Genomic DNA, 113,019 nt, shown 5'->3' on the forward strand with positions numbered 1-113,019 from the left:
CGAAGTACACCGCGACCAAGGTCGGCGTCATCGGCGCCGGCATGATGGGTGCGGCGATCGCGTACGTGTCCGCCAAGGCCGGCATCGATGTCGTGCTCAAGGACGTCACGATCGAGGCCGCCCGCCGCGGCAAGGGGTACGCCGAGCGACTCGAGGCGAAGGCCCTGCAGCGCGGCAGGACCACCCCGGAGAAGTCCGCGGCGCTGCTCGCCCGCATCACCCCCTCGGCGGACCCGGCCGACTTCGCCGGCGTCGACTTCGTCATCGAGGCCGTGTTCGAGAGCGTCGACGTCAAGCAGGCGGTCTTCCAGGAGATCGAGGACGTCGTGGAGCCCGACGCGGTGCTCGGCTCGAACACGTCGACGCTCCCGATCACCGAGCTGTCGACCGGCGTCAAGCGGCCCGACGACTTCATCGGCATCCACTTCTTCTCCCCCGTCGACAAGATGCCGCTCGTCGAGATCGTGCGCGGCCGCAACACCGGGGACGAGGTGCTCGCGAAGACGTTCGACTACGTGCTGCAGATCCGCAAGACCCCGATCGTCGTGAACGACAACCGAGGGTTCTTCACCTCGCGGGTCATCGGCCGGTACATCGACGAGGCCGTCGCCGCGGTCGGCGAGGGCGTCTCCCCCGCGACCGTGGAGCAGGCGTCGCTGCAGGCCGGCTACCCGGCCGGCGCGCTGCAGCTGCTCGACGAGCTCACGATCACCCTCACCCAGAAGATCCGCGAGGAGACGAAGAAGGCGGCCATCGCCGAGGGCAGGGGCTGGACCGAGCACGGCGCCGAGGCCGTAGTCGACCGCATGGTGGACGAGCTCGGCCGCAAGGGCCGCTCGACCGGCGGCGGGTTCTACGACTACGACGCCGACGGCAAGCGGATCGGCCTCTGGCCGGGCCTCGCCGACGCGTTCGGCTCGGGCACCGACATCCCGTTCGAGGACCTCAAGGAGCGGATGCTGTTCGCCGAGGCGATCGACACCGTGCGCTGCTTCGACGAGGGCGTGCTCACGAGCGTCGCCGACGCGAACATCGGCTCGATCTACGGCATCGGGTTCCCGGCCTGGACGGGAGGCGTCATCCAGTACATCAACCAGTACGAGGGCGGCCTGCCGGGCTTCGTCGCTCGCGCCCGCGAGCTGGCCGAGGCCTACGGACCGCACTTCGAGCCCCCGGCCTCGCTCGTCGCGAAGGCCGAGTCCGGCGAGACGTACGCCTGAGGCACCACGGGAACACGGAAGGAGCACCGCGATGGTACGCACGCGATTCACCGACCTGCTCGGCATCGAGCACCCGGTCGTCCAGGGCGGCATGATGTGGGTCGGCCGCGCCGAACTCGCGGCCGCCGTCTCCGAGGCGGGCGGGCTCGGCATCATCACCGCGCTCACCCAGCCGACCCCGGCCGATCTCGTGAAGGAGGTCGAGCGCGCCCGCACCATGACCGACAAGCCGATCGGGGTGAACCTGACGATCCTGCCGTCGATCAACCCGCCGCCCTACGACGAGTACCGGCGCGCGATCGTCGACGCGGGCATCACGATCGTCGAGACCGCCGGCTCGAACCCCGAGCCGCACATGGAGATGTTCAAGGCCCACGGCATCCGCGTCGTGCACAAGTGCACCAGCGTGCGGCACGCGGTGAAGGCGGAGGCGGTGGGCGTCGACGCCGTGAGCATCGACGGGTTCGAGTGCGCCGGCCACCCGGGCGAGGACGACATCCCCGGGCTCGTGCTCATCCCCGCCGCCGCGGACGCGCTGTCGATCCCGTTCATCGCGTCCGGCGGGTTCGCCGACGGGCGCGGGCTCGCGGCCGCCCTGGCGCTCGGCGCCGACGGGGTGAACATGGGCACGCGGTTCATGTGCTCGGTCGAGTCGCCGATCTCCCAGCAGGTCAAGGAGCGGATCGTCGAGGCGACCGAGCACGACACCGAGCTCATCTTCCGCACGCTGTCGAACACGGCGCGCGTGGCGAGCAACTCGGTCAGTCGCGAGGTGGTCGAGATCCTGAACGCGGGCGGCGACTTCCCGGCGGTCCGCGAGCTCGTCGCGGGCGCCCGCGGACGGCACGTGTTCGAGCACGGCGACATCGAGGCGGGAATCTGGACGGTCGGCCTGGTGCAGGGCCTCATCCACGACATCCCGACGGCGGGCGACATCGTGCGACGGACCGTCGACCAGGCCGAGGCGGTGCTGCGCGAGCGGCTCGCCCTCTTCGAGCCCGTCGCGGTCTGAGCCTCAGCGGCCGGCGCGCTCGCCCAGGCCCGGCGCCCCCATGCCGTGCAGCACGAGCGAGCGCGCCGCCGCGACGAGGTCGGTCAGCGAGCGCATCCGCGGGTTCCACCACTCCGCCGCCCAGTTCATCGAGCCGAGCAGCAGCAGCCGCGAGACGTTGATGTCGAGCCCGTCGCGGAGCTGGCCCGCACGCGCGGCCTCGTCGAACAGGTCGCGCCAGATGCGGCTGTACGCCGCCTCCTCCTCGGCCGGGCGCGTACGCAGCTGCTCGGGAACCTGGCCGGCGTTGCGCACCGACGCCGTCGTGTAGTCGGAGATGCTGAGCTCGTACCGCAGGTGCTCCTCCACCGCGGCCAGGATGCGGTCGATCGGCTCGGTCCCCTCGGGAAGGGCATCGAGCACGGCCTGCACGTGCAGCCGCACGCGGTGCGCGCCGACCCACATGACCTCCTCGATGAGGTCGTCGCGCGAGGCGAAGTAGTAGTAGATGGCCGGAGCCTGCACCTCGGCCACCTCCGCGACGTCGCTGAGGCGCGTGCCGGCGTAGCCCTTGCGGCTCAGCACGTGCGCGGCGGCGTCGAGGATGCGCTCGCGGGTGCGCTCCGACTTCGTCGGAGCCGCGACCTGCTGCTGCGCGGCGGCACGCTGGGCCATCTGCGCCCCCTTCACCGTCACACCATCGGACGGAATCGAATCGTCGTTCGATTCTCTCACGTCATCCCCAGCCACCGCGAGACATCTTGTGCCGAGTCGGAGAGTCGGGGATACTGTGAATGATCATTCACTTGTGATCGACGACTCCCCGAGGATGCGGAGAATCCCATGACACTGACCGACAGCCCGAAGCTGCAGCAGCAGCCCGAGCAGCCCCTGCCCGACGTCACCGCGACGGTCGCCGCCGCGCGCGAGGCGTCGGCGTGGTGGGCGGGCCTCGGCTACGCGGAGCGCCGCCGGCGCACGCTCGCCTGGAAGAACGCCATCGCCAACGGCGCCGAGGAGCTCGCCGAGATCATCTCGCGCGAGACCGGCAAGCCGGTCGGCGATGCCACGCTCGAGATCATGCTCACCCTGGGGCACCTCGACTGGGCCGCGAAGCACGCCCGGAAGGTACTGAAGCGCCGCGGCGTTCCCGCGGGCGCGGTCGCGTTCAACCAGAAGGCCACGCTCGGGTACGAGCCGTACGGCGTCGTCGCCGTCATCGGCCCGTGGAACTACCCGCTCTACACGCCGATGGGGTCGGTCGGCTACGCGATCGCCGCGGGCAACGCCGTCGTGTTCAAGCCCAGCGAGCTGACCCCCGACACCGCGGTCTGGCTGGCCGAGGCATGGACGCGCGCGAACCCCGAGCAGCCCGTGCTGCAGGTCGTGACCGGTGGCGGCGAGGTCGGCGGCGCGCTGATCCGCGCGGGGGTCGACAAGGTCGGCTTCACCGGGTCCACCGCGACCGCGAAGAAGGTCATGGCGGCCTGCGCCGAGCAGCTCACGCCGCTGGTCGCCGAGTGCGGCGGCAAGGACGCGATGATCGTCGCGGCCGACGCGAACCTCGACCTCGCCACGGACTTCGCGGTGTTCGGCGGCTTCGGCAACAGCGGCCAGACCTGCGTCGGCGTCGAGCGCGTCTACGTGGTCGAGTCGGTGCGCCGGCAGTTCCTCGACCTCCTGGTCGAGAAGGCCCGTACGCTCGCGCCCGGCACGGACGAGTCCGCGTCGTACGGCCGCATGACGCACCCGGCCGGCGGCGACGTCGTGCGCGAGCACGTGCAGGACGCCCTCACCCGCGGCGGCACCGCGGTGCTCGGCGGGGTCGACTCGGTCAAGGCGCCGTTCGTCGAGCCGATCGTGCTGACCGACGTGCCCGAGGACGCCGACGCCGTGTGCGTGGAGACGTTCGGACCCACCCTCGTGGTCAACGGCGTCGCCGACCTCGACGAGGCCGTCGAGAAGGCCAACGCGACCGACTACGGCCTGGGCGCCTCGATCTTCACGCGCAACCACAAGCTGGGCGAGCGCCTCGCCGCCCGGCTCAAGGCCGGCGCGGTCACGATCGACTCGGTGCTCGGCTTCGCCGGGGTCGCCGCACTGCCGTTCGGCGGCGTCGGCGGCTCGGGCTTCGGCCGCGTGCACGGGCCCGACGGCCTGCGCGAGTTCAGCCGCGCGAAGTCGATGACCGTGCAGCGCTTCAAGGCGCCGCTCGACCTGCTGCGCATCGACCGCTCCGAGCGCGACATGAAGATCGCGAAGTCGATGCTGCACTCGCTGCACGGCAGCAGGAAGTAGGCGCCGCGACTCAGCGGCCGAGGTCGGTGTCCGGCGGGTCGAGCACGGCGTCGACCATGGCCGCGACGCAGCGCACGACCGCGGGGTCGTCGCTCCAGTGGGAGCGGCGGCCCCCGTCCACGACCACGCCGAGCGCGGCGTGCACCAGGATGCGCGCGGAGGGCTGGTCGAGCGACGGATGCACCGCGCGCAGCCGGTTCACCCACTCGGCCACGTGCTCGCGCTGCAGCGCCAGCAGGCGCGACAGGTCATGCTCGGGCAGGCTCGTCGCGTCGGCGGAGTAGACCGACAGCAGCTCGTGCTGCTCGAACGCGAAGCGGATGTAGGCGCGCCCCATCGACTGCAGCGCCCCGGCGGGATCGGACCCGGCCCTCGACGTGGCCTCCGCCGTGACCTGGGTCAGCCGCTCGGCGGCACGCACGCATGCCGCGAAGAGGATGTCGGACTTCCCCGCGAAGTGGCGATAGACGCCGGACGGGGTGAGGCCGGCGGCCGCGGCGATCTCGTCGATGCCGACGTCGTGGTAGCCACGACGGTTGAAGAGCGTGATCGCCTTCGAGAGCAGCAGCTCGCGACGGCCCCCGATCGGTTCGGAGTCGCTCCGCTCGATGGGCGGCGCCTCGGCGCCGTCGGGCGAGACCCGCAGCACGCGGTGCGCGGCACCGCCGATCACGCGGTCCATGCGGCGCACGCCCAGCGACGTGCGGTGTGCGGTGATCGAGGCGATCACCGCGAGCGCCCCCGAGGCGATGCGATCGGCCTCCACCGGCCCGAGGTCGTCGCGCACCGCGAGCAGCGCGTCGGCGATCGTCGCGGTGAGCCGGTCGAACTGCTCGCCGATCTCGGCCCGGTGCTCGGGCGCGAGGTAGCGACCCTCCCAGCGGTAGAGCCCGCCGGTGCTGCGGTTGGCCACGGTCACCTTCAGCACCGCGGCCAGGAGCGCGTCGAGGCGCTCGTCGGGGTCGTCGGATGCGGGGACCTCGTCGATCCCGTCGAGGAGCCCGCCCGCCAGTCCCCTCGCGCACGCGACGAAGAGCGCGTACTTGCTCGGGTAGTGCCGGTAGAGCGCCGGAGCGGAGACCCCGACCGCCGCGGCGATGTCCTCCATGCCGACCGCGTGGAATCCGTGCGCGCTGAAGGCCTCGGCCGCGGCCGCCTCGATGCGCTGCTTGCGATCCTTCGGCCGGCGCCGAACCGTCTCCGTCACGACTTCGGACACGCCGCACCTCCCCACCAGCACCCTACGGCACCCGGCCCCGGTGCGCAGGACGAATCGCACACTGAGAACCGCGATTAACAAAAGTGATGACGCGGGCCGACTTCTGGGGCATACTGGGGGCAGTTCTGCACGAGGAAGTGGGAAAGGGATTCGATGACGAATACAGCAGTCGCGGAGACGCCCGTCGCCCAGGCGATGCCGACCTGGTCGTTCCGCAGCCATTGGATGGCCCAGACGGCGGGCCACGCCGTGTCACGGCCCGATGCGGTCGCGCTGCGCTACCTGGGCCAGGACACGACCTGGCGCCAGCTGCACGAGCGCTCGCTCGCCCTCGCCGGCGCGCTGCGCGAGCGCGGCGTGCAGTCCGGCGACCGGGTGATGCTGCTCACGCTGAACCGGCCCGAGTTCGTCGAGGCGGTCTTCGCGATCAACAGCCTCGGCGCGATCGCCGTGCCGGTGAACTTCCGCCTCACCCCGCCCGAGATCCTCTACCTCATCGAGGACAGCGGGTCGCGCGTCCTGATCGTCGACGGCCCGCTCGCGCCGCTCGGCGCCGCCGTCGCCGGCATGACCTCGCAGCTCGAGTCGAAGATCGTGCTGGGCGAGGCCGACGGCTTCGAGTCGTACGAGCAGGTGCTCGCCGACGCCGACCCGATCGAGCTCGAGGACGTGCCGGAGGACTCGACGGCGCTGCTCATGTACACCTCGGGCACCACCGGCGCCCCCAAGGGCGCGATGCTCTCGCACCGCAACATGTACCTCCAGGCGGTCACCTGCATCCGCTGCAACGAGGTCTGGGACGAGTCGGACGTCGGCTTCCTGACCGCGCCGTTCTTCCACATCGCGGGCCTCGGCTCGATCGCCGCGAACTTCATCATCGGCACGCCGACCGTGATCCACCCGCTCGGCGCCTTCGACCCCGAGGCCGTCGTCGACGCGTGGGAGCGCGAGGGTGCGACCATCGTCTTCAACGTCCCGCAGCAGTGGCAGGCGATCTGCGCACTGCCGGGCATCACGGACCGCGATCTCAAGCTGCGCATCATCAGCTGGGGCGCCGCACCGGCGTCGGACACCGTGCTGCGGGCGATGGAGGAGACCTTCCCCGAGGCGACGAACGTCGCGGTGTTCGGCCAGACGGAGATGTCGCCGATCACGTGCGTGCTGAGCGGGGACGACTCGCGCCGCAAGCTCGGCTCGGTGGGCAAGCCGATCCCGACCATCCAGTACCGCGTGGTCGACGACGAGATGAACGACGTGCCCGTCGGGGAGATCGGCGAGATCGTCTACCGGGGCCCGACCATGATGTCGGCCTACTGGAACAAGCCCGAGGAGACCGCCAAGGCGTTCGAGGGCGGCTGGTTCCACTCGGGCGACCTGGTCCGGCAGGACGACGAGGGCTTCGTCTGGGTCGTCGACCGCAAGAAGGACATGATCATCTCGGGCGGCGAGAACATCTACTGCGCCGAGGTCGAGAACGCCATGTTCGCCCACCCGAAGGTGCTCGAGGCAGCGATCGTCGGCCGGGAGGACGACCGCTGGGGCGAGGTGCCCGTGGCGTTCGTCGCGCTGAAGCCGGAGCAGGAGCTCACGCTCGAGGAGTTCACCGACTTCCTCGGCGCGACGCTCGCCCGGTACAAGCTGCCGAAGGACCTCGTGATCGTCGACGCGCTCCCCCGCAACGCCGGCGGCAAGGTCCTCAAGACCGTGCTCCGCGACCGCCTGGCCGAGTTGGCGAACGGGTGATCGACGCCGCCACGGCCGACGCGCGCCTCGAGGTCTCCCCCGGCCTCGAGGCGCGCGTGCGCGGGCTCCTCGCGCGCGACGCGGTGGACCCCGACGAGCTCGACGAGGTGTGGGCGGCGCTGCCCACCGCATCCATCGACGACCTCCTCGGCCGCTGGCGCGGCACGCCCGTGCCCACGGGTCACGGGCTGGGCCGGGTGCTCGACGGCGTGCGCTGGCACGGCAAGCACATGCGCTCGGCGAACGACGTGAGCCCGATCGTCTGCGAGGCGCCCGACGGCTCGCTCGTCGACAACGTCGAGCTCGCGCGCGGCGGCGCGTCGCTCTGGATGGTCGCGTTCCGCGACGAGGTCACCGCGACCATGGTGTACGACGGCATGGCGACGTTCGATCACTTCAAGCGCGCCGGCGACGGCCTCCTGCTCGGCGTGATGAACGGGAAGGACGTGCTGCACCGCGGTCGCCACTTCTGGTTCGTGCTCGATTCCGAGGGCCCGGCCTGACCCGTCCGACGGCCGGTTCCGGCCAGAATGGGCCCATGAGCGCTCCCGCCGACCCCACCCGCTTCCCGGTGCCGACGCCGCAGTCGGCCCGCCGCACGAGCCGCCAGGACGACCTCTACCGCCGACTCGGCGAGCTGTACCTGCGACGCGGCTTCGTCGCCCTCACGGTCGACGAGACCGCCGCGGAGCTGCACTGCTCGAAGTCCACGATCTACGCCCTCGCCCCCACGCGCGAGGAACTGCTCCGCCAGGTCGTGCTCGACTACTTCCGGCGCGCGGCGGACATGATCGAGGCGCGCGTCGCCGAGCAGGTCGACCCGGTGCGCCGCCTCGAGGCGTACCTCACCGGCGTCTCCGACGCGGTGCGCGACGCGTCGGAGACGTTCATGGACGACGTGGTGGAGTTCGGCCCGACCCGCGAGGTGTACGAGGTGAACGCGGCCGGGGCCGCCCGTCGCATCCGCGAGCTCATCGAGGCCGGCGTCGACGCCGGCGCGATCCGCCCGGTCCGGGCCGCGTTCGCCGCCGACCTCGCCACCTCGGCGATCGTGCGCATCCAGCAGCGCGAGGTGCGCCGCAACACGGGCATGGCCGAGCCGGAGTCGTTCACCGCGCTCGCGGACCTCCTGCTCGAGGGCCTCCGCTCGCGCGACTGAACGATACGGAGAACTGTACTTGCGTGCTGCTAGCAGTACGGTATGATCGATCCATCCGATGCCGACGACGGTGCGAGGAGGATCGATGAGGATCGCCGTATTGCGCAAGCAGGTGCCCGACACGTGGGGCGAACGACGCATGGACCCGACGACGGGGCGCGCCGATCGCGACGCCTCCGACGCCGTGGCCGACGAGATCGACGACCGGGCGCTCGAACTGGCGCTCCACCTGCGAGAGGAGCTCGGCGGGGCCGAGATAGTGCTCCTGACGATGGGGCCGGATGCCGCCGAGCAGGCGCTGCGCGCCGGCCTCGCGCTCGGCGCCGACCGCGCCGTGCACGTCATCGACGAGCGACTGGTCGGGGCCGACCTGCTGCAGACCGGTCGCGCACTCGCCGCCGCGCTCGCCCGCGAGGCGTTCGACCTCGTGCTCACGGGCCTGGAGTCCACCGACGGCCGGGGCGGCGTGCTCCCGGCGATGCTCGCCGAGCGCCTCGGCCTGCCGCTCGTCTCCGCCGCGACCTCGCTCGAGGTCGCGGGCGGCGCGCTCCGCGCCGCCCGCGCGACCGAGTTCCAGGCGATGGACGTCGAGGTGCCGCTGCCGGCGATCGTCACGGTCACCGAGCGGTTCCCCGAGGCGAGGATCGGCTCCTTCCGCGGCATCCGCCAGGCCAAGAAGAAGCCGGTCGACCGGCTGAGCCTGTCCGACCTGGCGCTCGCTCCCGCCCCCGCGGCATCCGTCGTCGTCGACGTCGACCGTGCCCCGGAACGCACCGCCGGCGCGCGGATCGTGGACGACGGCACGGCCGCCGAGGCGGTCGCCGACTTCCTCGCCGAGCGCAACCTGATCTGAGGAGCAGAACCATGACGAGCGTGCTCGTACTGGCCGAGGTCGCCGCGAACGGCTCCGTGCGCAACACCATCGATCCCCTGGTCGGCGCGGCCGCCGCCGTGGGCGACCCCGTCGCCGTCGCCGTCGTGCCGCCCGGGCACCGCGACGCGGTCGCCGGGCGACTGCATGCGGCCGGCGCGTCCCGCGCGATCGTCGCCGAGTCCCCCGACGCGGGCGTGCTCGTGTCGGCACCGCAGGTCGACCTGCTGCAGGCCGCGGTCGCCCTGGTCGGCCCGGTCGCCGTCGTCGTGGGCCACACGGTCGAGGGCCGCGAGGTCGCCGGCAGGTACGCCGCGCGCACCGAGTCCCCGGTCGCGACCGACGCGATCGACGTCGGCCTCGACGGCGGCGCCGTGCGCATCACGCACTCGGTGTTCGGGGGCTCGTGGATCGTCCGCTCGGGCGTCGAGGGCGGCGTCCCCGTGGTGACGGTGCGCGTGGGCGCGACCACGCCGACCGGTCCGGCTGCCGCGATCGACGTCGAGGAGGTCGCGCTCGACTCCCCGACCGGAGTGAGGGCCGCGGATGCCCGTGAGCTCGGCGGCTCCACCAGCCGGCCCGACCTCCGGGGCGCCGCCAAGGTCGTGTCCGGTGGCCGCGCCCTCGGCTCGAAGGAGCAGTTCGTGCTCGTCGAGCAGCTCGCCGACACGCTCGGCGCGGCGGTCGGCGCCTCGCGCGCGGCCGTCGACTCCGGGTACGCCCCGCAGGCGCTCCAGGTCGGCCAGACCGGCACAACCGTGGCACCCGACCTGTACCTCGCGCTCGGCATCTCGGGCGCGATCCAGCACCTCGCCGGCATGCGCACGTCGAAGACGATCGTCGCGATCGACCGCGACCCCGACGCGCCGATCTTCGAGATCGCCGACCTCGCCGTCGTGGGCGACCTGTTCCAGGTGGTGCCGAAGCTCATCGACGCGGTCGAGGCACGGCGATGACGACGTCGACGCGCCAGGGTGCGCCCAGTCGCTGGAAGGTGCTCGGCTGGGCGATCCCGGCCGCACTCGTGGCGGTGGTCGCGCTCGTGCTGCTCGCGCGCTGGCTGCGCACCCTCGCGGGCGTCGAGGCGTTCGTCGACGCGTACCCGGGCACGGTGCCCCCGCCGCCGGGCACGCCCGAGGGCTTCCCCGCGTGGCTCAGCTGGCAGCACTTCCTGAACGCGTTCTTCCTGCTGCTGATCGTGCGCACCGGCTGGCGCGTGCGCACCGTGCAGCGACCCGAGGCGCACTGGACCCGCACCAACACCGGGCGCTTCCGCACGAAGCGGGCGCCGAAGCGCATCAGCTTCGACCTCTGGCTGCACCTCTCGCTCGACGCCCTGTGGGTGCTGAACGGCATCGTGTTCATCGTGCTGCTGTTCGCCACGGGACACTGGGCGCGCATCGTGCCCACGTCGTGGGACGTCGTGCCGAACGCGCTCTCGGTGGCACTGCAGTACGTGTCGCTCGACTGGCCCGCCGAGGACGGCTGGGTGGTCTACAACAGCCTGCAGCTGCTGGCCTACTTCGGCATCGTGTTCATCGCGGCGCCGCTGGCGATCCTCACGGGGCTGCGGATGTCGCCGGCGTGGCCCGTCGACACCCCGCGCCTGAACCGCGCCTACCCGATCGGCCTGGCGCGCGCGGTGCACCTGCCCGTGATGCTCGCCTTCGTGGCGTTCGTGATCGCCCACGTCGGCCTCGTGCTCGCGACCGGCGCGCTGCGCAACCTCAACCACATGTACGCCGGCACCGACGAGGTGAACTGGATCGGCGCGGCGGTGTTCGCCGGCACGGTGGTCGTGATGGTCGCCGCGTGGATCCTCGCCCGGCCGGTCTACCTGCGCGGCCTCGCGCAGCTCACGGGCAAGGTCACGCGGTAGGGCCCGGTTCAGCCGCGGCATCCGGTGCGAATAGGCTCGGATGCCGTGACCAGCGTGCTCCTCACCGGCTTCGAGCCGTTCGGCGGCGACGCCGTCAACCCCTCCGGCGACGCCGTGCGCGCGGTCGGCGCGAGCTGGTCGTGGCCGGAACGGCTGGTCACGGCCGTGCTGCCGGTGTCGTTCGCCGCCGCGGCCGACGAGCTCGAGCGGCTCGTCGAGGCGCACTCCCCCGACGTGCTCATCGCGACGGGGCTCGCGGGCGGACGCGCGGGCATCACGCCCGAGCGCGTCGCGGTGAACCTCGCCGACGCGCGCATCCCCGACAACGACGGCGACCAGCCGCTCGACGCGGCCGTCGTGGCGGGCGGGCCCGATGCGCGCTTCACGGGCCTGCCGGTGAAGGCCATCGACGCGGAGTTGGCCGCCCGGGGCATCCGCTCGTCGCTCTCGACCACCGCGGGCACCTACGTGTGCAACGCGGTCTTCTACCGGGCCACGCACCTCGCGGTTGCACGGCCCGGACTGCGTGCCGGGTTCATCCACGTGCCGTACGCGGCCGAGAGCGCACCCGAGGGGGCGCCGTCGCTGCCCGCGGCGACCATCGCCGAGGCGCTCGCCATCGCGTGCCGCGTGAGCCTCGACACCGCGGCCGATGTCGCGATCGCGGGAGGCTCGCTGCACTGACCGGCGACGCGCCGGCGGGTCAGCCCGCTCAGCCCGCCATCGTGCCGAGCAGCAGCGAGGCCAGCGCGGCCGCGTCCTCGGCGTCGGAGGCGAAGGTCGTGACGAGGTTCGCGCCGTCGGTCGCGCGCACCTCGACGCGGCCGCCGTCGGGCATCGCGAGTGCGCTCGCCGCGCCGGCGACGTCGATCGGCTCCGCGCTCTCGATTCCCGCAGCATCCGTGGCCGCCCAGCCGGCGCCGCGGAGCATCACGGACTCGACGAACACGGTGTCGCCGTTCCAGTGGCAGCCACGCCAGCCGGAGGCGAAGATCGCGGTGTAGAGGCCGGGGTCCGCCTCGCCGGCGAGGTTCCCGGGGGTCGCCGCGAGATCCACGCCGAACGCTGCCGCCGCGTCGACCGATGACGCGAGCGACGCGCACTCCGGCACGAGGCCCCACGTGCCGTCGGGCGGCACCGGGACCTCGGCGGGCGTCGACCCGGCACGGACGCCGAACGCGGAGGTCAGCGACATCACGGCGATCGACGGATCGGTGGCAGACGACGCCGGAAGCTCGACGCTGCCCGTGAACCACCACTCGCCCACCGCTGACGCGAAGCGGCAGGTCGTCAGGGTCTGCGTGCCGTCGGAGGACTCGTAGCAGGACTCCCCCGGCGCCTCGTCGATGGCGGCCTGCACCGGCAGCAACGTGAGCGAGACACGGCCGGCGGCGTCGGGCCAGCGCCAGGTGCAGGCGATGCCGCCCAGCGTCCGAACGGCGACCGCGGCCATCGCGGTCGTCGGCGCGTCGAGCGCGGGCAGGTCGGCGGCGCCCACCGAGGTCGCGAGCTCGTCGAGGGTCACGACCGCGCCGCAGTCGTCGCCGAACGCGCCGGGCGCGGTGAGCGGCGGTGCCTCGTTCTCCGGCTCCGCCACGGCCGGCTCGGTGGACGGGGCCGCCTCGGTCGGGGCGATGTCCGCCGCATCCGCCGCCGCGCACCCGCTGAGCGTGAGCGCGAGCAGGGTGACGGGCGCGAGCAGGCGGAGACGCATGGAGACAACCCTAGGAACGGGCCGCGGCGGACTCACGGCGTCCCCAGCGACAGCCGGGACCCGTTACCGGATCGGGATATCCGAGGTCAGCTCGTGACGACCTGCGGGCTGCCGACCGGGGCATCCGCCCCCATCTCGTCGGCGATGCGGTTGGCCTCGGCGATGAGGGTCTCGACGATCTCGGCCTCGGGCACCGTCTTGATGACCTCGCCCTTGACGAAGATCTGGCCCTTGCCGTTGCCGGATGCCACGCCGAGGTCAGCCTCGCGCGCCTCGCCGGGTCCGTTCACGACGCAGCCCATGACAGCCACGCGGAGCGGCACGCTCATGCCCTCGAGGCCCGACGTGACGTCGTCGGCGAGCTTGTAGACGTCGACCTGGGCGCGGCCGCACGACGGGCACGAGACGATCTCGAGCTTGCGCTCGCGGAGGTTCAGCGACTGCAGGATCTGCAGGCCGACCTTGACCTCCTCGGCCGGCGGGGCCGACAGGGAGACGCGGATGGTGTCGCCGATGCCCTCGGCGAGCAGGATGCCGAACGCCGTCGCCGACTTGATCGTGCCCTGGAAGGCGGGGCCGGCCTCGGTGACGCCGAGGTGCAGCGGCCAGTCGCCGCGCTCGGCGAGCATGCGGTACGCCTTCACCATCACGATGGGGTCGTTGTGCTTGACCGAGATCTTGAAGTCGTGGAAGTCGTGCTCCTCGAAGAGGCTCGCCTCCCACACGGCCGACTCGACGAGCGCCTCGGGGGTCGCCTTGCCGTACTTCTGCAGCAGGCGCGGGTCGAGCGAGCCGGCGTTCACGCCGATGCGCAGCGAGACGCCGGCCTCCTTGGCGCGCTTGGCGATCTCGCCGACGCGGTCGTCGAACTTGCGGATGTTGCCGGGGTTCACGCGCACCGCGGCGCAGCCCGCGTCGATCGCAGCGAACACGTAGTTCGGCTGGAAGTGGATGTCGGCGATGACCGGGATCTGGCTCTTCTTCGCGATGATCGGGAGCGCCTCGGCGTCGTCGCGGCTCGGCACGGCGACGCGCACGATCTCGCAGCCCGACGCCGTGAGCTCGGCGATCTGCTGCAGCGTGGCGTTGATGTTCGGCGTCGGCGTGGTCGTCATCGACTGCACGCTCACCGGCGCGTCTCCCCCGACCAGCACCTTGCCGACCTTGATCTGGCGGGACTTCCTCCGCGGGGCGAGGGTTTCGGGGACCTTCGGCATTCCGAGATTCACTGCAGGCACGTCTGCCAGTCTACGTGCGGGTCGGATGCCCGGGGCGACGCCGCGCTAGCCGCAGGTGCCCGCGAGCACAGGTGCCACGAGCGCCGTCACGATGTGGTCGTGGTCGGTCTCGGCACGCAGCTCCCACTCCTCGACCACGGAGCCCGTGTCGATCAGCGCCTGGCCGTCGCAGTCGTAGGCGTCGGGGTGGCGCTGCGTGTCGACGACCTCGCCGACCGCGAGCCGCTCGGGCGCGAGCAGTCGCACGTCGCCGATCGCGTCGGCTTCGAAGCGCACCGTGACGAGGGGCGCGCCCGCGGCGCCACCCGCTGCCGCCAGGGTCATACCGCCCCAGGAATACGACGAGTCCGACGACTCCTCGATCGCCTCCCAGTCGACGCCGTGCGCCTCGAGGAACCCGCGGATGCCCGGCGCCGCGTCGTCCACCGGCTGATCGAACCGCACTTCCGACACCCCGGCGACCTCGGCGGGCCGAAGCTCGAGCCGGTCCGCCCGCAGCACGATCGACGCGGTCGCCACGACCTCGGGGCGCTCGCTCTGCTGCACGGCGGCAGGCTCCGCCGACGCTGCGGCGCCGTCATCCGCCGTGCACCCCGTCCCGAGGAGCATGGTCGACGCGATCAATACGAGAGCGGCAATGCCGCGCGGGGAATGTCGAAGCACCCTTGATCCTCTCGCGGCGACGGACCCGAAGCGCGCTGTCCACACGTCTCTGCGCGAGATTCCGCGAATCGACCCGCTCCAGCATCGCGACTCGTGCGCCGTGGCCGGTCGCCGCAGCGACCACGTCGGATCAGTGCCGCGCGACGCCGACGTTCACCGGCGCGCCGATGGCCGTGCCATCCGGGAAGGAGGTCATCACCACGGAGTACGCGTTCGGCACATCGGCCAACTCGCGCTCACCGAGTTCGGGGCCCGTCTCGACGACGATCTCGTCGTATCCGTTGCCCCAGAACGGTACCGACAGGGATGCCGCGATCGCCTCCAGGTCGTGATCGACGGTGTACCCCTGCACGGTCTGGATCGCGACCCCGCCGACCGATGCGGCGCGAACGCCCACGTACACGTTCATGCCCCACGTGTCCGGCCTGTCGTCCGGGTACCAGGTCCACGTCTCCGGGGTGTTGCCGCCCTCGACATTACCCATGAGGTCGTCGGCGATCCAGAGTCCATCCCACTCGTAGATATCGGTCTGTGCCCCTCGACCTGAGCGGGCTGCAGGCGATACTCGGGCGCGACATCGAACACGGTCGAGAGGGTCTCGACCAGCTCGCCGGTCGGGAGGTCGTACGACAACTCGGCCACCGTCGCGCCGGTCTCGTCGTGCAGGTCGAGCTGCTCGGGTCGGAGCACGATCTCGACGACCGTCTCGAGCGGGTCGGGCTCCGCGGTGGGTGTCGGCGTCGGCGTCGCGATCGGAGTCGGATCCGGTTCCGGGTCGGCGACGGCTTCCGGCTGCGCACACCCAGCCAGCGCGAGCCCGGTGGCCAGCGCCACGACGATTCCGATCCGCACCCTCCGGTGACGCCGAGGAACGATTCGACCGCGCATCAGGCCCCGCCTTCGCCGAGGTTCATCGGGGCGGTGATCCTGCTGCCGCCCGCCACGGCGGCGCCCCCGCCCGCCTCGGGCCAGTCGCTCAGGAGCACTGAGTTCGCGTTCGGCGCGCCGGTCTGGCTCTCGCCGAGTTCAGGCCCGGACTCGACGATGATCCGGTCATTGCCGTTGCCGCGATAGTCCTCGCCGAGTTCGGCGGAGAGCGCGGCGACATCGTCGCCAGCCCGGTAGCCGGGCTCGGTGGTGAGCACGACCGCGCCGACCACGGTGGCATCCGCGGTGACGAACACGTTCATGCCGATCACATCGGGACCATCGGTCTCGACCCACACCGAATTGCCCGAGCCGTCGTCGTCCCACTTCCCGACGAGGTCGTCCGTCACGGTGAACCCGTCCCAGTGATAGGCGTGCATCTCGGAGAAGTGCGTGCGCGCCTCGAGCACCTCGAGCTCGGGCTCCGCGCCGAACACCGTCGTCAGCGCCGCCACGAGTTCATCGGTATCCAGGTCGTACGACAGTTCGGCGACCTTGGCCCCGGCGTCATCGCGCAGGTCAAGTCGCTCGGGCCGGATCACGATCTCGACGACGGTCTCGAGTGGGTCCTGCTCCGGGGTCTGCGTCGGCGACTCGGTGACGACGGGAGCGGGCGACTCGGTCTCGGCGACCGGTGCCGCCGCGGGAGCGCAGGCCGCGAGCAACGTACCGGCAGCCAATGCGGCGAGCACCGATGCAGAACGTCGGACGGGCTTCTGCGCGAGCTTCATGTCTCAACCCTCACATTCAGGTGGACGGTGGGGTCAGCATCCACACCGACGCGCGACAACGATTCGGCAACGCGCAGTCAGACGCTCGGCACGCCGATGTTCCGCGGGGCCAGGATCTGTGTCGGCTCCCACGGCGACCCGTCGAACAGTGTCGTTTCCAAGTAGGAGACGAACACCACCGAATTGGCGTTCGGAACCTCGTCGTACCACCGCTCGCCGAGCTCCGGCCCGGTCTCGACCGCCACCACGAGCCAGGGCACCTCCGGCAGACGCGTCGACGCACTGCCCTCGATCGAGTCGACCCACTCGAGATCGTCTCCCGGCCGATAGCCCTCGACCGTACGGATCCCGACGTCACCGACGGCGGGCCTGCCCGCGACGACATGCACGTTCATGTCGCTGAGGTCGGGCTCGTCGGTGGTGACCCACTCGTTCCCGTCCCGATACCCGACGAGGTCGTCGTAGACCTCGAAGCCGTCCCAGAGGAAGGCGTCGATCTGGGGAGACCGGTGCGTCGCGACCAGCACCTCGTGGTCCGGCGCGGACCCGAACACGGTCGTCAGCGCCCCGACGAACTCGTCGGTGGGCAGGTCGTAGGAGAGCTCGGCGACGATCGCGCCGCTCGCGTCCAGCACGTCGAGCTGCTCGGGTCGCACGACGAGCTCGGTCGCCGACTCGAGCGGGTCGGCCGGTTCGGTCGGCGTCGGTGTCGGAGACGGCTCGACTGCGGGCTGCGCCGCCGGCGTCTCCGCCGCGACCGGCTCGACCGCCGACGCGCAGCCCGACAGCGTGAGCGCCGCGACCACGGCGAGCACCGGGAAGAGGCTCCCCCTGGCCCGTCTCGGATTCGGCATGGTCCGATCCTCACCCGAACCCGCCTGCGGAACCGCGCCGTCCACAGGCACGGCGGTCACGATCGGACAACGACGTACGCGGATGCGGAGATCCGGCGCGACACGCCGGACGGAGGCCGCTGCGGGCGGCGTGTCGGGCCGGATCTCCGCATCGGCGAGCGCGGGTGGGTTGTCGCCGCGGCGGGTCAGCCGCCGAGCTGGTCGAGCAGCGCGCCGAGGAACACGTCGGGGTGCTCGAGGTGCGGCGAGTGGCCGCAGTCGGGCACCTCGACCTCGCGGGCGACGCCGCCGTTGTCGACGTAGCGGCCGAGCACGGTGCGCGTCTGCGTCACCATGGGCTGCACCGGCGCGGCATCCGCCCCCGGCCAACCCGGGATCACGCCGAGCGCACCGAGGTTGTTGAGGTCGAAGAGCGACGCGTCGGAGACGATCACGTCGTCGGCGCCGTGGATCCAGAGGATCGGCGGCTTGGTCGCCAGGTCGGCGATGCCCGAGACGTCGAACACGGTCGGCGCCATGGTGTTGAGCACGCCGGAGGTGCCGGGCGCGAAGCCGGGCCAGTTCTCCGAGGTCGTGGCGTCGCCCGGGTAGTTGCCGACGCCGGTCTTCGTGGTGAGCATCGACTCGATCCAGATCGCGTCGTACTCGCTCGTGAAACCGGGCTTCACGTAGGTGCCGAGGTAGACCGAGAGCGGCGAGGTGGCCGCGTCCGACGAGCGGTCGCCGTCGGCGAGGCGCTGCACGAAGTCGGGGTTGGCGCCGCCACCGCCGGCACCGGCCGCATCCGGGGTCACGAGCGCGCCGGAGGCATCCGTCGCCCCGAACCCGTAGGGCGACACGGGGTCGACGAGGGTGACGGATGCCACGGAGACGTCCTGGTGCTCGAGCAGGAACTGCATGACGACGCCGCCGCCCATGCTCCACCCGACGAGGTGCACGTCCGTCAGCTCCAGCGCAGCGATGACGGATGCCACGTCGTCGGCGAAGTCCCCGAGCCCGCGCGTCGCGTCGACCGGCAGGGTCTCCGACTCGCCGAAACCGCGGAGGTCGACGGCCAGCGCCCGCACGTCGTCGGGCAGGCCGAGCATCGTCGGCTGCCAGAACAGCGACGACGACACGTTGCCGTGCACGAAGAGCACGGTGCGCGCGGCGGTCGCCGACGGGCGCTCGAGCACGCGCGCGGTCAGGCGCGGCGTGGTGACGTCGTGGGCGGTGATGCCGTGCAGCAGGGTGTCGGTCACGGTGACTCCTCGTCGAGTGGTGCGGTGGAACGGACGGTACTGGTGGATCGGTGGTTCGTCGACGGGTGTCGTCGTGCGGGGCTCGCCTCGCGGCGGATCAGGCGGGGACGGCGACCTTGAGCGGCGGCTCGGTCGCGGCGACGACCTCCTCGACGGTGACGCCGGGCGCCACCTCGACGAGCACGAGCCCGTCGGGCGTGACGTCGATCACGGCGAGGTCGGTGATGATGCGGTCGACCACGCCGATGCCGGTCAGCGGCAGCGAGCACTCGTCGACGATCTTCGCCGAGCCGTCCTTCGCGACGTGCTCCATCAGCACGATGACCTGCTTCGCACCGTGCACGAGGTCCATCGCACCACCGGGGCCCTTGACCATCTTGCCGGGGATCATCCAGTTCGCCAGGTCACCGGTCGCGGACACCTGCATCGCGCCGAGGATCGCCGCGTCGATCTTGCCGCCGCGGATCATGCCGAAGCTCATCGCCGAGTCGAAGTACGCCGAACCGGGCAGCACCGTCACGGTCTCCTTGCCGGCGTTGATGAGGTCGGGGTCGACCTGGTCCTCGGTGGGGTACGGGCCGACGCCGAGGATGCCGTTCTCGGACTGCAGCACGACCGTGACGCCCTCGGGCACGTAGTTCGGCACGAGCGTCGGCAGGCCGATGCCGAGGTTCACGTAGGCGCCGTCGGGCAGCTCCTTCGCCGCGCGGGCGGCCATCTCCAGGCGGGTGAGCGCCATCTCAGTTCCCCTCTGCTGTCTCGGTCTGGCGCACGGTGCGCTTCTCGATGCGCTTCTCGACGTCGGTGCCGACCACCACGAGGCGGTCGACGTAGATGCCGGGCAGGTGCACGGCATCGGGGTCCAGCTCACCGGGCTCGACGAGCTCCTCGACCTCGGCGACGCACACCGCACCGGCCATCGCCGCGAGCGGCGAGAAGTTCCGCGCCGACTTGTCGAACACCAGGTTGCCGTGGCGGTCGCCGCGCAGCGCGTGCACGAGCGCGAAGTCGGTCGTGATCGCCGTCTCGAGCACGAACTCCCGGTCCGCACCGCGGTACTCGAACACCTGCTTCGGCTTCGCCTCGCTCGCGAGGGCGATCGAGCCGTCCGCGGCGTACCGCTGCGGCAGGCCGCCCTCGGAGACCTGCGTGCCGACCCCGGTCTGGGTGTAGAACGCGGCGATGCCGCTGCCACCGGCGCGCAGCTTCTCGGCGAGCGTGCCCTGCGGGGTGAGCTCCAGCTCGAGCTCGCCCGACAGGTACTGGCGGGCGAACTCCTTGTTCTCCCCCACGTACGACGACGTCATCTTGCGGATCAGCCCCTGGGCGAGCAGCACGCCCAGGCCCCAGTCGTCGACGCCGCAGTTGTTCGACACCACCGACAGGTCGCCGACGCGGCGCTCCAGCAGCGCGTCGATCAGCACCATCGGGATGCCGCAGAGCCCGAACCCGCCCACGGCGAGACTGGCCCCCGAGGGGATGTCGGCCACGGCCTCCGCCGCGGAACCGACCACCTTGTCCAGTGTCATGCGATCTCCTTCGTTCGCGCCTCGTCGAGCCGGTCGGCGATGACCGGCGCGACCTGCCGGGCGCCGGATGCGCCCATGATGATCGTGTAGTGGTTGACGTCGTCCGCCTCGAGGAAGCGGGCGTCGTGCAGCTGGTCGCGCCAGGCGTCGACCGTCTCGGGCGAGTACAGCGCCTCGGGCTGGTCGAACAGCCCGCGCGGTGCGCGCACGAACGTGATCGGGGTGGCGAGCGCCATGAGCGCCGTCGCGTACTCGTCCGCACCGTCGAGCTGCAGGGCGTTCTCGGCGATCGCCTCCGGGTTCGCCGATGCGCGCAGCTCGGGCGCCTCGCCGACCAGGTCGTAGTCGACGTAGGTCTCGATCTCGTCGCACCAGTAGGGCCCGATGCCCGGGTGCTTCAGCCAGAAGTCGCGGTACGCCTGCACGGACTCGAACGTCATCGACAGTCGCTCGAGCGCGGGGCCCAGCGTGGCCGCGGCGGCCTCCTCGGGCGTCATGCCCGCGGGCGGCGGGATCGGCAGGCCGCCGTCGACCAGCACGAGCGACTCGACCCGCTCGGGGTACAGCTCGGCGAAGCGCACGGCGACGAACGCGCCCATCGAGTGGCCCACGACCACCGCGCGCTCGATGCCGGCCGCGTCGAGCACGGCGGCCATGTCGTCGGCGTGCACGCGCAGGCCGAACGGCCCGGGCAGCGCGTTGCTGCCCGCGCGGCCGCGCAGGTCGGGCGCGACCACGCGCACGCCGTCGAGCAGGTCGACCACGAACGGCCAGGCGAGGTGGCTCGAGGTGATGCCGTGGATCGCGAGCACCGGCGTGCCCGTGGCATCCGCCCGCCACTCCCCGTAGGTCAGCTCACCCCCGGCGACGGGTGCGGTGCGGAGTTCGGGGGCGCTCATCGCGCGCTCCATCCGCCGTCCATGGTGTAGCTCGCGCCCGTGACCATGCCGGCGTCGGGGCCGGCCAGCCAGCACACCAGCGAGGCGACCTCCTCGGGCTCGACGAGGCGCTTCACGGCCGACTCGGTGAGCATGATCTTCGGCACGACCTCCTCCTCGGGGATGCCGTGCACGCGCGCCTGGTCGGCGATCTGCTTCTCGACGAGCGGCGTGCGCACGTAGGCCGGGTCGACGCAGTTGCTCGTCACGCCGTGCGGGCCGCCCTCGAGGGCGGTGACCTTCGAGAAGCCCTCGAGCCCGTGCTTGGCCGAGACGTAGGCCGACTTGAAGGCGGATGCCCGGATGCCGTGCACGCTCGAGAGGTTGATGATGCGACCGAAGCCGCGCTCGTACATGCCCGGCAGGGCGGCGCGAACGAGCAGGTACGGCGCCTCGAGCATGAGGCGGAGGATGAGCGAGAACTTCTCCGGCGGGAACTCCTGGATCGGGCTCACATGCTGGATGCCCGCGTTGTTCACGAGGATGTCGATGTCGAGCACCGTCTCGGCGAGCGCCGCCGTGTCGGACAGGTCGACCTGCCAGGCGGTGCCTCCGATCTCGTCGGCGAGGGCGGTGGCGGCATCGCCGTTCAGGTCGGCCACGGTCACGGAGGCCCCGCGGTCGGCGAATGCACGGGCGCACGCGGCGCCGATGCCGCTCGCGCCGCCGGTGACGAGCGCGCGTCGTCCGGTCAGGTCGGTCACGATTCCTCCTCCTTCGTCGGTTCGGCCGCCGGGCGGCCGAGTGCGCCCCCGATGAAGCGCATCATCTCGTCGAGCACGTGCTCGGGCACCGCCGAGGTGCCCGACGCGGTGGGGTCGGCGTCGCCGCCGCCCTCGCCCGTGCCGTTGCTGCCCCAGAGCACCCAGCGCATGCCGATCATCTCGCCGATGCCCATGAGCGCCCACGCGGCCACGGTCGTGTCGATGTCGCCGATCTCCCCGGCGCCGTGCGCCTGGTCGAGGCCTTCGATGTACCCCTCGACGATGCGCGTGTAGTGCAGGCGCAGCGCCTCGGGCGAGACCAGCTCGGCCTCGCGCACCACGCGGTAGAGCGCGGGGTGCTCGGCCGTGAAGCGGAAGAACGCGGCGAAGCCCTCGCGCTCGGCCGAGATGCGGTCGGGGGCGCTCGCGGCGCCCTCCGCCATCGCGTGCCGCACGCGTCGGTTCAGGTCCTCCACGAGCTCGTTGAACAGGTCGAGCTTCGAGTCGAAGTACAGGTAGAACGTGCCCTGGCCGACGCCCGCGCGGTCGGTGATGCGCGAGACGGATGCCTCGGTGTAGCCGAGCTCGGCGAACACGTCCTCCGCGGCCCGCAGGATGCGGCTGCGCGTCTCGACGCCGCGCGCGGTCCGCGGCTGGGCGCTCATCGCGCCGTCTCGCGTTCCGCGCGTGCGCGCTCGGCCAGCACGTGCCGCAGCACCTTGCCGCTCATCGAGCGCGGGATCTCGTCGATGAAGCGGATGTCGCGGGGCACCTTGTACCCCGCGAGCACGCCGCGCGCGTGGGCGACGAGCTCAGTGGCATCCGTCACCGCACCCCGGCGCATGACCACCCAGGCCTGGCCGGTCTCGCCCCAGCGCGAGTCGGGCACGCCGACCACGGCGACGTCCTCGACGGCCGGGTGCGCGCGGAGCGCCTCCTCGACCTCGGCGGGCGCGACCTGCTCGCCGCCGGAGATGTAGACGTCCTTGATGCGATCGACGATGGTGAAGTAGCCCTCGTCGTCGCGGTGCACGAGGTCGCCCGTGTGCAGCCAGCCGCCGCGCAGGGCGAACGCCGTCTCCTCGGGCGCGCGGAAGTAGCCGGGGAACACCGCGGGCCCGCGCACGAGCAGTTCGCCCGACGCGTCCCCCTCGAGCAGCTCCCCCGTGACCGGGTCGGCGATCGCGACCTCGACGTGCGGGTAGGGCTTGCCGGCGGAGCCGAGGTGCGTGCGCGCGTCCTCGTCGGGCAGGCAGAGCACGTTCGGCGCGGCCTCGGTGAGGCCGTAGCCCTGCGAGAGGGCGACGCCGCGGGCGTGCCAGGTGCGCAGCAGCGCGGGCGGCATGGGCGCCCCGCCGACGATCGCGTGCGAGAGGCTCGACAGGTCGGCCTCGTCGAAGCCGGGGTGCTGTGCGAGGAAGAGGTAGTTGGCGGGCACGCCCATCATGGTCGTGATGCGGCGCTCGGCGATGAGGCGCAGCACGCGGCCCGGGTCGAAGGTGCGCTCGAGCACGACGGTCGCGCCGACCCACCAGGCGAGCAGCGGCTGGATGTTCCAGCCGCCCACGTGGAACTGCGGCATGACCGCGAGCACCGTGTCGTGCGTCGTGATCTCGGCGATGCGCGAGAAGGCGAGGTTCGTCCAGAAGCAGTTCGCGTGGGTGAGCACGGCGCCCTTGGCGCTGCCGGTCGTGCCCGAGGTGAAGATGATCAGCAGCGCGTCATCGTCGGCGACGGGGCGGCGTTCGGGCGCCTCGCGCCGCTCGCCGCTCGGGGCGGGCACGTCGGCCTCGATGCCGTGCGCGCCCGGGGCCGCGTCGGACAGCCGGCCGGGCAGCCGGTCGCGGGCCGCTCGCGCGAGGGTCGCGAACTCCTCCTCGACGACGAGGAGCGCGGGGTCGGAGGCCTCGAGCTGCTCGGCGAGCTCGCGCGGCGTGAGCCGCCAGGACAGGGGCACGAGCACGAGGCCCGCCTTCGCGCAAGCGAAGAACAGCACGACCTGGTCGGCGCTGTTGCCCGTGACCGTCGCGATGCGGTCGCCCACGCCGTACCCGGCGTCGAGCAGCCGCTCGGCGAGCCCGGCCGCGCGCTCGTCGAGCTGCCGGTACGTGATGGCCACGCCCCGGTCGTCGACGGCCACGCGGTCCGGGGTCGCGATCGCACGGTCGCGTGTCCAGCGCCCCAGCGTGTGCAGCCCTGCGTCAGGCATCCACGGTCTCCTTCGACTCGAGCGCCGTCGAGCGTCGGTGCGTGCGGAGTCGCTTCGGGATGCCCGCGATGCCGCCCGGCAGGAACATGACGACGAGTATGAAGAGCGTACCGAGGATGAACAGCGGCTCCGACAGCGGGATCCGGAGCACGTCGGGCAGCGCGTCGACCGCCTCGGAGCCCGCGAGGACCGTGAGGCGCTGGTCGAGCAGGGTGTAGATCAGGCCGCCGATGATCGCGCCCCACCGGTAGCCCACGCCGCCCAGCACCACGATGACCAGCAGCGTCAGCGTGAAGTCGGCGGTCGCGACGCGCGGCGCGGCACCCGACTGGAGCAGCAGGTAGCCCATGCCGGCCACGGCGGCGAGCGCACCCGCGACCGTGAAGACGAGCAGCTTCACCGGGTAGGGGCGCACGCCCAGCACGCGCACGCGCATCTCGTTCTCGCGGCCCGCGGCGGCGACGTGGCCGGCGCGCGAGCGCTCGACCCACAGCACGACGAGGTAGACGAAGACGAGCACGCCGAGGGCGAACCAGTAGAGGTTGCGGGTGTTCATCACGCCGATGAAGCCCTCGGGCACGTGCGTGATGTCGAGCGCGAGGCCCTCCTCGCCGCCGGTCGCGCTGCCCGGGTTGCGGCGGATCAGCACCGACCCGGCCTGGGCGAACGCGAGCGTCACCATGGCGAAGGAGATGCCGCCCACGCGCAGGGCGAGCGAGCCGACCGTGAGCGAGAGGACGATGCCGAACACCAGCGTGATGAGGATGGCGCCGACGAAGACCAGCTCGCTCGGCAGCTCCGACGGGGCGAACCACTCGAGCACGACGCCGAGCCCGTAGGCGCCCGCCGCGAAGAACAGCGCGTGGCCGAACGAGAGCATGCCCGCCAGGCCGAACAGCAGCCGGTAGCTGAGCGCGAGCGCCGCGATGAGCATCGCGTAGGCGAGCAGCTGCAGGGTGCCCGGGGTGTAGGTCGGACCGGGGAAGACGCCGGGGATGGTGATGGCCAGCAGCGGCAGGATCGCCGCGAAGACGACGAGTGCGACGGAGCCCGCGATCCAGGCGATGCGACGGCGGTTGGTGGTGGTCATGCTGCTGCCTTCCCCATGATTCCGCTCGGGCGGATGAGCAGTACCGCTGCGAGCGCGAGCACGACCGCGAGGTCGCCCGTGCCGCCGAGGTAGAAGTTGGCGAACTGCTGCAGTACCGCCACGAGCACCGACGCGATGGCCGCTCCCGCGAGGGAGCCGAGCCCGCCGATGACGGTCACGATGAAGGCGAAGATGAGCAGCGAGCTGCCGAGGTGCGCCGACACGTAGCCGTAGTAGACCGACGCGAGCACGCCGCCGAGGCCGGCCGCGGCGCCGCCGATCGCGAACACCAGGGTGAAGGAGCGCCGCACGTCGATGCCGAGCGCGGTCACCATGTGCCGGTTCTCGACACCGGCGCGGATGATGAGCCCGTACCGGGTGCCGCGCAGGAAGAGCACGATGGCCAGCAGCACGAGCACCGCGCAGCCGATCAGCAGGAAGCGGTCGTTCGGGATGCGCGCGCCGAGGATCTCGGTGGTCTCGGTGAGCCACGCCGGCTTCGCCGTGTAGATCGGGTCGGTGCCCCAGATGCCCTCCATGAGGGCGACGCCGGCGAGCGCGAGACCCACCGTGACGAGCACCTGCTCGATGTGCCGCTCGTAGAGCCTGCGGATGAGGAGGTACTCGGTGAGCGCCGCGACGATCGCGCCGACGACCGCGCCGACGAGCATCGAGAGCAGCAGGCCGCCCCAGGAGCCGTCGGAGACGCGCCGACCGATCTCCCAGCCGAGGAAGGCGCCGATGGTGAGGAACACGCCGTGCGCGAAGTTCAGCACGTGCATGAGGCCGTAGATCAGCGAGAGGCCGGATGCGACCAGGAAGTAGAGCGCCCCGAGGCCGAGCCCCGTGACGAGCAGCAGGATGACGGTGCTCATGCGCGACCCTCCTCGGTGGTGGTGTTGGTGGTGTCATCGGATGCGGCGTGGTCGCCGTGCACGCCCAGCAGGCGGTGCACGAGGTCGTCGTCGTCGAGGAACTCGGCGGCGGGCCCCGTGTGCACGACCTTGCCGCCGCTCAGCACGACGACGTCGGAGGCGAGCTGGCGCACGACGTGCAGGTTCTGCTCGACGAGCAGGATCGGCACGGTGTCGGCCACGGCCTCGAGCGCCTCGGCGACCTCGCCCACGATCTTGGGCGCGAGGCCCTTGGTGGGCTCGTCGACCAGCAGCACGCGGTTGTCGTTCAGCAGTGCCCGCGCGAGCGAGACCATCTGCTGCTGGCCGCCCGAGAGCGTGCCGGCGCGCTGCGCCTTGCGCTGCACGAGGTCGGGGAACAGCCGCTCGACGAGCTCGCGCCGGGGCTCGGCGTCGCGCTCGGCGAGGCGGAGGTTCTCCGCGACGGTGAGGCCCGCGAAGACCTCGCGGTCCTCGGGCACGTAGCCGACGCCGCGCTGCACGATGCGGTGCGTGGGCATGCGGTCGACGCGGTCGCCCGCGAGACGCACGTCGCCCGTGCGGTCGATCAGGCCGAGGATGGCCTTGATGGTGCTCGTCTTGCCGACGCCGTTGCGCCCGAGGAGGGCGGTGACGCCGGTGGACGGCACGGTGAAGCTGACGTCCTCGACCACCTGCTGGCCCGCGATGCGGGCGTTGAGGCCCGAGACAGCCAGGATCGGCTCGCTCATACGGTCTCTCCCAGGTAGGCGGACTGGACGGTGGGGTCGGCCATGACGGCCTCGGGGGTGTCGCAGGCGAGCAGCTCGCCGTGGTGCATGACCGCGACCCGGTCGACGAGGCCGAGCACGACCTCCATGTGGTGCTCGACCATGAGCACCGTGCGCCCGCCCTTGTGGAGCCGGCGGATGACCTCGGACAGCGCGGGCACGTCGCCCGAGCCGACGCCGGCCATGGGTTCGTCGAGGAGGATCAGCTTCGGCTCGGTCGCGATGAGCATCGCGATCTCGAGCTTGCGCTTCTCGCCGTGCGCGAGGCCGGAGGCCTCGGCGTCGGCGCGGTGGCCCAGGTCGACCTCCTCGAGGGCCTCGCGGGCCCGGCGGGTGGCCGCGTCGGAGTCCCGCGGTACGCGGAACACCGACGCGGCCCGGCCCTCGCGGGCCTGCGCCGCCAGGCGCACGTTCTCGAGCACGCTGAGTGCTCCGAACACGCTGGACGTCTGGAACGTCCGGCCGAGCCCGAGTGCTGCGCGGCGGTGGATGGGTTCCTTCGTGACGTCCTGTCCGTCGAGCTCGACCGTTCCGGCGGTCGGCGCGAGCAGGCCGGAGACCACGTTGAAGAGCGTGGTCTTGCCGGCACCGTTCGGGCCGATGACGCCGAGCATCTCGCCGTGGGTGACGTCGAGCGTCACCTCGTGCAGGATGCGGGCACCGCCGATGGTCAGGCCGACCCCGTTGAGGGACAGCATCGCGTGTTCGCTCATGTTGCGTGACTAGCCGGCGACCGGAGGCGCGACGGTCTCTGCGTCGACGGACTCGATCAGCTCGGGGACCCACGACCCGCCGTCGTCGACCAGGCGCACCTGGTACATCGGCTGGATGACCGCGTGGTCCTCGGCGCGCACGGTGACCTCGCCCTTGACGGAGTCGAAGCTCGCGCCCTCGAGGGCGGCGATCATGTCGTCGACGTCGTCACCGGCGCGGACCGCCTCGACGATCATCTGCGCGGCGAGGAAGCCGTCGGGCGAGAACAGGTCGCCGACGAGCCCCTCGGCCTCGAGGTACTCGAGCATCGCGGCCTCGGCGTCGGTGCCGCCCGCGCCCGCGAAGTAGTGGTTCAGGAAGCTGATGTCGCCCGACGCGTCGCCGTAGGCGCCGTAGGTCGCGACATCGCCGAGGCCGGTGACGACCGGGGCCACGTCGAAGACGCCCTGCTGCTGCAGCGCGGTCCACATGGCGCCCGAGCTCGCGCCCGCCCATGCGACGAAGATCAGGTCGGGGTCGGCGTCGACGAGCTGCTGCGCGAACGGGGTGAACTCGGTCGCGTCCTCGGCGACGAGCACGCCCTCGACGTCGGCGCCCTGGCCGCCCAGCACCGCCTGCACGCCGGCGAGGTTGCCCTGGCCGAACGCGGTGTCCTGCGCGAACACGACGACGCTCTTGCCCGCCGCGTCGCCGATGAAGGTACCGGCGGTCGCGACGTCCTGGTAGGTCTGGCGACCCGAGCGGAACGTGTACTCGTTGATGCCGGTGATGGCGTCGGCCGCGGCCGGGCCCGAGATGTAGAGGATCTTGTTCTGCGACGCCTGCTCGGCGAGCGCGCCCGCGATGCCCGACGAGACCGTGCCGGCGAGGATCTGCGTGCCCTGGCCGATCAGGTCCTTGGCCTGGGAGACGGCCGTGTCGGGGTTGCCCTGGTCGTCCGACCAGGTGATGTCGAGCTCGCGGCCGTCGACGGTTCCGGTGCCGTCGGTCGCGTAGTCGAGGCCGGCCTCGAAGCCGGCGACGTAGGACTCGCCGTAGGCGGCGAGCGGTCCCGTCTGGGACGTGATCATGCCGATGCTGACCGGGGCGAGCTCTTCGCCGGTCGTGTCGTCTCCGCCGTCGGCGGCGGTCGGCGCACAGCCGACCAGGGCGAACGCCGACGCGGCGAGAACGCCGGCGGCAAGGTACTTCTTCGTAACCCGCATTGGTATGCCTCTCAAGGAAGGTGTGACTGCAGTGTCGGTAAAACCTGACAGGTGGTTCAGGTTTCAGAAATGTACACTAGGCGGCAGTGGGCGAGTCCGCAACTCGCTCTCCACAACCCGGACGAAGGAGTCACGACCGCGATGAGCAGCACCCCCAACGACGTCGTCATCATCGGCGGCGCACGCACCCCCCAGGGCCGCGTCAACGGCGCGTTCGCACGCCTGACCGCCGTCGAGCTCGGCACCGCGGCGATCCGCGGCGCCCTCGAGCGCACGGGGGTCTCCCCCGACGACGTCGACGTCGTGCTCATGGGCCAGGTGCTGCAGGCCGGCGCGGGCCAGAACCCCGCGAAGCAGAGCGCGAACGCCGCCGGCATCCCCTCGCGCGTGCCCGCGATGACGCTCAACAAGGTGTGCCTGTCGGGCCTCGCCGCGGTCGTCGACGCCGCGCGCATGATCCGCCTCGGCGAGGCATCCGTCGTCGTCGCCGGCGGCCAGGAGTCGATGACGAACGCTCCCCACCTGCTGCCCGGCTCGCGCCGCGGCTGGGCCTACGGCAGCGTCACCATGCTCGACCACGCGGCCTACGACGGCCTCACCGACGTCACCGACGGCATCTCCATGGGCGAGTCGACCGAGCGCGTGAACACGCGCCTCGGCCTCGAGCGGGCCGAGCAGGACGAGATCGCCGCCGCGTCGCACCAGCGTGCGGCGGCGGCGCGCGACGCGGGCGCCTTCGACGACGAGATCGTGCCGGTCGACGTGCCGCAGCGGAAGGGCGACCCCGTGACGGTCACCGCCGACGAGGGCGTGCGCGGCGACTCGACCGTCGAGGTGCTCGGCCGGCTGCGTCCCGCGTTCACCGCCGACGGCACCATCACCGCCGGCAACTCGTCGCCGCTGAGCGACGGCGCCTCCGCGCTCGTCGTCGCCTCGCGCGCCTGGGCCGAGGAGCGCGGGCTGACCTGGCTCGCGGTCGTCGAGTCCTCCGGCCACGTCGCCGGCCCCGACAACTCGCTGCACTCGCAGCCGGCCAACGCCATCGCGGCCGCCCTCGCCCGCCGCGGCTGGGAGGCCTCCGACCTCGACCACATCGAGATCAACGAGGCGTTCGCGGCCGTGTCGCTGCAGTCGACGCGCGACCTCGGCGTCGACGCCGAGATCGTCAACCCCGACGGCGGGGCGATCTCGCTCGGGCATCCGATCGGGGCATCCGGCGCCCGCCTCGCGCTGCACGCGGCGCTCGCGCTCTCGCGACGCGGTTCGGGCCGCGCGGCGGTCGCGCTCTGCGGCGGCGGCGGCCAGGGCGACGCGCTGCTCCTCTCCCGCTGACGCGGTGGGTCGCTTTTCAGGAGCCCCGGCCGGCTCGGCGGCGGACTTCGCCGGAGTAGGCAGGATGACGCACGCATCCGGCTGATGCCAGTCGGATGCCGCAAGAATCGACCGACCGATCCCGAGCCGTTCCTGAAAAGCGACGCCTAGGACGCGGGGTCAGGCGCTCCGGGGCAGGCGGGCGCGCACGCGTGCGCCGCCGAACGGCGACACCTCGAAGTCGATCGTGCCGCCGAGGGCGGCCGTGCGCTCGCGCATGCCGAGCATGCCGGCGCCGGGCTCGGCATCGCCGAAGCCGGGCCCGTCGTCGTCGATCACGAGCACGAGCGTCTCCCCCGCGGGCGCCAGCGACACGAACGCCGACGACGCCGCGTGCCGCACGGCGTTGGTCAGGGCCTCCTGCACGATGCCGTACGCGGCGCGCTGCACCGCCGCCGACGGCAGCGACGCGAGCCGGTCGTGGAGTTCGACGTCGAGCCCGGTGCCCGCGAAGCCGTCGATCAGCGCGGGCAGCGCGGCGAGGTCGGCCTCGGGGTCGAGCCGCACGAGCGGGCTGTCGCCGCCGAGTGCGCCGAGCACCTCGCGGACCTCCTCGAGGGCCGCGCGGCTGGTCGCGGAGATGCTCGCGAGCGCGTCGCGTGCCTCGTCGGGATCGTCGGCGAACCGCTGCAGCCCGGCGGCCGACTCCACATCGATCCGCGCGAGGGAGCCCGCGAGCACGCCGTGGAGCTGCCGGGCGATGCGCACCCGCTCGGCCTGCTCGGCGGCGAGGCGGTCGCGCTCGGCCTCCTCTCGCAGGCGCGCGAGCCGCGAGCGCCGGTGCCCGAGCACGGTGCCGAGCACGACGCAGAGCGCGAGGCCCGCGGTGACGGCCGCGATGCGCAGCGGATGCCAGTCGAGGCCCAGTTCCGCGCCGAGCGCCAGGCTCGCCACCCAGCCCGCCGCGACCGAACCGAGGGCCCACGCGGTGGCTCCGCGCGCGACCCCGAGCACGATGGCGACGCCGAGGGCGACGGCGGTCACGCCCGGCCCGGGAACGAGCAGGAGGTCGGCCATCGCGAGCACGGCGGTCGCGGCGACCGTCGGCCCCGGCCAGCGCCGGGCCGCGAGCAGCGCGGCCGGCCCGGCGAACGCGAGGAGCACCGCGAGCGCGCCGACCGCAGGGGTCTCCGCGACGCGCACGGCGACCCAGATCGCGGCGGGCACCTGCACGAGCGCGCTCAGCACGACCGGCGCGAGCAGGCGCACCAGGTCGCCCCGGGCTGCGCGGGCAGGTACGGCCCGGTCGGACCGCAGCGACCGGGCGGCGCCGGCTCGCGGCATCCGCCCGTGGGATGGGGCGGGTCGGCTGGGCGGGGAGACGACGTTCACGTCGGTGGTTCGGTACGGCACGTCAGAGGATGGAGATCGGCTTCACGATGTCGGCGTAGATGAGCAGGGCGCTCATGGCGCCGAGCACGATCACGACCGCGAAGGTCACGGGCATGAACTTGGCCATGTCGACGGGGCCGGGATCGGGCCTGCGGAAGAGCTTCGCGAACCCGCGCCGCACGGCCTCCCAGAGGGCGCCGGCGACGTGACCGCCGTCGAGCGGCAGCAGCGGGATGAGGTTGAAGACGAACAGCGCGACGTTCAGCGACGCGAGGATGCCGACGAGCCCGGCGGCCTTGTTCGCGATCGGGATCTCGTCGATGCTCGCGATCTCGCCCGCGACGCGGCCGACGCCGACGACGCTGATCGGGCCGTTCGGGTCGCGCTCCTCAGCGCCGAACGCCGCCTGCGCCACGTCGACCATGCGCTGCGGGAGGTTGAGGATGATGCCGCCGACGGCCTGCACGTTCTCGCCGACGGCCGGGAGCACCGCGGTGATCGGCTGCTGCACGGTCTCCGACGCCGGGCCGACCCCGACGAACCCGACCTGCTCGGTGACGGCCTGGCCGTCCTCCTCCAGGACCGACCCGTCGTCGGCGTAGACGTAGCGCTCGGTGAGCCGCGGGGTGACGGTGAGCGCGACCTCGGCGCCGTCGCGCTCGACCACGAGTGCGAGCGGCTGGCCGGCGTGCGTGCGCACCACCTCGGTGAAGCCCGCCCAGCTCTCGACCGGCTCGCCCGCGATCGACACCATCCGGTCGCCCGGCTCGATGCCCGCCTCGGCGCCCGGGGCCGCCTGGTCGTCGGCGTCGCAGGACTGGCGTTCGCTCGTCGCGGGCAGCACGCACTCCGAGACCGAGCCGATCGTGGTGCTCGGCTGCGCGATGCCGAAGCCCATCAGGAGCACGCCGTACAGCAGCACGGCGAGCAGCAGGTTCATGAACGGCCCGCCGAGCATGATCACGATGCGCTTCCAGACCGCGAGCCGGTAGAACGCCCGACGCTCCTCGCCCGGGCCGATCGTGTCGGCGCTGGCGCTGCGGGCGTCCTCGGCGAGCGACTGGAAGAACCCCGTGCTGCCGTTGCGGGCGGCGGATGCCCCGACGGGCATGCGCCTCGTCGCGGCGGGATCGGTCGCCCCCTGCGCCGGTGCCTCGGCGCCGCGATCGGCGAGGGGCCCGACGTCGGTCGCCGCGCCCGCCGGGCGGTGCTGCTCGGGCGGGAACATGCCGATCATCGAGATGTAGCCGCCGAGCGGAATGGCCTTCACGCCGTACTCGGTCTCGCCCGCCCGCGTCGACCACACGGTCGGGCCGAACCCGATCATGTACTGCGTGACCTTGACCTTGAAGAGCTTCGCGGGCAGCAGGTGACCGATCTCGTGCAGGCCGATCGACACGGCGAGGCCGAGCGCGATGATCACGACGCCCAGGATGAAGGCCAGCACGGTGTCCACCGACACAGCGTAGCCCCGGCGCGCTGGGAACGGGCTGGTCGTCGGCCGCTCGCCGGTCGGGTGTCGCGGAACGTCCCGGGGGGACGCCTCAGGCGGCGGCGATGCGCGCGTCGGCCGCGCGCCGCGCCTCCGACTCCGCGGCGGCGAGCGAGTCGATCGTGAGCTCGCCCGAGCCGGCGTCGAACGCGTCGACCACCGCGGACACGGTGTCGACGATGCCGGTGAAGCCGATGCGCCCGGCGTGGAACGCGGCGACCGCCTGCTCGTTGGCCGCGTTGAACACGGCCGGGTACGCCCCGCCCGCGCGACCCACGGCCTTCGCGAGCGCCACGGCGGGGAACGCCGTCTCGTCGAGCGGCTCGAACTCCCACGACTGCGCCGAGGTCCAGTCGAGCGGCCGGCCGACGCCCGCGACGCGGTGCGGCCAGTCGAGCCCGAGCGAGATCGGGAGGCGCATGTCCGGCGGCGACGCCTGCGCGATGGTCGAGCCGTCGATGAACTCGACCATCGAGTGCACGATCGACTGCGGGTGCACGACGACGTCGATGCGGTCGTAGCCGATGTCGAAGAGCAGGTGCGCCTCGATGACCTCAAGGCCCTTGTTGACCAGCGTCGCCGAGTTCGTGGTGACGACGAGACCCATGTCCCAGGTCGGGTGCGCGAGCGCGTCGGCGGGCGTCACCCCCGCCAGCTCGTCGCGCGAGCGCCCGCGGAACGGGCCGCCCGAGGCGGTGAGCACGAGCCGGCGCACCTCGTCGTGCGTTCCCGAGTGCAGCGCCTGCGCGATGGCGCTGTGCTCCGAGTCGACCGGCACGATCTGCCCGGGTGCCGCGACGCGGGTCACGAGGTCGCCGCCGACGATGAGCGACTCCTTGTTCGCGAGGGCGAGCGTGCGCCCCTCCTCGAGCGCGGCGAGCGTGGGCCCGAGCCCGACCGAGCCCGTGATGCCGTTCAGCACGACGTCGGCGTCGACCTCGCGCACGAGCCGCACCGCCTCATCGACGCCGAGCGCCGTGTGCTCGACCCCGAACCGCGCGGCCTGGGCGGCCATCCCGTCGACGTCGCTGCCGACGGCCAGGCCTGCCACGCGGAACCGGTCCGGGGCGCCCGCGATGACGTCGAGGGCCTGCGTGCCGATGGATCCCGTCGAGCCGAGGATGATGACGCTGCGCACGCCCCCACCCTACGGGCCGTCGAGGTGGCCGGCGCGGTCGATCGCCCGGGTCAGCCCAGCACGGCGACCGCGGCGACCCATCCGCCGGGCACCGGGATCCCGTGGAACTCCGGCACCGCGCCGAGCGCGTCGAACTCGGGCACGGAGCGCTCGATCCTCCCCGGTCCGTCATCAGGCATCGTCAGCGCGATCCGCGCCGGCTCGAGGAACCGGCTGTGCCCGACCGCGCGCAGCAGCGCCGCCTTGCGCGCCCACAGCCCGGCGCGCGCGACCCGGCGTTCGTCGTCGCCCAGCGCGTCGAGCCCGGCGCGCTCCGTCGGGTGGAACGCGGCGACGTCGATGGCCGCGTGGTCCACCAGGTCGACCGGCTCGATCGCGATGCCCACGGGGCGACGCCGGTCGACGACCGCCACGCCGAGGCCGGGCACGGCGGCCGCATCGGCGTGCCAGCGCCCGCCCGACGCGGTCGTCGGGTAGCCCACGACCGGCGCCACGTGGCGGGCGCCGCAGTCGGGGCACGACCAGTCGAGCTCGATGTCGTCGGACGGCACCTCCGCGCGGTCGGCGAGCAGCGCGCGCAGCACGGCCGTCGCCGAGGGCGCACGGCGGGCCGTGCGGTAGGCGAAGACGCTCGGCCCGCGCTCGCCGAGCTCCAGCCGCTCGCCGTCCTGCGAGGCATCCATCGCTCCATCTTGCCGTGTCGGCGACGTGGCGCACGTACGCGGGCGCATCCATCCACCGCATCACCCGACCCGCATGCGCCCGCGAGTAGGGTCGTCGCGTGACCGCACCGAGCGCACGCCGCGCGACCCGCCCCGGATTCGTCTACTTCCTCGTGCGCGGGATCCTGCGGCCGCTGGCGCTGCTGGTGTACCGGCCGACGATCACCGGGCGCGAGCACGTGCCGCGCACCGGCCCGGTCGTCATCGCGAGCAACCACCTCTCGCTGATCGACAGCATCGTCATCCCCATCGTCGCGCCGCGCCCCGTGCAGTTCCTCACCAAGTCGGACTACTTCACGGGAACCGGCGTCTCGGGGTGGATCTCCCGTGCGTTCTTCGAGGCCATCGGCGCGGTCGCCGTCGAGCGGGGCGCCGGCTCGCAGGCGCAGGCCGCCCTGGACCGCGGCCGCGACGTGCTCGAGTCGGGCAGCGCGTTCGCGATCTACCCGGAGGGCAGCCGCTCGACCGACGGCCTGCTCTACCGCGGCCGCACGGGCGTCGCCTGGCTCTCGCTCGCCACCGGCGCGCCGGTCGTGCCGGTCGGCCTCATCGGCACCGAGGCCATCCAGCCCGTGGGCACGAGGTGGCCCCGGGTGCGGCCGGTCGAGGTGCACTTCGGCCCGCCGATCGTGCCCGACGCGGAGGCGTCCGAGACCTCCGGGCGTGCGCGCCGTGAACTCACCGAGCAGGTCATGGCGGGCATCCACGCGCTCTCGGGGCAGGAGCTCGCGGGCCGGTACAACGACCGGCCGATGGCCGCCTGAGCGCGTCCCGACCGATTCACGGGTCGCGCGGGTAGGGTTCGCTCGATGCCGATGAGATCGCTCGTCGTGGCCTGCATCGCCGTCGCGGTGCTGGTGACGACCGCAGGATGCACGGCGGAGGCGCCGGAGCCACCGCCGGTGCCCCGCTACGCGAGCCTGCTCCCCGACCCCGACCCCGACGACTTCGACCCGGGCCTCATCGTCAGCGACGACAGCTTCTACAACGCCGACGCGATGACCGCGACGCAGGTGCAGGACTTCCTCGAGTCCCACCGCTGCCTGCCGCGCGACGGCGTGCCCTGCCTCGCCGAGTACCGCGAGGACACCCCCGACAAGGCCGCGGTCGAGGCCGGCCACTGCACCGCGTACGACGGCACCCGGCGCGAGCTCGCGTCGACGATCATCGCCAAGGTCGCGCGGGCCTGCGGGGTCAGCCCGCGCGCGCTGCTCGTGCTGCTGCAGAAGGAGCAGTCGCTCGTCACCCATCCGTCGGCCTACGGCTACGAGCGGGCGACCGGCTACGCCTGCCCCGACGGCGCCGACTGCGACACCCGGTACTTCGGGTTCTTCAACCAGGTCTACGCGGCGGCCTGGCAGTTCCGGCAGTACACCCAGTACACCTCGCGCACCTACGAGGTCGGCGGCAACCGGGTGCGCTACAACCCCGACCCCGACTGCGGCGCGTCCTTCATCGTGATCCGGAACCAGGCGACCGCGGGCCTGTACAACTACACGCCGTACCAGCCGAACGAGGCGACCCTCGACGACCCGGGCTCCGGCGACGGATGCTCCGCCTGGGGCAACTTCAACTTCTGGCGCATCTGGCACCGGTGGTTCGGCGACCCGCTCCTCGAGCGGTTCGACGCGTTCTTCCCGCCCTGCGCCAACCTCGCCGACGGCCAGCCCTGCCCGTTCGAGCCGGCGTGGCCGCTCGGCACGCTCGGGCGCGGCTGAGCCGGCGTGGCGAGCGGTCAGTCGGCGACGACGACCTCGGGCTCGTGGTGCACCGGGAAGGCGACGGATGCCGCGATGAAGCACTTCTCCGAGGCCTCTGCGTGCAGCGTGGCCGCGAGCTCGGCCATCCCGGCGTCGCGCACGACGACCCGCGGGTGCAGCGTGACCTCGGTGAACGCGCCGCCGCCGCGTGCGTCGGTGCGCATCGTGCCGGTGGCGCGGTCGGTGTAGCCGACGACCACGACGCCGTGGTTCGTCGCGACGTGCAGGTACGAGAGCATGTGGCACTCGCTGAGCGCGCCGACGAGCAGCTCCTCGGGGTTCCAGCGCTCGCGGTCGCCGTGGAACGTGCGGTCCGACGACCCCTCGATCGGATGCAGCTTGCCGGCCGCCTCGAGCCGGTTCGCGCGCCCGTAGGCGCGGTAGTGCGACGTGCCCTCGCCGCGGTCCCCCAGCCACTCGAGGCCGACCTCGTATCGGTGCAGGTCCTTCATCGGGCCATCCTCGCACGCGACGACCGCCGCCGTCCCGTGGGCGGCACCCGGCCCGCCCGGCGGTAGGCTGGGGCCACCATGACTGACACCATCGACGCGCCCGCATCCGGGGCCGCGGCACCCGTCTTCACCATCCCGCAGGAGCGACGGATCGTCACCGCGATCCCCGGCCCCAGGTCGCAGGAGCTGCACGCCCGACGCCTCGAGGTCGTCTCCGCCGGCGTCTCGTCGGTGCTGCCGGTGTACATCGCGCGCGCCAACGGCGCCGTGCTCGAGGACGTCGACGGCAACCGCTTCCTCGACTTCGGCGCGGGCATCGGCGTGACGACGGTCGGCCACACCGAGGCGTCCGTCGTGGCCGCCGCGGCCGGCCAGCTGCAGGACGTCATCCACACCCTCTTCACCATCACGCCCTACGAGGAGTACGTACGGGTGGCCGAGTGGCTCGCGAAGCTCACCCCCGGCGACTTCGCCAAGCGCTCGGTGCTCGTGAACTCGGGCGCCGAGGCAGTCGAGAACGGCGTGAAGATCGCCCGCCGGTTCACCCGGCGTCGCGCGGTGGCGGTGCTCGACCACGCGTACCACGGCCGCACCAACCTCACGATGGCCATGAACTACAAGGCGCACCCGTACGCGACCGGGTACGGCCCGCTCGCCGGCGACGTGTACCACGCACCGGGCTCCTACCCGTACCGCGACGGGCTGAGCGGGGCGGATGCCGCGAAGCGCACGATCTCCTACCTCGAGAAGGCCGTCGGGGCGACCGACCTCGCGTGCCTCGTGGTCGAGCCCATCCAGGGCGAGGGCGGGTTCATGGTGCCCGCCGACGGCTACCTGCCCGCGCTGCAGGAGTGGTGCACGGCCAACGACGTCGTCATGATCGCCGACGAGATCCAGAGCGGCATGGCCCGCACCGGCCGGGTGTTCGCGAGCGAGCACTTCGACTGGGTGCCCGACCTCGTGCTCTCGGCCAAGGGCATCGCGGGCGGGCTGCCGCTCGCCGCGGTCACGGGTCGCGCCGAGATCATGGACGCGTCGCAGCCCGGCGGGCTCGGCGGCACCTTCGGCGGCAACCCGGTCGCCTGCGCGGCGGCGATCGCCGTGTTCGAGGCGATCGACCGGGGCGAGCTGCTCGCGGCCGGCGCGCGCATCGAGGCGGCGCTCACGGCCGGTCTCGAGGGCCTGCGCGAACGCTACGACATCATCGGCGACGTGCGCGGCCGGGGCGCGATGCAGGCGATCGAGCTGGTTCAGCCGGGTACCGCGGAGACCACGAAGGAGCCGAACCCCGAGGCCGTGCAGGAGCTGATCGCCTTCGCCGCCGAGCGGGGCGTGCTCTTCCTCTCGGCGGGCACGTTCGGCAACGTGCTGCGCTTCCTGCCGAGCCTGGCGGTGACCGACGAGCTCGTCGCCGACGCGCTCTCGGTGCTGGACGACGCCTTCGCCGCGCTGGGCTGAGCCGTGGCGGGCACCTTCAGCGTCGCCGACGCGGTCGAGCTGGCCGTCGTCGAGCGCAGCGGCTTCGTCGAGTCCCGCCACGCGGGCTCGGCCATCGTGCTCTCCCCCGAGGGCGAGGTCGTGCGCACGCTGGGCGACGTCACCACGCCGATCTTCCCGCGCTCGAGCCTGAAGCCGTTCCAGGCCGTCGCCGTCATGTCGGCGGGCGTGAACCTGCGCGGCGAGGACGCGGCGATCGCGACCGCGAGCCACAGCGGCACGGCCGCGCACGTGGCGCTCGTGCGCGGGCTGCTCGGCCGCGCGGGCATCGCCGCGTCGATGCTCGCCTGCCCGCCGCAGAAGCCGTCCGACCCCGACGCGCGCGACCGGCTCGCCCGCGCGGGCGGCGGCGCCGAGCGCATCACCATGAACTGCTCGGGCAAGCACGCCGCGATGCTGCTCGCGTGCGCCGCCAACGACTGGCCGCTCGAGGGCTACCTCGACCCGGAGCACCCGGTGCAGCGGCGGATCCTCGACGTCGTCGAGCGGCTCACGGGCGAGCGCCCGGCCGCGACCGGCGTCGACGGCTGCGGCGCGCCCGTGCACGCCCTCTCGCTCGAGGCGCTCGGCCGGGGCATCCAGCGCATCACGACGTCGTCCGCGTCGTCGCCGTTCGCGCTCTACCGCGAGGCGAGCGCGCTGACCGAGGCCGTGCGCGCGAACGGGTGGGTGGTGGCCGGCCCCGGTCAGCCCGACTCGATCGTGATCGACCGGCTGGGCGTGTTCGCCAAGCACGGTGCGGAGGGCGTGATGGTGATGACCGCGCCCGACGGCACGACGACCGCGTTGAAGGTGCTCGACGGCAGCCGTCGCGCGTCGACCGCGGTCGCGCTGCGCCTGCTGGCCGCCGCGGGCGCGCTCCAGGCCGACGCCGTCGAGGACGCGACGGCCGAGCTCGACCTCTCGGTGCTCGGCGGCACCGCCCGGGTCGGCAGCATCCGCGCCACCGTCTGACGCCGGGCGCCCCGAGGCGGGCTCAGCGTTCCGGCCACGCGCGGCGATGCACCGCGCGGCCCGGCTCCCGGCACCAGATGGTGCCCGTGCCCGGGTCGAGCAGGGGCGGAAGCGTGCGATCGCCGGTCAGCGCCCGCAGGTTGGACGGCATGCCGTCCGCGAGCAGGACGACCTCCTCGCGATGCGCGGCGACGAGGCTCCAGCTCGACGCCCAGGCGGCCGCGTCGCCGACGAGGAGCCGCGCCTCCGCGCCGCCCGAGGCGAGCAGGTCGGCCGTCGCGCCGCGCGAGAGCGGGTCGCCCGGATCGAGCTGCACGACGCGCCCGCCCGTCGCCGCCCGCCAGCGATCGGCGAACGCGCGCGGCGCGTCGGTGCACGCGAACGCGACGCCCTGCCCCGGCGGTTCCGGCGGCGCCTCGGGACGATCGCCGCGACCGGGGCGTTCGCGCGCGTGTCGACCGCGGGCGGGCTGCGCGCGATGCCGCGCGCGGAAGCGCAGGCCGCGCCACTGCCCCGAGCCGGGCGGCTCGTCGGGCGCCCACAGCGCGGGGTCGCCGCCGGCCGCCCGGACATCGGCCGCGCTCGGCAGGCGAAGCAGCAGGGTCTCTCGGAACAGCCCGGCGATCCGCGGCGACAGCGCCGCGCCCGGCAGCTGACGCACCGCCGCGGCGACGGGGATCGTGCGCGTGCGGAGGAGCCGTTCGAGCGCGCGCACGCCCTCGAGCCGGTACTCGTCGCCCCAGCCGTCGAACAGGTCGTCGAGGTCGTCGATGACGACCGCGAGCGGCGTCGGGCCCTGCGTCCGCTGCAGCACGTCCCAGACGAGGCTGCGCGGGGATCGCGGCGAGAGCTCCGCGACGGCGTGCTCCGCCCGGAGGCCTGCGGTGACCACGGCCAGCACGTCGCTCCGGCCGCTCGCGACGGCGCCGGCGACGAGCAGCGCGCCGGAGCGGGCGTCCCACTCCGCGACGACGTGCCGCTGGCGATCCACGTCGTCGCCCAGGCCGAGGGAGATCCGACCGGGCCCGGACGCGCCCCGGTCCGCGGACTCGAGGTGCTCGGGCAGCACGACCGGCGGCAGCTCCGGCGCCCAGGGCGGCGCGGGAACCCGGGCACCCGCGAATCGCCGCGCGAGCGCCTCGATGTCGGCCCGGGTGACGAGCGCCGACCGGAACGGCCGCGCGGTGCCGTCGCCGAGGTCGAGCAGGCCGGTGCCGGGCGAGCCGGCGGCGATGCGCGACGCGTCGGGGACGCCGACGACGCTCACGCTCTCCGAGGGCTGGAGCACGCGCAGGCACGCGCGCACGCCGCTGTTGGCGCGGATCGACTCGGCGACGGCCGCGCTGGGACGCTGGGTGCCGACCACGAGGTGGATGCCGAGTGAGCGGCCGCGCGCCGCGAGGTCGTCGAACACCGCGGCGACCTCCGGCACGCGCCGCGCGAACTCCTGGTACTCGTCCACCATGACGACCAGGCGCGGCTCGGCGCCGGGTGGCAGCGCCTCGAGCATCGCCGCCCCGGCCCCGCGGAGCACGGTCTCGCGGCGGCGGACCTCCGCCCCGAGGCTGCGCACCATCCGGCGCGCGGCCGGCTCGTCGAGGTCCGTGAAGACGCCGGCCACGTGCGGCAGCCGCTCGAGCGGCCCGAACGCCGCCGCCCCCTTGAAGTCCACGAGCACGAGCACCAGCTCCGCCGGGGGCCGGGAGGCGGCCATCGCGCAGGCCCAGGCCACGAGGAAGGCGCTCTTCCCGCTGCCGGTCGTGCCGGCGACCACCGCGTGCGGCCCCGCGGCCAGGTCGAGCACGGCCGGGTCGTCGCCGGAGCGCCCCACCGCGGCCGTCAGCCCGGGCCCGCCCGCCTGCGCGAGGTCGCAGCGCACGGGCGCGGCCGGCTCGTCCCGCGCCCGCGGGATCCGCGCCGCGACCGCGTGCGCCCACGCACGCGCCTCCGGCTCGCCGACGAGCACCGGCGCGCAGACGCCCACGGCGCCGTCGGCGCTCGTCGCCCGCGCGGAGCATGGGCCCTCCAGCTCCACGACCGCGCCCACGCGGGTCACGACCTCGTCGCGCCGCCCGGCGAGCGCGACCACGGTCTCGCCGGACGAGCGCGGCGACGCCGCATCCGCCGCCCCCTCGACGACGCGCAGCACCCGCCCGCCCGCGCCCGCCCGGTGCGGCAGGTGCTCCGTCCACGCCCAGTCCGCGCCGGGCGGCACGACGACCGCCAGCTCCCACGGCGGGGCGGCGAAGCACGCCTGCACCACGAGGCTCCGGGCGAGGGACCGCCCGAGCGCGGGCGGTCCGACGATGCCGACGCCCCGCGAGACGTCCGCCACGAGCGGGGCCCCGGCCAGCGTCGCCGCGGCGCGGACGACCTCGACCGCGTGCGCGTCCTCCGCGTCCCCCTCCAGCCGGACGGTGCTCGGCACCTCCCCCACCCCGACGACGATCCGCATCGGGTCGCCGCCCGACCACGGCAGCCGCGCCGCCGTGCCGTCGAGGACCGCCCGCGCGCCCGGGTCGGCGCGCCACCCGGCCCGTCGCTCGAGGTCGTGCGCGACGACGACCTCCCCGCGGACCCGGTCGAGCGCCTCCCGCCGATCCGCCTGCGCGCGCCGCGCCGTGCGGCGGGCGCCGCGCCCCCGGTCCAGCACCCCGGCGATCGCGACGAGCGGACCGAGCAGCGCGAACACCAGCGCGAACGGCGACCCCGTCAGGAGCCAGAGCACGACCGAGCCCACGACCGGCGCGGCGGTCGCGAGCACCGGGAACGGCGGTCGCCCCGCAGGGCGGTCGAGTGGTGGCAGGCGCAGGCCGGGAGCGGTCACCCGACCAGTGGATCGCGTGCCGCCCGGTGCGCCTCCGCCTCGGCAGGCGGCGCCGCCTCCGTCGCATCCGCAGCCCCATGTGGAGGAGCGTGCCGGCTCACCGCTCGCGCCGGCCGCGGGCCTCCCGGGTGAAGCTCGACAGCGAGACGGCCGCGCGCAACCGCCGCCACCTGCCCCGTCGCGCGGCGATCCGGGTCCGCGCCTCGTCGACCACGCCCCAGACGGCGTCGGCCTGCGCGTCGTCGGGCCCGCCGGGTGCGAACAGCGACCGTTCGACGGCCGAGGCGAGCACGAGCGCCTGCATGCCACCCACGGCCGCGGCCTGCTCGGAGCGCGTGCCGGAGGCCGGCACGGCGTACCCGTGGTCGGTCGCGGCGTCGGCGAACTCGTTCCACCCGCCCGCGACCCGGTCCTCGGGCGCCGCCGCCGAGCGCCGGAGCCTCCGCCGCCGCAGCTTCGCCGCGATCACCGCCAGGAACGGGCTCGCGAGCAGCGCGAGCCCGAGCAGCGCCCAGCCCCCGACGCGCAGGATCGCGAGCAGCGCCTCGACCAGCGGCCCGACGCCGTCGTCGGAGGTGTCGTCGGCCGCCTCGGGCTCGGGCACCGTGCGCTCCACCGGGGTGCGCTCGGCCGGCGGCGGCAGCACCGACTGGGGTCTGGAGACCACGGTCGGCTCGTCGGGCTCGGCCTCCGGTACCGGGCGCGGCTCGGGGTTCGGGTCGATCGCGAGCCAGGTGCCGTCCGCGTCCTGCACCTCGATCCAGGCCGACATGTCGCTGCCGGTGACGAGCACCGCACCGTCCGCGGCGCCGGCGTCGTCACCCGGGTCGAAGCCCATCACCACGCGTGCGGGGAAGCCGATCTCGCGGGCGAGCAACGCGGCCGCGGCCGCGTACTGCTCCGCGTCGCCGAGCATCGGGCGGTCGGTCGCGAGCTGGGTGAGCCGGTCGGCCGAGTGGCCCGACCGGCTCGCGGGCTCGTCGTCGCCCACGCCGTGGCTCACGTAGCCGTCGGCGCGCAGTCCCGCGATCACGCCCGCGAGCCGGGCGCCCGGCGGCTCCGAGGCGGGCGCGTAGCGGTCGAGGAGGCGATCGAGGCCGTCGGGCAGGGGCGCGCTCGCGGGTTGCACCGCGCGCCCGGGCCGGAGGGCCTCGAGGTCGTCGGCTTCGGCGACGGCGACCGCGGAGACCACGTACTCGTCGCCCTCGCGCAACCCCTCGGTGACCGCGGCCGTGCCGGTGGCGTCGTTGTAGAAGAACGTCGCGCCGAGCGGCTCCGCCCGCTCGCCGGAGAATGCGATGGACTCGATGCGGCCGACGCCGGGCAGCCAGACGCCCTCGTACCCGAGGATGCGCACGTCGACCTCGCGCATGCCGCCGGCGGGCGCGTCCTGGTCGAGCCGGTACGGCAGGCGGGTGAACGAACCGGACGCCTCGGCACCGTCGGGTCCCCCGACCGAGAAGACGATGCCGTCCCAGGTGTCGAGCACGGCGAGCCGCAGCCGCTCCCCCGGCGGCAGGCCGCGCACCACGAGCATGGGGTCCCCCGCCCGATCGGTCCGGTGCCAGGCACGGAACCCGGCGAGCGGGCTGTCGGTCTCGCGCGGATCGAACGGCTGCTGCACGTAGGCGCGCACGACCTCGCGCTCGGTGCCGGGCGCGAGCACGACCGCCGCGCCCGTGCCCGCGAGCACCGCGACGATGCCGACCGCGAGGCCGCCCAGCACGCGGCGCACGGAGACCGCGCGCCGCGGCGAGCCCGCGGACTCGGGCAGGCGCCGCACGGCGACCAGCCAGGCGAGGCAGGCGGCGACCATCCCGGCGCCGCCCACGATCCCCCACGCGGACTCGCGAGGACCGAGCAGGATGCCGGCGAGGAACATCGCCACCGGCGGGAGCACCGCGAGGGCCGGGCGGCGCGAGCGCAGCGCGATGCTGACCGAGGCGGCCGACGCGGCCAGCGTGCTCACGAACACCGGCACCAGGAGCGCCTGGTAGGTGCCCACCGGGAGCACGATCGTCAGCAGCCGCGGCCAGGACACTGCGGTTCCCGCCAGCAGCTCCACGATCCCCGCGGGCGTCGGCAGCAGGCCGGCGGCCGCGCCGGGCACCGCGAGCGGCACGCCCAGGAGCAGGTAGGCCGCGAAGCAGCCCAGCAGCACCGCCCACGCGGGCCACGAGCGGACCGCGCCGATGCCCGCGACCGCGAAGCCCGCGAGGGCCGCGGCCGCGACGACGACGAGCAGGTGCCGCGTCTCGTGGATCGGCCACCAGGGCACGGCCGCGGCCGCGACCGCGAGCCCGAGCAGGGGGAACACCCACCACCGCACGGGTCGCCGCATCGTGCCCGCCTCGCTCATGCCGCCGCCGACCGGGCCAGGATCGCGCGCAGGTCGTCGAGCTGCCCGATCGTGAGCACCTGCATCCCGCCGACGCGACGCGACGCCGGCGCGGCGCCCGCGGCGCAGACGACGCCGACCACCTCGACGCCCGGTCGCGCCTGCGCCGCGGCGGCCCGCAGCCGCGCCACGCCCGTGAGCGAGCCGGTCACGACGAACGCCAGCGAGATGCCGAGCACGGACTCGGCGGTCATCCGCATCGCATCCACCAGCTGGGGTGCGCGCGGATCCTGCTCGACCCCGCAGAGCGCGTCGAGCAGGCGGTCGCGCGAGATCGTCGCGAGGTCGAGCAGGCCGCGCATCCCGGCGCGCGCGGTCGTCGGCACAGAGCTCGGCACGATCACCGACGCGCCGCGGGCGTCGCGGATCGCGCGCACGCCGAGCGAGCCCACGGCGCCCACCGCGAGCTCGAACTCGTCGGGGTCGGCGTAGTGCGCCGGCTCGGCGTCGAGCAGGATCATCATGTGGCTGCGACGGGTCTCCTCGAACTGGCGCACCATGAAGGTGCCCGTCTTCGCCGAGCTGCGCCAGTGGATGTGCCGCCGGTCGTCACCGGGGACGTACTCGCGAAGGGCGTGGAACGCGACGTCGCTCGCGGTGAGGTCGCGCGTCGGCGAGCCCTCCAGGTCGCGCACGAAGCCCGTGCTCACCGCGGGGATCGGGATCGTCCTCGGGTGCACGTAGAGCCGCGACTGCTCGGCCCAGACGACCTCGCGCCGCACCAGGCCGACGGGGTCGGCCCGCACCGTGCGCACGGGCCCGATATCCACGATGCCGCGCCGTCCGGTCGGGATCTCGATCGGCCGCCGCTCGGCGACGCCCGCGCTGAGGTTCGCGACCGCGAGGGCCGTCGTGCCGCCGCCCACCCGGACCTCGACCCCCACGCCGACCGCGCGCCGGCGGCCGATGTTCGTCACGACCACCGCCGCCTCGGCGGGGTCGCCCACGACGACCCGCGGTTCGGGGAGCTCGAGCCCGACGACGAACGCGCTGCGCCCGACCAGGTAGAGGCAGGCGGCGGCCAGCGCGACCGCGAGCGCCCAGCCGATGACGACCGCCTCCAGCCAGCCGAACAGGTACCCGGCGACGAGGCCCGCGGCCGCGATGCCGGCGACCCACCAGCCGGTCGGCGTCACGACCTGGCGCACGGCGGCGGCCGCGCGCGCGAGGCCCGACCCGGCGGCCTGGCCGGCGCCGACGACCGCGCCGACGGCCTCGGCGAGCGCGCCGTCGCGACCGCGGGCCTCGTCCGCCTGGGCCCGGTCGATCGTCACACCGCCTGCCTCGCGTTCGGCGGCGCCGTCTCGAGCAGCACCTGCGCCACGACGCTCGACGCGTTCACGCCGTCGAACTCGGCCTCGGCCTCGAGGATGAGGCGGTGCGCGAGCACGGGTTCGGCGAGCGCCTTGACGTCGTCGGGCACGACGAAGTGCCGGCCGCGGCTCGCCGCGTGCGTCTTCGCGGCGCGGATCAGCCCGAGGGCCCCGCGCACGCTCGCGCCGAGCCGCACCTCGACCGCGGAGCGCGTGGCGTCGACCAGGCGGGACACGTAGTCGTGGATCGTGGAGTCGACGTAGACCTGCCGCGCCTGCGCGGCGAGCTCCACGACCTCGTCGGCCCGCACGATGCCGTGCACGGCCTGCTCGTGCGCGCGGTGGTCGGCGCCCTCGAGGATCCGGATCGTCGACGCGTGGTCGGGGTACCCGATCGAGGTGCGCAGCAGGAACCGGTCGAGCTGCGCCTCGGGCAGCCGGTAGGTGCCGGCCTGCTCGATCGGGTTCTGGGTCGCGATCACCATGAACGGCGCGGAGACCGGATGGGTGACGCCGTCGACGGTGACCTGACGCTCCTCCATGACCTCCAGCAGCGCCGACTGGGTCTTCGGGCTGGCGCGGTTGATCTCGTCGGCGAGCACGATGTTCGCGAAGACGGGCCCCCCGTGGAACTCGAACGCGCCGGAGCGCTGGTCGTAGACGCTCATGCCGGTGATGTCGCCGGGCAGCAGGTCGGGCGTGAACTGCACCCGGTTGCTGGTGCCGGCGACCGACTGCGCCATGGCGCGCGCGAGAGAGGTCTTGCCGGTGCCCGGCACGTCCTCCAGCAGCAGGTGCCCCTCCGTGAGCAGCGCCGTGAAGGCCAGCCGGATCACGTGGCTCTTGCCGAGGAGCACCTGCTCCACGCCGCCGACCAGCCGGTCGAAGGTGTCGGCGAACTCCGTCGCCTGCTCGGGTGTCATCGTCATCCGCGTGCTCCTCGCATCGTCAGTCGCTCTCGTATCGTTTCGTGATCCCGCCCACCGTGACGTCGAGCCACGCGGTGCCGCCGGGCCCGCCGCCGCCGACGACGCAGCTGGTCTCGGCCCCGGCGGGGGACCCCGGCCCGGGCCCCGTCCCGCAGCGGAAGGTCGCCTCGAGCGCACCGTTGTCCGGCGGGTTCGTCCAGGTCCAGCGCGACGCCGGGGCGTCCCACCGCAGGCTGGGCAGCGCGAAGTCGAGGGAGGGCTCCGGGTCCGCCGGCTGCACGGGGCTCCACGGCCCGCAGCTGCCCCACGGCGCACACGCCCGCAGCTGGAACCGCACGGCCTCGCCGAACGGCCGCCCGAGGATCTCCCGCGGCCAGCCGGTTCCGCCGAACGACTGGACCGTGCCGGCCAGCTGCACCCCCGCGGCGTCGACCGCGACGATCTCGTACCGGCTCGCACGCGGGGTGACCGACGTGACCCGGTAGTCCCAGGCGAGTCCGTCGCCGGTCCAGCGCATCTCGCCGCGCACCTCGTCGATGACCCGGTCGAAGGGTCGCGGCGTGACGACGAGCACGGCGCTCGACGCGCAGCCCGCACGGTTGTAGCCCCAGACGACGAACGCGTACTCGGTGTTCTCGGCCGAGAGCCCCTCGAATCGCGCCGACCGCGCGTCGGGCCCCAGCGTCCGCGTCTCCTCGACGCCCGCACCGTTCGTGGGCGGGGAGACCGTGCCGGGCGCCGGAGTGCTCACCGAGCAGGCCTGGGGCCCGGTCGGGAGGGTGCGGCTGCCGACCGCGAGGCGCTGCACGAAGTAGCCGCGGATCGCATCGCCGTTCGGGTCGAACGCGCTCCACGTGACCGTGACCGCACCCGCCGACGCATCGCCGATCGCGTCCGCCGTGCCCGCCCGGGGCGCCCCGAACGGCGTGCCGGTGACGGATGCCTCGCGCCAGGTCGACAGCGCCGGGTAGGCGTCGTTGCGCGGGCTGATCGCGACCGGCACGGAGCTGCCGTTGACGAGTCCGGTCCGGTCGAGCACGCACGCGGTGGCCGAGCAGATCGAGGCGGCCGACACCTCGCCGATCTGGCCGGCGACGATGACCACGTAGCGGGTCACCGGGGTGCCGCCGCCCGCGGGCACGACCGGGGTCCAGGTGACGCGCAGCCCGCCGTCGAGCGGTGCCGCGCGGAGGTCGGCGGGCGCGCCCGGCACGACGTCGGACCAGATCGTCTCCGGCGGCCGGGCGGCGTCGGAGAGCCCGATGCCGTTGCGTGCGCGCACCTCGACCGCGACCTGGTTGGCCCGTCCGTTGCCGAGCGTGGGCACGGTGCAGTCGGTCGCCGGGCACGAGTGCACCGCGAGCACCTCGCCGCTGCCCGGGGCGCGCAGGGTGACCTCGTACGCCGTGATCGGCGAGTTGTTGGCCGGCCCGGGCGAGAAGTCGATGCTGATCGACCGGTCGCCGAACCCGGTCGCTCGGACCTCGGCGACGGGCTCGGGACGGTCCTGCACGGAGATCGTCACGACGCCCCAGGCGTAGCGACCGGCATCGCCCGTGGCATCCGCCACCTGGTACTGGATCGTGCTGTTCACCGGCTCGGCGCCCTCGTCGACCGTGACCCGAAGCGAGGTGCGGTCCGCGCTCGGCACCACGTGCACGCCGCTCGGCAGGCTCGCGTCGTCGGCGCCGCGCACGCGGACCACCCGCAGCGGGACGTCGGGGAACGGGTTGGTCGCCGCGTCGTTGGCGAGCACGTCGACCGTGGTCGTCGAGCCGCGTCGCGCGACCGCGCTGTCGGGCGCCGGCACCGCGAGCGGCCGGGTCGACGGCACGACCCGCAGCTCGATGCGGCCGGCCCGCCCGTCGCCGGAGTCGTCCTGCACCGCGACGGTCACCGCCGCGCGGGTGCCCGCGAGCGTGCCGGCGGCCGTCGTGACCCGGAGCACGGTGCCGTCGAGCGACAGGTCGAACCCGTCGGGCAGCGGTTGCACGAGCCGGAACGCGAGCTCGTCGAGGTCGGCCGGGTAGGGGTAGCTGGTGAGCTTCAGCAGGTCGATCTCGCGCTGCTGGCCGGGCTCGAACTCGATGAGCCCGCCCGTGAACGAGGGCGGCTGGTTCTCGCGCGGCAGCACCGTGATCGGCAGCACGATGGTCGCGGTGCGGGCGTCCGGGTCGTCGGCGGATGCGCCGTCGGTGACGACGAACGACACCGAGGCCGGCCCGAAGTACTCGTCGGCGCTCCGGAAGCGCAGGGTGTCGGCGTCGACCACGAGCTCGCCGCCGTCGCCGTTCGAGGCCCGCACCGTCGCCTCGTCGGTGATCCGCACTGGGCGGCCACCGACCGCGACGACGTGCTCGTTGATCTCGATCAGCACCTCCTGCTCGCTCTGCACGATGATCGGCGGGGCGTCGAGCCGCAGCTGGGGCAGGGCGTCCTCGTAGCCGGGGACCCGGACGAACGCGTAGGCGTCGAGCTCGGGATCGTCGGGGTGCACCACCCGGAACGGGATCACCTGCCGCTCGTCGGCGAGCGTCACGCGGATCGTGCCGTCGCCGCGCACGACCGCGCCCGACTCCCAGCCGGGCACGAGCTCCACGCCGAGGCGCTCGGCGGGGCCGTCGGCGAAGAACACGTTCTCACGCACGTCGACGTCGACCCAGGACCGGTCGAGGATGTCCGACAGCGAGAGCACGGTGTCCCCCGCCTCGGGTCTCGCGAGCGGCGCCTCGGCGCTCACGTCGACCACGAGGAACGCCGACGCCGTCGCCTGGCCCTCGTTGCGGATCGTGTAGATGAAGCTGCTGCGCCCCTCGACGCGCGGCACGGCGATCCGCACCAGGTCGCCGTCGACGGATGCCTCGGCGGATCCCTCCACCGGTTCGACCGCGACGATCGTGAGCGGCCCCCCGTCGGGGTCGGAGTCGTTGTCGAGCACGCGCACGGCGACCTCGCCGCCCGGGCGCGCGTGCACCTCGTCCTCGACCGCGACCGGCGCGCGCACGCCGTCGAGCCGCGGCGCGATGCCGACGCGCACGGTCCCAGTCGCCCGTGCGCCGAGCGCGTCGACGACCGCGTACCGGAAGACGTCGGTGCCCGCGGAGTACTCGCCGGCCTCGTACTCGATCCAGTCGACGCCCGTGCGCACGACGATGCCGCGCTCGGGCGGCGTCTCCTGGCCGATCAGCTGCACGGAGTCGCCGTCGGGGTCGATCCCGAGCAGGGGGATGCGGATGCGGACGGTCTCGCCGGCGAGCACGCGCGACGTGACCACCCGCGGCACCGGCGCGGAGTTGTCGTCGGCGTCGACGTCGTTCACCGAGATCCGCACGGTCGCCGTGGCGAACTGGCCGTCCGGCCCCTCGACCCGGTAGACCGCGCTCACGATGCCCGGGCGGGACGGCGCGAGGAATCGCAGCACGTCCCCGGAGGCGAACAGCAGCCCGTCCGCCTCCGCGGGGGGCTCGACGAGGTCGGGCGCGAGCGAGATCGGCTCGTCGTCCGGGTGCCGGTCGTTCGCGAGCACCGGGATGTCGATGACGTCGCCCACGCGCACGGAGGCCGTGTCGTCGGCCGCGACCGGCGCCTGGACGCGCTCGAGCGCCGGGATCTCGACGACCCGGACGGTGCCGGTGGCCTCGGCCCGGCCGTTGCTCACGGTGTACTCGAACTCCGCGGCGCCGTCGACGAGCGGATCGTTGAGCGTGACCCGCAGCACGCGATGCTCGATCACCTCGACGCGCATGCCCCGTTCGTCCGCGGTGTCGTCGGCGCCCGTGATCACCAGCACGCCGCCGGTCGGGTCGATGTCGGTCGCGAGGACGTCGACGTCCACGGTCTGCCGCACCCGCAGGAACGCGGTGTGCGGCACGGTCACCGGCGTGGTGTCGGCGTCCGGCGGCGCGGCCACGTCGACCCGCACCACGCCGACCGCGGTCTGGTCGCCGTCGGTCACGGTGTACTCGAGGTAGTGGGTGCCCACCGCGTCGCTGGTGAATCGGAAGGTGCCCTGGTCGAAGTCCGGCACGAGCACGACGTCGGGCTTCGCCGGCACGGCGGTGAGGCGCGGCGTGCCGCTGCCGCCGCTCACGTGCTGCAGCGGCGAGATCGTGCGCTCCTCGCCCGCCGAGGCGAGCACCGCGAACGGCTCGGCGACGAGCGGCACCGACCCCGCCGCCCGCACGGCGACCTGGAGCGTGCCCGCGCCGATCGCCCGTCCGTCGGAGACCGAGAGCGCGACGGTGCGCAGCGGGCCGCGGCCGCCCCGCTCGGTGAAGACGACCTCGCCGCCGGCCGTGTACGTCGCGGTGTCTGGCGGCCCGGCGGCGGCGTCGGCGAGGTAGAACGGGTCGCCGTCGGGGTCGTACCAGTCCGCCAGCACGTCGGTGGAGACCCGGCCGCCGGCCTCGACCACCGCCGACGCGCCGCGCGCCTGCACCGGGGGCCCGTTCTCGTCGTCGGCGCGCGCGACGATGCGCACGACCGCGGAGGCGCTGCCCCCGCGTCCGTCGTCGATGGTGTAGTCGAGCGCGACCGTGCCCGTCGCCCCCGCCGGCAGCGTGACCTGCAGCTGCTGGTCGTTGCTCACCAGGTCGACCTCGACGCCCTCCGGCGCCGTGCCGACGGACGAGATCGCGAGCACGTCGCCGTTCGCGTCGTAGTCGTTGAGCAGCACGGGCAGGATCGTCGTGCGCTGCGGCCGGGCGCCGAACTCGTCGTCCACGGCCACGGGCGGGACCTGCACGCGCTCGAGGGTCGGCGGGCTCGACGGGTCGTTCTGCTCGACGACGCGCTCGTCGGTCTCCACCCGCAGCAGCGCGTCCCAGTCGTCGACCAGGGCCCAGCCGTCGCGCACCGACCAGGAGCGGCCGGACGCCGCGTCGTTCAGCACGAGGGCGGACCCGTTGCTGCGGAAGGCGAGCTCGCCCGTCGCGCCGCCCTCGAGGATCGCGTCGGCGGTGTCGCACGAGCTCCATCCCGAGGCATCCGCCCATGCCGCATAGGCGCAGTCGTCGGCGACCACCGGCGCGGCGGGCACCCCGAACCGATCGCCCGCGAGCACCTCGGGCGTCCCGGCGTCGAACGGCACCGCGAGCAGGCCGCTCCGGTGCGCGACGAGCACCGCGTCGCCGTCCGTCGCGGGCTCCTGCAGCACGACGCCGCCGCCGGGCCCCACCAGGTCGCCCAGCTCGACGCTGCCGCCCTCGAGGTGCAGCACCTCGGCGGTGGCGTCGAGCAGCGCCCAGCGGCCGCCGACCGTGGTGATCGACCACTCGGCGTCGGCCGCGATCTCGCCGCCGACCTGCCAGGTGCGCTCGACGGCGGTGCCGTCCGCGGCGTCGAACCGGGAGACCCGCGCGGTGGAGGGCGTGAACGCGACCATGGTCCCGTCCTCGTCGGCCGCGGTGACGGTGCCCGCCCCGAAGGTCAGGTCCGGGTCGCGCTGGCTGTCGAACTCCGCGAAGTCGTCGATGGGGGTCGACCACACGTCGCCGTCGGAGGCGATCACGACGCGATCGCCCGCGAGCGCGACCGCGGGCCGCACGGGCGGGATCGCGACGGACTCCGAGATCGTGGCGGTCGCGGGGTCGAGGACATCGAGGTTCGCGCGCTCGGGGTCGACCACGAGCACGGTCGCGCCGCGCTGCACCAGCACGGGCGCGGCCACTCCGGTCTCGACCGCGGTGTCGAGCTCGCGCACGGCGGTGTTCAGGCGCCCGACCGACTCGATGCCGCCGTTCGCGACCCACACGGACGCGTCGCCGAGGTCGACGCGCTGCGAGGTGTAGCCGCCGCTGGCGATCGCGACGCCGGCGATGAGGGCGGCCGTCATCGTCGTGGCCGCGGCGGTGAGCACGCCGGACCGGTGCGCGCGCAGCCACTCGACGATCACGGATTCGGCTCCGGGGGGACCTCCACGCACCGCTCGGCGCTGGGATCGCCCACGCGGCCCGCGCGCGTGACCGTGACCGTGGCGCACACCACCGACTGCTCGCCCGCGTCGAGCCGGTACTCGGTGTCGACCTGCATGCTCGACGGGCGGCCGTCGACGGTGACGACGTAGGCGTCGTCGTCGGTCACGCCCGGGTCGTCCCACGAGAAGAGGACGGTGGTCCCCTCGACGGACGCCGAGACGTCGCTCACCCGCGGGATCTCGGTCTCCGCCGGTCGGGGGGCCAGCTGCACCGCCGTGACCGCGACCACGGCGCCGGCGGCGACGAGCGCACCGGCCGTCCACCACGTCGCGGGCCTGCGGAGCAGCGCACCGGCCCGGCGTCCCGCCGTGGGCGGCGTCGCGACCTGCTCGCCGGGCGACTTGAGCACGGTGCGGTCGTCCGGGTCGATCGCGGTGGCCTGCGCCCAGTCGTCCATGCGCGCCTCGATCGGGGTCTGCGGCAGGTCGAGCTCGGCCTCGACGTCCTGCAGGTCGCGCAGCAGCTCCTCGACGCCGCCCTGGCGATCGGCCGGCTTGCGCGACATCGACCGTCGCAGCACCGCCTCCAGGGAGGCGGGCACGTCGGGGCGATCCACGGCGGGCGGCGCGGCGGCGGAGATCCGCTGGATGAGCTCGTAGGCCGAGTTGTCGCCGCCCGGCACCTCGAACGGCGAGCGACCGGCCAGCAGGGAGTAGACGGTCGCGCCGAGCGACCAGACCTCGGATGCCACGCTGCCGACGTCCTCGTCGGCGAGCACCTCGGGCGCGGACCACGGCACCGACAGCCCGATCGACTCGTCGTCGTCGACGTGGCCCCGCGACGCGGCGATGCCGAAGTCGCTCAGCACGGGATGGCCGAAGGCCGTCATGAGGATGTTCGACGGCTTGATGTCGCGGTGCAGCACGCCCTCGCGGTGCGCGCTCTCGATGGCCGAGCCGATGCGGATGCCGACCTCGAGCGCCTCGGCGACCGGCAGCGGCTCGGCGCGGTAGCGCTGCGCCATCGCCGACGAGCAGTACTCCATGACCAGGTAGGGCCGACCGTCGGCCGCGACGCTCGCCGCGTAGACGGTGAGCACGGCCGGGTGGGAGCTCAGCCGGGCCATCAGGTTCGCCTCGGCGCGGAACCGGCGCCGCAGCTGCTCGTCCACCACCTCGGCCAGGAGCACCTTCACCGCCACCGGGCGCCGCGGCATCTGCTGCTCGTAGAGGAACACGTCGGCGAAGCCGCCCGTGCCGAGCACGCGGACGAAGGCGAAACCGGGGATGGTCGGCGGCGTCGAGGGCAGGCGCCTGGTCACGCGACCTCCCTCGGACCCCGCCACCGCCGGCCTCGCCGGCGTGCCTCTGACGGGTACCGCTCCCATTCTAGGGTTCCGGGGGCGGGCGGGCCGGACGTGCGGAGCGGTCGGTGGATGCGGCGGATCACTCCCCGTCCGCGCCGCCCGCTGCGCCGTCCCCGGGCCGCACCCGGACCACGTCGAGGACCACGACGGTGATGTTGTCGCGCCCGCCGTTGCCGAGCGCCGCGTCCATGAGCTGGCGGGCCGCCGCCTCCGGCTTGGGCGAGCCGAGCAGGAAGTGGCGGATGCCGTACGGCGTCAGCTCCTTGGTCAGCCCGTCGGAGCAGGCGAGGAGCCGCATGCCCTCCACCACCGGGACCGAGCGGTAGTCGGGGACGGGCGTCTCGTGGAAGCCCACCGCACGCGTGATCACGTTGCTGTGCGGGTGGGTCTCGGCCTCCTCCTGGGTGATGTGGCCCGCGTCGACCAGCTCCTGCACGATCGAGTGGTCGACGGTGAGCTGCTCGAGCTCGCCGTCGAGCAGGAGGTAGACCCGGGAGTCGCCGATGTTGAAGACCGTCCATGCGGGAGCACCGTCGACCGTCGTCAGCCCCACGCCGGTGACCGTGGTCCCGCTGCCCTCGTCGGTCACGCCGATGCTGCGCTCCATGTCGCTCACCGCCGCGGCGAGCGAGCGCCCGATCTCTGCCGGGAGGACCGTCGTGCGCCCGCCGTGCTCGGCGAGGCGGGTGACGACCGCCGCGCTGGCGAAGTCGCCCGCGGCGTGCCCGCCCATGCCGTCGGCGACCGCGAAGACCGGCGGGCGGGCGACGAACGAGTCCTCGTTCACCTCGCGGCGGAGCCCCGTGTCGGTGAGCGCGGCCCAGGCGAGCGTGACCTCGGTGCCGTCCGGCAGCGTCACGGCGGTGCCGGGATTGCCGTGTCCGATCTGCGTCACGTGCCTTGTCCTTCGTCGGTGAGCGGCTCGCGGACTCGGTCCTCCGCGACTGCGAGGATCTCGACGAGTGTACCGCCGATGTCGAGCCGCGACCCGGGCGCCACGACGACGGACTCGCCTCCGCGGAGCCGCCGGCGGGTGCCCGACGGGCCGATCACGGTGGTGCCGTTGCGCGAGTGCAGGTCGGTGACGACGACCGTCCGCCCGACCGGGCGCAGCTCGACGTGGGTCGAGGAGACCGCCGGCAGGGCCGACGGCACGGCGTGGAGCGTGGGCGCGACGCCCCCCGGGATGCGCGGCGGGCTGGGCCGGCGTCCGACGTAGACCGGACCCTCGAGCGGCTGCGACGGCGCGTCGCCGATGCGGAAGGCCGACGCCGCGGGCCGGTCCGCCCCCACGGCCGGCACGCCGCCGACCGGCGTCGCGGGTGCGGGCGGCACGGGCACCGGCAGCACCAGCTGGGTGTCGGTCGTGGGCGCCCGGCGCGCCCGCGTCTCCTCGTCGACGTCGGTCGCCGCGTGCGCCGCGTCGCAGGACCAGCCGACCACCGGGCCGCGCGCCGTCGCCCCGGGTCCGCCCACGTGCTCGCCGTCGTGGGGCCCGTCGAGGCCCGCCGCAGCGGAGCGGATGAGCAGGCTCGTGACGTCGCCGAACTCGGCGAGGTGGAACGGCCGGATGCCGCGGTCGTCGAACCGTCGGCTCCCGCCCGGGGAGCGGAGGTCGAGCGCCGCATCGCCGCGGACCACCGCGGTGACCCGCCGCGCCCCCGGCCCGTCGTCGTCGAAGCGCACGAGGGCGAACCCCGCCGCATCCGCCGCGGCCGTCGGCAGCACGCCGACCAGTTCCTCGACCAACGCCCCCGGGTCGTCGGCGAGCCGTCCGAGTCCCGCGAGCGTGCGCGCGTCGGCCGGCGCCGCGACGGCGGCGAGGAAGGCGCGGCCGACGACGACGTCCCAGTCGGGAAGCCCGTCGCCCGCGCCGATGAAGACCCGCCCCTCGTCCATCACCCCAGTCTGTCACCGACCGGGGCGAACCGGGTTCAGGCGCCGATGTAGCTCATCACGTGCTTGACGCGCGTGTAGTCCTCGAATCCGTACTGCGAGAGGTCCTTGCCGTAGCCCGAGTGCTTGAACCCGCCGTGCGGCATCTCGGCGACGATCGGGATGTGGGTGTTGATCCACACGCAGCCGAAGTCGAGGTGCTTGGCGAACCGCATCGCACGGCCGTGGTCCTTCGTCCAGACGCTCGACGCGAGCCCGTACTGCACGCCGTTGGCCCACTCGAGGGCCTGTGCCTCATCGGTGAACTTCTGCACCGTGATGACCGGGCCGAAGATCTCGCGCTGGATCACCTCGTCGTCCTGGTGCAGGCCGGAGACGACCGTGGCCTCCCAGAAGTAGCCGCGGTCGCCCTGGCGCCGCCCGCCGAGCGCGATGTCGGCGTGGTCGGGCAGGCGCTCGATGAAGCCCGAGACCTGTGCGAGCTGGTTCGCGTTGTTGACCGGGCCGTAGTACACGCCGTCCTCGCGGGGCGCGCCGGTGCGCGCGTTCACCCGCGCGTGCTCGGCCAGCGCGGCGACGAACTCGTCGTGGATGCCCGCCTGCACGAGCACGCGGGTGGCGGCGGTGCAGTCCTGGCCGGCGTTGAAGTAGCCGGCGGCGGCGATGCCCTCGACGGCGGCGGGGATGTCGGCGTCGTCGAACACCACCACGGGCGCCTTGCCGCCGAGTTCGAGGTGCACGCGCTTGAGGTCGGATGCGGCCTCGCGCGCCACCTCCATGCCGGCGCGCACCGAACCCGTGATGGCGACCATCTGGGGCGTCGGATGCTGCAGGAGCGCCGCGCCCGTGCCCCGGTCGCCGGTGACGACGTTCAGCACGCCGGCCGGGAGGAACTCGGCCGCGACCTCCGCGAGCAGGAGCGTCGCGAGCGGCGTGGTGTCGGACGGCTTCAGCACGAGCACGTTGCCCGCGGCGATCGCGGGGGCGACCTTCCAGACCGCCATGTTGAGCGGGTAGTTCCAGGGCGTGACCTGCCCGATGACGCCGATCGGCTCGCGGCGGATGAACGAGGTGTGGTCGGGCATGTACTCGCCCGCGGCGCGGCCCTCGAGGTTGCGCGCCGCGCCGGCGAAGAAGCGGAGCTGGTCGACCGAGAGGAGGATCTCGTCCTCGACGAGGCTGCCGCGGGGCTTGCCGGTGTCCTGCGACTCGAGGTCGGCGAACTCCTCGGCGCGCGCCTCCATGGCGTCGGCGATGCGGAACAGCGCGAGCTGCCGCTCGGCGGGGGTGGTCTGGCCCCACGTCGCGAACGCGGTCGAGGCGGCGTCGTACGCGGCGTCGATGTCGGCGGCGCCCGAGACGGGGCTCGTCGCGTAGACGTCCTCGGTGGCCGGGTCGATGAGGTCGAGTGCTCCGTCGGTGCGGGCGTCGACGTACTCGCCGCCGATGAAGTTGCGCAGTTCACGCACGGACATGGAAGGGCCTCCTCGGGATCGCGTGCGGCCCATCGTAACGGCCGAACGCGGCATCCGAAAGCCGAATTCGCCATTGATTCCGTTGCGAATTCGTGAAATCACGACGGATTCGCTTGCTGGAGGCATCCGTCACTGACAGAATCGACGCATGACGAACGCGGGGCGCAACCACGGCGGCCGGCCGGTGCAGCTCGACGAGGTCTCGAAGAAGATCATCGAGCAGCTGCAGGCCGACGGCCGGCGGTCCTACGCCGACATCGGCAAGGCCGTCGGGCTGTCCGAGGCCGCCGTGCGGCAGCGCGTGCAGAAGCTGACCGACGCCGGCGTCATGCAGATCGTCGCGGTGACCGACCCGATGCAGCTCGGGTTCACCCGCCAGGCGATGATCGGCATCCGCGCCTCGGGCGACACCCGCGACCTCGCCGACCGGCTCGCCGAGATCCCGGAGATCGACTACGTCGTGCTGACCGCCGGCAGCTTCGACCTGCTGGCCGAGGTCGTCTGCGAGGACGACGACGAGCTGATCGAACTGCTGAACACCAGCATCCGCAACCTCGACGGGGTCCTCACCACCGAGACCTTCGTCTACCTGAAGCTCCGCAAGCAGTTCTACAACTGGGGAACACGATAGGAAATGAGCACCATGACCCGAACCGTCGCCGATGTCGATGTCGCCGCGCTGCAGCAGAAGGCGAAGGACCACCTCTGGATGCACTTCTCGCGCCAGTCGACCATGGAATCCGGCGTGCCCATCATCACCCGCGGTGAGGGCCACCACATCTGGGACGCGCAGGGCAAGCAGTACATCGACGGCCTGTCCGGGCTGTTCGTGGTGAACGCCGGGCACGGGCGCGCCCGCCTCGCCGAGGTCGCGCGCAAGCAGGCCGAGGAGCTCGCCTTCTTCCCGATCTGGTCGTACGCCCACCCGTCCGCGATCGAGCTCGCGGACCGGCTGGCCGACTACGCGCCGGGCGAGCTGAACCGCGTGTTCTTCTCCACCGGCGGCGGCGAGGCGGTCGAGACCGCGTTCAAGCTCGCCAAGTACTACTGGAAGCTCAAGGGCCGCCCCACGAAGCACAAGGTGATCTCGCGCGCCGTCGCCTACCACGGCACGCCGCAGGGCGCGCTCGCGATCACGGGCATCCCCGGCATGAAGGAGATGTTCGAGCCGGTCACGCCCGGCGGGTTCCGCGTGCCGAACACGAACTTCTACCGCGCCGAGGAGATGGGCGGTCCGAGCGACGACCTCGAGGCGTTCGGCCTCTGGGCGGCGAACCGCATCGAGGAGATGATCGAGTTCGAGGGACCCGAGACGGTCGCCGCGGTCTTCCTGGAGCCGGTGCAGAACTCGGGCGGATGCTTCCCGCCCCCGCCCGGCTACTTCAAGCGCGTTCGCGAGATCTGCGACAAGCACGACGTGCTGCTGGTCTCCGACGAGGTCATCTGCGCGTTCGGCCGCCTGGGCTCGATGTTCGCGTGCGAGCAGTACGGCTACGAGCCCGACATGATCACCTGCGCGAAGGCGATGACCAGCGGCTACTCCCCCATCGGCGCCACGATCGTCAGCGAGGAGATCTACGAGCCGTTCAAGCACGGCGACACGTCGTTCTACCACGGCTACACCTTCGCCGGTCACCCGGTCTCGGCGGCGGTCGCCCTCGAGAACCTCGACATCTTCGAGGAGGAGGGCCTGAACGAGCGCGTACGCGAGAACTCCCCGCTCTTCCGCGCCGAGCTCGAGCAGCTGCTCGACCTGCCGATCGTCGGCGACGTGCGCGGCGACGGCTACTTCTTCGGCATCGAGCTGGTCAAGGACAAGGCCACCAAGGAGACCTTCAACGAGGAGGAGTCGGAGCGCCTGCTCCGCGGCTTCCTCTCGAAGGCGCTGTTCGACGCGGGCCTGTACTGCCGCGCCGACGACCGCGGCGACCCCGTCATCCAGCTGGCTCCGCCGCTGACGATCGGGCCGAGCGAGTTCGCGGAGATCGGGCAGATCCTGCGCGGCGTGCTCTCCGAGGCCGGCAACCGCCTCTGATGGCGGACGCGCACGAGGCGACGGGCGTGCCCGGGTCGCCGTATCGCGGCGTGAGCTTCTGGCTGGACGCGCTGGCCGAGTCGGGCGCCGACGACCTCGCGCCGCGGCCGAGCCTCGATCGCGACCTCGACGCCGATGTCTGCGTGATCGGCGGCGGGCTCACCGGGCTCTGGTCGGCCTACTACCTCCAGGCCCTGCGGCCGGAGCTGTCGATCGTCGTCGTCGAACGCGAGATCGCCGGCTTCGGCGCGTCCGGCCGCAACGGCGGCTGGTGCTCGGCGCTGTTCCCGCAGTCGGGCGCGGCGCTCGAGCGGCGGCACGGTCTCGACGCGGCGGTCGCGATGCGCCGGGCGATGATCGACACGGTCGACGAGGTCGGGCGCGTGGCCGACGCCGAGGGCATCGACTGCGACTACGTCCGCGGCGGCACGGTGGTCTTCGCCCGGGGCGGGGCGCAGGCGCAGAGTGCCCGGGCCGACGTCGCGGAGGCCGCACGGCTCGGCACCGACCCGGTCGAGCTCTGGGAGGGCGAGCGGCTCGAGCGATTCGGCGTCACCGGCCTGACCGGCGGCAGCGCCGAAGCGGCGACGTTCGACCCGTCGTGCGCGCGGGTCCAGCCTGCGAAGCTCGTGCGGGGCCTCGCCCGCGTCGTCGAGGACCGCGGCGCCCGCATCGCCGAGCGCACCGAGGTCGTCGACTGGTCGCCCGGCCAGGTGCGCTTCCGCGCCGCCGACGGCGCCTCGGGCACCGTGCGTGCGAAGCACGTGCTCGTGGCGACCGAGGGCTACGGCGCCGGCCTGCCGCACGTCGGCCGCCGCATCCTGCCGCTGTACTCGCTCATGATCGCGACCGAGCCCCTTTCGGCAGCGGTCTGGGACGAGATCGGCATCGCGCACGGCGAGACCTTCAGCGACTACCGGCACCTGCTGGTCTACGGGCAGCGCACGGCCGACGACCGGATCGCCTTCGGCGGGCGCGGCGCCCGCTACCACTGGGGCAGCGCCGTGCGCCCGGAGTTCGACCGGGACGCCCGCGTGTTCGCGCACCTCGCCGAGACGCTCGCCGACCTCATCCCCGCCGCCGCCGATGCGCGCATCACGCATCGCTGGGGCGGGCCGCTCGGAGTGCCTCGCGACTGGCACGCGAGCGTCTCGTACAACCCGGCCAACGGCGTCGGGTTCGCGGGCGGGTACGTCGGCGACGGCCTCAGCACCACGAACCTGGCGGGCCGCACGCTCGCCGACCTGGTGCTCGGCCGCGAGACCGACCTGACGCGGCTGCCCTGGGTGGGCCACCGGTCGCCCCGCTGGGAGCCGGAGCCGTTGCGCTTCGTCGGCGCGAACCTCGGGCTCACCGGCATCGGGCTCGGCGACGTCGAGGAGCGGCTCACGGGGCGCCCCTCGGTCGCCGCGAAGCTGCTCGGCCCGCTGATCGGCGCCTGACCCGCGGGTCACGTCGCGGGCACGGGCTCGTCGTCCGGCTCGAGGTACGACCACTCGGGCACGCGCCCCGCGCCGATGATCGCGCGCAGCACGTCGGCCATGCCGTGGCCCGGGTCGATCTCGCCCGCCCGGTCGAGGTAGGCCGCCGCGATCGACCCGCGACCGCGCGCCCACGACAGCCACGCGAGGATGCAGAGCGGATCGACGCGGTCCTCGGGCTCGGCGCACGCCACGAGCAGCCGCAGCACCTCGATCGCGGCATCGATGCGCCGGACATCCGGCGTGCGGCCGCCGCACCCCATGAGGAGGTCCTGGAGGACCACGTCGTCGGCGTGCGGGCCCCGCGCCAGGTCCTCGGCGACGAGGTCGTCCATCGCGCGGCCGGTCACGAGCCGCCGGAGAGCGTAGACCTCCTCGCGCTCGGCGGCGACGAGTCCGACGTCGCGCCCGAACGCGACCTGCAGCAGCACCACGTCACGATGGCTCGGCACCTGGAGCACCGCGAGGAGGCGACCCAGCCTCGCCGCGTCGGCGCGACCGGGCTCCCACCCGACGAGCTCTTCGACGAGCTCGACGGGATCCGGGACCTCCCGGGCGTCGCCGGACGTTCCGGCGGGACCGAACGCCGCACCTCGCGGGTGCCGGAGCCGGTCGAACACTGCGTCGCAGGCGTCCCGCACGGCGCGGGCGAAGCCGGCGTCGACGCGCGGCAGCGCCGCGAGGGAGTCCGGCGTCGCCGCGGACCGCACGGTCTGGCGGGCGGCGAGGGGCGACGCCTCGACCTCCTCGAGCGGGCGCCCCTCCCGGGGGCATCCGTCGTCGAGGTAGGAGCCCCAGCCGTCACCCGCGACGCACAGCACGTCGACGACCGGATGCCCGGCTCGCGCGAGCGCCGAGTGCACGGATCGCCCGAGCGTGGGGCGGGGGATGCCGCGTTCGGCGGCGAAGGTCTCGGGCGGGTAGACGATCACGACCACGGCCTCGACCGCGCCGACGCGCTGCAGCATCGCGTCCAGTGCACGAGTGACCGCGAGCTCGCCGTCGCGGCGCCTCGGGTCGGGCGGGAGGTCGCAGCGGATCGCGGCGGAGCGGCGGTCGTGCCGCACGGCGACGCAGACGACGCTGCGCTCCGGGCGGAAGCCGACGAGCTCGGCGGCGACGGCGATGAGGTCCTGGGGCTGGCGGATCCGGAAGTCGGGAGCGGTCATGCCGTCACTCTCGCGACGACGGAGCGCCCGCGGGAGTCGGGGGTCGCCGGCCGTCGGTCGCCGGCCCGTTCCGAGCATGTGGAGGAGGCGCCGCGATCGCACCGGGTCCCTCCTCCACAGGCCCTCGTCCGGGGACGGCCACGGCATGTCCGAATCCCGCCGGTCGGCGTCACCCGCCGCGACTAGCCTCGGAGCATGACCACCACCCACGTCATCCGGGTCGACTCCCCCATCGGCCGCATCGAGGTCGTCGGCACGGCCGACGCCGTCACCGGGCTCGCCATCGAGCGCGATGGCGCGCTTCCCCACGACGGGCTCCCCGAGTCCGACCTGCCCCTGCTCATCGAAGCGAGTCGCCAGCTCGAGGAGTACTTCGCCGGCGAGCGCACCGGCTTCTACCTCCCGCTCGAACTGCACGGCACGCCGTTCCAGCGCGCCGTGTGGAGCGAGCTGCGACGTCTCGACTGGGGCCAGGCGGTCTCCTACGGCGCACTGGCGGAGGCGGTCGGACGCCCGGGCTCGGCCCGCGCCATCGGGGGCGCCGTCGGCGCGAATCCTGTGCCGATCATCGTCGGGTGCCACCGCGTGCTCGCCTCCGACGGCCGCATCACCGGGTACAGCGGCGGCGAGGGCGTGCCGACCAAGGTGTGGCTGCTCGGCCACGAGCGCATCGGCTTCGCCGCGTGAGCCAGGCGGATGCCGCTGCGGCGCCCCGGGACGGTGTGCTCGTCGATGCGCACGGCGTGGCACGGTGCGCCTGGTCGGGCACCGATCCCGAGTACCGTCGCTACCACGACGAGGAGTGGGGCGTGCCGCAGCGCGACCCGCGGGCGCTCTACGAGAAGCTCTGCCTCGAGGGGTTCCAGGCGGGCCTGTCGTGGCTCACCATCCTCCGGCGGCGGGACCGGTTCCGCGAGGCGTTCCACGGGTTCGCTCCGGATCGCGTCGCCGCGATGGGCGCCGACGACGTCGAGCGGCTCATGCAGGACGCCGGCATCATCCGCAACCGCGCGAAGATCGAGGCGACCATCGGGAACGCCCTCGCGATGCTCGATCTCGATGAACCGCTCGACGAGTTGATGTGGGGCTTCGCCCCTGCTCCGGGACCGCGCCCGGCGCGCATGGATGCGCTCCCGGCGACGACGCCGGAGTCCGCCGGGCTGAGCCGCGAGCTCCGACGGCGGGGGTTCCGGTTCGTGGGGCCGACGACCGTCTACGCCCTCATGCAGTCGACCGGCATGGTGGACGACCACATGGTCGGCTGCCACCGCGCCGGCGGATCAGACGACCAGTTCGATCTCCGCGACCCCGCCGGGCCCGATGCGCTGCGTGCGCGAGAAGCGATGGCCGTGCGCGTCGCCCCAATCGACGAGCGCTGACGGGTCGTCCAGCCGGGCGCGCGAGGCGACCAGCGCGGCGACGAGCCTGCCCTTCGCCTGCTTGTTGAAGTGGGCGAGCGCGCGCCGGGTGCCGTCGCCGTCCTCGGTCACGACCCGCACGTAGACGGCGTTCGCGTCCGCACCGAGGGGGCCGAGCGCCGCGTAGCCCTCCGAGCGCAGGTCCACGAGCAGCCCGCTCGGGCGCGAGAGCGCGGCACCCGACTCCGCGGCCCAGTGCGCCCTCAGCCGGAGCCCGGGAAGCCGCGAGTCGTGCGAGAGCCGGTACGCCGGAATCTCGTCCAGCGCGGCGATCGGGCCGAACAGCGCGGACTGGATCACCACGTTCTCGTGCGCGAAGGCGCGATCCGCCGCCGACCACGACTCCGCCGCGAGCCCGTCGAAGAGCACGCCCGTGTAGCGATCGATGGCGGGCATCGTGGCAGCACTGCGCAGCTGGCGGTTGCGGTCGATCTCACCCAGCTGCGTGCGCCCGAGCTTCAGCGCCCGCACGCTCGCCTCCTCGTCGGCCGCCAGCTCGATGAGCGCATCGAGCACCGCCGACCGGCGATCGCGGAGCTCGGGGAACGCGAGCCCGTCCAGGTCGAGCGCGGCGCCGTCCCCTCCGTCGCGCTTGGTCTCGGAGGGCGGGAGGATGACGCGCATCAGTCGTCGAGGAACGCGAACGCCTCGTCGACGTTCACGCCCAGCGCGTCGACGGTATCGAGGGTCACGCGCGGCAGGGCCGCTGCAGGTCCGGCCCACGGCTGGTACCCCTCGACGCTCTGCTCGACGGCGCGCCACGTCACCTCGTCGAGGTGCGGCAGGTTCCTCGTGCGGCTCACGAGCCGATCACGGTGCAGCTCCTCGTCGGAGCAGACGACCTCGATCACGCGCAGCTGCACCCCGCACCGGACCGCGAGGTCGCGCCACTGCAGGCGTGCCGACTCGACGGCGTTGACGGCGTCGACGATCACGGTGCGGCCCGAGGCGAGCACGCCCTCCGCGATGGTCTCCGCGACCAGGTACGCGGCGAGCCCCGTGGGCTGCTCGGCGGCGATGCCGGCGCGAAGGATCGCGGACTCGATCGGATCGACCGAGACCACGGGCGCACCGAGACGTCCGCCGAGCACCTCCGCGATGGTCGACTTCCCGGCGCCCGGGAGACCGGCCATCGCGATGAGCCGGGGCACGCGCAGTTCGTCGAACTCGCGCGCCTCCGGCACCTCGACGGCGTCGGTCATCGCGTCAGGCGAGCTCGACCCGCGACGCGACGACGCGGACCGTGTTCTCCTCGACGGAGAGGAAGCCCTCGTCGGCGTGCGCGGTGATGCGCTCGCCGTCGGCGACCGTCACGCGCACCTCGCCCTTGGCGAGGATCGCGAGCATCGGCTCGTGACCGGGCAGGATGCCGATCTCGCCCTCGACGGTCTTCGCGACCACCATCGTCGCGTCGTCGCTCGCCCAGACCTCGCGGTCCGCCGAGACGACGCGTACTCGGAACGGTTCGGCCATGACTAGCCGTTCTCCTTCTGGATGCGCGCCCAGTTCTCCTCGACGTCCGAGATCGGGCCGACGTTGAAGAACGCCTGCTCGGCCACGTGGTCGAAGTCGCCGCGGACGATCGCGTCGAACGACTCGATGGTGTCCTTCAGCGGGACGGTCGAACCCTCGACGCCCGTGAACTTCTTCGCCATGTAGGTGTTCTGCGAGAGGAACTGCTGGATGCGGCGGGCACGGGCGACCGTGACCTTGTCCTCCTCCGAGAGCTCGTCGACACCGAGGATCGCGATGATCTCCTGGAGCTCCTTGTTCTTCTGCAGGATCGCCTTGACGCTCGTGGCCACGCGGTAGTGGTCCTCGCCCAGGTAGCGGGGGTCGAGGATGCGGCTGGTCGAGGTCAGCGGGTCGACCGCAGGGTACAGACCCTTCGAGGCGATCTCACGGGAGAGCTCCGTGGTCGCGTCGAGGTGCGCGAACGTGGTCGCGGGCGCCGGGTCGGTGTAGTCGTCGGCCGGCACGTAGATCGCCTGCAGCGACGTGATCGAGTGACCGCGCGTCGAGGTGATGCGCTCCTGCAGGATGCCCATCTCGTCGGCCAGGTTCGGCTGGTAGCCCACCGCGGAGGGCATGCGGCCGAGCAGGGTCGACACCTCGGAACCCGCCTGCGTGAAGCGGAAGATGTTGTCGATGAACAGCAGCACGTCCTGCTTCTGCACGTCGCGGAAGTACTCCGCCATCGTCAGGGCCGACAGCGCGACGCGGAGACGGGTCCCCGGCGGCTCGTCCATCTGGCCGAACACGAGCGCGGTCTTGTCGAAGACGCCCGCCTCGTCCATCTCGTGGATGAGGTCGTTGCCCTCACGGGTGCGCTCGCCGACGCCGGCGAACACCGACACACCACCGTGGTCCTGCGCGACGCGCTGGATCATCTCCTGGATGAGGACCGTCTTGCCGACGCCCGCACCACCGAAGAGGCCGATCTTGCCACCCTGCACGTACGGGGTCAGCAGGTCGATGACCTTGATGCCCGTCTCGAACAGCTGGGTCTTCGACTCGAGCTGGTCGAAGGCCGGGGGCTTGCGGTGGATCGGCCAGCGCTCGGTGACCTCGATGGTCTCGCCGGGCTCGGCATTGAGCACGTCGCCGGTGACGTTGAAGACCTTGCCCTTGGTGACGTCGCCGACGGGGACCGAGATCGGCGCGCCGGTGTCGGTGACCTCCTGGCCGCGGACGAGGCCGTCGGTCGGCTTCAGCGCGATGGCGCGCACGAGGTCGTCGCCCAGGTGCTGGGCGACCTCGAGCGTGAGCACGAGGGTCTCGTCGCCGAGGACGATCTCGGTCTTCAGCGCGTTGTAGATGTCGGGGATCGAGTCGTGCGGGAACTCGATGTCGACGACCGGGCCCGTGACCCGGGCGATGCGGCCGACGGCGCCGGCCACAGGCGCGGCCGCGGCCGGTGCGGTAGCGGTGTCAGTCATGGGATTCTCTTCCTTCTGGTGGCTTGTTACTTGGACGACGACAGCGCGTCTGCGCCGCCCACGATCTCGGCGATCTGCTGGGTGATCTCGGACTGGCGCGCGTTGTTCGCCAGTCGCTGGTAGTCGAGGATGAGCTTGTCCGCGTTGTCGCTCGCCGACTTCATCGCCTTCTGCGTTGCGGCGTGCTTGGCCGCTGCCGACTCGAGCAGGGTCGCGAAGATGCGGCTCTCGAGGTAGACGGGCAGCAGCGCGTCGAGCACCGTCTCGGCGTCGGGCTCGAACTCGTAGAGCGGGTACACCGTGGACGGACCCGCGTGGGGCTCCTCGTCGACCAGGCGGATCGGCAGGAGGCGTCGCACCTCGGGCGTCTGCGTGATCATGCTGACGAAGCGGTTGAAGACGAGGTGGATCTCGTCGACGCCGCCGTCCTCGGCGTCACGCAGGAACGCCTCGAGCACCGCGTCGGAGATCTCCTTCGCGAGCTCGTACTCGGGGTTGTCGGTGCTGCCGGTCCACGACCGCTCCGACGCGCGGCGGCGGAACGTGAAGTAGCCGGCCGCCTTGCGGCCCACGAGGAAGTACGCGACCTCCTTGCCCTCGCTGCGCAGCAGCTCGGAGAGGCGGTCGGCCTCGCGCAGCACCTGCGAGTTGAAGGCGCCGGCGAGGCCGCGGTCGGACGCGAAGATCACGACCGCTGCGCGCTTGACCGTCTCGGGCTCGGTCGTGAGCACGTGGTCCACCTTCGAGTGCGTGGCGACCGCCGCCACCGCGCGCCCGATGGCGTGCGCGTACGGCGTCGACGCCTTCACGCGGCCGAGTGCCTTCTGGATGCGCGAGGCGGAGATCAGCTCCATGGCACGGGTGATCTTCTTCGTCGTCTGCGCCGTCTTGATCTTCTGACGGTAGACCCGGAGTTGCGCTCCCATGTGTCTCCTGTGTGTCCTGTCCTGTGGTGCGGATCGTCGGGCAGCGCGTCAGCGCTTGCCGCGGACGATCTCCTCCTGGTTGACCTCGGACTTGTCGGCGGCCTCGTGCGACTCGCTGCCCGGCTCGACCAGCGAGTGGCCCTCGTCGGCGCGGAACTCGCGCTTGAACTTGTCGACCTCGGAGTCGAGGGTCGCCAGGGTGTCGTCGTCGAGGACGTTCGTCTCGCGCAGCGTCGAGAGCACCTCGGTGTTGCGACCGAGGTGGTCGAGCAGCTCGCGCTCGAAGCGCAGCACGTCCTCGACGGGCACGTCGTCGAGCTTGCCGTTGGTGCCGGCCCAGATCGAGACGACCTGCTCCTCCACCGGGTACGGCGAGTACTGCGGCTGCTTGAGCAGCTCGGTCAGGCGCGCGCCGCGGGCGAGCTGACGACGGCTGGCCGCGTCGAGGTCGGACGCGAACATCGCGAACGCCTCGAGCGAGCGGTACTGGGCCAGCTCGAGCTTCAGCGTTCCCGAGACCTTCTTGATCGACTTGACCTGGGCGTCGCCGCCGACTCGCGAGACCGAGATGCCGACGTCGACCGCGGGACGCTGGTTGGCGTTGAACAGGTCGGACTGGAGGAAGATCTGGCCGTCGGTGATCGAGATCACGTTGGTCGGGATGTACGCCGAGACGTCGTTCGCCTTGGTCTCGATGATCGGCAGGCCGGTCATCGAGCCCGCACCGAGCTCGTCGGAGAGCTTCGCGCAACGCTCGAGGAGGCGCGAGTGCAGGTAGAAGACGTCACCGGGGTACGCCTCGCGGCCCGGCGGGCGGCGCAGCAGCAGCGACACGGCGCGGTAGGCCTCGGCCTGCTTCGACAGGTCGTCGAAGATGATGAGCACGTGCTTGCCGCCGTACATCCAGTGCTGGCCGATGGCCGAGCCGGTGTAGGGGGCGAGGTACTTGAAGCCGGCGGGGTCGGAGGCCGGGGCGGCGACGATGGTGGTGTACTCCATCGCGCCCGCGTCCTCCAGGGCGCCCTTCACCGAGGCGATGGTCGAGCCCTTCTGGCCGATCGCGACGTAGATGCAGCGGACCTGCTTGGTCGGGTCGCCCGACTCCCAGTTCGCCTTCTGGTTGATGATCGTGTCGATCGCGATCGCGGTCTTGCCGGTCTGGCGGTCGCCGATGATCAGCTGGCGCTGGCCGCGGCCGATCGGGATCATGGCGTCGATGGCCTTGATGCCGGTCTGCATGGGCTCGTGCACGCTCTTGCGCTGCATGACGCCGGGCGCCTGGAGCTCGAGTGCGCGGCGGCCCTCGGTGGCGATGTCGCCGAGGCCGTCGATGGGCGCGCCGAGCGGGTCGACCACGCGGCCGAGGTAGCCGTCGCCGACCGGCACCGAGAGGACCTCGCCGGTGCGGGTCACCTCCATGCCCTCCTCGATGCCGCCGAACTCGCCGAGCACGACGACGCCGATCTCGTCCTCGTCGAGGTTCAGCGCGAGGCCGAGCGTGCCGTCGGCGAAGCGCAGGAGCTCGTTCGCCATGGCCGAGGGCAGGCCCTCGACGTGGGCGATGCCGTCCGCGGCATCCGTGACGTAGCCGACCTCGGTCTTCTCGCCCGAGCTCGGCTCGTACGACGAGACGAACTCGGTGAGAGCCGAACGGATCTCATCTGGGCTGATGGTGAGTTCTGCCATTTGTCTGTTCCTTCTTCTGCACCGGGTCGGTGCCGGTGGGACGCTGTCGGGCCTGTGGTCGGCCGGGGTGGGGCCGGCCTCAGCCGGCGAGCTTCTGCCTCAGGTCGGTGAGGCGGGCGGACACGCTGCCGTCGATGACGTCGTCACCGATCTGGATGCGGAGTCCGCCGACGAGGGACGGGTCGATCACGAGGTTGAACCGCACGTCGCGACCGTACTGGCCGGCGAGCTGGCGCTCGAGCCGCTGCAACTGTGCTGCGGTGAGCGGACCGGCCGAGGTGACGGTCGCAACGGCGTAGCCGCACTCGTCGGCCACGATCGCGGCGGCGCCGCGCAGCAGCTCGCCGATGCGACGACCGCGCGGCTGCTCGACCAGGTGGCGCACGATCGCCGCGGCCTGCGGCGACGCGTTGCCGGTGAGCAGCCGGTCGGCGAGGGCGACCTTCGCGGGGGTCGGGCTGAGCTTGCTGCCGAGCGCGAGCTCGAGGTCCGCGTTCGAGGTGACGATGCGCCCGAACTCGAAGAGCTCCGACTCGACCGCCTTCGTGCCGGCCGAGCGTGCCGCGGCGCGCAGGCCGAGCTCCTCGATGCCCTGCAGCAGGTCATCCCCGCTCGACCAGCGGCTCACGGCGATGCCGCCGAGCAGCTCGAGCGCAGTCGCGCCGATCCTGCCGCCGAACACGCCCTGCACGAGCGCGCGGGTGCGGGTCGCGTCGGCGTCGGGGTCGTTCAGCGCCGACCGCAGCTGCGCGGAGCGCCCCACGACGCGGCCGGCCGCGAACAGGTCCTCCGCGACCTGGAGGTCGACGGAGCGCTGCGCGGCGAGCGCCGCCTTGGCGGCGGCGGTCGCTTCCCTCGTGGCACTGCCCATGGGCTACTTCTTCTCCCCTGCGGCTTCCGACGCCTCGAGGTCCGCGAGGAAGCGGTCCACGAGCGCGCTGGCCTTCGCGTCGTCGGAGAGGCTCTCGCCGATCACGCCCGAGGCGAGATCGATGGCGAGGGTGCCGACGTCGCTGCGGAGCGAGACGAGTGCCGCCTGGCGCTCGGCCTCGATCTGCGCCTGCGCGGACGCGGTCACGCGCGCGGCCTCGGTGTTCGCCTGCTCCTTCGCCTCCGCGACGATCTTCTTGCCGTCCTCACGGGCGGTCTCGCGGATGCTGCCCGCCTCGGCGCGCGCCTCGGCGAGCTGGGCGGTGTACTGCTCGAGCGCGGCCTCGGCCTTGCGCTGCGCCTCGTCGGCCTTGGCGATGTTGCCCTCGATGGCCTCCGCGCGCTCGTCGAGCATCTTCTGCATGCGCGGGAGCACGTTGAACCAGAAGAAGACGAGGATGACGACGAAGCAGACGGCCGACCAGACGATGTCGTACGTCGCCGGGAGCAGCGGGTTCTGCGTCTCGGCAGACTCCTCCGCAGCCCTGACTAGTGCGTGAAGCACAGTGGCCTCCTAATTGCCGGCGGGACGGATCAGACGAAGATGAAGTACGTCGCGATGCCGATGAAGGCGAGCGCCTCGGTGAAGGCGATACCGATCCACATCAGCACCTGGAGGCGACCGGCCAGCTCGGGCTGGCGGGCGACGCCCTCGATCGTCTTGCCGACGACGATGCCGACGCCGATCGCCGGGCCGATGGCGGCCAGGCCGTAGCCGACGGTCGCGATGTTTCCGTTGATCTCGGCGAGAACGGTGGTTGCGTCCACGTTGGGGTTTCCTTTCCTAGGGTTCCGTACGGGCGGGGGCGCCCGGGGTCAGTGCTCTTCGGCGACGGCCAGCTGGATGTAGACGGCCGTCAGAAGGGCGAAGACGTAGGCCTGCAGCACGGCGACGAGGATCTCGAACAGCGTGAAGACGAAGCCGAATGCGAGCGTGCCGACACCGAACAGGGTGTACCAGCCGCCGGCGGTGAAGAAGAAGAACTGCGTCGCCGCGAAGAAGAGCACCAGCAGCAGGTGGCCGACGATCATGTTCATCATGAGTCGCAGTGTGAGCGTCACCGGGCGGATGATGAAGGTCGAGATGAGCTCGATCGGCGTGACGATGAAGTACACCGGCCACGGCACGCCCGCCGGGAAGAGCGAGTTCTTGAAGAAGTTCTTCGGGCTCTTCTTGATGCCGGCGTAGATGAACGTCACGTACGCGACGAGGGCGAGCACGAGCGGCACGCCGATGACCGAGGTTCCGGCGATGTTCAGGAACGGGATGATTCCCGTGATGTTCATGAACAGCACCATGAAGAAGATGGTGGTGAGCAGCGGCAGGAACCGGCGCCCGTCGACCTTGCCGAGCAGGTCCTCCGCGATGTTCACGCGGACGAAGTCGAGGCCCATCTCGACGACCGACTGGAAGCGGCCGGGAACCACGCGCATGCGGCGCGTGCCGAGCCAGAAGACCAGGATCAGCGCCGCGACCGCGATGAAGCGGACGAGCATGATCCGGTTGATCTCGAACGGGGTGTCCTCGAAGAGGAACCCGGGCGGGAAGAACTCTGCGATCGACGGACCGTGGAACTCGCCATCTTCGGCAGCGGTCGGAACCAGCAGGTTCACAGCGTGTACTAGCAGCGCTATCTCCTGTTTCGGGGCGTCGAGCAGGTGCTCTCGCGTCGACGAACATTCAGCGGAAACTCGACACACCTGTGGCGCATCCAGAACCGGGGGGATCGGTCAAGATCCTAGCAAGAGAACCGCGATCCGGGCGAATCCGAGACGGGCCGTTCCGAACGGATGCCTCGAACGGCACGTATCGGCGTCGCCGCCGCGCGTCAGTCGTCGGTGGGCGCCTTCGGCAGTTCGACGTCGCTCGCGTAGGGCACGCGCGAGCGCAGCACCACGATGACGTCGACCACGAGCGAGGCGATGACCCCCGCGACGATCGAGAGGAACAGCACCGTGGAGTCGAGCCACGGCTGGCCCCGCAGCAGCACGACGAGCACGATGAAGAGCACGAACTTCAGCAGCCAGCCGCCGAGCACGATGCCGAAGAAGGCGCCGACGAAGAGGTCGCTGGCGGAGAACCGGTTGGCGAGCAGGATGCTCGCGGCCGTGATGGCCATGAAGCCGATCGCGATGGCCGTGCCGAGGAGCGCGCTGGTGAGGCCGACCGCGCCCGCGAACAGCCAGCCGAGCAGGCCGCCGACGACGGCGATGGCCAGCGCGCTGACACCGCCCCACTTCAGCGCCTCCCGGAGCACCGGCCCCGAGGTCGGCTGCCTGCGGTCGGCGGGGTGCTCGGCGGGCGGTCGTGCGTCGTTCATCGGTCTCCAGTCGGATGCGTCGAAATCATACCGCCGCGCCTCCGGCGTTGTCGGTGGCCGGCTCGCCGTCGCCGGCGAGGTCGGCGCGCAGCGCCCTCCGCCGCCGGCGCGTGAGCGGCGCGAGCGTCAGCGCCGCGCAGGCGACGAAGCCGACGCCGAGGAACACGAATGCCCAGGCGCGGTCGAGGTCGGTGTAGGCCGGCAGCACGAAGCTCAGCAGGAAGCCGACCGACGCGACGCCCGTCCAGGCGTAGAGGATGAGCACGGCGTGTAGGTGCGTGTGCCCCATGTCGAGCAGCCGGTGGTGCAGGTGGCCGCGATCGGCCGAGAACGGCGACTTCCCGGCGCGCAGGCGCCGGATCACGGCCAGCGTGAAGTCGAGCAGCGGTATCACGAGCACCGCGAACGGCAGGATCACCGGGATGAACGCGGGGAACAGGTCGCCCGCGCCGATCGAGCCGGGGTTGATCTGTCCGGTCACGGCGATCGCCGAGGTGGCCATGAGCAGGCCGATCAACAGCGCGCCCGCATCGCCCATGAACAGCTTCGCGGGGTGCCAGTTGAGCGGCAGGAAGCCGGCGCAGGCGCCCACCACCAGCACGGCGAGGAGCGACGCGAGGTTGAAGTAGTTCGTCGGCGAGGTCTGCTGCACGAGCAGGTACGTGTAGACGAAGAACACGCCGTTCGCGATGAGCGCGACGCCGGCGACGAGCCCGTCGAGCCCGTCGATGAAGTTGACGGCGTTCATCACGAGCACGATCGCGAACACCGTGACCGTGGCCGACAGCCAGGACGAGCCGACGACCACTCCCCCGACCGGCAGCGAGAGGATCGAGACGCCCTGCCACGCGACGAGCCCCGCGGCGAGGAACTGCCCGGCGAGCTTGGTCAGCCAGTCGAGGTCCCAGATGTCGTCGGCGACGCCGAGCAGCACGATGAGCAGCGCTGCGCCGAGGATGGCGAGGATCTGGCTGCGGTCGGCGAAGACGATCGCGAGCGGGGCGATGGACGACGAGACCAGGGATGCCACGCCGAACGCGGCGACGATCCCGATGAACATGGCGATGCCGCCGAGCCGCGGCGTCGGACGCGTGTGCACGTCGCGCTCGCGGATCTTCGGGTAGAGCCGGTAGCGCAGGCTGAGCTTCCAGATGACGATCGACAGCAGGAGCGTCACCACGGCGGTGACGAGCGCGAGCGCGAGGAACGCCCTCATGCGGTGTCGGTCTCCGGCGCGGCATCCGTCTCCACCGTCACGGGGGCGTCGGCCTCCTCCGGCTGCGACGCCGGGGCGGCCCCGGCGACGGGCTCGAGCAGGTCCTCGCTGACGACCCCGGCGAGCGCCTCGCGCGTGATGACGCCGGCGCGCACGATGCGGAGCCTCCCGCCGGGCTGCGACAGCCCGGTCGCGTCGACGATGGTCGACGACAGGTCTCCGGGGCGCTCGCCGACGGCCTCGTACCCGGAGCCCGCGGGACCGCCGTCGAGGTAGACCTCCACCGACTCGCCCAGCATCGCCTCCGCCTCCTGGGCGGTGGCGGCCGCGGGCCGGCCGGAGAGGTTCGCCGACGACACCGCGAGCGGGCCGGTCTCGGCCAGCAGCTCGAGCGCGATCGGGTGGTCGGGCATGCGCAGCGCGACCGTGCCGCGGGTCTCGCCGAGGTCCCAGCGCAGCGACGGCTGCGCCGAGAGGATCACGGTGAGGCCGCCGGGCCAGAACGCCTCGACGAGCGCACGCACGGGGTCGGGCACCTCGGCGGCGAGCGCATCGAGCGTGGGGATGCCGGGGATCAGCACGGGAGGCGGCGCCGTGCGATCGCGTCCCTTCGCGTCGAGCAGCCGCTGCACCGCCGTCGCGTCGAACGCGTCGGCCGCCAGGCCGTACACGGTGTCGGTCGGCAGCACGACGAGCTGTCCGCGGCCGAGGGCCTGTCGGGCCAGTCGCATGCCGGTCATCAGGCCGGTGCCGACCGAGGTGTCGTGGATGCGTGTCATGACCGCACGAGTCTAGTGGAGCCCGCGGCAGGACCCCGCAGTCCGCCACGGGGCTGGGATACTGGGGCCGTGGCGACGGTGCTGTACCTGTTCGACTTCGACAAGACGCTCTACGCGTACGACTTCCGCGAGCGCCTGCCCGCCCTCGCGCGGCTGACCGGCACGAGCGAGTACCACCTCGCGAAGACCTGGTGGTCGGAGGGGCACGAGGCTGCCGCGGAGGCCGGCGAGTACGCGACGGCCGACGAGTACCTCGAGGCGTTCGCCCAGGTCACGGGCGCCCGCCTCACGATGGACCAGTGGCTCGAGGCGAGGACGGCGGCGATGACGCCGATCCCCGCGTCGATCGCCGTGCTACGGCGCGCGGCCGAGCTCGGCACCGTCTCGCTGCTGTCGAACAACCCGATCATCTTCCGCGACGCACTGCCGGTGCTCGCGCCCGAGGTGCACGAGATCCTGGCCGGCAACGACCTCGTGTCGGCCGCGCTCGGGGCGCGCAAGCCCGAGCGGCGCATCTACACACGGGCGTGCGACCGCTTCGGCGTGCCCCCGGAGCGCACGTTCCTCGTCGACGACTCGGGCGCGAACGTGCGCGGCGCCGCCGACGCGGGGCTCGAGGCGTTCGAGTTCCTCGAGGTCGGCCACGGCTACAACACCGCGCACCTGCTGGAGGCCGTCGAGGCGTTCGCGGCGGGTTGAGCGGGCGGATGCCGCGGGTCAGCGCAGCGCGGTCGTCGCGCGGTCGCGCCCGGTGAGGTCGCGGTGGTGGGCGATCGCGCGCCAGCCGTCGGCGGCCAGCAGCGCGCCGATCGGCGCGGACTGCTGCTCGCCGTGCTCGATCACGAGCAGGCCGCCGGGGCGCAGCAGCCGCAGGCCGGTGCGCGAGACGTCGCGCACGACGTCGAGGCCGTCGGCGCCGCCGTACAGGGCGGCCTCCGGGTCGTGCAGGCGCACCTCGGGGTCACGCGGGAGCGCGTCGTCGGGGATGTACGGCGGATTCGAGATCACCACCGAGAGCGTGCCGTCGAGCTGCGTGAGCGCGTCGGCGAGGTCGCCGAAGACGAGCTCGAGGTTCGGCGCGCCGATGCGGCGGGCGTTCGCGCGCGCCCAGCGGAACGCCGCCGGGGACTTCTCCACGGCCCAGACCCGGGCGTGCGGCACCTCGGTGGCCAACGCGAGCGCGATCGCACCGGTGCCCGTGCCGAGGTCGACCGCGCGCGGCTCCGGGTCGGCGACGGCGCGCAGCGCGTCGATCGCGTGCTGGGCCACCTGCTCGGTCTCCGGGCGCGGCACGAAGACGCCGGGCCCCACCTCGAGCTCGAGCGAGCGGAACCCGGCGCGCCCGGTGAGGTGCTGCAGCGGCTCGCGCGCGGCCCGCCGGGCGACGAGGGACTCGAGCGCGGCGGCATCCGCCTCGCCCAGCTCGTGGCCGAGCACCATGCGGGCCTGCACCTCGCCGCGGCCGAGGCCGAGCACGTGGCCGATCAGCAGGTCCGCGTCGACCTCCGCGTCGGCGATGCCGGCGAGCGCGAGGCGGTCGGCGACGCCGGCGCGCACGGCGCGCAGGTCGCGGGCGTTGTACGGCAGCGGCTCATCCACGAGGGTCGAATGTAACGCACTCGCCGGTGAACCGGGCGGGTGCGTATGCTCGGATGCGGCGCGCGACGACGCGCACGAGGGAGAGGACGCGCACATGGGACAGGTCTACGGCAGCATCACCGAGGCGTTCGGGAAGACCCCGCTCGTGCGCCTGAACCGGGTCACCGACGGCGCGCCGGCCGAGGTGCTCGGCAAGCTCGAGTTCTACAACCCCTCGGCGAGCGTCAAGGACCGGCTCGGCATCGCCATCGTCGACGCCGCCGAGGCGTCGGGCGAGCTGCAGCCCGGCGGCACCATCGTCGAGGCGACGAGCGGCAACACCGGCATCGCGCTCGCCATGGTGGGCGCCGCGCGCGGGTACCGCGTGATCCTCACCATGCCCGAGACCATGAGCATCGAGCGCCGCCAGCTGCTGAAGGCGTACGGTGCCGAGCTCGTGCTCACCCCCGGCCCGGTCGGCGTGAAGGGCGCGGTGGCGAAGTCGGAGGAGATCGCCGCCGACATCGAGGGCGCGGTGCTCGCCCGCCAGTTCGAGAACGAGGCGAACCCGGCCATCCACCGCCGCACGACCGCCGAGGAGATCTGGGACGACACCGACGGCGGCGTCGACATCTTCGTCTCCGGCATCGGCACGGGCGGCACCATCACCGGCGTCGGCCAGGTGCTCAAGGAGCGCAAGCCGGGCGTGCAGGTCATCGGCGTCGAGCCGGCCGAGTCGCCGATCCTGAACGGCGGCGACCCCGCCCCGCAGAAGATCCAGGGCATCGGCCCGAACTTCATCCCGCCGATCCTCGACCGCGAGGTCTACGACGAGATCTTCGACGTGAACATCGACCAGGCCGTCGCGATGGCGCGACGCCTCGGCATGGAGGAGGGCATCCTCGGCGGGCTCAGCTCGGGTGCGACCGTGCACGCGGCCGTCGAGGTCGCGAAGCGCCCCGAGAACGCCGGGAAGACCATCGTCGTGATCCTCGCGAGCTACGGCGAGCGCTACCTCTCCACCGTGCTCTACGAGGGCATGCTGGACGAGGACTGAGCGTTCCCTCAGGAGGCGTCTGATTGGATGGGCCGGTGAAGCTCGTCTCCCGTGTCCGCGAGGACATCGCCACCGCCCGCGCCCACGACCCCGCGTCGCGGAGCGCGCTGGAGATCTTCGTGGCGTACTCGGGGGTGCACGCGGTGTGGGGCCACCGGGTCGCCCATGCGCTGTGGCGCCGGGGCTTCCGCCTCGTGGCGCGGGTGCTCTCGCAGCTCAACCGCTTCCTGACGGGCATCGAGATCCACCCCGGCGCGACCATCGGCCGCAGGTTCTTCATCGACCACGGCATGGGCGTGGTGATCGGCGAGACCGCGGTGCTCGGCGACGACGTCATGCTCTACCACGGCGTCACCCTCGGCGGGAAGGCCAGGCGCGGCGCGGGACGCGGCACCAAGCGGCACCCGACGCTCGAGGACGGCGTGACCGTCGGCGCGGGCGCCAAGATCCTCGGCGACATCACGATCGGCACGGGTTCGACGGTCGGCGCGAACGCGGTCGTGACGCACGACGCTCCCCCGCACTCGCTCGTCGTGGGGGTGCCGGCGCAGTTCCGGCCGCTGGCGGATGCCACGGCCGACGCGGCGCGCGGCGTGCACGACTGACGACCGGTCGCCCGACGCGTCCGCGGGAGGCATCCGCCCGCCCGCCCTCGACGGGCGCTGCTAGGACTCGTCGCCGATCTGCGCGAGCCTGGCCTCCTCGTCGGCCTGCACGGCCGACTCGATGACGGGGTCCAGCGCGCCGTTCATCACATGGTCGAGGTTGTAGGCCTTGTACCCGGTGCGGTGGTCGGCGATGCGGTTCTCGGGGAAGTTGTAGGTGCGGATGCGCTCGGAGCGGTCCATCGACCGGATCTGCGACTTGCGGGCGTCGGACGCCGCCGCCGCGAGCTCCTCCTGCTGGCGCGCGAGCAGGCGCGCGCGGAGCACGCGCATCGCCGCCTCGCGGTTCTGCAGCTGCGACTTCTCGTTCTGCATGGCCACGACGATGCCCGTCGGCAGGTGCGTGATGCGCACGGCCGAGTCGGTCGTGTTCACCGACTGGCCGCCGGGGCCCGACGACCGGTAGACGTCGATCTTGAGGTCGTTCTGGTTGAGGTCGACCTCCTCCGGCTCGTCCACCTCGGGGAACACGAGCACGCCCGTGGTCGAGGTGTGGATGCGCCCCTGCGCCTCGGTCACCGGCACGCGCTGCACGCGGTGCACGCCGCCCTCGTACTTCAGGTGCGCCCAGACGCCCTCGGACGGGTCGGTGGCGTTCGACTTGATCGCGACCTGCACGTTCTTGTAGCCGCCGAGGTCGGACTCGTCGGACTCGAGCAGCTCGGTCTTCCAGCCCTTCGACGCGGCGTACTGCAGGTACATGCGCAGCAGGTCGGCGGCGAACAGCGCGCTCTCGGCGCCGCCCTCGCCGCCCTTGATCTCCATGATCACGTCGCGGCCGTCGTCGGGGTCGCGCGGGATGAGCAGGCGCCGCAGGTGCTCCTGCGACTCGGCGAGCTGCGCCTCGAGGCCGGGCACCTCCTCGGCGAACGCGGCGTCCTCGGCGGCCAGCTCGCGGGCGGCCTCGAGGTCGTCGTTCGCCTGGTTCCACGCGTCGTGCGCGGCGACGATGCGGCTGAGCTCGGCGTAGCGCCGGTTCACCTTGCGCGAGCGCGCGGGGTCGGCGTGCAGCGCCGGGTCGGCCAGCTCCTCCTGGAGCTGGCCGTGCTCGGCGCGCAGCGCCTCGACGGACTCGAACACGTGCGTCAGCGGTGGTCGTTCTCGTGGCCGTGGCGGTGGGCCTCGCCGTGCCCGTTGCCCGCGACCGGAGCCGACTTCTGCATGAGCAGGAGGAACTCGGTGTTCGACTGGGTCTCCTTGAGCCGGCCGAGCACCGCCTCGAGCGCCTGCTGGGGCTCGAGCCCGGCGAGCGCGCGACGCAGCTTCCAGGTGATCTTGACCTCGTCGTTCGACAGCAGCATCTCCTCGCGGCGGGTGGACGACGCGTTGACGTCGACCGCCGGGAAGATGCGCTTGTCGGCGAGCTGGCGCGACAGGCGCAGCTCCGAGTTGCCGGTGCCCTTGAACTCCTCGAAGATCACCTCGTCCATCTTCGACCCGGTCTCGACGAGCGCCGTGGCGAGGATGGTGAGCGAACCGCCGTTCTCGATGTTGCGGGCCGCGCCGAAGAAGCGCTTCGGCGGGTACAGCGCGCTCGCGTCGACGCCGCCGGAGAGGATGCGGCCGGAGGCCGGCGCCGCGAGGTTGTACGCGCGGCCGAGGCGCGTGATCGAGTCGAGCAGCACGACGACGTCGTGGCCCAGCTCGACGAGGCGCTTGGCGCGCTCGATCGCGAGCTCGGCGACCGTCGTGTGGTCCTCCGCGGGACGGTCGAAGGTCGAGGCGATGACCTCGCCCTTCACCGTGCGCTGCATGTCGGTGACCTCCTCGGGGCGCTCGTCGACGAGCACGACCATGAGGTGGACCTCGGGGTTGTTCTGCGAGATCGCGTTGGCGATCTGCTGCAGCACGATGGTCTTGCCGGCCTTCGGCGGCGCGACGATCAGGCCGCGCTGGCCCTTGCCGATCGGCGCGACGAGGTCGATGATGCGCTGGGTGAGCTTGGTGGGCTCGGTCTCAAGGCGCAGGCGGTCCTGCGGGTAGAGCGGGGTCAGCTTCTGGAAGTCGACGCGCTCGCCCGAGGCATCCGGTGCCTGGCCGTTGATCGAGTCGACCTTCACCAGGGCGTTGTACTTCTGGCGGCTGTTGCCCTCGCCCTCGCGCGGCTGCTTGATCGCGCCGACGACCGCGTCGCCCTTGCGCAGGTGGTACTTCTTCACCTGGCCGAGCGAGACGTAGACGTCGCTCGGGCCGGGGAGGTAGCCCGTGGTGCGCACGAAGGCGTAGTTGTCGAGCACGTCGAGGATGCCGGCGACGGGGATCAGCACGTCGTCGTCGAGGATCTCGGGCTCGGCCTCGTCGCCGCCGCCACCGCCGCGGCGCTTGCGGTCGCGGTACCGGCTGCGGCGGCCGCCGCCCTCGCCGTCGGCCTGGTCGGCGTTGCCGCCGCGGCCGCCCTGGCCCTGCTGGCCCTTCTGCCGGCCGCCGTCGTCCTGCGCGTCGTCCTGCTTCTGCTGGCGCTGGCCGTTGCCGCCCTTGTTCTTGCCGCCCTGGCGGCCGTCGTTCTTGTTCTGGCCCTGGCCGCCCGAGTCGCCGCCGTCGGCGTCGCGGGACTCGCCCTGCTGGCCCTGCTGGCCCTGCTGGTCGCCGCCGCCGCGGTTGCGGTTGCGGTTGCGGCTCCGGCTGCGGCCGGAGCGCTGCTGGCCCTCGCCCGAGTCCTGCCCGGCGTCCTGGCCGGACTTCGCGTCGTCGGACTTCTCGGCGCCGGACTTCTCGGCGTCGGACTCGGCACCGCCGGCCTGCTCGCCGCGCTGCTCGGGCGCGTCCGCCGCGGGGGCGGCGGCGTCCGTGGGGATGAGGTTCTCGAGGCCGGTCTCGCCCGCGTTGACGTGGGCGCCGGCGGCGGTGCCGGCGCTCGTCGCGCGGCGGGGCGCGCGGCGCGGCGCGTCACCGGAGTCGCGGCGGTCGGAGATCGCCTCGACGAGCTCGCCCTTGCGGAGCTTGTTCGCGCCCGAGATGCCGAGGTCGGTGGCGAGCTGCTGGAGCTCGGCGACCTTGAGACCGGACAGGGGGGCGCCGTTCGACACGCCCGAGGCGTGGTCGGTTGCGTTGGTCACTGGGTATGTTTCCTTTCCCCCGGCGTTCGGGAATGAGCCGGGAGAGCCGATGCGCTCGCACGCGTCGAGGTCTGCACGGAAGCGCAGATGCACGCGTGGGCGTGAGCAATGAGTTGCTGAGAATCGCACGATGCGGCCGGTTCGCGGTGCCCGCGTGCCTGCCGGGTGCTGGTAGCGAGTTTACCACCGTGGGCGGGGTGCCCCGGTACCTGTGGACTGCGTGTCAGTCCGCGGCGGCCGCGGTCGCCCCCCGGAAGTCGACCGCCGGCATCAGGGCCTGCCACGGTGAATCGGCCTCGCGCTCGACCAGCGCGGCGGCGTCGAGCCGCTCCGCGGGGTTGCTCGCGAGCACCAGGATCGAGGGTCCCGCACCCGAGACGACGGCCGCGTGGCCGGCGGCGCGGAGCACCCGGATGAGGCGCTCCGTCTCGGGCATCGCCGAGGCGCGATAGCTCTGGTGGAGCTTGTCCTCGGTGGCCGCGAGCAGCAGCTCGGGGCTCTGGGTGAGCGCCGCGACGAGCAGCGCCGAGCGCGACAGGTTGAACACCGCGTCCTCGTGGGGCACGTGCTTGGGCTGCAGCGAGCGCGCGAGCGCCGTCGACATGACGTGCTCGGGCACCAGCACGAGCGGCGAGACACCGCGGTGCACGATGAGCTTCTTGTGCTGCGGACCCTGCTCGGTGGTCCACGCGATCGTCAGGCCGCCGAAGAGCGCCGGCGCGACGTTGTCGGGGTGCCCCTCGAGGTCGGTGGCGAGTGCCAGCAGGGTCGCCGAGTCCAGGTCGACGATGCCCTCGAGCAGCCCCTTGGCGGCCATCACGCCCGCGACGACCGCGGCGCCCGAGGAGCCGAGGCCCCGGCTGTGCGGGATCGTGTTGTGCGCGTGCAGCCGGATCGGCGGCAGCGCGTAGCCCTGCGTGGCGAGGCTGTGCGCGAGCGAGCGCACCACCAGGTGCGACTCGTCGAGCGGCACCTCGCCCGCCCCGACGCCCTCGACGACGATCTCGAGACCCGGGTGGTCGAGCACGGTGATGTCGAGGTCGTCGTACAGCGCGAGCCCGAGCCCGAGCGTGTCGAACCCGGGGCCGAGGTTCGCGGTGGTGGCCGGCACCTTGACGTGCACGGTCGTGCCCGGCTCGAGTTCGAGCGCGCGCAGGCCTCCCACGACCGCCTCGGTCATGACGCCAGTCCGAGCACGTCGGCGATCGCGGCGGTGTCGACCGGGACCACGGTGGGGCTCACGTCGGAGCCGTCGGCCGCGCGCAGCGCCCACTGCGGGTCCTTCAGGCCGTGGCCGGTCACGGTGAGCACGACGTTCGCCCCCGCCGGGATGGCACCCGACTCGGCGCGCTCGAGCAGGCCCGCGACGCTGATCGCCGACGCGGGCTCGACGAACACGCCGACCTCGGCCGAGAGGATGCGGTGCGCCTCGAGGATCTTCTCGTCGGTGATCGCGCCGAAGTAGCCGTCGCTGTCGTCGCGGGCCGCGAGGGCGAGCTCCCACGAGGCCGGGTTGCCGATGCGGATGGCGCTCGCGATCGTGTCGGGGTCGCGCACCGGCTCGCCGCGCACGATCGGCGCGGAGCCCGCGGCCTGGAAGCCGAACATGCGCGGCAGCCTCGTCGACTCGCCGCGGTCGACCTCCTCGCGGTAGCCGCGGTGGTACGCGGTGTAGTTGCCCGCGTTGCCGACCGGGACGATGTGGATGTCGGGCGCGTCGCCGAGCGCCTCGACGACCTCGAACGCGGCCGTCTTCTGCCCCTCGATGCGGTCGTTGTTCACCGAGTTGACCAGGTGCACCGGGTAGTTCGCCGAGAGGTCGCGCGCGATGTCGAGGCAGTCGTCGAAGTTGCCCTGCACCTGCAGCAGCTCCGCGCCGTGCGCGATCGCCTGCGCGAGCTTGCCCATGGCGATCTTGCCCTCGGGCACGAGCACCGCCGACTGGATGCCCGCGTGCGTGGCGTAGGCGGCCGCGCTGGCCGAGGTGTTGCCGGTCGACGCGCAGATGACGACCTTCGCGCCGTGCTCGACCGCCTTGGAGACGGCCATGGTCATGCCGCGGTCCTTGAACGAGCCGGTCGGGTTCATGCCCTCGAACTTGACGAAGACGTTGGCACCGGTGCGGTCCGAGAGCGCCCGCGCGGGGATGAGCGGGGTCCCGCCCTCGCCGAGGGTGACGATGGGGGTGGCATCCGAGACGTCGAGCCGGTCCGCGTACTCGCGGATGACCCCGCGCCACTGGCGGGAGTACGGCTTCGGAGTGGGCTGTTCCACTATGCTCCTTCGACTCGGAGGACGGACGTGACCTGATCGACCACGGGATCTGCGGCGAGCGCCGCGACGGTGTCGGCCAGGGAGGACTCGCGTGCCTCGTGGGTGCCGATCACAAGGGTAGCCCGCCCGGCATCGTCGCTCAGCGTCTGCTCGAGCTGCTCGACGGAGACGCCGTGCGCGGCGAAGATCTGCGCGATCGCGGCGAGCACGCCCGGCTGGTCGAGCACCTCGATGGTGACCGCGTAGCGGGTCGTGACCTGGCCGATGTCGAGCACCGGCAACTCGGCGTGGGTCGACTCGGCGATGCCGGGGCCGCCCGCGACGTGCCGTCGCACCACCGCGACCAGGTCGCCGAGCACGGCCGACGCGGTCTCGGCGCCACCGGCGCCCGCGCCGTAGAACATGAGGTCGCCGGCGGCGGATGCCTCGACGAAGACCGCGTTGTTCGCCCCGTGCACGGCGGCGAGCGGGTGCGCGCGGTCGACCATCGCGGGGTACACGCGGGCCGAGACGGCCTCGTCGCCCGTGTCGGGGTCGCGCAGGCGCTCGCAGATCGCGAGCAGCTTGACGACGTAGCCGGCCTTCCTCGCCGACTCGACCTGCGCGGCGGTCACGCCCGTGATGCCCTCGCGGTGCACCTGCTCGACGGGCACCAGCGTGTGGAACGCCAGGCTCGCGAGGATCGCGGCCTTCTGCGCGGCGTCATAGCCCTCGATGTCGGCGGTCGGGTCGGCCTCGGCGTAGCCGAGCGCGGTCGCCGCGGCGAGCGCCGACTCCAGGCTGTCGCCCGTGGTGTCCATGCGGTCGAGGATGTAGTTCGTCGTGCCGTTGACGATGCCGAGGATGCGGTCGACCGTGTCGCCGGCCATGCTGTCGCGGAGCGGCCGGATGATCGGGATCGCCCCGCCCACGGCGGCCTCGTAGGCGAGCTGCGCGCCCACCTGCTCGGCCGCCTCGAACAGCTCCGGCCCGTGGGTGGCGAGCAGCGCCTTGTTGGCGGTGACCACGTCGGCGCCCGAGTTGATCGCCTGCAGCACGAGCGTTCGCGCCGGCTCGAGCCCGCCGATGAGCTCGACCACGATGTCGGCCCCGAGGATCAGCGACTCGGCATCGGTCGTGAACAGCTCGTGCGGCAGGTCGACGTCGCGCTTCGCGTCGACGTCGCGCACCGCGATGCCGGTCAGCTCGATGCGTGCTCCCGCGCGCGCGGCGAGCTCGTCGGCGTGTTCGAGCAGCAGCCTCGCGACCTGCGAGCCCACCGTGCCGCCGCCCAGCAGGGCGACGCGCAGGGAACGGTATTCGATCATGCGATCCTCATCCGTGTCAGCGGCCTTCCATGATTCCGGCATCGCGCGCGAGGAGGTCCGCCTCGGTCTCGCCGCGCACGATGACCCGTGCCTCGCCATCGGTCACGGCCACGACGGCCGGGCGGGCGAGCAGGTTGTAGTTGCTGGAGAGCGCCCAGCAGTAGGCCCCGGTCGCGGCGACCGCGACCAGGTCGCCGGGGCGCACGTCCCCGGGCAGGTAGTCGGCGTCGACGAGGATGTCGCCCGACTCGCAGTGCTTGCCCGCGAGGCGCACGAGCACCGGCGCGGCGTCGGATGCCCGCGATGCCAGTCGCACGGTGTAGTCGGCGCCGTAGAGCGCCGGACGGGCGTTGTCGCTCATGCCGCCGTCGACCGCGACGTAGCGGCGGATGCCCCCGGAGACCGGGACGTCCTTGATGGTGCCGACCTCGTACAGGGAGATGCCGGGCGGCCCGACGATCGAGCGGCCGGGCTCGAACGCGAGCACCGGCACCGGGATGCCGAGGGCGGCGCACCGCTCGGCGACCGCGGCGACGATGCCGCGCGCGAGCTCGTCGACGGGCGTCGGGTCGTCGGCGCTGGTGTAGGCGATGCCGAAGCCGCCGCCGAGGTTCAGCTCGGGCACGTCGCCGCCCGCGAGCAGCTCCGCGTGCACCGCGAGGAGGCGCTCGGCCGACTCGGCGAACCCGCCGGCATCGAAGATCTGCGAGCCGATGTGGCAGTGCAGGCCGAGCAGTCGGAGCGAGTCGCGGCCGCGGATGGCGGCCACCACCCCGGGTGCGTCGGCGAGCGGCACGCCGAACTTCTGGTCGTCGTGCGCGGTCGCGAGGAACTCGTGGGTGTGCGCGTGCACGCCGCTGTTCACGCGCAGGCGCACCGCCTGCACCACGCCGGCTCGCTCGGCGGCGTCGGCGACGCGGTCGACCTCCGCGCGCCCGTCGAGCACGATCGAGCCGACACCCGCCGAGACCGCTCGCGCGATCTCGGCGTCGGACTTGTTGTTGCCGTGGAAGCCGATGGCGGCGGCGGGCACGCCCGCGGCGAGCGCCACGGCGAGCTCTCCCCCGCTGGCCACGTCGATGCGCAGGCCCGCCTCGACGACCCAGCGCGCGACCTCGGCCGAGAGGAAGGCCTTGCCGGCGTAGTAGACGTGCGCGTCGGACCCGGCGGCGCGTGCCTCGGAGCCGAACGCCTCGAGGGCGGCCGCGGCGCGGGCGCGCACGTCGGCCTCGTCGAGCACGTAGAGCGGGGTGCCGTAGCGGGCCGCGAGGTCGGTCGCGGCGACGCCGCCCACCACGAGCTCGCCCGCATCGTCGCGGTGCGCGGAGGCGGGCCACACGCGCGCGTCGAGCGCGTTCGCGTCGTTCGGGACGCGCAACCACGCCGGGGCGATGACGTCGGTGGCCACGATGGGAACCTCACGGGGTGCGGAACGGTGGATCGCTGCGCGGCGAGCGAACCCGGATTGGTTCCTGAAGCCGGCCTGCAAGGGGATGCGCCGGCGGAGCCGGGCAGGCGACCCCATGTTATCGGGGTGCCTCTGCGGCGGCCAATCGCGTGACATCCGCCGTCACTCCCGCGCCGGCGGGGTCAGCCGCAGGAGCCGGTGCGCTCCAGCAGTGCCTCGTCGAGCACGATGTCCTCGGCCTCGAGCACGAGCGTGACGACCCCGCCCTCCCAGGTGAGTTCGTCGACCTCGGCCCCGTCGGGGAGGAACTGCGCGACGCAGACCGGGATCGGGTCGATCCGCAGCAGTTCCTCGGTGATCCCGCCGAGGAGGAACTCGGCCGCGCCGCCGACGATGCGCACCGATTCGGGGCTGATCAGCACCGTGTCGCCGTCCGCCTCGATCGTCGCGTCGGCCCGGTACTCGATCGGGAAGCCGAGGATCTCGATCGTGCCCGTGTACGCCACCAGGCCGTCCTCGAAGCGGAGACCGTCGCCCACGCCCGGGATCGGGATGAGCTCCGAGACCGCCTCCTCGCTCAGGGCGACGGTCGCCGTGGCGCGGTCGGTGGTACGCGTCCGGTCGCGCGGCGTGCCCTCGAGCACGACCTCGACGTCGAGCACCGCGCCGTTCACGTCGAGCTCCGGCGCGCTCACCTGCACGCGGTCGAACCGGCCGACGAAGAGCTGCCAGAGCATGCTCGCCCCGCCGATCGTCACGTCGACGTCGCCCGTCACGCCCTCGGGCAGCTCCTGCTCGACCTGGGCGGCGACCTGCCGCTCGCTCGCGCCGCGCAGCCAGACGTCGGTCACGACCGTCGCGATCGCGAGCACCAGCAGCGACGCGGCCACGATGGCGCCGATGAGCAGTCCGCGACGCGGTCGGCGCTCGGGCGCGGCATCCGCCTGCTGCAGCGGCGGGATCGGCAGGGTGTCCGAGGCATCCGCCCGCCCCTGCAGCTCGTCGTCGCCGTAGGGACGCGTGTCGCCGGGGCCGTGCGCCCCCTGCCCGTCGTCGCTCATGTCACATCCGTTCGGGAGCCGAGACGCCGAGCAGGCCGAGGCCGTTGCGGAGCACCACGCCCGTGGCGTCGTTCAGCCAGAGTCGGGTGCGCTGCAGGTCGCCGACCGGCTCATCGCCCAGGGGCAGCACGCGGCAGTTGTCGTACCAGCGGTGGAACAGGCCCGCGAGCTCCTCGATGTAGCGCGCGATGCGGTGCGGCTCCCGCAGCTCCGCGGCCTGGGCCACGATGCGCGGGAACTCCTGCAGCGCACCGAGCAGCGCCGACTCCGACTCGTGCTCGAGCAGCTCGGGCACGAACGTCGAGCGGTCGACGCCGACGGATGCCGCGTTGCGGGCCACGGCCGCGGTGCGCGCGTGCGCGTACTGCACGTAGAAGACGGGGTTGTCGTTCGTGCGGCGCTGCAGCTGCTCGGGGTCGATGGCCAGCGGCGAGTCGGCGGGCGACCGGGCGAGCGTGTACCGCAGCGCGTCCGTGCCGAGCCAGGCCTGCAGGTCGTCGAGCTCGATGATGTTGCCGGCGCGCTTGGACAGCCGGGCGCCGTTGACGCTCACGAGCTGGCCGATGAGCACCTCGATGTCGCGCTCGGGGTCGTCGCCCGCCGCGCCCGCGAGCGCCTTCAGCCGGTGCACGTAGCCGTGGTGGTCGGCGCCGAGCAGGTAGATCTTGTGCTCGAAGCCGCGGTCGCCCTTGTCGAGGTAGTACGCGGCGTCGGCGGCGAAGTAGGTGTACACGCCGTTCGCGCGGCGGATGACGCGGTCCTTGTCGTCGCCGAAGTCGGTCGTGCGCACCCAGACGGCGCCGTCCTCATCGAAGACGTGGCCCTGCTCGCGCAGCCGGTCGACGGCGAGGTCGATGGCGCTGCGGCCGCCCTCCCCCGGCGCATGGAGCGCGCGCTCGGAGAACCACACGTCGAAGTGCACGTTGAAGCGCTCGAGCGACGCACGGATCTCGTCGAGCTGGATGCGGTACGCGGTCTCGCGCGCGGTGACGAGCTGCTCGTCCGCGGGCAGGCCCTCGAGCCCGGGGTGCTCCTCGAGCACCTGCCGGGCGAGGTCGTCGATGTAGGGGCCCGAGTAGCCGCCCTCGGGAGCCGGCGCGCCGGTGGCGGCGGCGAGCACGGATGCCGCGAACCGGTCCATCTGGTTGCCCGCGTCGTTGATGTAGAACTCGGTCGCCACCCGGGCCCCCGCGGCGCGCAGCACGCGGCCGAGCGAGTCGCCGAGGGCCGCCCAGCGGGTGTGGCCCATGTGCAGCGGTCCGGTCGGGTTCGCCGAGACGAACTCGAGGTTCACGACTCGGCCGGCGAGCGAGTCGCCGCTGCCGTAGGCGCCGCCCGCCTCGACGATCGTGCGCGCGAGCGCACCCGCCGCGCCCGCCTCGAGGCGCACGTTGATGAAGCCGGGGCCGGCGACCTCGACGCTCGCGACGCCGGGCACCTCGCCGAGGCCCGCGGCGAGCTCGTCGGCGATCTTCCGCGGCGGCGTGCCGAGCGGCTTCGCGAGACGAAGGGCGATGCTCGAGGCCCAGTCGCCGTGCTCGCGCAGCTTCGGGCGCTCGATGACGACGTCGGCCGGTGACAGCTCGATCGAGACCTCGTCGCCCTGCTCGCGTCGGCGCTCGACGAGGGCCGTCGCGAGGGCGTGCAGGGAGGTCTGGAGATCTGCGGGAGTCACCCGCAAATCCTACCCTCGCCGTTGATACAGTCGCTCCATGCCCGCGCGCCCGACCCCGCTCGCCCGACCCCTCCGCCTGCTCGCCGTGACGGTCGCCACGGCGGCGATCGTCGTGGGGCTGGCCGCGTGCGCGCCCGAGGAGCCGGCCGCCTCGCCGACCCCGACCGCGGCGGAGACGACCGCGCCCACCGAGACCCCGGCGGAGACGGATGCGGCGACGCCGACCCCCACCCCCACGCCGACGGGCGAGCCGGTCGACGTCGCCTGCGACGAGCTGCTCACGCTCGACCAGATGTACGCGTTCAACCCGAACTACGGCACCGACCCCGGCTACGCGCCCACGGGTGAGCCCGCGGTCTTCGCCGCATCGATCGGCGGGGTCGCGTGCGGCTGGCTCAACCAGTCCAGCGGCGAGACCATCGAGGTCTCGGTCGCCCGGCCGGTGGACGACACGATGGAGGAGCGCCTCAACGACGCCGTGCTCGCCGGCCAGGCCGTGCCGACCTACGGCACGCCGCCCGAGGTGGAGGGCTACTACGGGCTCGTCGCGGGCACCGGGACCGCCCAGGCGTTCGCCGACGGGTACTGGATCACCGCGTCCTCGCAGGCCTTCTTCGAGCCCGGTGACGCGCAGCCGCTGATGGAGTCGATGCTCGCCAATCTCGGCGCCGGCTGAGCGGTCGGACCGCCCATCCGGGGGTGGTAGTCTCTTCCGGTGCGCCTCCGTAGCTCAGGGGATAGAGCGCCGGTTTCCGGTACCGTAGGTCGGGGGTTCGAATCCCTCCGGGGGCACCAGTGGCGTGAGAGATCGCAGCGCGGATCGCGAGGACATGATCGCGTGGCACCTCGAGCCGCGCGGCATCCGTGATCCTGCGGTCCTCGCCGCCATGCGCGCCGTGCCGCGCGAGGCCTTCCTGCCCGCCCGGCTCCGCGACGAGGCCTATGCCGACCACCCGCTGCCGATCGGCGACGGGCAGACCATCTCGCAGCCCTACGTCGTCGCGCTGACCGCGCAGGCGGCGCGCATCCGACCCGGCGATCGCGTGCTCGACGTCGGCACCGGCTCGGGGTACGCGGCCGCGGTGCTCGGCCGGCTCGCCGGGGAGGTGTGGAGCATCGAACGGGTGCCCGGTCTCGCCGCCGGCGCCGCCGACGCGCTCGCCGCGACGGGCGCGTCGAACGTGCACGTCGTCACGGGCGACGGCACGCTCGGCTCACCCGAGCACGCCCCGTACGACGCGATCGTCGCCGCCGCGGCCGGACCCGACGTGCCGCTCCCCTGGCTCGAGCAGCTCGCCGACGGCGGACGCATCGTGATGCCGCTCGAGCACGGCACCGGGGGCCAGCACCTCGTGCGGATCACGCGCTCCCCCGACGGCGAGCCGGAGATCGAACGGCTCGAGTCGGTGCGGTTCGTCCCGCTGGTGGGCGAGCACGGGTGGCACCGCGGCCGCGAGTGAGTGCACCGGGCACAACGTTCCGGCGCCGACGTTCGTCTCGTACAGTGACGGGCAGCGTGCCCGTGACCGGGCGGACGCGGCGGAGGTGACGATGGCGGGCGGATGGCAGGAGGCCGTCGAGGACCTCGTCGCGCGACGCGGGGCGGCGCTCACGCGCTTCGCGGTGCTGGTCTGCGGGGACGAGGAGGACGCGGCCGACATCGTGCAGGAGTCGCTCGCCCGCGCCTGGGCCAGGCCCGGCCGCGGCGTCGACCCGCAGCGCGTCGAGGCGTACGTGCGCCGCACCATCGCGAACGCGGTGATCGACGGGCAGCGGCGGGGCGGACGCTGGCGCCGCATCCGCCACCTCGTCGCCGAGCCGGTGGTGCACGAGTCCGACACGGATGCCTCGGACGAGCGCCTCGACCTGCTGCGACGCCTCGGCGACCTGGCGCCGCGGCAGCGCGCGTGCCTCGTGCTGCGGTACTACGAGGACCGCACGGTCGACGACATCGCCCGGGTGCTCGGCCTGCGACCGGGATCGGTGAAGCGCTACCTCTCCGACGGGCTGGATGCGCTGTTCGCCGCGCTGGACCCCGCCGCCGCGGCGGCGGGCGTGCGCCGCGCCGACCTGCGCACCGCGGCGCCGCTCGCGGGAGCCGGCGACGCGCACGGACGACGGGGGGCGGGTGCATGAGCCGGACGACGGGCGGCGGAGGCCGCGAGGACCAGCTGCGCGAGGCGCTGCGGCGGGGTGCCGCGGATGCCGGTGCGCCCGCCATCGATGCCGACGCGGTCGCGGCGCGGGGCGAGGGCATCCGCCGGGCCCGGCGGCGCGGCTGGGCCGCCGGGGCGGCGGGCGTGCTCGCCGTCTCGGCGCTCGGGGGCGTCGTGTGGGCGACCCTGCCGGGTTCCGGCGACGGCACGATCGCCGCGAGCGCGCCCGACGAGCGCGCCGAGGAGGAGTCGGCGGGCGGCGAGGACCTGCTCGCCGCGGACGAGTCCGGTGCGAGCGAGGCGGCGGTCGACGCGTGCGGCGCGGACGCCGTCGGACCTGCGCCGGACCTCGTCGTGTCCGGTGCGCTCTCGGACGCGCTCGACTCCGACGCGCCCGTCGTGGTGGGCGAGGTCGAGCTGCGCAACGACGCCGACGCCCTGCTCGCGGGCGAGGCGGAGCTGCGCGTGGAACTGCTCGGCGCCGACGGCGAGCTGATCGCGGCGGGCGTCGCGGACGCCGCACCGCTCGACCTCGACGCCGGCGGGACCGCCTCGTTCGACATCGAGACCGTGCCGGTGCGCTGCGGAGCCGAGGCGATCGCGGCCGCAACCGAGGTGCGCGTGCGCGTGCTCGTGCACCTCGCCGACGGGACCGCGGTGCTCGCCGCGACCGGCCCGGCCGAGCCGGTGCGCGTCGACTGACGCGCTCGCTCGATATGCTCCACTGAGCATGCGCCGCGCGGAGGCGCGGGGATTCGGGGGGAGGCGCGCATGACCGACGCGACTGCCAAGGGCACGCCGGCCTGGCTCGGCGCGGTCAACGACCGGGCCGGCCTGTCGGTGCTCCTCGAGCACGGCCCGCTCACCCGGCAGCGCATCTGCGAGCTGGTGGGCGTCTCGAAGCCCACGGCGTCGCTGATCATGCAGCGCCTCATCGCAGGCGGGTTCATCGAGGAGCGCGGCCGCGTCTCTCGCTCCGCAGGGCCGAGCGCCGTCGTGTACGCGGCGAGGCTCGATCGCAGCCTCGGCGTCGCCGTCGACCTCGACGCCCGCGAGCTGCGAGCGCGAGTGGTCGACGCCGCGGGCACCGAGCACCCGCTGGTTCGCCACGACCTCCCGGCCGACCCGGGGGCCCGGGATGCGGTCGGCGAGTTGCGGCACGCCATCGCGGCCGCGTGCGCGGCGGCGAGCGCCGACGCGGCGGCCGTGCGGACGGTGTGCATCGGCATCCCCGGGTACGTCGACCCGGGGCGCGATGGCGCACTGTTCAGCGAGACGCTGCCCGGCTGGCCGACGACCGGGCTCCACGCCGCGCTCGAGCGAGCGCTCGACCGCGAGGTGCTGATCGAGAACGACGTCGACCTCGCCGCGCTCGCGGAGCGCGCGCTGGGCGAGCGCTCGGACGCGTTCGCGCTCCTCTGGCTCGGCAACGGAGTCGGCGCCGCCTTCGACGCCGCCGGCGAGCTGCACCGCGGGAGCTTCGGCGGCGCGGGCGAGATCGGCTTCCTGCCCGCGCCCGCGACGGCAGTGGGGATCGACCCGGACGCGCGGACCGTGCAGGACCTCGTGGGCGCCGGTGCGGTGGCGCGCCTCGCGCGCGCACACGGCCTCGAACCGGACGGCGACGCCCTCGCGGGCCTGGCGGACTCCCCCGCCCGGGACGCCGTCCTCCGCGAACTCGCGGAGCGCGTCGCGCTGGCGGCGCTGCCGGTCCTCGCGGTGCTCGACCCGGCTGCGCTCGTGCTGGGCGGGCCCACGGCGGCGGCCGGCGGCGCAGACCTGGCGGCGGCCGTGCAGGAGCGCATCCGCGCAACGAGCCGCTGGTACCCGGAGGTCGTCGCGAGCGCGGTCGTCGAGGCGCCCGTGCTCGCCGGCGCATCGGTGCTCGCCGGACGTCGCGTGCGCCGCGCGCTGCTCGACGAGGTCGCCGAGGTCGGCGAGGGCTGAGCGCGGTGGACGGCCGTGATCGGCCGTGCCTAGACTCGCCTCAGACGAATCCGGGAAGGTGGCGACGATGTCGCGAGTACGAGCGCGTGCGGTGTCCGCACCGGTGCGGACGCGGTAGGCGCGCGTGCCGGCGACCTTCCTGGTGGTGCCCCTCTGGCAGGGCTCCGTGAGCGCGCGTGCCCTGCAACTGGTCGACGGTGCGGAGGCGATCCGCGGCGACCTCCCCGCATCGGCGACGCACTGGGTCGACGTGCCGACCGGCGCGGGCGATGCGCTCGGCAGCGGGGTGAAGCGACTCACGTCGCTCGTGCACGTGCGAGAGCGGGTCGAGGAGGCCCTCCGCGAGGCCACCGGGCCCGCGATCGTCGTGGGCGGCGACTGCGGCAGCAGCATCGGGGCGATCGGGCACGCGGCGGCGACGCACGGCGACCGACTCGGGGTGCTCTGGCTCGACGCGCACGCCGACCTGCACACGCCCGAGACCTCGCCGTCCGGGGCGTTCGGCGGGATGACGCTGCGCGCCGTGCTCGGTGAGGGCGCCGACGGCCTCGCGCTCGCACCCGACGTCGCCGTGGCGGCCGAGCGCGTCGTGCTCGGCGGCGCACGCGACCTGGACGACGCGGAGGTCGTCGCACTCGAGGAGTCCGGCATCACGGCGGTCGGGGTCGCGGGCCTCTCACGCCCCGACGACGTGATCGACGCGTTCGCCAGGGCGGACGTCGAGCGCCTCTACGTGCATGTCGACCTCGACGTGCTCGACCCGGCGTCGTTCGGAGGCGTCGCCGATGCGGTGCCGTTCGGCGCGTCGCCCGCCGAGGTGGCGGCCCTGCTCCGGGCGGTCCTGGCCCGCTTCCCGCTCGCCGGCGCGACGGTGGCGGGGTTCGCCCCGGCGGATCCCGTCTCGGCCGGCGACGACCTGCCGACGATCCTGCGACTCATCGGGGCACTGGCCGCCTGAGGCGTGTCGCGCGCAGCCCTGTCGACGACCCGCCAACCCGGGAGGAGCCGCATGGAGACCACGATCACCGACGTCATCGTGATCGGCGCGGGCGCCGTCGGCGAGAACGTGGTCGACCGTGCGATCGCGGGCGGGCTCGAGGCGATCGTGGTCGAGCACGAGCTGGTGGGCGGCGAGTGCTCGTACTGGGCCTGCGAGCCGTCGAAGACGCTGCTCCGCTCGGGCGCCGCGCTCCGGGCGGCGCAGCGCGTGCCGGGCGCTGCCGAGGCGGTCACCGGCGGGCTCGATGCCGACGCGGTGCTCGCCCGCCGCGATGCGCGGGTGGGCGACTGGGACGACACCGGCCAGATCCGCTGGCTCGACGGGATCGGCGCGACGCTCGTGCGCGGGCACGGAGTGCTCGCCGGCGAACGACGGGTACGGGTCACGGCCCCCGGGGGCGACGAGGCCCTGCTCGAGGCGCGTCACGCCGTGGTCGTCGCGACCGGCTCGACGCCGAGGCTGCCCGACATCGACGGCCTCGCGCTCGCGCGGCCGTGGACGAGCCGCGAGGCGACGAGTGCGGAGCGGGTGCCGGAGCGCCTCGCGATCATCGGCGGCGGCGTCGTCGGGTGCGAGCTCGCCGCCGCCTGGGCCTCGCTCGGGTCCGAGGTCACGCTGCTGACACGGAGCGGGATCCTGTCGAAGTTCGAGCCGTTCGCGGGCGAGCTGGTGACCGCGGGGCTCCGCTCACTGGGCGTCGACGTCCGCACCGACTGCTCGCCCGACGCCGTCCGTCGCGACGCGGTCGACGCCGTCGTGCTCGCGCTGCCCGGGGGTGCCGAGGTCGTCGCCGACGAGGTGCTCGTCGCGACCGGCCGCCGTGCGGGCTCCGAGGACGTCGGGCTCGAGACGGTCGGGCTGGCCCCCGGGGACTGGATCGACGTGGACGACACCATGCGGGTGCGCGCCGACGGGCTCGGCTGGCTCTACGCCGCCGGCGACGTGACCGGCCGCGCGCTGTTCACCCACCAGGGCAAGTACCAGGCGCGCGCCGCGGGCGACGCGATCGCGGCACGCGCCGCGGGTGCACCGGTCGACGACGCGCCCTGGGGGGCGCACGTCGCGACGGCCGACCACGCCGCCGTGCCCCGCGTCGCGTTCACCGAGCCCGAGGCCGCCATGGTCGGCCTCACCGCGGCGGAGGCGGCGCGCCGGGGCATCCGCACCCGTGTCGTCGACTACGACCTCGGCTGGGTCGCCGGCGCCACCGATCGCGCCGACGGGTACGAGGGCCGCGCGAACCTGGTCGTCGACGAGGACCGCCGGGTCGTCGTCGGCGCCACCTTCGTCGGGCAGGACGTCGCCGAGCTCCTGCACGCCGCGACGATCGCGGTGGTCGGCGAGGTGCCGATCGAGCGGCTCTGGCACGCGGTGCCGGCGTTCCCGACGATCAGCGAGGTGTGGCTGCGCCTGCTCGAGGGCTACGGCCGCCCCGGCCACGAGGGCGCGGCATGATCCGCCGCGTGCTGCTCGACTCCCCGGTCAGCCGAGCGGGTTTCTGGTACGCGCACCTCGTCGGGCTCGCCTGGGGCTTCCTCTGGAGCACCGGGCGGGTCGAGAAGGAGGGCGGCCTCATCGTCTTCCGCGGCATGCCCAAGTGGACCTTCGGTCGCGGCGGCTCGTGCGTGGGCGCCTGCTACCTCACGAACGAGAACGTCTCCGAGCCCGTGCTGCGGCACGAGCGCGTGCACGTGGCGCAGTGGCGGCGCTACGGGATGCTCTTCCCGTTCCTGTACCTGCTGTCGGGGCGCGACCCGCTCAGGAACCGGTTCGAGATCGAGGCGGGCCTGGAGGACGGCGGCTACGTGAAGCGCCGGTGGCGGCCGGCCTCCGGCCGCACGGCGAGCTGACGGCGCCGCCGGATACGGCGACGGCCGGGCGGCGCCTGCGGGAGGCATCCGCCCGGCCGTGGACCGGGACGCGTCGGCGTCAGTCGAGCGCCGCCTGCAGCGACTCGACCAGCTCGGGCATGCCGCCCGACCAGGTCACGCTGAGCGCGGTGGGGGGCGAGACGGCCGAGACCTTCACCGGGTCGAAGACCTGCGCCACGCGGCCGGCGGCGACCGCCGGGATCGCCTGCAGCTCGGACTTCTCGAGGAAGGCGGCGGCCTCGTCCTCGGTGCTGTGGTAGCTGACGATCACGTCGGCGTCGAGCTTGTCGAGCTCCTCGTAGCTCAGCTCGTAGTAGAAGCCGCCGTCGGAGGTGTCGAGCTCGGTCACGCTCGGGGCGATCTCGAAGCCGATGTCGGTGAGCACGTCGACGCGCGCGTCGGCGGCCGTGTAGACGTAGACGAAGCCGTCGCCGTCCCAGACGTTCGCGACCGTGGTGCCGGCGAAGTCGGGGTGCTCCTCGGCCGTGGTGGCGAAGTACTCGTCGATGCCCGCGAGCACCGCGTCGCCGTCGGCCGGGCGGCCGAGCGCCTCGGCGACGATGCGGATCTCCTCGTCCCACGGGGTGGTCCACGGCGCGTCGGGGTAGGCGACGACCGGGGCGATCTCGTTGAGCAGGTCGTACTGCTCCTGGGTCAGGCCCGAGTACGGGGCGAGGATCAGGTCGGGCGCCGCGTCGACGAACTCCTCGTAGGGCACGGTCGCGCCGCCCTCGGCGTCGTCGAGGATCGCCGGGTGCTCGACGCCGGCCTCGTCGTAGGCCTCCTCGACCCACGGCAGGAGCGCGTCCTCGCCGACGGTCCACGGCTGCTCGGCGACGGCGACGGGGTACACGCCGAGCGCGATGGCCGCCTCGGTCGAGCCCCAGCCCCAGGTCGCGACCCGCTCGGGAGCCTCGGCGATCTCGGTCTCGCCGAGCGCGTGGGTGAGGGTGACGGGGAACTCGCCGGTGCCGGCGGCGTCGTCCGCGGCATCCGTGTCGTCGCCCGAGCCGGAGGCGCAGGCGGTGAGGGCGAGGGCGGTGGCGGCGATGGCCGCGACAGCGAGGGAACGTCGAAGACGCACTGGTGCTCCTTGCAGGATCGAAGAGATGTAAGGGAAGGCTAACCTAACTATCCGAGGGATGCCACCCGCTCGCCGCCCGCGCGCTCAGCCCGCGTCGCCGGCGAGGGTGCCGTGGTAGCGCCCGACCGGCACGACCATGGGGCTGCCTGCCACGGGGTCGGCGATCACCCGGGACTCGAGCCCGAACGCGTCGCGCACGGTCGCGGCCGTCAGCACGCCCGCGGGCGCGCCCTCCGCGATCACGCGCCCGGCGCCCATCACGACCAGGTGGTCGGCGTACCGCGCGGCCAGGTTGAGGTCGTGCAGCACCATCACGACGGTCGTGCCGCGCTCGCGGTTCAGCTGGGTGAGCAGGTCGAGCAGCTCGAGCTGGTGGGCGACGTCGAGGAACGTCGTGGGCTCGTCGAGCAGCACCACGCCGGTCTCCTGGGCGAGCACCATCGCGATCCAGGCCCGCTGGCGCTGCCCGCCCGAGAGCTCCTCGAGCGGGCGATCGGCGAGGTCGGCGATGCCGGTGGCGTCCAGCGCACGCGACACCGCCGCCGCATCGTCGCTCGTGTGCCGGCCGAACCAGCCCTGGTGGGGGTGGCGCCCGCGGCCGACGAGGTCGGCCACGCGCACGCCCTCGGGCGCGATCGAGGTCTGCGGGAGCACGCCCACGAGCCGGGCGACGTCGCGACGCGACATCCGGCGGAGGTCGCGGTCGCCGAGGCGGACGCTGCCCTCCTCGAGCGGATGCAGCCGGGCGAGGCCGCGCAGCAGCGTGGACTTGCCGCACGCGTTCGGGCCCACGATCGCCGTGATCACGCCCGCGGGCAGGGCGAGGTCGAGCGCGTCGATCACGCGTCGGCCGTCGTAGCCGAGGCTGACGCCCTCGGCGACGAGCGCGTCGCCGGTCGCCGAGGCGGGCTCCGATGCGAGTGGCGCGGTCATGCGCGGCTCCTCCTTCCGGTGGCGAGCAGCCACAACAGGTACGGCGCGCCGACGATGCCGGTGACGATGCCGACGGGGGCGCTCCCGCCGGGCAGCGCGTGCTGGCCGATGACGTCGGCAGCGAGGGTCAGCGCCGCACCGCAGGCGGCCGAGGCGACGAGCGCCGCCGAGCCGTCGCGCAGGAGGCTCCGCGCGATCGCCGGCGCGACCAGCGCGACGAACGCGATCGGGCCCGCGACCGAGGTCGCCACGGCGACGAGCCCGACCGCGAGCAGCAGCAGCACCACGCGCGCGCGGTCGGCGGCGACGCCGAGGGCGCGCGCGTGGTCGTCGCCCAGGGCGAGCACCCCGACCGAGCGACCGGCGAGCACGACGAGCGCGGTGAGCGCGCCGACGCCGATCGCGAGCGTCGCGAGCGACTCGCCGCGCACGTCGGCAAGGCTCCCGACGGTCCACACGAGCGCCGACTGCGCGTCGCGCACGTCGGCGCGCGCGAGCAGCCAGGCGAGCATCGATCCGCAGAGGTACGCCATGCCGACGCCGACCAGCACGAAGCGGATGCCGTGCAGGCCCTGTCGCCAGGCCAGCAGCCAGATCGCGACGGCCACGGCGAGCGCGCCGGTGAACGCGAACGGCGCGACCGCCGCGCCGGTGATGCCGAGCCCGAGGATCGCCCAGACCGCGCCGAGGCTCGCCCCGCTCGCGATGCCCAGGATGTCGGGGCTCGCCAGCGGATTGCGCAGCACCGACTGGAAGATCGCCCCGGCCAGCGCGAACGCGACGCCCGCGACGACGGCGGCGAGGATGCGCGGCAGGCGGAGGCGGTGCACGACGAAGACGTCACCAGGCTCCCCCGCGCCGAAGAGGGCGAGCAGCACCGTGGCGGGGTCGAGGTCGGCCGCGCCGAGCAGGAGGCCGAGGACGGCGGTGACGACGATCACGAGGACCGCGCCGGCGAGCACCCAGGCGCGGCGACGGGCACGGCGCGCACGCTCGGCGCGCAGGAGGGCGCCGGTGCCGGAGCCGGTCGGGGCGGGCGCGGTGAGTCGATCGGATGCCACGGGCCTCACACCCCCGCCACGCGACGGCCGCGCGCGACCGCGATGAGCACGGGCGCCCCGATGAAGGCGGCGACCACCCCGGCCTCGAGCTCGCCGGGGCTGACCACGAGCCGGCCGATCACGTCGGCGGCGAGCAGCAGCGCGGGGCCGAGCGCGAGCGAGATCCCGATGATCCAGCGGTAGTCGCTGCCGACCAGGCGCCGCGCGGCGTGCGGTACGACGAGGCCCACCAGCGCGATCGGGCCGACGAGCGCGGTGGCCGTGCCGCAGAGCAGCACGATCGCCGCGCCCGAGAGCGCGCGCGTCGTGCCGACGCGCTGCCCGAGCCCCCGCGCGACGTCGTCGCCGAGCGCGAGCAGGTTCATGCGGTGCGCGAGCAGCACCGCGAGCACGCCGCCGACCAGCAGGAACGGCCAGAGCACCTGCACGGTCTCGAGCCCGCGGCCCGTGAGCGAGCCGACCGCCCAGAACCGGTACTGGTTGAAGGTCTCGGCATCGCGCAGGAGCACGACCGTGATGAGCGGCGTGAGCAGGGAGGTGAGGGCCGCGCCGACGAGTGCGAGGCGCACCGGCTGCCCGTGCCCGATCGCGAAGACGATCGTGGCGGCCGCGGCGGCGCCGGCGAACGCGAACCAGATGTACCCCAGCGGATCGACCACCCCGAACGCGGCGATCGCGATCACGACCGCCAGCGATGCGCCGGAGTTCACGCCGAGCAGGCCGGGGTCGGCGATCGGGTTGCGCGTCACGCCCTGGATCAGCGTGCCCGCGAGGCCGAGCGCGGCGCCCGCGAGCAGGCCGACGAGGGTGCGCGGCACGCGCAGCTCGAGCACCACGCGGTGGTCGGCGTCGCCGTCCACGGGGGCGACGAGCGACTGCCAGACCACTCCGAGGTCGATCTGGCGCACCCCGAACGCGAGGCTCGCGCCCACGACGAGCAGGAGCAGGGCGACGGATGCGGCCACGGCGAGCGTGCGGCGGCCGCGGCCGGGCGCCCGACCTCGGGCATCCGCTCCGCTCGTGCCGGCGCCCGACGCAGCCGCGACCGCGGACGTCGGCCCCACCTCAGCCCAGTTCGGCGCGGCCGAGGCGCCAGTAGCCCATGAACGCGACGCGGCGCCGGTCGAGGCCGGCCTCGCCCACGAGGTAGCGGCGCAGCGACTTGATCGCGGAGGCCTCGCCCGCGAGCCAGGCGTAGATGCCGCCGTCGAGGCTGCGCCCCTCCGGCACGTCCCAGAGCAGCTCGCGGTCCACGTCGACGTCGGCGACCTCGGCGTGCCCGGCGCGGGAGATCATGATGCGGGCGGCGGCGTCGCGCACCGACGGCACGAGGCGCGAGCCGTGCACGGCGCCCGCGGCGCGCGGGAGCCAGCGCAGGTCGACGCCCGCCGGGGCGTCCACGGCGAGCACGTCGTCGGGGCTCGGGACCTCGATCAGCGCGTGACCGCGCGCGTCGCGCGGCAGGGCCTCGAGGATCGCGCAGATCGCCGGCGCGGCCGTCTCGTCGCCCGCGAGCAGCACGGTGTCGACATCGCCGGGTCGCCAGTCGATGCCCAGCGCGCGGCCGGTGCTCAGGTCGTCGGGGCCGACGAGCACCATCGGGTCGCCCACTCGCGCGTGCCGCGCCCAGCGCGAGGCCGGGCCGCCGTCGCCGTGCAGCGCGAAGTCGATGTCGACCTCGCCGAGCTCCTGCCGCACCGCGCGGATCGTGTACGTGCGGATCGGGTTGCGCAGCCGCTCGGGCAACGCGCGCCAGGCGACGTACCAGTCCTCGCCCCCGGGGAACGCGTCGTAGCCCGTGTCGGGAAGCGGGAGGATGACCTTCACCCGCTGGTCGAGGCCCGCGGTGCCGAACCCGTCGAGGTCGTCACCGGTGAACGTGATCCGCAGGAACGCGGGCGAGAGCTGCTGCACCGCGGCGACGCTCGCGCGGAACGCGCGGAAGGCGGGACGGTCGTCGAGGACTCGGCTGGCCACCGCGGGTGAGGTAAGCATTACCTAAGTCTGCCACGACGGGGCCGCTCGTCAAATCCCCTGTGGGCGCGAACCCGTGCCGGTGCCCGCGTCCGGCGATCAGGCCGGAGGCGCGGGCGGCGCCACCCGCAGCCGGCGCTGCAGCATGGTCGCGAGCGAGAGGATCGCCGCCTCGCCACCCGGCCGGCCGATGAGCTGCACGCCCATCGGCAGCCCGGCCCCGGTGCGGGACGTCGGCACGGTCACCGCGGGCAGCCCCGCGACGTTCACGAAGCTCGTGAACGGCGTGTACCGCACCTGCTGGGCGAAGTTCTCCTCGCCGTCGTCGGCGTCGTACCAGCCGATCGGGCGCGGCGTCAGCGCGACCGCGGGCGAGAGCACCGCGTCGAACGGCGCGAACCGCGCGATCGTGCGCCGCTCGAACGCGGTGAGCTCGAACAGCGCCGCCGCGAGCTCCGGGCCCGTGCGCGTGCGGCCGACGCCCCGCAGCCACCGGGTCAGCGGCTCGAGCGCGCCCTCCTGCGCAGGCTCCAGGGGCACCGACGCGGCGCCGACCTGCCAGAGCGTGCGGAACGCGTCGGGATACCCGGGCTCGGGCGCCGGCGCGAGCTCCTCGATCCCCTGCCCCATCGCGTCGAGCGCGTCGATGGCCGCGGCGAGCGCCGCCTCGGCCTCCGGCGACACCCGCACGTCGAACCCCTCGTCCCACGGGGTGTCGCGCAGCACGCCGACCTGGAACCGGCCCGACGCGCGCATCGCCGCCGCGAGGAACGGCCCGTCGTCGCCCGGGGCACGCAGGGCGAGCGGATGCCGCGCGGGAAGCCCGCGCGGCGCGATCATGCCGTCGAGGAGCAGCGCCGCGTCCGCGACGTCGCGCCCGATCGCGCCCGCGACCGGCAGCCCGCCGAGCATCGCGAGACCCGACCCCTCGGGCACGCGCCCGCGCGAGGGCTTGATGCCGACCAGGCCGCACGCGGCGGCGGGGATGCGGATCGACCCGCCGCCGTCGGACCCGGGCGCGAACGGCAGCAGGCCGGCGGCGACCGCCACCGCCGCTCCCCCACTGGAGCCGCCGGGGTCGAGCGACGGGTCGAGCGGGTGCCGCACCGGCGGCGACGCGAGCGACTGCGCCGACGAGGTGAGGCCGAACTCCGGCGTCGCGGTCTTGCCGACGCTCACCGCGCCGGCGGCGTCCAGGTCGTCGGCCAGGGGGTCGGATTCGTCGGGCACGAATCCCGCGAACGCGCGCGAGCCGAATCCCGTCGGCACGCCGGCGCGGCGCACGAGGTCCTTGTCGGCCAGCGGCATGCCCCAGAGCGGCGCGGCGGGGTTCGCCGACGCCTCGACGAGGGCGGCCCGCGCCAGCGCGGCATCCGCCTGCACCGTCGTGAACGCCCCGTACCGGTCGGCGGGCCGGTCGATGCGCTCGAGGTAGTGCGCGACCAGCTCGGTGGGCGACACGTCGCCCCGTTGCAGCAGGTCGCGCTGGGCGACGGCGGAGAGCTCATGCAGCGCGGTCACGGGTTCGAGCGTACGCGGGGTTGACACGAGGTTCATCACATGGTTGGTTAGTTACATGACTAATGAACCGATGGGGTCGACGTGATCGAGGACGGCAAGCCGATCTTCGTGCAGATCGCCGAGCGCATCGAGGACGACATCGTCGACGGCGCCCTCCCCGACGGGGGCCAGGCACCGTCGACGAACGAGATCGCCGCGTTCTACCGCATCAACCCCGCCACCGCCGGCAAGGGCGTCAATCGCCTGGTCGACGACGGCATCCTCGTCAAGCGACGCGGCATCGGCATGTTCGTCGCCGACGGCGCACGCGAGCGGCTGCTCGCACGCCGCCGGTCGTCGTTCGTCGACGACTTCGTCACCCCCCTGCTCACGGAGGCCGAGGCGCTGGGCATCGGCCCGGACGAGGTCGCCGCACTCATCCGCAACACCCGAGAGGACCACACCCCATGACCGCGACCATCGCCACCGAACGGCTCAGCCGCAGGTTCGGCGACGTGCGTGCCGTCGACGACGTGAGCATCACCGTCGCCGAGCACGGCATCGTCGGACTGCTGGGCCGCAACGGCGCCGGCAAGACCACCCTCATGCAGCTGCTCACCGGCCAGGACTTCCCGACCGGCGGCGCAGCGAGCGTGTTCGGCGAGCGCCCGCTCGAGAACGCGCGCGTGCTGAGCCGCGTCTGCTTCGTGAAGGAGAGCCAGCGCTACCCCGACGAGTTCAAGGGCCGCCACGTGCTGAAGGCGGCCCGGCTCTGCTTCCCCGACTGGGACGCGGCCTTCGCCGACGAGCTCGTCGAGGAGTTCCGCGTGCCCCTCGACCGGCCGATCAAGAAGATGTCGCGCGGCCAGCAGTCCGCGGTCGGCGTGATCGTCGGGCTCGCCTCGCGCGCGCCGCTGACCTTCTTCGACGAGCCCTACCTCGGGCTCGACGCGGTCGCGCGCCAGCTGTTCTACGACCGGCTGCTCGCCGACTACGCCGAGCACCCGCGCACCATCGTGCTCTCGACGCACCTGATCGACGAGGTCGCCAACCTGCTCGAGCACGTCATCGTGATCGACGACGGCCGCATCGTCATCGACGAGCCCGCCGAGACGCTGCGCGAGCGCGGCGCGACCGTGGTCGGCCCGGCCGCCAGGGTCGAGGAGTTCGTCGCCGGCCACGAGGTGCTGCACCGCGAGCACCTGGGCGGCACGCTCGGGGCGACCATCGCCGGCACGGTCTCCCCCGAGGAGCGCGCCGCCGCGCACGCCGCGGGCCTCGAGCTCGCACCCGTCTCGCTGCAGCAACTGGTCGTGCGCACCACCGGCGGCACCGACCGCGGAACGGAGACGGACGCATGACCACCGCAGCCACGACGACACCGACGACGGCACCGACCGTCGCACGAACCGAAGGGACCCCCAGCGTGGACCGCATCAGCAAGGTCGTGCGCCTGCACCTCACGAGCACGTGGGCCTACCTGGCGCTGCCGTGGATCATCCTCGGCTCGGCGTTCGCGATCACCCTCGCGATCTGGCTCATCCTCGCGGCGAGCCTGCCGGCCGAGGGCGGCCTCGCCGCCAGCGACGGCACCCAGTACAACGGCGCCATGCTCTCGATCCTCATCTCACTGCTCGTCGCGGGCGTGGGCGCGATCAACTTCTCGTTCCCGTTCCAGCTCGGGTTCGGCGTCACCCGCCGCGACTTCTGGATCGGCACGTCCGTGCTGTTCGTCGGCCTCGCGGCGTGCAACGCCGTGCTGCTGGCGCTGCTCGCCGCGATCGAGACGTGGACGAACGGCTGGGGCCTCGGCGGGCACCTGTTCACGGCCGTCTGGTTCGACGCCGGCACCTGGCTCGGCACGTGGTTCGTCTTCTTCGCCGCCCAGGCGTACTTCATGTTCACGGGCGCGCTCTTCGGCACGTTCTACATGCGCTGGCGCATGAACGGACTGGTCGCGCTGTGGGTCGCCATCGGCGTGCTCACGGTCGGCGCCGTGGGCGTGCTCACCTGGACGCAGACCTGGCCGGATCTCGGCAGGTGGTTCGTCGACCTCGGACCGGTGGGCGTGGCCGCGTGGTCGCTCGTGCCGACGGCGGCCTTCGCCGGCGTCTCCTGGCTGGCGCTGCGGCGCGCGACGCCGAAGGGCTGACGAGGCGGGCGGATGCCCCGGGGCGCGCGCCGCCCCGGGGCATCCGTCACTTCAGCGACAGCTGCAGCAGCACCGTGCCGAGCCAGCGGTCGAACTTGAACCCGACCCGGCCCATGCGGCCGATCTCGCGGAAGCCGAACTGCTTGTGCAGCTTGATCGATGCCTGGGCGCCCTGGTCGGCGATGACCGCGAGCATCTCCTTCAGCCCGGCCGCCTTCGATCGGTCGATCAGCTCCCCGAGCAGCACCTTCCCGAGGCCCTTGCCGGTCGCGGCCGGACCGAGGTAGATCGAGTTCTCGACCGTGTACCGGTACGCGCGCTTCTGCTTCCACGGCGACACCAGCGCGTAGCCGAGCAGCTGGCCCGACGGGGACTCGGCCACGATGAACGGCATGCCGAGCTTCTCGAGGTAGGCGAACTTCTGCTTCCACTCGCGCATCGTCATGCGGTCCTCGTCGAACGTGACGGTCGAGTTCGTGACGTAGTAGTTGTAGATCTCGCGCACGGCGGGCAGGTCCTCCGCGCGCGCGTCGCGGATCGCGTACTCGAACGGCGCCTCCTGCGGGGGTGCCTTGCGGAGGTGCCGCGGCAGCTGGCGGCGTTGCTGGTATTCCTCCTCGAGCATGACGACAGACTAGTCGGCGAGCGGCTCGGACGAGCCACGCGAGCCGGCGGTCACGCCAGCGCCCAGTCGACGCCGGTGCCGCCCTGCTCCACGAGCAGCGCGTTCGCCCGGCTGAACGGGCGCGATCCGAAGAACCCCCGCGATGCGGAGAGCGGGCTGGGGTGCGCCGACTCGATCGAGGGCACGTCGCCGAGCATCGGCTTCAGGCTCGCCGCGTCGCGCCCCCAGAGGACGGCCACGAGCGGCGTGCCGCGCGCCGCCAGCGTGCGGATGGCGTGCTCGGTGACCTCCTCCCAGCCCTTGCCGCGGTGCGACGCGGGCGTGCCGGGCCGCACGGTGAGCACGCGGTTCAGCAGCATGACGCCCGCGTCGGCCCAGGCCGTCAGGTCGCCGTGCTCGGGGGTCGCGACGCCGAGGTCGTCGCGCAGCTCGCGGTAGATGTTCTGCAGGCTGCGCGGCACGGGTCGCACGTGCTCCTCGACCGCGAAGGACAGGCCGATCGGATGCCCCGGGGTGGGGTACGGGTCCTGGCCGACGATGAGCACGCGCACGTCGTCGAGCGGCCGCTGGAAGGCGCGCAGCACCCGGTCGCCCGCGGGCAGGTAGCCGCGGCCGTCGGCGACCTCGGCCCGCAGGAAGTCGCCCATCGCGGCGATCCGCCCCGCGACCGGCTGCAGCGCCGCCGCCCAGCCCGCATCGATCAGCCCGTCGGCCGCGAGCTCGTCGAGCGTGCGCGCCACCTCAGGCGCCCAGCGTCGTGACCAGCACGCCGCGGTCAGTCGCCTCGACGCGCCAGACGCTGCCGCCGCCGGCGACGCGCACGGTGTCGCCGACGATGAGCGCCGTGTCCTCGTCGATCGCGACGCCGCCGGGCACGAGTCCCGCCTCGGTCGCGGCGATCAGCCGCGCGAGCGTGCCGTACTGGGCCGCGTGCACCTCGACGGTGAGGTCGACCAGGCCGATGCCGGGCTCGACGGCGACCTCGTCGAGGCCCTCTCCCGCGTCCTCCTGGCACACCGGCACGCCGCCGATGCTCCAGCCGCCGAGCAGTGCGGTGTCGGCCGCGATGGCGGCGCCCGCGGAGAACCCGAGGTACGGCGAGCCGGATGCCACGAGCCGGCGCAGCTCCCCGGCGATCGGCTCGACCGCGCGACGGTAGGCGGGGGTCGGGCCGCCGCCGACGAACACGCCGTGCGCGCCCGCGAGCGCGGTCGTGGCGAACTCCCCGTCGACCTCGGCGACGCCCGTCACGCGCACGTCGGCGCCGCCGCCCGCCGCGATGGCCCCGCGGTAGTAGTCCAGGTACGGGTTCTCCGCGCGTCCGCGCGGGTCCAGCAGCAGGAGCGCCACGACCGGCTCGGCCGCGCCCTCGGCCGCGGCCCGCTCGGCCGCCTCGGCGATGAAGCCGCGGAAGACGTCGGGCTGGTGCGCGGGCGTCCAGCCGCCGCCGACGAGGTGGACGCTCACGACGCCGTCCCCTCGGACTCGAGGGCCGCGTCGACCGGCGGCAGCGCCGACCACGGGAAGACGATCCAGTCGTCGGTCGAGCGGTAGGCGTAGTCGGGCACGAGCACCGTCTGCGACTTGACGTACAGGGTCGCCGTGCGCACGTCGGCACCGGCATCCGTGATCATGCCGACCACCTTCTTGAGCGTGCGGCCCGAGTCGGAGACGTCGTCGACCAGCAGCACGCGCTTGCCCTCGAGCGCCGGGGCGTCGAGCATCGGACCGCTCACGATCGGCTCGGGCAGGCGCGCGTCGACGCCCGTGTAGAACTCCACGTTGATCGAGCCGCAGTTCTTGGTGCCCAGCGCATAGGCGATGGCACCCGCCAGCAGCAGCCCGCCGCGCGCGATCGCGATCACCACGTCGGGTCGGAACCCGCTGCCCAGCACATCCGAGGCCAGGTCACGGGAGGCGATCGCGAAGTCCTCCCACTCCAGGATCTCGCGGCGGATGTCGTCGGTTCCTGCGTCGTGGTCGATGCCCATGCACTCAGGCTAGCCGTCGTCGCGTTCGTCCTCGCGGATGTCGCGGTGCAGCGAGATGCCGATCTTCTCGGAGATCAGCGAGATCATCGTCGCCGAGGCGGCGCCCACGATCGCGATGCCCCCGATCATGAGCCCGGTCGCGTACAGCCGGCCCACCACCGTGACCGGGTAGGTGTCGCCGTAGCCGACCGTCGCGATGGTCACCACCGCCCACCAGAGGGCCAGTCCGAAGTCGGTGATCGTCGCACCCGGGGCGTCCTGCTCGACGTGCAGCGTCGCCAGCGCGATGAAGTACACGAAGAGCGCCGCGTAGCCGACCATGTACGCGATGATGCGCGTGCGCACCGCGTTGCCCGTCTTCAGGCGCAGGTACGGCACCTCCCGCAGCAGGTGCATGACGCGGAACGCGCGGAACAGCGGGATCAGGACCGAGAGCAGGTCGATGACGCTGTGGGTGACGAAGTACCAGCGCCAGCGCCTCGGCGTGACCGCGAGCCGCACGACGTAGTCGACGAAGAACGCGAGCCAGGTGACCGCAGCGGCGGCGAGCATCCCGTTCCGCCACGCGGGCGGCAGCTGCCCCTCGTCGAGGATCAGGAACGAGTACGACACGATGAACGAGGCGCCCAGCACGAGCAGCGGCCAGTTCATCACCCGTTCCCACGCCAGACGTCGGGAGATCTCCGCTTCACTCGGCGCCTTCATGGGGCTCACCGGTCGCCCCGCTGTGGGTCCGTCGTCCGTCGCGCATCCATGCCCGACATTCTGCCGAAGGTGGCGCCGTCGCGCGCATGTCCCCCGTTCGAGGGGCAGAATGTCCCCATGCCCACCGAACCGCCCGCTCCGTCCGACCCGACGGTCGCGCCGCAGCGCCAACGCGGCAGGCGGCGGGTGCCCATGTGGGACAACGCCCGCTGGATCGCGGTCACCCTGGTCGTGGTGGGCCACGGCATCCTCCCGCTCATCGCCGAGGACGACGCGGCGTACAGCGTCTACCTGTTCATCTACTCGTTCCACGTCGCGGTGTTCGTGGTCGTCTCGGGGTACTTCACCAAGTCCGGCCCGCCGAACGCACGGGCGCTCCGGGTGGTCCTCACCGACGTGGTGTTCCCGTACCTGATCTTCGAGACGATCTGGACCGCGATCCGGTGGGCCGTCACGGGCACCCTCTCGCTCGACTACACGACCGCCTCGTGGACGCTCTGGTTCCTGCTCGCGCTCGCGATGTGGCGCATCGCGCTGCCGTACCTCGTGCTGCTGCGGTATCCGCTCATCATCGCCGTGGTCATCTCGATCGGTGCCGGCTACACCGAGGCGATCGACTCGACGCTGGCGCTCACCCGCACCTTCGGCATGCTGCCGTTCTTCGTCTTCGGCTGGAAGCTGCGCCAGTGGCAGCTGACCGACCGCTGGCTCGACCTGCGCGCGGGCGTCGTCTGGCGCTGGCGGGCCGGCGCGATCGCCCTGTTCGCCGTCGTGCTCGCGGTCATGCCGCTGGCGATCGACACCTGGCGCGACATCGGGCTCCGGCGCTTCATGCTCTACGACGACTCGTACATGGCGATCGGGTACGACGAGCCGTGGTCGGGGCTGATCCGCCTCGTGCTGCTCGCGTCCGCGATGCTCATGGCCGTGGCGTTCCTCGTGCTCATGCCGCGCCGCGCGCACTGGTTCACCCCGTACGGGCAGGCGACCATGTACATCTACCTGCTGCACAGCTTCGTGCTCTACCCCATCCGCGAGTCGGACCTGCTCGCGGGCGACCAGCCGGAGTGGGCCCTGCCGATCATGATCGTCTTCTGCGTCGGGGTGTCGATCCTGCTGTCCCAGCCGCTCGTGACCCGCTTCTTCCGGCCGCTCGTGCAGCCGCGCGCCCGATGGCTGTTCCGGCCCGAGCCGCAGACGGCGACGGGCACGATCGTGCTGCCCGACGAGGTCGACCTGCCGCGTGGCAAGGAGCCGCCCGCCGGGTCGTGAGCGATCCGCGGTTACGGCGTGTTGCGCGGGCCGTTGTGGGTGCCCGAGGCCCTGCCTAGGCTGCCCGACGGGGGCCGGGATCGACTCGCGCCCCGATCCGATCCACAGGAGACCATCATGAGCGAGCAGCCCGCGGACTGGCGGTTCGAGACCAAGCAGGTGCACTCGGGTGCGGCACCCGACCCCACCACGAACGCGCGCGCGACGCCGATCTACCAGACCACCTCGTACGTGTTCGACAACGCGCAGCACGCGCAGAACCTGTTCGCCCTGGCCGAGTTCGGCAACATCTACACGCGCATCATGAACCCGACCCAGGCGGTCGTCGAGGAGCGCGTGGCCGCGCTCGAGGGGGGCACCGGCGCCCTGCTCGTGGCGTCCGGCCAGGCCGCCGAGACCTTCGCGGTGCTGAACATCGCGCAGGCGGGCGACCACATCGTCTCGTCCAGCTCGATCTACGGCGGCACCTACAACCTCTTCAAGTACACGCTCGCCAAGCTCGGCATCGAGACGACCTTCGTCGAGAACCAGGACGACCCGGACGAGTGGCGCCGCGCGGTGCGCCCGAACACGAAGCTGTTCTTCGCCGAGACGATCGGCAACCCGAAGATCAACGTGCTCGACATCACGCTCGTCGCCGACATCGCGCACGCGGCGAACGTGCCGCTGATCGTCGACAACACCATCGCGACGCCGTACCTCATCCGCCCGTTCGAGCACGGCGCCGACATCGTGATCCACTCGGCGACCAAGTTCCTCGGCGGCCACGGCACCGTCGTCGGCGGCATCATCGTCGACGGCGGCTCGTTCGCCTGGTCGGAGCACGTCGACAAGTTCCCCGGGCTCACCGAGCCCGACCCGTCGTACCACGGCGCGAGCTACACGGCGGCCGTCGGCGACGCGCTCGCGTTCGTCATCAAGGCACGCGTGCAGCTGCTCCGCGACCTCGGCGCGGCCATCTCGCCGAACAACGCGTTCCAGCTCATCCAGGGCATCGAGACGCTGAGCCTGCGCATCGAGCGCCACGTGCAGAACGCGCAGGAGATCGCCGAGTGGCTCGACGGCCACCCCGAGGTCGCGAGCGTGAACTACTCGGGACTGCCCTCGAGCCCGTGGTACGCAGCCGCGAACCGCTACGCGCCCAAGGGCGTCGGCGCGGTGCTCTCGTTCGAGCTGAAGGGCGGCGTCGACGCCGGCCGCACCCTCGTCGACGAGCTGCAGCTGTTCAGCCACCTCGCGAACATCGGCGACGTGCGCTCGCTCGTCATCCACCCGGCCTCGACCACCCACTCGCAGCTCACCCCCGAGCAGCAGCTCACGACCGGCGTCACGCCGGGACTCGTGCGCCTGTCGGTGGGCATCGAGAACGTCGAGGACCTGAAGGCCGACCTCGAGGCGGGCCTCGCCGCGGCGAAGCGCGTCACCGAGGCGCTCCGAGCCTGAGCAGGGGTGCACAGGGCGGATGCCCCGGGGTCGCGCCGACCCCGGGGCATCCGTGCACGACGGCACCGCCGCCACCGCCCGACCCGGCGTAACACTGCCGGGGCGCGCGCCGCCGCGGGCGAGAATGGACCCATGGACTGGCAGACCACCGCGGACGTGGTGCCCTCGAGCTTCGTCACCGAGGCGCAGGCCCGCTCGCTGCTCGGCAAGCCGCCCGCGACGGGCGCCTGGCGCGAGGGCGACCCCGCCGGCGAGCGCCGGTTCGCCGCGATCGGCCCCCTGGCGCTGGAGTCGGGCGCCGAGCTGCCGGCCGCGCGCATCGCCTACGAGACGTGGGGCACGCTGTCGCCCGCGCGCGACAACGCCGTGCTGATCCTGCACGCCCTCACCGGCGACAGCCACGTGATCGGCGCCGCCGGACCCGGCCACGCGAGCGCCGGCTGGTGGCCGGATCTCGTGGGACCCGGCAAGCCGATCGACACCGACCGCTGGTTCGTCGTCGCCCCCAACGTGCTCGGCGGCTGCCAGGGCTCGACCGGGCCCGCGTCGGTCGCGCCCGACGGCGCCGAGTGGGGCGCCAGGTTCCCGTTCCTGACCATCCGCGACCAGGTGCGGGCCCAGGCGGCGTTCGCCGACGCGATCGGCATCGAGCGCTGGGCCGCGGCCATCGGCGGGTCGATGGGCGGCATGCACGCGCTCGAGTGGGCGATCGAGCTGCCCGACCGCGTCGCCGCGATCGGCGTGCTCGCCGCTCCCCCGGTGGCGACGGCCGACCAGATCGCGCTGAACACGGTGCAGATCGAGGCGATCCGCACCGATGCGCAGTTCCGCGCGGGCGACTACTACGACGCGCCCGACGGCGACGGACCGACCCGCGGCCTCGCCCTCGCCCGGCGCATGGCGCTGCTGAACTACCGGTCGGCGACCGAGCTCAACGACCGGTTCCAGCGGTCGTGGCAGTCGGGCCGCAGCCCGCTGGGCGACGGCGGCCGCTTCGCGGTCGAGTCGTACCTCGACTTCCACGGCAACAAGTTCACGCGCCGCTTCGACGCGAACAGCTACATCGTGCTCACCGAGGCGATGAACTCGCACGACATCGGCCGGGGCCGCGGCGGCACCGCACGTGCACTCCAGGGCGTCCGGGCGCGCACGCTCGTGCTCGGCATCCGCAGCGACCGCTACTTCCCCCTCGACGGCCAGGAGGAGATCGTCGCGGGCCTCGCCGCCGACCGCGACGGGCGGCTCGTCGTGCTCGACTCCGAGTTCGGGCACGACGCGTTCCTGATCGAGTCCGCGTCCGTCGGCCGGGCGATCCGGGAACTCCTCGAGGGCTGAGGCGGCCACGGCCGGACCGCGCGCTATGGTTGCACCTGCGGGAGCCACGGAGGGCGGATGAAACGCATCCTCAAGGAGCGCGACCGGCTGCTGCGGCGACTGGCGCGCGTGACCGGGATGACCGGTGCCCTCGGCGCGCTGCTCTGCCTGATGGTGCCGACCGGCAGCACGCCGGGCGCGCTGGCCTGGGGCATGCTCGGCTGTCTGGCGGTCGCCGCCGCGGTGGGCCTCGCCACCGGCCGCGACGCGGTCGGCTCCAGCGTCGCCGTGGTCGCCTCTGCGGGCGCCGCGGTGATCGCGATCGCGCTCGTCTCGGGGCGACTGCAGCCCTCCACGGCGACGGCCGTCGTGCTGCTCTCCGGCATCTCGGCCGCGTCCGTCGCGTTCATCCTCGTGGTGCGCCCGCGGCTGCGCGTGCCGCTGGCCCTGTTCGCCGTGATCTCGATCGGCCTCGGCACGGCCGCGTCGTTCCGCCCGGGCGGCAGCCCGGGACTCGCCATGCTGTCGATGTCGCTCACCTGGCTCGGCGCGATCGCCGTCGCGCTCTGGATCGAGCGCGCCATCGAGGTCGCGATCTCGCGCATCGACGAGGTCGGTGGCGCACACCGCGCCGAGCGGCTCGCGAGCGAGCTCGAGGCCCGGCAGCGGCAGGACGCGCGGCTGCTGCACGACACCGTGCTCGCGACCCTGAGCCTGCTCGCGCACGCGGGCGTCGGCGTCGCGCCCGAGACGCTCCGGGAACAGGCACGCGAGGACGCACGGCTGCTCCGACAGCTCCGGCTCGATGCGACCGCCTCGAGCCAGGCCGCGTCGACCTTCTTCACGCCCGAGCCCCCGGAGGACGACGAGGCGCTCGGATCGACGCTCGAGTCGGTCAAGCAGCGGTTCGGGCGCATGGGGCTCGACGTGCACTGGCACGGCACCGGCCAGGTGCTCCTGCCGCGCGAGACGCTGGACGCGCTGCTCGGGGCCATGGCCGAGTGCCTCGAGAACGTGCGCCGGCACTCGGGGGTCGCGGAGGCCGACGTGACCGTGACCGACGACGCCACGACCGTGCGGGCGATGGTCACCGACGCGGGGGTCGGCTTCGACGTCGCCGCGGTCGACTCCGAGCGGCTCGGCTTCGCGGAGTCCGTGGTCGGGCGCCTCCACGCGGTCGGCGGCCGGGTGCGCCTGTTCTCGTCCCCGGGCTCGGGCACGACCGTCATGCTGGAGGTGCCGAAGCCGTGAGCCGTCACGCCGCCGTCGCCGACGGCACCCGGAGCACGACCCGCGGCTTCCGCCGCCCGTCGCGATCGGCGCGCGCCGCCGACGCCGCGCTCGAGGGCATCGGCGGGGGGCGGCTGGCCGGC

107 protein-coding genes, 1 tRNA gene and 1 pseudogene (2 of these 109 only partly in view) are annotated in these 113,019 nt (G+C 73.2%); 40 read left to right on the forward strand and 69 right to left on the reverse strand.

What is annotated here, in order from left to right:
* Both QMG39_RS00815 and QMG39_RS00820 read left to right on the forward strand, forming a co-directional pair.
* Positions 1-1,220 carry the 3' portion of a 3-hydroxyacyl-CoA dehydrogenase NAD-binding domain-containing protein gene (locus tag QMG39_RS00815; RefSeq protein WP_281881925.1) on the forward strand. Its footprint begins 964 nt before the window's first position, so only the last 1,220 of its 2,184 coding nucleotides appear in the window; its start codon lies beyond the left edge, outside the window; the stop codon is at positions 1,218-1,220.
* 31 nt (positions 1,221-1,251) lie between these two features.
* On the forward strand, positions 1,252-2,232 hold the full coding sequence (locus tag QMG39_RS00820; RefSeq protein ID WP_281881926.1) for an NAD(P)H-dependent flavin oxidoreductase: 981 nt from the start codon (positions 1,252-1,254) through the stop codon (positions 2,230-2,232).
* 3 nt (positions 2,233-2,235) lie between these two features.
* Here the strand turns inward: QMG39_RS00820 and QMG39_RS00825 are convergent, their stop codons facing one another.
* A complete protein-coding gene (locus tag QMG39_RS00825) occupies positions 2,236-2,886 on the reverse strand; it encodes a TetR/AcrR family transcriptional regulator (protein ID WP_281881927.1) in 651 nt (216 codons plus the stop codon).
* 168 nt (positions 2,887-3,054) lie between these two features.
* Between QMG39_RS00825 and QMG39_RS00830 the strand changes: the two genes are divergently transcribed.
* The gene (locus QMG39_RS00830; RefSeq protein WP_281881928.1) at positions 3,055-4,509 is read left to right on the forward strand and encodes an aldehyde dehydrogenase family protein; all 1,455 of its coding nucleotides are present in this window, start codon (positions 3,055-3,057) and stop codon (positions 4,507-4,509) included.
* A 10-nt stretch (positions 4,510-4,519) separates the two neighbouring features.
* On the opposite strand, the gene QMG39_RS00835 is transcribed toward QMG39_RS00830, so the two are convergent.
* Positions 4,520-5,728, reverse strand: a complete 1,209-nt coding sequence (locus tag QMG39_RS00835) for a TetR/AcrR family transcriptional regulator (RefSeq protein ID WP_281881929.1) — start codon at positions 5,726-5,728, stop codon at positions 4,520-4,522.
* A 153-nt stretch (positions 5,729-5,881) separates the two neighbouring features.
* On the opposite strand from QMG39_RS00835, the gene fadD5 reads away from it, so the two are divergent.
* The 7 genes from fadD5 (at position 5,882) to pcp (ending at position 12,064) form a co-directional block, all read left to right on the forward strand.
* The gene (gene fadD5 / locus QMG39_RS00840) at positions 5,882-7,471 is read left to right on the forward strand and encodes a fatty-acid--CoA ligase FadD5 (protein WP_281881930.1); all 1,590 of its coding nucleotides are present in this window, start codon (positions 5,882-5,884) and stop codon (positions 7,469-7,471) included.
* Positions 7,468-7,974, forward strand: a complete 507-nt coding sequence (locus QMG39_RS00845) for a GXWXG domain-containing protein (protein WP_281881931.1) — start codon at positions 7,468-7,470, stop codon at positions 7,972-7,974. Before fadD5 ends, QMG39_RS00845 begins: the two co-directional genes overlap by 4 nt.
* Before the next feature lie 35 nt (positions 7,975-8,009).
* Entirely contained in the window at positions 8,010-8,630 is a 621-nt protein-coding gene (locus tag QMG39_RS00850; RefSeq protein WP_281881932.1) for a TetR/AcrR family transcriptional regulator, read from the forward strand.
* Positions 8,631-8,715: 85 nt separating this feature from the next.
* Entirely contained in the window at positions 8,716-9,483 is a 768-nt protein-coding gene (locus QMG39_RS00855; RefSeq protein ID WP_281881933.1) for an electron transfer flavoprotein subunit beta/FixA family protein, read from the forward strand.
* 11 nt (positions 9,484-9,494) lie between these two features.
* Complete coding sequence (locus QMG39_RS00860) at positions 9,495-10,457, forward strand: electron transfer flavoprotein subunit alpha/FixB family protein (protein WP_281881934.1); 963 nt, start codon at positions 9,495-9,497, stop codon at positions 10,455-10,457.
* A complete protein-coding gene (locus QMG39_RS00865; RefSeq protein ID WP_281881935.1) occupies positions 10,454-11,380 on the forward strand; it encodes a cytochrome b/b6 domain-containing protein in 927 nt (308 codons plus the stop codon). Before QMG39_RS00860 ends, QMG39_RS00865 begins: the two co-directional genes overlap by 4 nt.
* 45 nt (positions 11,381-11,425) lie before the next feature.
* On the forward strand, positions 11,426-12,064 hold the full coding sequence (gene pcp / locus QMG39_RS00870; protein ID WP_281881936.1) for a pyroglutamyl-peptidase I: 639 nt from the start codon (positions 11,426-11,428) through the stop codon (positions 12,062-12,064).
* Positions 12,065-12,092: 28 nt separating this feature from the next.
* Here pcp and QMG39_RS00875 read toward each other — a convergent pair whose 3' ends face one another.
* The 19 genes from QMG39_RS00875 to QMG39_RS00965 form a co-directional block, all read right to left on the reverse strand.
* The gene (locus QMG39_RS00875; protein WP_281881937.1) at positions 12,093-13,094 is read right to left on the reverse strand and encodes a hypothetical protein; all 1,002 of its coding nucleotides are present in this window, start codon (positions 13,092-13,094) and stop codon (positions 12,093-12,095) included.
* Between the two features lie 86 nt (positions 13,095-13,180).
* Entirely contained in the window at positions 13,181-14,311 is a 1,131-nt protein-coding gene (gene ispG, locus QMG39_RS00880; RefSeq protein ID WP_281887105.1) for a flavodoxin-dependent (E)-4-hydroxy-3-methylbut-2-enyl-diphosphate synthase, read from the reverse strand.
* A 66-nt stretch (positions 14,312-14,377) separates the two neighbouring features.
* Positions 14,378-14,878 (reverse strand): RNA-binding protein, encoded by a 501-nt coding sequence (locus QMG39_RS00885; RefSeq protein ID WP_281881938.1) that lies wholly within the window; start codon positions 14,876-14,878, stop codon positions 14,378-14,380.
* Positions 14,879-15,125: 247 nt separating this feature from the next.
* A complete protein-coding gene (locus QMG39_RS00890; RefSeq protein WP_281881939.1) occupies positions 15,126-15,404 on the reverse strand; it encodes a hypothetical protein in 279 nt (92 codons plus the stop codon).
* Entirely contained in the window at positions 15,401-15,829 is a 429-nt protein-coding gene (locus QMG39_RS00895; RefSeq protein ID WP_281881940.1) for a hypothetical protein, read from the reverse strand. The genes QMG39_RS00890 and QMG39_RS00895 overlap by 4 nt, the downstream gene beginning before the upstream one ends.
* Positions 15,830-15,882: 53 nt before the next feature.
* A complete protein-coding gene (locus tag QMG39_RS00900) occupies positions 15,883-16,653 on the reverse strand; it encodes a hypothetical protein (protein WP_281881941.1) in 771 nt (256 codons plus the stop codon).
* Positions 16,654-16,730: 77 nt separating this feature from the next.
* Positions 16,731-17,507 carry a hypothetical protein gene (locus tag QMG39_RS00905; protein ID WP_281881942.1) on the reverse strand — a complete coding sequence of 259 codons (777 nt, stop codon included), beginning with the start codon at positions 17,505-17,507 and terminating at the stop codon, positions 16,731-16,733.
* A gap of 185 nt (positions 17,508-17,692) precedes the next feature.
* Positions 17,693-18,748: an alpha/beta fold hydrolase gene (locus QMG39_RS00910; protein ID WP_281881943.1), complete on the reverse strand. Its 1,056-nt coding sequence runs from the start codon at positions 18,746-18,748 to the stop codon at positions 17,693-17,695.
* 97 nt (positions 18,749-18,845) lie between these two features.
* A complete protein-coding gene (locus QMG39_RS00915; protein WP_281881944.1) occupies positions 18,846-19,487 on the reverse strand; it encodes a CoA transferase subunit B in 642 nt (213 codons plus the stop codon).
* A gap of 1 nt (position 19,488) precedes the next feature.
* Positions 19,489-20,277 carry a CoA transferase subunit A gene (locus QMG39_RS00920; RefSeq protein ID WP_281881945.1) on the reverse strand — a complete coding sequence of 263 codons (789 nt, stop codon included), beginning with the start codon at positions 20,275-20,277 and terminating at the stop codon, positions 19,489-19,491.
* On the reverse strand, positions 20,274-21,176 hold the full coding sequence (locus QMG39_RS00925) for an alpha/beta hydrolase (RefSeq protein WP_281881946.1): 903 nt from the start codon (positions 21,174-21,176) through the stop codon (positions 20,274-20,276). Before QMG39_RS00925 ends, QMG39_RS00920 begins: the two co-directional genes overlap by 4 nt.
* Positions 21,173-21,919: a 3-hydroxybutyrate dehydrogenase gene (locus QMG39_RS00930; protein ID WP_373878283.1), complete on the reverse strand. Its 747-nt coding sequence runs from the start codon at positions 21,917-21,919 to the stop codon at positions 21,173-21,175. Before QMG39_RS00930 ends, QMG39_RS00925 begins: the two co-directional genes overlap by 4 nt.
* Positions 21,916-22,584 (reverse strand): TetR/AcrR family transcriptional regulator, encoded by a 669-nt coding sequence (locus tag QMG39_RS00935; RefSeq protein WP_281881947.1) that lies wholly within the window; start codon positions 22,582-22,584, stop codon positions 21,916-21,918. The genes QMG39_RS00930 and QMG39_RS00935 overlap by 4 nt, the downstream gene beginning before the upstream one ends.
* Positions 22,581-24,128 carry a class I adenylate-forming enzyme family protein gene (locus tag QMG39_RS00940; protein ID WP_281881948.1) on the reverse strand — a complete coding sequence of 516 codons (1,548 nt, stop codon included), beginning with the start codon at positions 24,126-24,128 and terminating at the stop codon, positions 22,581-22,583. Before QMG39_RS00940 ends, QMG39_RS00935 begins: the two co-directional genes overlap by 4 nt.
* Positions 24,121-25,218, reverse strand: coding sequence for a branched-chain amino acid ABC transporter permease (locus tag QMG39_RS00945; protein WP_281881949.1), 1,098 nt, complete (start codon positions 25,216-25,218; stop codon positions 24,121-24,123). The genes QMG39_RS00940 and QMG39_RS00945 overlap by 8 nt, the downstream gene beginning before the upstream one ends.
* Positions 25,215-26,093: a branched-chain amino acid ABC transporter permease gene (locus QMG39_RS00950; RefSeq protein WP_281881950.1), complete on the reverse strand. Its 879-nt coding sequence runs from the start codon at positions 26,091-26,093 to the stop codon at positions 25,215-25,217. The genes QMG39_RS00945 and QMG39_RS00950 overlap by 4 nt, the downstream gene beginning before the upstream one ends.
* On the reverse strand, positions 26,090-26,842 hold the full coding sequence (locus tag QMG39_RS00955; protein WP_281881951.1) for an ABC transporter ATP-binding protein: 753 nt from the start codon (positions 26,840-26,842) through the stop codon (positions 26,090-26,092). The genes QMG39_RS00950 and QMG39_RS00955 overlap by 4 nt, the downstream gene beginning before the upstream one ends.
* Complete coding sequence (locus QMG39_RS00960) at positions 26,839-27,594, reverse strand: ABC transporter ATP-binding protein (RefSeq protein WP_281881952.1); 756 nt, start codon at positions 27,592-27,594, stop codon at positions 26,839-26,841. Before QMG39_RS00960 ends, QMG39_RS00955 begins: the two co-directional genes overlap by 4 nt.
* A gap of 9 nt (positions 27,595-27,603) precedes the next feature.
* On the reverse strand, positions 27,604-28,800 hold the full coding sequence (locus tag QMG39_RS00965) for a substrate-binding domain-containing protein (RefSeq protein ID WP_281881953.1): 1,197 nt from the start codon (positions 28,798-28,800) through the stop codon (positions 27,604-27,606).
* Positions 28,801-28,941: 141 nt separating this feature from the next.
* On the opposite strand from QMG39_RS00965, the gene QMG39_RS00970 reads away from it, so the two are divergent.
* On the forward strand, positions 28,942-30,132 hold the full coding sequence (locus QMG39_RS00970; protein ID WP_281881954.1) for an acetyl-CoA C-acetyltransferase: 1,191 nt from the start codon (positions 28,942-28,944) through the stop codon (positions 30,130-30,132).
* Between the two features lie 159 nt (positions 30,133-30,291).
* Here QMG39_RS00970 and QMG39_RS00975 read toward each other — a convergent pair whose 3' ends face one another.
* The 4 genes from QMG39_RS00975 to QMG39_RS00990 form a co-directional block, all read right to left on the reverse strand.
* Positions 30,292-31,455 (reverse strand): histidine kinase, encoded by a 1,164-nt coding sequence (locus QMG39_RS00975; RefSeq protein WP_281881955.1) that lies wholly within the window; start codon positions 31,453-31,455, stop codon positions 30,292-30,294.
* A gap of 70 nt (positions 31,456-31,525) precedes the next feature.
* Positions 31,526-32,959: a M50 family metallopeptidase gene (locus tag QMG39_RS00980; protein WP_373878284.1), complete on the reverse strand. Its 1,434-nt coding sequence runs from the start codon at positions 32,957-32,959 to the stop codon at positions 31,526-31,528.
* 88 nt (positions 32,960-33,047) lie between these two features.
* Complete coding sequence (gene dxr, locus QMG39_RS00985) at positions 33,048-34,133, reverse strand: 1-deoxy-D-xylulose-5-phosphate reductoisomerase (protein ID WP_281881956.1); 1,086 nt, start codon at positions 34,131-34,133, stop codon at positions 33,048-33,050.
* Positions 34,134-34,183: 50 nt separating this feature from the next.
* The gene (locus QMG39_RS00990) at positions 34,184-34,816 is read right to left on the reverse strand and encodes a 4'-phosphopantetheinyl transferase family protein (RefSeq protein WP_281881957.1); all 633 of its coding nucleotides are present in this window, start codon (positions 34,814-34,816) and stop codon (positions 34,184-34,186) included.
* 98 nt (positions 34,817-34,914) lie between these two features.
* On the opposite strand from QMG39_RS00990, the gene QMG39_RS00995 reads away from it, so the two are divergent.
* Both QMG39_RS00995 and QMG39_RS01000 read left to right on the forward strand, forming a co-directional pair.
* The gene (locus QMG39_RS00995) at positions 34,915-35,619 is read left to right on the forward strand and encodes a lysophospholipid acyltransferase family protein (RefSeq protein ID WP_281881958.1); all 705 of its coding nucleotides are present in this window, start codon (positions 34,915-34,917) and stop codon (positions 35,617-35,619) included.
* Between the two features lie 45 nt (positions 35,620-35,664).
* Positions 35,665-36,573 (forward strand): hypothetical protein, encoded by a 909-nt coding sequence (locus QMG39_RS01000; RefSeq protein ID WP_281881959.1) that lies wholly within the window; start codon positions 35,665-35,667, stop codon positions 36,571-36,573.
* Positions 36,574-36,590: 17 nt separating this feature from the next.
* Here QMG39_RS01000 and QMG39_RS01005 read toward each other — a convergent pair whose 3' ends face one another.
* Positions 36,591-37,067, reverse strand: coding sequence for an OsmC family protein (locus QMG39_RS01005; protein ID WP_281881960.1), 477 nt, complete (start codon positions 37,065-37,067; stop codon positions 36,591-36,593).
* Positions 37,068-37,145: 78 nt separating this feature from the next.
* On the opposite strand from QMG39_RS01005, the gene gabT reads away from it, so the two are divergent.
* Positions 37,146-38,525: a 4-aminobutyrate--2-oxoglutarate transaminase gene (gabT, locus tag QMG39_RS01010; protein WP_281881961.1), complete on the forward strand. Its 1,380-nt coding sequence runs from the start codon at positions 37,146-37,148 to the stop codon at positions 38,523-38,525.
* Positions 38,526-38,528: 3 nt separating this feature from the next.
* Positions 38,529-39,518, forward strand: coding sequence for an asparaginase (locus tag QMG39_RS01015; RefSeq protein ID WP_281881962.1), 990 nt, complete (start codon positions 38,529-38,531; stop codon positions 39,516-39,518).
* A gap of 22 nt (positions 39,519-39,540) precedes the next feature.
* Here QMG39_RS01015 and QMG39_RS01020 read toward each other — a convergent pair whose 3' ends face one another.
* The 9 genes from QMG39_RS01020 to QMG39_RS01060 all read right to left on the reverse strand — a co-directional run bounded on the left by QMG39_RS01020 (position 39,541) and on the right by QMG39_RS01060 (position 57,637).
* Positions 39,541-42,345 carry an FtsK/SpoIIIE domain-containing protein gene (locus QMG39_RS01020; RefSeq protein ID WP_281881963.1) on the reverse strand — a complete coding sequence of 935 codons (2,805 nt, stop codon included), beginning with the start codon at positions 42,343-42,345 and terminating at the stop codon, positions 39,541-39,543.
* Positions 42,346-42,442: 97 nt separating this feature from the next.
* Positions 42,443-44,704, reverse strand: coding sequence for a transglutaminaseTgpA domain-containing protein (locus QMG39_RS01025; protein ID WP_281881964.1), 2,262 nt, complete (start codon positions 44,702-44,704; stop codon positions 42,443-42,445).
* Positions 44,701-46,017, reverse strand: a complete 1,317-nt coding sequence (locus QMG39_RS01030) for a DUF58 domain-containing protein (RefSeq protein ID WP_281881965.1) — start codon at positions 46,015-46,017, stop codon at positions 44,701-44,703. Before QMG39_RS01030 ends, QMG39_RS01025 begins: the two co-directional genes overlap by 4 nt.
* Positions 46,014-46,985 carry an AAA family ATPase gene (locus QMG39_RS01035; RefSeq protein ID WP_281881966.1) on the reverse strand — a complete coding sequence of 324 codons (972 nt, stop codon included), beginning with the start codon at positions 46,983-46,985 and terminating at the stop codon, positions 46,014-46,016. The genes QMG39_RS01030 and QMG39_RS01035 overlap by 4 nt, the downstream gene beginning before the upstream one ends.
* 19 nt (positions 46,986-47,004) lie before the next feature.
* Positions 47,005-52,878, reverse strand: a complete 5,874-nt coding sequence (locus tag QMG39_RS01040) for an Ig-like domain-containing protein (protein ID WP_281881967.1) — start codon at positions 52,876-52,878, stop codon at positions 47,005-47,007.
* On the reverse strand, positions 52,875-54,221 hold the full coding sequence (locus QMG39_RS01045; protein WP_281881968.1) for a serine/threonine-protein kinase: 1,347 nt from the start codon (positions 54,219-54,221) through the stop codon (positions 52,875-52,877). Before QMG39_RS01045 ends, QMG39_RS01040 begins: the two co-directional genes overlap by 4 nt.
* A 124-nt stretch (positions 54,222-54,345) precedes the next feature.
* Positions 54,346-55,161 carry a PP2C family protein-serine/threonine phosphatase gene (locus QMG39_RS01050; protein WP_281881969.1) on the reverse strand — a complete coding sequence of 272 codons (816 nt, stop codon included), beginning with the start codon at positions 55,159-55,161 and terminating at the stop codon, positions 54,346-54,348.
* Positions 55,158-56,165, reverse strand: coding sequence for an FHA domain-containing protein (locus tag QMG39_RS01055; protein ID WP_281881970.1), 1,008 nt, complete (start codon positions 56,163-56,165; stop codon positions 55,158-55,160). The genes QMG39_RS01050 and QMG39_RS01055 overlap by 4 nt, the downstream gene beginning before the upstream one ends.
* 35 nt (positions 56,166-56,200) lie before the next feature.
* The gene (locus QMG39_RS01060; protein ID WP_281881971.1) at positions 56,201-57,637 is read right to left on the reverse strand and encodes a gamma-aminobutyraldehyde dehydrogenase; all 1,437 of its coding nucleotides are present in this window, start codon (positions 57,635-57,637) and stop codon (positions 56,201-56,203) included.
* A 148-nt stretch (positions 57,638-57,785) separates the two neighbouring features.
* Here QMG39_RS01060 and QMG39_RS01065 point away from each other — a divergent pair, with 148 nt between their 5' ends.
* From QMG39_RS01065 to QMG39_RS01075, 3 genes are read left to right on the forward strand one after another with little or no spacing between them, the layout of a single operon-like run.
* Positions 57,786-58,268 (forward strand): Lrp/AsnC family transcriptional regulator, encoded by a 483-nt coding sequence (locus QMG39_RS01065; RefSeq protein WP_281881972.1) that lies wholly within the window; start codon positions 57,786-57,788, stop codon positions 58,266-58,268.
* A gap of 12 nt (positions 58,269-58,280) precedes the next feature.
* Complete coding sequence (locus tag QMG39_RS01070) at positions 58,281-59,672, forward strand: aspartate aminotransferase family protein (protein ID WP_373878285.1); 1,392 nt, start codon at positions 58,281-58,283, stop codon at positions 59,670-59,672.
* A complete protein-coding gene (locus QMG39_RS01075) occupies positions 59,672-61,114 on the forward strand; it encodes an NAD(P)/FAD-dependent oxidoreductase (protein ID WP_281881974.1) in 1,443 nt (480 codons plus the stop codon). Before QMG39_RS01070 ends, QMG39_RS01075 begins: the two co-directional genes overlap by 1 nt.
* An 8-nt stretch (positions 61,115-61,122) precedes the next feature.
* On the opposite strand, the gene QMG39_RS01080 is transcribed toward QMG39_RS01075, so the two are convergent.
* On the reverse strand, positions 61,123-62,322 hold the full coding sequence (locus tag QMG39_RS01080; protein WP_281881975.1) for a DUF4192 domain-containing protein: 1,200 nt from the start codon (positions 62,320-62,322) through the stop codon (positions 61,123-61,125).
* Positions 62,323-62,517: 195 nt separating this feature from the next.
* Here QMG39_RS01080 and QMG39_RS01085 point away from each other — a divergent pair, with 195 nt between their 5' ends.
* Positions 62,518-63,009, forward strand: a complete 492-nt coding sequence (locus QMG39_RS01085; RefSeq protein ID WP_281881976.1) for a methylated-DNA--[protein]-cysteine S-methyltransferase — start codon at positions 62,518-62,520, stop codon at positions 63,007-63,009.
* Between the two features lie 35 nt (positions 63,010-63,044).
* Positions 63,045-63,596, forward strand: a pseudogene (locus QMG39_RS01090) (DNA-3-methyladenine glycosylase I); the annotation flags it as partial.
* A 6-nt stretch (positions 63,597-63,602) separates the two neighbouring features.
* On the opposite strand, the gene QMG39_RS01095 reads toward QMG39_RS01090, so the two are convergent.
* The 13 genes from QMG39_RS01095 to QMG39_RS01155 form a co-directional block, all read right to left on the reverse strand.
* Positions 63,603-64,364: a YaaA family protein gene (locus tag QMG39_RS01095; RefSeq protein ID WP_281881977.1), complete on the reverse strand. Its 762-nt coding sequence runs from the start codon at positions 64,362-64,364 to the stop codon at positions 63,603-63,605.
* Positions 64,364-64,942, reverse strand: a complete 579-nt coding sequence (locus QMG39_RS01100) for a P-loop nucleotide/nucleoside kinase family protein (protein ID WP_281881978.1) — start codon at positions 64,940-64,942, stop codon at positions 64,364-64,366. The genes QMG39_RS01095 and QMG39_RS01100 overlap by 1 nt, the downstream gene beginning before the upstream one ends.
* 4 nt (positions 64,943-64,946) lie before the next feature.
* Positions 64,947-65,213: a F0F1 ATP synthase subunit epsilon gene (locus tag QMG39_RS01105; protein WP_281881979.1), complete on the reverse strand. Its 267-nt coding sequence runs from the start codon at positions 65,211-65,213 to the stop codon at positions 64,947-64,949.
* 2 nt (positions 65,214-65,215) lie between these two features.
* On the reverse strand, positions 65,216-66,679 hold the full coding sequence (atpD, locus tag QMG39_RS01110; protein WP_281881980.1) for a F0F1 ATP synthase subunit beta: 1,464 nt from the start codon (positions 66,677-66,679) through the stop codon (positions 65,216-65,218).
* A gap of 26 nt (positions 66,680-66,705) precedes the next feature.
* Positions 66,706-67,605, reverse strand: a complete 900-nt coding sequence (locus QMG39_RS01115; RefSeq protein WP_281881981.1) for a F0F1 ATP synthase subunit gamma — start codon at positions 67,603-67,605, stop codon at positions 66,706-66,708.
* 48 nt (positions 67,606-67,653) lie between these two features.
* Positions 67,654-69,291 carry a F0F1 ATP synthase subunit alpha gene (gene atpA / locus QMG39_RS01120; protein ID WP_281881982.1) on the reverse strand — a complete coding sequence of 546 codons (1,638 nt, stop codon included), beginning with the start codon at positions 69,289-69,291 and terminating at the stop codon, positions 67,654-67,656.
* A 79-nt stretch (positions 69,292-69,370) separates the two neighbouring features.
* Positions 69,371-70,162: a F0F1 ATP synthase subunit delta gene (locus tag QMG39_RS01125; protein ID WP_281881983.1), complete on the reverse strand. Its 792-nt coding sequence runs from the start codon at positions 70,160-70,162 to the stop codon at positions 69,371-69,373.
* Between the two features lie 3 nt (positions 70,163-70,165).
* Positions 70,166-70,726, reverse strand: a complete 561-nt coding sequence (locus QMG39_RS01130; RefSeq protein WP_281881984.1) for a F0F1 ATP synthase subunit B — start codon at positions 70,724-70,726, stop codon at positions 70,166-70,168.
* Positions 70,727-70,755: 29 nt separating this feature from the next.
* Positions 70,756-70,989 (reverse strand): ATP synthase F0 subunit C, encoded by a 234-nt coding sequence (gene atpE, locus QMG39_RS01135; RefSeq protein WP_022888426.1) that lies wholly within the window; start codon positions 70,987-70,989, stop codon positions 70,756-70,758.
* Positions 70,990-71,037: 48 nt separating this feature from the next.
* A complete protein-coding gene (atpB, locus tag QMG39_RS01140) occupies positions 71,038-71,835 on the reverse strand; it encodes a F0F1 ATP synthase subunit A (RefSeq protein WP_281881985.1) in 798 nt (265 codons plus the stop codon).
* A gap of 215 nt (positions 71,836-72,050) precedes the next feature.
* Complete coding sequence (locus tag QMG39_RS01145) at positions 72,051-72,542, reverse strand: Cg1360 family ATP-synthase-associated protein (protein WP_281881986.1); 492 nt, start codon at positions 72,540-72,542, stop codon at positions 72,051-72,053.
* Between the two features lie 25 nt (positions 72,543-72,567).
* A complete protein-coding gene (locus tag QMG39_RS01150) occupies positions 72,568-73,758 on the reverse strand; it encodes an MraY family glycosyltransferase (RefSeq protein ID WP_281881987.1) in 1,191 nt (396 codons plus the stop codon).
* Positions 73,755-74,537: an L-threonylcarbamoyladenylate synthase gene (locus tag QMG39_RS01155; RefSeq protein ID WP_281881988.1), complete on the reverse strand. Its 783-nt coding sequence runs from the start codon at positions 74,535-74,537 to the stop codon at positions 73,755-73,757. The genes QMG39_RS01150 and QMG39_RS01155 overlap by 4 nt, the downstream gene beginning before the upstream one ends.
* A 69-nt stretch (positions 74,538-74,606) precedes the next feature.
* Here QMG39_RS01155 and QMG39_RS01160 point away from each other — a divergent pair, with 69 nt between their 5' ends.
* Positions 74,607-75,236 carry an HAD-IA family hydrolase gene (locus QMG39_RS01160; RefSeq protein ID WP_281881989.1) on the forward strand — a complete coding sequence of 210 codons (630 nt, stop codon included), beginning with the start codon at positions 74,607-74,609 and terminating at the stop codon, positions 75,234-75,236.
* Between the two features lie 18 nt (positions 75,237-75,254).
* On the opposite strand, the gene prmC is transcribed toward QMG39_RS01160, so the two are convergent.
* Entirely contained in the window at positions 75,255-76,136 is an 882-nt protein-coding gene (gene prmC, locus QMG39_RS01165) for a peptide chain release factor N(5)-glutamine methyltransferase (RefSeq protein ID WP_373878286.1), read from the reverse strand.
* 94 nt (positions 76,137-76,230) lie between these two features.
* Here prmC and cysK point away from each other — a divergent pair, with 94 nt between their 5' ends.
* Positions 76,231-77,172, forward strand: a complete 942-nt coding sequence (gene cysK / locus QMG39_RS01170; RefSeq protein ID WP_281881990.1) for a cysteine synthase A — start codon at positions 76,231-76,233, stop codon at positions 77,170-77,172.
* Positions 77,173-77,207: 35 nt separating this feature from the next.
* On the forward strand, positions 77,208-77,777 hold the full coding sequence (gene epsC, locus QMG39_RS01175) for a serine O-acetyltransferase EpsC (RefSeq protein ID WP_281881991.1): 570 nt from the start codon (positions 77,208-77,210) through the stop codon (positions 77,775-77,777).
* A 60-nt stretch (positions 77,778-77,837) separates the two neighbouring features.
* On the opposite strand, the gene prfA is transcribed toward epsC, so the two are convergent.
* The 8 genes from prfA to QMG39_RS01215 form a co-directional block, all read right to left on the reverse strand.
* On the reverse strand, positions 77,838-78,917 hold the full coding sequence (prfA, locus tag QMG39_RS01180) for a peptide chain release factor 1 (RefSeq protein ID WP_281881992.1): 1,080 nt from the start codon (positions 78,915-78,917) through the stop codon (positions 77,838-77,840).
* Between the two features lie 5 nt (positions 78,918-78,922).
* The gene (gene rho / locus QMG39_RS01185; protein WP_281881993.1) at positions 78,923-80,893 is read right to left on the reverse strand and encodes a transcription termination factor Rho; all 1,971 of its coding nucleotides are present in this window, start codon (positions 80,891-80,893) and stop codon (positions 78,923-78,925) included.
* A 223-nt stretch (positions 80,894-81,116) separates the two neighbouring features.
* Complete coding sequence (thrB, locus tag QMG39_RS01190) at positions 81,117-82,073, reverse strand: homoserine kinase (protein WP_281881994.1); 957 nt, start codon at positions 82,071-82,073, stop codon at positions 81,117-81,119.
* Positions 82,070-83,167 (reverse strand): threonine synthase, encoded by a 1,098-nt coding sequence (thrC, locus tag QMG39_RS01195; RefSeq protein WP_281881995.1) that lies wholly within the window; start codon positions 83,165-83,167, stop codon positions 82,070-82,072. The genes thrB and thrC overlap by 4 nt, the downstream gene beginning before the upstream one ends.
* Positions 83,167-84,474, reverse strand: a complete 1,308-nt coding sequence (locus QMG39_RS01200; protein ID WP_281881996.1) for a homoserine dehydrogenase — start codon at positions 84,472-84,474, stop codon at positions 83,167-83,169. The genes thrC and QMG39_RS01200 overlap by 1 nt, the downstream gene beginning before the upstream one ends.
* 16 nt (positions 84,475-84,490) lie before the next feature.
* The gene (lysA, locus tag QMG39_RS01205; RefSeq protein ID WP_281881997.1) at positions 84,491-85,882 is read right to left on the reverse strand and encodes a diaminopimelate decarboxylase; all 1,392 of its coding nucleotides are present in this window, start codon (positions 85,880-85,882) and stop codon (positions 84,491-84,493) included.
* A gap of 182 nt (positions 85,883-86,064) precedes the next feature.
* The gene (locus QMG39_RS01210) at positions 86,065-86,943 is read right to left on the reverse strand and encodes an LmeA family phospholipid-binding protein (RefSeq protein WP_281881998.1); all 879 of its coding nucleotides are present in this window, start codon (positions 86,941-86,943) and stop codon (positions 86,065-86,067) included.
* A 1-nt stretch (position 86,944) separates the two neighbouring features.
* Positions 86,945-88,618, reverse strand: coding sequence for an arginine--tRNA ligase (locus QMG39_RS01215; protein WP_281881999.1), 1,674 nt, complete (start codon positions 88,616-88,618; stop codon positions 86,945-86,947).
* Between the two features lie 37 nt (positions 88,619-88,655).
* Here QMG39_RS01215 and QMG39_RS01220 point away from each other — a divergent pair, with 37 nt between their 5' ends.
* The 9 genes from QMG39_RS01220 to QMG39_RS01260 all read left to right on the forward strand — a co-directional run bounded on the left by QMG39_RS01220 (position 88,656) and on the right by QMG39_RS01260 (position 95,571).
* Complete coding sequence (locus QMG39_RS01220; RefSeq protein WP_281882000.1) at positions 88,656-89,294, forward strand: iron ABC transporter ATP-binding protein; 639 nt, start codon at positions 88,656-88,658, stop codon at positions 89,292-89,294.
* A gap of 43 nt (positions 89,295-89,337) precedes the next feature.
* Positions 89,338-89,413: transfer RNA gene (locus QMG39_RS01225), tRNA-Arg, on the forward strand.
* Positions 89,414-89,448: 35 nt separating this feature from the next.
* Complete coding sequence (locus QMG39_RS01230) at positions 89,449-90,078, forward strand: protein-L-isoaspartate(D-aspartate) O-methyltransferase (protein WP_281882001.1); 630 nt, start codon at positions 89,449-89,451, stop codon at positions 90,076-90,078.
* 91 nt (positions 90,079-90,169) lie between these two features.
* The gene (locus QMG39_RS01235) at positions 90,170-90,754 is read left to right on the forward strand and encodes an RNA polymerase sigma factor (protein WP_281882002.1); all 585 of its coding nucleotides are present in this window, start codon (positions 90,170-90,172) and stop codon (positions 90,752-90,754) included.
* Positions 90,751-91,476 carry a hypothetical protein gene (locus QMG39_RS01240; protein ID WP_281882003.1) on the forward strand — a complete coding sequence of 242 codons (726 nt, stop codon included), beginning with the start codon at positions 90,751-90,753 and terminating at the stop codon, positions 91,474-91,476. The genes QMG39_RS01235 and QMG39_RS01240 overlap by 4 nt, the downstream gene beginning before the upstream one ends.
* 69 nt (positions 91,477-91,545) lie before the next feature.
* Complete coding sequence (locus tag QMG39_RS01245) at positions 91,546-92,721, forward strand: ROK family transcriptional regulator (RefSeq protein WP_281882004.1); 1,176 nt, start codon at positions 91,546-91,548, stop codon at positions 92,719-92,721.
* Positions 92,722-92,845: 124 nt separating this feature from the next.
* On the forward strand, positions 92,846-93,679 hold the full coding sequence (locus QMG39_RS01250) for an arginase family protein (protein WP_281882005.1): 834 nt from the start codon (positions 92,846-92,848) through the stop codon (positions 93,677-93,679).
* 51 nt (positions 93,680-93,730) lie between these two features.
* Positions 93,731-95,176 carry a dihydrolipoyl dehydrogenase family protein gene (locus QMG39_RS01255; RefSeq protein WP_281882006.1) on the forward strand — a complete coding sequence of 482 codons (1,446 nt, stop codon included), beginning with the start codon at positions 93,731-93,733 and terminating at the stop codon, positions 95,174-95,176.
* Positions 95,173-95,571 carry a Fe-S oxidoreductase gene (locus QMG39_RS01260; protein ID WP_281882007.1) on the forward strand — a complete coding sequence of 133 codons (399 nt, stop codon included), beginning with the start codon at positions 95,173-95,175 and terminating at the stop codon, positions 95,569-95,571. The genes QMG39_RS01255 and QMG39_RS01260 overlap by 4 nt, the downstream gene beginning before the upstream one ends.
* Before the next feature lie 79 nt (positions 95,572-95,650).
* Here the strand turns inward: QMG39_RS01260 and QMG39_RS01265 are convergent, their stop codons facing one another.
* The 6 genes from QMG39_RS01265 to QMG39_RS01290 all read right to left on the reverse strand — a co-directional run bounded on the left by QMG39_RS01265 (position 95,651) and on the right by QMG39_RS01290 (position 102,165).
* Positions 95,651-96,676, reverse strand: coding sequence for an iron-siderophore ABC transporter substrate-binding protein (locus QMG39_RS01265; protein WP_281882008.1), 1,026 nt, complete (start codon positions 96,674-96,676; stop codon positions 95,651-95,653).
* Between the two features lie 84 nt (positions 96,677-96,760).
* Complete coding sequence (locus QMG39_RS01270) at positions 96,761-97,609, reverse strand: ABC transporter ATP-binding protein (protein WP_281882009.1); 849 nt, start codon at positions 97,607-97,609, stop codon at positions 96,761-96,763.
* A complete protein-coding gene (locus QMG39_RS01275) occupies positions 97,606-98,670 on the reverse strand; it encodes a FecCD family ABC transporter permease (protein WP_281882010.1) in 1,065 nt (354 codons plus the stop codon). The genes QMG39_RS01270 and QMG39_RS01275 overlap by 4 nt, the downstream gene beginning before the upstream one ends.
* Before the next feature lie 5 nt (positions 98,671-98,675).
* Positions 98,676-99,734 (reverse strand): FecCD family ABC transporter permease, encoded by a 1,059-nt coding sequence (locus QMG39_RS01280; RefSeq protein WP_281882011.1) that lies wholly within the window; start codon positions 99,732-99,734, stop codon positions 98,676-98,678.
* A 1-nt stretch (position 99,735) separates the two neighbouring features.
* Positions 99,736-100,665, reverse strand: coding sequence for a siderophore-interacting protein (locus QMG39_RS01285; protein WP_281882012.1), 930 nt, complete (start codon positions 100,663-100,665; stop codon positions 99,736-99,738).
* A 78-nt stretch (positions 100,666-100,743) separates the two neighbouring features.
* Positions 100,744-102,165 (reverse strand): amidase, encoded by a 1,422-nt coding sequence (locus QMG39_RS01290; protein WP_281882013.1) that lies wholly within the window; start codon positions 102,163-102,165, stop codon positions 100,744-100,746.
* Positions 102,166-102,246: 81 nt separating this feature from the next.
* On the opposite strand from QMG39_RS01290, the gene QMG39_RS01295 reads away from it, so the two are divergent.
* From QMG39_RS01295 to QMG39_RS01305, 3 genes are all read left to right on the forward strand, one after another.
* Positions 102,247-102,615, forward strand: a complete 369-nt coding sequence (locus tag QMG39_RS01295) for a GntR family transcriptional regulator (RefSeq protein WP_281882014.1) — start codon at positions 102,247-102,249, stop codon at positions 102,613-102,615.
* Complete coding sequence (locus tag QMG39_RS01300; protein WP_281882015.1) at positions 102,612-103,505, forward strand: ABC transporter ATP-binding protein; 894 nt, start codon at positions 102,612-102,614, stop codon at positions 103,503-103,505. The genes QMG39_RS01295 and QMG39_RS01300 overlap by 4 nt, the downstream gene beginning before the upstream one ends.
* Before the next feature lie 65 nt (positions 103,506-103,570).
* Positions 103,571-104,296 (forward strand): hypothetical protein, encoded by a 726-nt coding sequence (locus QMG39_RS01305; RefSeq protein WP_281882016.1) that lies wholly within the window; start codon positions 103,571-103,573, stop codon positions 104,294-104,296.
* 46 nt (positions 104,297-104,342) lie between these two features.
* On the opposite strand, the gene QMG39_RS01310 is transcribed toward QMG39_RS01305, so the two are convergent.
* From QMG39_RS01310 to QMG39_RS01330, 5 genes are read right to left on the reverse strand one after another with little or no spacing between them, the layout of a single operon-like run.
* On the reverse strand, positions 104,343-104,921 hold the full coding sequence (locus QMG39_RS01310; protein WP_281882017.1) for a GNAT family N-acetyltransferase: 579 nt from the start codon (positions 104,919-104,921) through the stop codon (positions 104,343-104,345).
* Positions 104,922-104,971: 50 nt separating this feature from the next.
* Positions 104,972-105,661 (reverse strand): uracil-DNA glycosylase, encoded by a 690-nt coding sequence (locus QMG39_RS01315; RefSeq protein WP_281882018.1) that lies wholly within the window; start codon positions 105,659-105,661, stop codon positions 104,972-104,974.
* Between the two features lies 1 nt (position 105,662).
* Positions 105,663-106,388: a type 1 glutamine amidotransferase family protein gene (locus QMG39_RS01320; RefSeq protein WP_281882019.1), complete on the reverse strand. Its 726-nt coding sequence runs from the start codon at positions 106,386-106,388 to the stop codon at positions 105,663-105,665.
* A complete protein-coding gene (locus tag QMG39_RS01325; protein ID WP_281882020.1) occupies positions 106,385-106,912 on the reverse strand; it encodes a phosphoribosyltransferase in 528 nt (175 codons plus the stop codon). The genes QMG39_RS01320 and QMG39_RS01325 overlap by 4 nt, the downstream gene beginning before the upstream one ends.
* Positions 106,913-106,921: 9 nt before the next feature.
* A complete protein-coding gene (locus QMG39_RS01330; RefSeq protein ID WP_281882021.1) occupies positions 106,922-107,563 on the reverse strand; it encodes a potassium channel family protein in 642 nt (213 codons plus the stop codon).
* A 171-nt stretch (positions 107,564-107,734) separates the two neighbouring features.
* Between QMG39_RS01330 and QMG39_RS01335 the strand changes: the two genes are divergently transcribed.
* From QMG39_RS01335 to QMG39_RS01355, 5 genes are all read left to right on the forward strand, one after another.
* Complete coding sequence (locus QMG39_RS01335; RefSeq protein WP_281882022.1) at positions 107,735-108,889, forward strand: acyltransferase family protein; 1,155 nt, start codon at positions 107,735-107,737, stop codon at positions 108,887-108,889.
* A gap of 117 nt (positions 108,890-109,006) precedes the next feature.
* Positions 109,007-110,332 (forward strand): bifunctional o-acetylhomoserine/o-acetylserine sulfhydrylase, encoded by a 1,326-nt coding sequence (locus QMG39_RS01340; RefSeq protein ID WP_281882023.1) that lies wholly within the window; start codon positions 109,007-109,009, stop codon positions 110,330-110,332.
* A 132-nt stretch (positions 110,333-110,464) separates the two neighbouring features.
* On the forward strand, positions 110,465-111,667 hold the full coding sequence (gene metX, locus QMG39_RS01345) for a homoserine O-acetyltransferase MetX (RefSeq protein WP_281882024.1): 1,203 nt from the start codon (positions 110,465-110,467) through the stop codon (positions 111,665-111,667).
* Between the two features lie 57 nt (positions 111,668-111,724).
* Positions 111,725-112,897, forward strand: coding sequence for a sensor histidine kinase (locus tag QMG39_RS01350; RefSeq protein ID WP_281882025.1), 1,173 nt, complete (start codon positions 111,725-111,727; stop codon positions 112,895-112,897).
* Positions 112,894-113,019, forward strand: the 5' portion of a protein-coding gene (locus tag QMG39_RS01355) for a hypothetical protein (protein WP_281882026.1). The gene runs 1,119 nt beyond the window's last position; 126 of the gene's 1,245 nt are visible here — the first part of the coding sequence; its start codon is at positions 112,894-112,896; the stop codon falls past the right edge of the window. Before QMG39_RS01350 ends, QMG39_RS01355 begins: the two co-directional genes overlap by 4 nt.

This window comes from Agromyces rhizosphaerae (assembly GCF_027925245.1).
Lineage (GTDB): Bacteria > Actinomycetota > Actinomycetes > Actinomycetales > Microbacteriaceae > Agromyces > Agromyces rhizosphaerae.

What these genes read in the sequence shown, in the direction of transcription:
- QMG39_RS01230 (WP_281882001.1), top strand. Translation starts at nt 89,449, where the DNA reads ATGATCGCGTGGCACCTCGAGCCGCGCGGCATCCGTGATCCTGCGGTC.
- fadD5 (WP_281881930.1), top strand. Translation starts at nt 5,882, where the DNA reads ATGACGAATACAGCAGTCGCGGAGACGCCCGTCGCCCAGGCGATGCCG.
- metX (WP_281882024.1), top strand. Translation starts at nt 110,465, where the DNA reads ATGGACTGGCAGACCACCGCGGACGTGGTGCCCTCGAGCTTCGTCACC.
- QMG39_RS00905 (WP_281881942.1), bottom strand. Translation starts at nt 17,507, where the DNA reads ATGCCGAATCCGAGACGGGCCAGGGGGAGCCTCTTCCCGGTGCTCGCC.
- QMG39_RS00950 (WP_281881950.1), bottom strand. Translation starts at nt 26,093, where the DNA reads ATGAGCACCGTCATCCTGCTGCTCGTCACGGGGCTCGGCCTCGGGGCG.
- QMG39_RS01220 (WP_281882000.1), top strand. Translation starts at nt 88,656, where the DNA reads ATGCCCGCGCGCCCGACCCCGCTCGCCCGACCCCTCCGCCTGCTCGCC.
- cysK (WP_281881990.1), top strand. Translation starts at nt 76,231, where the DNA reads ATGGGACAGGTCTACGGCAGCATCACCGAGGCGTTCGGGAAGACCCCG.
- QMG39_RS01240 (WP_281882003.1), top strand. Translation starts at nt 90,751, where the DNA reads ATGAGCCGGACGACGGGCGGCGGAGGCCGCGAGGACCAGCTGCGCGAG.
- QMG39_RS01330 (WP_281882021.1), bottom strand. Translation starts at nt 107,563, where the DNA reads ATGAACTGGCCGCTGCTCGTGCTGGGCGCCTCGTTCATCGTGTCGTAC.
- QMG39_RS00925 (WP_281881946.1), bottom strand. Translation starts at nt 21,176, where the DNA reads ATGAGCGCCCCCGAACTCCGCACCGCACCCGTCGCCGGGGGTGAGCTG.
- QMG39_RS00960 (WP_281881952.1), bottom strand. Translation starts at nt 27,594, where the DNA reads ATGAGCGAACACGCGATGCTGTCCCTCAACGGGGTCGGCCTGACCATC.
- QMG39_RS01235 (WP_281882002.1), top strand. Translation starts at nt 90,170, where the DNA reads ATGGCGGGCGGATGGCAGGAGGCCGTCGAGGACCTCGTCGCGCGACGC.
- QMG39_RS01070 (WP_373878285.1), top strand. Translation starts at nt 58,281, where the DNA reads ATGACCCGAACCGTCGCCGATGTCGATGTCGCCGCGCTGCAGCAGAAG.
- QMG39_RS00945 (WP_281881949.1), bottom strand. Translation starts at nt 25,218, where the DNA reads ATGACCACCACCAACCGCCGTCGCATCGCCTGGATCGCGGGCTCCGTC.
- QMG39_RS01335 (WP_281882022.1), top strand. Translation starts at nt 107,735, where the DNA reads ATGCCCACCGAACCGCCCGCTCCGTCCGACCCGACGGTCGCGCCGCAG.
- QMG39_RS01085 (WP_281881976.1), top strand. Translation starts at nt 62,518, where the DNA reads ATGACCACCACCCACGTCATCCGGGTCGACTCCCCCATCGGCCGCATC.
- QMG39_RS01080 (WP_281881975.1), bottom strand. Translation starts at nt 62,322, where the DNA reads ATGACCGCTCCCGACTTCCGGATCCGCCAGCCCCAGGACCTCATCGCC.
- QMG39_RS01260 (WP_281882007.1), top strand. Translation starts at nt 95,173, where the DNA reads ATGATCCGCCGCGTGCTGCTCGACTCCCCGGTCAGCCGAGCGGGTTTC.
- QMG39_RS00850 (WP_281881932.1), top strand. Translation starts at nt 8,010, where the DNA reads ATGAGCGCTCCCGCCGACCCCACCCGCTTCCCGGTGCCGACGCCGCAG.
- QMG39_RS00890 (WP_281881939.1), bottom strand. Translation starts at nt 15,404, where the DNA reads ATGAACGTGTACGTGGGCGTTCGCGCCGCATCGGTCGGCGGGGTCGCG.
- QMG39_RS01000 (WP_281881959.1), top strand. Translation starts at nt 35,665, where the DNA reads ATGCCGATGAGATCGCTCGTCGTGGCCTGCATCGCCGTCGCGGTGCTG.
- QMG39_RS01095 (WP_281881977.1), bottom strand. Translation starts at nt 64,364, where the DNA reads ATGCGCGTCATCCTCCCGCCCTCCGAGACCAAGCGCGACGGAGGGGAC.
- gabT (WP_281881961.1), top strand. Translation starts at nt 37,146, where the DNA reads ATGACTGACACCATCGACGCGCCCGCATCCGGGGCCGCGGCACCCGTC.
- QMG39_RS00990 (WP_281881957.1), bottom strand. Translation starts at nt 34,816, where the DNA reads ATGGATGCCTCGCAGGACGGCGAGCGGCTGGAGCTCGGCGAGCGCGGG.
- QMG39_RS00975 (WP_281881955.1), bottom strand. Translation starts at nt 31,455, where the DNA reads ATGCCGCGAGCCGGCGCCGCCCGGTCGCTGCGGTCCGACCGGGCCGTA.
- QMG39_RS01300 (WP_281882015.1), top strand. Translation starts at nt 102,612, where the DNA reads ATGACCGCGACCATCGCCACCGAACGGCTCAGCCGCAGGTTCGGCGAC.
- QMG39_RS00965 (WP_281881953.1), bottom strand. Translation starts at nt 28,800, where the DNA reads ATGCGGGTTACGAAGAAGTACCTTGCCGCCGGCGTTCTCGCCGCGTCG.
- QMG39_RS00940 (WP_281881948.1), bottom strand. Translation starts at nt 24,128, where the DNA reads ATGCCTGACGCAGGGCTGCACACGCTGGGGCGCTGGACACGCGACCGT.
- QMG39_RS01115 (WP_281881981.1), bottom strand. Translation starts at nt 67,605, where the DNA reads ATGGGAGCGCAACTCCGGGTCTACCGTCAGAAGATCAAGACGGCGCAG.
- QMG39_RS01350 (WP_281882025.1), top strand. Translation starts at nt 111,725, where the DNA reads ATGAAACGCATCCTCAAGGAGCGCGACCGGCTGCTGCGGCGACTGGCG.
- atpA (WP_281881982.1), bottom strand. Translation starts at nt 69,291, where the DNA reads ATGGCAGAACTCACCATCAGCCCAGATGAGATCCGTTCGGCTCTCACC.
- QMG39_RS00955 (WP_281881951.1), bottom strand. Translation starts at nt 26,842, where the DNA reads ATGAGCGAGCCGATCCTGGCTGTCTCGGGCCTCAACGCCCGCATCGCG.
- QMG39_RS00865 (WP_281881935.1), top strand. Translation starts at nt 10,454, where the DNA reads ATGACGACGTCGACGCGCCAGGGTGCGCCCAGTCGCTGGAAGGTGCTC.
- QMG39_RS00935 (WP_281881947.1), bottom strand. Translation starts at nt 22,584, where the DNA reads ATGAGCGCCCAGCCGCGGACCGCGCGCGGCGTCGAGACGCGCAGCCGC.
- QMG39_RS01150 (WP_281881987.1), bottom strand. Translation starts at nt 73,758, where the DNA reads ATGAGGGCGTTCCTCGCGCTCGCGCTCGTCACCGCCGTGGTGACGCTC.
- QMG39_RS01340 (WP_281882023.1), top strand. Translation starts at nt 109,007, where the DNA reads ATGAGCGAGCAGCCCGCGGACTGGCGGTTCGAGACCAAGCAGGTGCAC.
- QMG39_RS01055 (WP_281881970.1), bottom strand. Translation starts at nt 56,165, where the DNA reads ATGGACGAGGGGCGGGTCTTCATCGGCGCGGGCGACGGGCTTCCCGAC.
- QMG39_RS00915 (WP_281881944.1), bottom strand. Translation starts at nt 19,487, where the DNA reads ATGGCGCTCACCCGCCTGGAGATGGCCGCCCGCGCGGCGAAGGAGCTG.
- QMG39_RS01285 (WP_281882012.1), bottom strand. Translation starts at nt 100,665, where the DNA reads ATGCTTACCTCACCCGCGGTGGCCAGCCGAGTCCTCGACGACCGTCCC.
- QMG39_RS01255 (WP_281882006.1), top strand. Translation starts at nt 93,731, where the DNA reads ATGGAGACCACGATCACCGACGTCATCGTGATCGGCGCGGGCGCCGTC.
- QMG39_RS01210 (WP_281881998.1), bottom strand. Translation starts at nt 86,943, where the DNA reads ATGAGCGACGACGGGCAGGGGGCGCACGGCCCCGGCGACACGCGTCCC.
- QMG39_RS00825 (WP_281881927.1), bottom strand. Translation starts at nt 2,886, where the DNA reads ATGGCCCAGCGTGCCGCCGCGCAGCAGCAGGTCGCGGCTCCGACGAAG.
- QMG39_RS00820 (WP_281881926.1), top strand. Translation starts at nt 1,252, where the DNA reads ATGGTACGCACGCGATTCACCGACCTGCTCGGCATCGAGCACCCGGTC.
- QMG39_RS00970 (WP_281881954.1), top strand. Translation starts at nt 28,942, where the DNA reads ATGAGCAGCACCCCCAACGACGTCGTCATCATCGGCGGCGCACGCACC.
- QMG39_RS01310 (WP_281882017.1), bottom strand. Translation starts at nt 104,921, where the DNA reads ATGCTCGAGGAGGAATACCAGCAACGCCGCCAGCTGCCGCGGCACCTC.
- QMG39_RS00900 (WP_281881941.1), bottom strand. Translation starts at nt 16,653, where the DNA reads ATGAAGCTCGCGCAGAAGCCCGTCCGACGTTCTGCATCGGTGCTCGCC.
- atpD (WP_281881980.1), bottom strand. Translation starts at nt 66,679, where the DNA reads ATGACTGACACCGCTACCGCACCGGCCGCGGCCGCGCCTGTGGCCGGC.
- QMG39_RS01035 (WP_281881966.1), bottom strand. Translation starts at nt 46,985, where the DNA reads ATGACGATGACACCCGAGCAGGCGACGGAGTTCGCCGACACCTTCGAC.
- QMG39_RS01105 (WP_281881979.1), bottom strand. Translation starts at nt 65,213, where the DNA reads ATGGCCGAACCGTTCCGAGTACGCGTCGTCTCGGCGGACCGCGAGGTC.
- QMG39_RS01125 (WP_281881983.1), bottom strand. Translation starts at nt 70,162, where the DNA reads ATGGGCAGTGCCACGAGGGAAGCGACCGCCGCCGCCAAGGCGGCGCTC.
- QMG39_RS01100 (WP_281881978.1), bottom strand. Translation starts at nt 64,942, where the DNA reads ATGACCGACGCCGTCGAGGTGCCGGAGGCGCGCGAGTTCGACGAACTG.
- QMG39_RS00875 (WP_281881937.1), bottom strand. Translation starts at nt 13,094, where the DNA reads ATGCGTCTCCGCCTGCTCGCGCCCGTCACCCTGCTCGCGCTCACGCTC.
- QMG39_RS00860 (WP_281881934.1), top strand. Translation starts at nt 9,495, where the DNA reads ATGACGAGCGTGCTCGTACTGGCCGAGGTCGCCGCGAACGGCTCCGTG.
- QMG39_RS01025 (WP_281881964.1), bottom strand. Translation starts at nt 44,704, where the DNA reads ATGAGCGAGGCGGGCACGATGCGGCGACCCGTGCGGTGGTGGGTGTTC.
- QMG39_RS01145 (WP_281881986.1), bottom strand. Translation starts at nt 72,542, where the DNA reads ATGAACGACGCACGACCGCCCGCCGAGCACCCCGCCGACCGCAGGCAG.
- QMG39_RS01060 (WP_281881971.1), bottom strand. Translation starts at nt 57,637, where the DNA reads ATGTCCGTGCGTGAACTGCGCAACTTCATCGGCGGCGAGTACGTCGAC.
- QMG39_RS01065 (WP_281881972.1), top strand. Translation starts at nt 57,786, where the DNA reads ATGACGAACGCGGGGCGCAACCACGGCGGCCGGCCGGTGCAGCTCGAC.
- QMG39_RS00830 (WP_281881928.1), top strand. Translation starts at nt 3,055, where the DNA reads ATGACACTGACCGACAGCCCGAAGCTGCAGCAGCAGCCCGAGCAGCCC.
- QMG39_RS00855 (WP_281881933.1), top strand. Translation starts at nt 8,716, where the DNA reads ATGAGGATCGCCGTATTGCGCAAGCAGGTGCCCGACACGTGGGGCGAA.
- QMG39_RS01155 (WP_281881988.1), bottom strand. Translation starts at nt 74,537, where the DNA reads ATGACACGCATCCACGACACCTCGGTCGGCACCGGCCTGATGACCGGC.
- QMG39_RS01005 (WP_281881960.1), bottom strand. Translation starts at nt 37,067, where the DNA reads ATGAAGGACCTGCACCGATACGAGGTCGGCCTCGAGTGGCTGGGGGAC.
- QMG39_RS01325 (WP_281882020.1), bottom strand. Translation starts at nt 106,912, where the DNA reads ATGGGCATCGACCACGACGCAGGAACCGACGACATCCGCCGCGAGATC.
- QMG39_RS01270 (WP_281882009.1), bottom strand. Translation starts at nt 97,609, where the DNA reads ATGACCGCGCCACTCGCATCGGAGCCCGCCTCGGCGACCGGCGACGCG.
- QMG39_RS01200 (WP_281881996.1), bottom strand. Translation starts at nt 84,474, where the DNA reads ATGATCGAATACCGTTCCCTGCGCGTCGCCCTGCTGGGCGGCGGCACG.
- QMG39_RS00920 (WP_281881945.1), bottom strand. Translation starts at nt 20,277, where the DNA reads ATGACACTGGACAAGGTGGTCGGTTCCGCGGCGGAGGCCGTGGCCGAC.
- thrB (WP_281881994.1), bottom strand. Translation starts at nt 82,073, where the DNA reads ATGACCGAGGCGGTCGTGGGAGGCCTGCGCGCGCTCGAACTCGAGCCG.
- QMG39_RS01245 (WP_281882004.1), top strand. Translation starts at nt 91,546, where the DNA reads ATGACCGACGCGACTGCCAAGGGCACGCCGGCCTGGCTCGGCGCGGTC.
- ispG (WP_281887105.1), bottom strand. Translation starts at nt 14,311, where the DNA reads ATGCCGAAGGTCCCCGAAACCCTCGCCCCGCGGAGGAAGTCCCGCCAG.
- QMG39_RS01075 (WP_281881974.1), top strand. Translation starts at nt 59,672, where the DNA reads ATGGCGGACGCGCACGAGGCGACGGGCGTGCCCGGGTCGCCGTATCGC.